This is a genomic window from Paenibacillus sp. 01T424 (assembly GCF_056398745.1).
In genome coordinates, this window is record NZ_JBFTPZ010000008.1 from 57,672 (window position 1) to 171,789 (window position 114,118).

The 114,118-nt window shown below is 44.0% G+C and carries 109 protein-coding genes, 4 tRNA genes, 1 pseudogene and 1 other annotated feature; of the genes and pseudogenes, 80 read left to right on the forward strand and 34 right to left on the reverse strand.

Going from position 1 to position 114,118, the window contains the following annotated elements; genetic code table 11:
* Positions 1-88: 88 nt before the first annotated feature.
* From murB to ftsZ, 5 genes are all read left to right on the forward strand, one after another.
* Positions 89-994 carry a UDP-N-acetylmuramate dehydrogenase gene (gene murB, locus AC1DPK_RS09095; protein WP_477510082.1) on the forward strand — a complete coding sequence of 302 codons (906 nt, stop codon included), beginning with the start codon at positions 89-91 and terminating at the stop codon, positions 992-994.
* A gap of 15 nt (positions 995-1,009) precedes the next feature.
* Positions 1,010-2,278 (forward strand): UDP-N-acetylglucosamine 1-carboxyvinyltransferase, encoded by a 1,269-nt coding sequence (murA, locus tag AC1DPK_RS09100; protein WP_076268162.1) that lies wholly within the window; start codon positions 1,010-1,012, stop codon positions 2,276-2,278.
* A 111-nt stretch (positions 2,279-2,389) separates the two neighbouring features.
* A complete protein-coding gene (locus tag AC1DPK_RS09105) occupies positions 2,390-3,142 on the forward strand; it encodes a cell division protein FtsQ/DivIB (RefSeq protein WP_339208722.1) in 753 nt (250 codons plus the stop codon).
* A gap of 236 nt (positions 3,143-3,378) precedes the next feature.
* The gene (gene ftsA, locus AC1DPK_RS09110) at positions 3,379-4,620 is read left to right on the forward strand and encodes a cell division protein FtsA (protein WP_076268164.1); all 1,242 of its coding nucleotides are present in this window, start codon (positions 3,379-3,381) and stop codon (positions 4,618-4,620) included.
* Between the two features lie 119 nt (positions 4,621-4,739).
* Positions 4,740-5,855 carry a cell division protein FtsZ gene (gene ftsZ, locus AC1DPK_RS09115; RefSeq protein WP_441882996.1) on the forward strand — a complete coding sequence of 372 codons (1,116 nt, stop codon included), beginning with the start codon at positions 4,740-4,742 and terminating at the stop codon, positions 5,853-5,855.
* A 905-nt stretch (positions 5,856-6,760) separates the two neighbouring features.
* Here the strand turns inward: ftsZ and AC1DPK_RS09120 are convergent.
* A complete protein-coding gene (locus AC1DPK_RS09120; RefSeq protein ID WP_477510083.1) occupies positions 6,761-7,444 on the reverse strand; it encodes a DNA-binding response regulator in 684 nt (227 codons plus the stop codon).
* Between the two features lie 440 nt (positions 7,445-7,884).
* Between AC1DPK_RS09120 and spoIIGA the strand changes: the two genes are divergently transcribed.
* The 3 genes from spoIIGA (at position 7,885) to sigG (ending at position 10,516) form a co-directional block, all read left to right on the forward strand.
* A complete protein-coding gene (gene spoIIGA, locus AC1DPK_RS09125; protein ID WP_339208726.1) occupies positions 7,885-8,868 on the forward strand; it encodes a sigma-E processing peptidase SpoIIGA in 984 nt (327 codons plus the stop codon).
* A 38-nt stretch (positions 8,869-8,906) separates the two neighbouring features.
* Positions 8,907-9,629 carry an RNA polymerase sporulation sigma factor SigE gene (gene sigE, locus AC1DPK_RS09130; protein ID WP_054027973.1) on the forward strand — a complete coding sequence of 241 codons (723 nt, stop codon included), beginning with the start codon at positions 8,907-8,909 and terminating at the stop codon, positions 9,627-9,629.
* Between the two features lie 104 nt (positions 9,630-9,733).
* Entirely contained in the window at positions 9,734-10,516 is a 783-nt protein-coding gene (gene sigG, locus AC1DPK_RS09135; protein ID WP_054027974.1) for an RNA polymerase sporulation sigma factor SigG, read from the forward strand.
* A gap of 54 nt (positions 10,517-10,570) precedes the next feature.
* On the opposite strand, the gene AC1DPK_RS09140 is transcribed toward sigG, so the two are convergent.
* Together AC1DPK_RS09140 and AC1DPK_RS09145 are read right to left on the reverse strand one after the other, a co-directional pair.
* Positions 10,571-10,999: a DUF3995 domain-containing protein gene (locus AC1DPK_RS09140; RefSeq protein WP_441883001.1), complete on the reverse strand. Its 429-nt coding sequence runs from the start codon at positions 10,997-10,999 to the stop codon at positions 10,571-10,573.
* Between the two features lie 15 nt (positions 11,000-11,014).
* Positions 11,015-11,581, reverse strand: a complete 567-nt coding sequence (locus AC1DPK_RS09145; protein ID WP_441883003.1) for a TetR/AcrR family transcriptional regulator — start codon at positions 11,579-11,581, stop codon at positions 11,015-11,017.
* A 178-nt stretch (positions 11,582-11,759) separates the two neighbouring features.
* Here AC1DPK_RS09145 and AC1DPK_RS09150 point away from each other — a divergent pair, with 178 nt between their 5' ends.
* The 9 genes from AC1DPK_RS09150 (at position 11,760) to AC1DPK_RS09190 (ending at position 19,892) form a co-directional block, all read left to right on the forward strand.
* Complete coding sequence (locus tag AC1DPK_RS09150) at positions 11,760-12,041, forward strand: YlmC/YmxH family sporulation protein (protein ID WP_076268170.1); 282 nt, start codon at positions 11,760-11,762, stop codon at positions 12,039-12,041.
* Between the two features lie 143 nt (positions 12,042-12,184).
* Positions 12,185-13,036, forward strand: a complete 852-nt coding sequence (gene pgeF, locus AC1DPK_RS09155; RefSeq protein WP_477510084.1) for a peptidoglycan editing factor PgeF — start codon at positions 12,185-12,187, stop codon at positions 13,034-13,036.
* A 3-nt stretch (positions 13,037-13,039) separates the two neighbouring features.
* Positions 13,040-13,759, forward strand: a complete 720-nt coding sequence (locus tag AC1DPK_RS09160) for a YggS family pyridoxal phosphate-dependent enzyme (RefSeq protein ID WP_430060840.1) — start codon at positions 13,040-13,042, stop codon at positions 13,757-13,759.
* 2 nt (positions 13,760-13,761) lie between these two features.
* A complete protein-coding gene (locus AC1DPK_RS09165; RefSeq protein WP_076268173.1) occupies positions 13,762-14,211 on the forward strand; it encodes a cell division protein SepF in 450 nt (149 codons plus the stop codon).
* 10 nt (positions 14,212-14,221) lie between these two features.
* Positions 14,222-14,488 carry a YggT family protein gene (locus AC1DPK_RS09170; RefSeq protein ID WP_054027981.1) on the forward strand — a complete coding sequence of 89 codons (267 nt, stop codon included), beginning with the start codon at positions 14,222-14,224 and terminating at the stop codon, positions 14,486-14,488.
* 18 nt (positions 14,489-14,506) lie between these two features.
* Positions 14,507-15,289, forward strand: coding sequence for a YlmH family RNA-binding protein (locus AC1DPK_RS09175; RefSeq protein WP_076268174.1), 783 nt, complete (start codon positions 14,507-14,509; stop codon positions 15,287-15,289).
* A 96-nt stretch (positions 15,290-15,385) separates the two neighbouring features.
* Positions 15,386-15,883, forward strand: coding sequence for a DivIVA domain-containing protein (locus AC1DPK_RS09180; protein ID WP_477510086.1), 498 nt, complete (start codon positions 15,386-15,388; stop codon positions 15,881-15,883).
* A gap of 79 nt (positions 15,884-15,962) precedes the next feature.
* Positions 15,963-16,264: a binding site (T-box leader), on the forward strand.
* Positions 16,265-16,310: 46 nt separating this feature from the next.
* Entirely contained in the window at positions 16,311-19,409 is a 3,099-nt protein-coding gene (gene ileS / locus AC1DPK_RS09185; RefSeq protein ID WP_477510087.1) for an isoleucine--tRNA ligase, read from the forward strand.
* Between the two features lie 144 nt (positions 19,410-19,553).
* Positions 19,554-19,892, forward strand: a complete 339-nt coding sequence (locus AC1DPK_RS09190; protein WP_256710892.1) for a DUF5665 domain-containing protein — start codon at positions 19,554-19,556, stop codon at positions 19,890-19,892.
* Here the strand turns inward: AC1DPK_RS09190 and AC1DPK_RS09195 are convergent, their stop codons facing one another.
* Positions 19,893-20,624 (reverse strand): TraR/DksA C4-type zinc finger protein, encoded by a 732-nt coding sequence (locus AC1DPK_RS09195; RefSeq protein WP_477510088.1) that lies wholly within the window; start codon positions 20,622-20,624, stop codon positions 19,893-19,895.
* Positions 20,625-20,852: 228 nt separating this feature from the next.
* Between AC1DPK_RS09195 and lspA the strand changes: the two genes are divergently transcribed.
* The 16 genes from lspA to AC1DPK_RS09275 all read left to right on the forward strand — a co-directional run bounded on the left by lspA (position 20,853) and on the right by AC1DPK_RS09275 (position 41,903).
* Positions 20,853-21,374 (forward strand): signal peptidase II, encoded by a 522-nt coding sequence (gene lspA / locus AC1DPK_RS09200; protein WP_441909652.1) that lies wholly within the window; start codon positions 20,853-20,855, stop codon positions 21,372-21,374.
* Positions 21,355-22,293 carry an RluA family pseudouridine synthase gene (locus AC1DPK_RS09205; RefSeq protein ID WP_477510089.1) on the forward strand — a complete coding sequence of 313 codons (939 nt, stop codon included), beginning with the start codon at positions 21,355-21,357 and terminating at the stop codon, positions 22,291-22,293. Before lspA ends, AC1DPK_RS09205 begins: the two co-directional genes overlap by 20 nt.
* Before the next feature lie 112 nt (positions 22,294-22,405).
* Positions 22,406-23,641: an LL-diaminopimelate aminotransferase gene (locus tag AC1DPK_RS09210; protein WP_339208739.1), complete on the forward strand. Its 1,236-nt coding sequence runs from the start codon at positions 22,406-22,408 to the stop codon at positions 23,639-23,641.
* A gap of 338 nt (positions 23,642-23,979) precedes the next feature.
* Complete coding sequence (pyrR, locus tag AC1DPK_RS09215) at positions 23,980-24,555, forward strand: bifunctional pyr operon transcriptional regulator/uracil phosphoribosyltransferase PyrR (protein ID WP_441909650.1); 576 nt, start codon at positions 23,980-23,982, stop codon at positions 24,553-24,555.
* Positions 24,552-25,451 (forward strand): aspartate carbamoyltransferase catalytic subunit, encoded by a 900-nt coding sequence (locus AC1DPK_RS09220; RefSeq protein ID WP_076268183.1) that lies wholly within the window; start codon positions 24,552-24,554, stop codon positions 25,449-25,451. Before pyrR ends, AC1DPK_RS09220 begins: the two co-directional genes overlap by 4 nt.
* Before the next feature lie 40 nt (positions 25,452-25,491).
* Entirely contained in the window at positions 25,492-26,778 is a 1,287-nt protein-coding gene (locus AC1DPK_RS09225) for a dihydroorotase (RefSeq protein WP_441909648.1), read from the forward strand.
* Positions 26,779-26,838: 60 nt separating this feature from the next.
* On the forward strand, positions 26,839-27,984 hold the full coding sequence (carA, locus tag AC1DPK_RS09230; protein ID WP_339208742.1) for a glutamine-hydrolyzing carbamoyl-phosphate synthase small subunit: 1,146 nt from the start codon (positions 26,839-26,841) through the stop codon (positions 27,982-27,984).
* Positions 27,971-31,195, forward strand: coding sequence for a carbamoyl-phosphate synthase large subunit (carB, locus tag AC1DPK_RS09235; RefSeq protein ID WP_441883026.1), 3,225 nt, complete (start codon positions 27,971-27,973; stop codon positions 31,193-31,195). Before carA ends, carB begins: the two co-directional genes overlap by 14 nt.
* Before the next feature lie 137 nt (positions 31,196-31,332).
* Positions 31,333-32,070, forward strand: coding sequence for an orotidine-5'-phosphate decarboxylase (gene pyrF, locus AC1DPK_RS09240; protein ID WP_441883028.1), 738 nt, complete (start codon positions 31,333-31,335; stop codon positions 32,068-32,070).
* Complete coding sequence (gene pyrE / locus AC1DPK_RS09245) at positions 32,063-32,710, forward strand: orotate phosphoribosyltransferase (RefSeq protein ID WP_076268188.1); 648 nt, start codon at positions 32,063-32,065, stop codon at positions 32,708-32,710. The genes pyrF and pyrE overlap by 8 nt, the downstream gene beginning before the upstream one ends.
* 175 nt (positions 32,711-32,885) lie before the next feature.
* On the forward strand, positions 32,886-34,613 hold the full coding sequence (locus tag AC1DPK_RS09250; RefSeq protein ID WP_477510090.1) for a methyl-accepting chemotaxis protein: 1,728 nt from the start codon (positions 32,886-32,888) through the stop codon (positions 34,611-34,613).
* Positions 34,614-34,790: 177 nt separating this feature from the next.
* Positions 34,791-35,522, forward strand: coding sequence for an ABC transporter ATP-binding protein (locus AC1DPK_RS09255; protein ID WP_441883032.1), 732 nt, complete (start codon positions 34,791-34,793; stop codon positions 35,520-35,522).
* Positions 35,494-36,558, forward strand: a complete 1,065-nt coding sequence (locus tag AC1DPK_RS09260; protein WP_477510141.1) for an efflux RND transporter periplasmic adaptor subunit — start codon at positions 35,494-35,496, stop codon at positions 36,556-36,558. The genes AC1DPK_RS09255 and AC1DPK_RS09260 overlap by 29 nt, the downstream gene beginning before the upstream one ends.
* Before the next feature lie 3 nt (positions 36,559-36,561).
* A complete protein-coding gene (locus tag AC1DPK_RS09265; protein WP_339208750.1) occupies positions 36,562-39,492 on the forward strand; it encodes an ABC transporter permease in 2,931 nt (976 codons plus the stop codon).
* 8 nt (positions 39,493-39,500) lie between these two features.
* The gene (locus AC1DPK_RS09270) at positions 39,501-40,391 is read left to right on the forward strand and encodes an ABC transporter ATP-binding protein (protein WP_076268354.1); all 891 of its coding nucleotides are present in this window, start codon (positions 39,501-39,503) and stop codon (positions 40,389-40,391) included.
* A 6-nt stretch (positions 40,392-40,397) separates the two neighbouring features.
* Positions 40,398-41,903: an ABC transporter substrate-binding protein gene (locus tag AC1DPK_RS09275; protein ID WP_477510091.1), complete on the forward strand. Its 1,506-nt coding sequence runs from the start codon at positions 40,398-40,400 to the stop codon at positions 41,901-41,903.
* Positions 41,904-41,970: 67 nt separating this feature from the next.
* On the opposite strand, the gene AC1DPK_RS09280 is transcribed toward AC1DPK_RS09275, so the two are convergent.
* Entirely contained in the window at positions 41,971-42,483 is a 513-nt protein-coding gene (locus tag AC1DPK_RS09280) for a 2'-5' RNA ligase family protein (protein WP_076268194.1), read from the reverse strand.
* A gap of 415 nt (positions 42,484-42,898) precedes the next feature.
* On the opposite strand from AC1DPK_RS09280, the gene AC1DPK_RS09285 reads away from it, so the two are divergent.
* The 3 genes from AC1DPK_RS09285 (at position 42,899) to AC1DPK_RS09295 (ending at position 43,196) form a co-directional block, all read left to right on the forward strand.
* Positions 42,899-42,975, forward strand: a tRNA-Met gene (locus tag AC1DPK_RS09285).
* Between the two features lie 37 nt (positions 42,976-43,012).
* Positions 43,013-43,089, forward strand: a tRNA-Ile gene (locus AC1DPK_RS09290).
* Between the two features lie 21 nt (positions 43,090-43,110).
* Positions 43,111-43,196, forward strand: a tRNA-Leu gene (locus AC1DPK_RS09295).
* A gap of 199 nt (positions 43,197-43,395) precedes the next feature.
* Here the strand turns inward: AC1DPK_RS09295 and AC1DPK_RS09300 are convergent.
* Positions 43,396-43,911: an RNase H family protein gene (locus tag AC1DPK_RS09300; RefSeq protein ID WP_477510092.1), complete on the reverse strand. Its 516-nt coding sequence runs from the start codon at positions 43,909-43,911 to the stop codon at positions 43,396-43,398.
* Positions 43,912-44,131: 220 nt separating this feature from the next.
* On the opposite strand from AC1DPK_RS09300, the gene AC1DPK_RS09305 reads away from it, so the two are divergent.
* From AC1DPK_RS09305 to AC1DPK_RS09315, 3 genes are all read left to right on the forward strand, one after another.
* Positions 44,132-44,527, forward strand: a complete 396-nt coding sequence (locus AC1DPK_RS09305; protein ID WP_477510093.1) for an RDD family protein — start codon at positions 44,132-44,134, stop codon at positions 44,525-44,527.
* Between the two features lie 170 nt (positions 44,528-44,697).
* Positions 44,698-45,183 carry a hypothetical protein gene (locus AC1DPK_RS09310; protein ID WP_477510094.1) on the forward strand — a complete coding sequence of 162 codons (486 nt, stop codon included), beginning with the start codon at positions 44,698-44,700 and terminating at the stop codon, positions 45,181-45,183.
* Positions 45,184-45,234: 51 nt separating this feature from the next.
* Positions 45,235-45,927, forward strand: a complete 693-nt coding sequence (locus AC1DPK_RS09315) for a uracil-DNA glycosylase (protein ID WP_477510095.1) — start codon at positions 45,235-45,237, stop codon at positions 45,925-45,927.
* A 58-nt stretch (positions 45,928-45,985) separates the two neighbouring features.
* On the opposite strand, the gene AC1DPK_RS09320 is transcribed toward AC1DPK_RS09315, so the two are convergent.
* Positions 45,986-46,948: an S-layer homology domain-containing protein gene (locus AC1DPK_RS09320; protein WP_477510096.1), complete on the reverse strand. Its 963-nt coding sequence runs from the start codon at positions 46,946-46,948 to the stop codon at positions 45,986-45,988.
* 200 nt (positions 46,949-47,148) lie between these two features.
* On the opposite strand from AC1DPK_RS09320, the gene AC1DPK_RS09325 reads away from it, so the two are divergent.
* Positions 47,149-47,224 (forward strand) — tRNA-Val (locus tag AC1DPK_RS09325).
* A 134-nt stretch (positions 47,225-47,358) separates the two neighbouring features.
* Here AC1DPK_RS09325 and AC1DPK_RS09330 read toward each other — a convergent pair.
* The 3 genes from AC1DPK_RS09330 to AC1DPK_RS09340 all read right to left on the reverse strand — a co-directional run bounded on the left by AC1DPK_RS09330 (position 47,359) and on the right by AC1DPK_RS09340 (position 49,623).
* A complete protein-coding gene (locus AC1DPK_RS09330; RefSeq protein ID WP_477510097.1) occupies positions 47,359-48,495 on the reverse strand; it encodes a site-specific integrase in 1,137 nt (378 codons plus the stop codon).
* Between the two features lie 103 nt (positions 48,496-48,598).
* Positions 48,599-48,784: a helix-turn-helix domain-containing protein gene (locus AC1DPK_RS09335; protein WP_477510098.1), complete on the reverse strand. Its 186-nt coding sequence runs from the start codon at positions 48,782-48,784 to the stop codon at positions 48,599-48,601.
* Positions 48,785-49,065: 281 nt separating this feature from the next.
* A complete protein-coding gene (locus AC1DPK_RS09340; RefSeq protein WP_477510099.1) occupies positions 49,066-49,623 on the reverse strand; it encodes a helix-turn-helix domain-containing protein in 558 nt (185 codons plus the stop codon).
* A gap of 249 nt (positions 49,624-49,872) precedes the next feature.
* Here AC1DPK_RS09340 and AC1DPK_RS09345 point away from each other — a divergent pair, with 249 nt between their 5' ends.
* Positions 49,873-50,997 carry a hypothetical protein gene (locus AC1DPK_RS09345; protein ID WP_477510100.1) on the forward strand — a complete coding sequence of 375 codons (1,125 nt, stop codon included), beginning with the start codon at positions 49,873-49,875 and terminating at the stop codon, positions 50,995-50,997.
* A gap of 33 nt (positions 50,998-51,030) precedes the next feature.
* On the opposite strand, the gene AC1DPK_RS09350 is transcribed toward AC1DPK_RS09345, so the two are convergent.
* Positions 51,031-51,978 carry a hypothetical protein gene (locus AC1DPK_RS09350; RefSeq protein ID WP_477510101.1) on the reverse strand — a complete coding sequence of 316 codons (948 nt, stop codon included), beginning with the start codon at positions 51,976-51,978 and terminating at the stop codon, positions 51,031-51,033.
* 549 nt (positions 51,979-52,527) lie between these two features.
* On the opposite strand from AC1DPK_RS09350, the gene AC1DPK_RS09355 reads away from it, so the two are divergent.
* Positions 52,528-52,965 (forward strand): helix-turn-helix domain-containing protein, encoded by a 438-nt coding sequence (locus tag AC1DPK_RS09355; protein ID WP_477510102.1) that lies wholly within the window; start codon positions 52,528-52,530, stop codon positions 52,963-52,965.
* 734 nt (positions 52,966-53,699) lie between these two features.
* On the opposite strand, the gene AC1DPK_RS09360 is transcribed toward AC1DPK_RS09355, so the two are convergent.
* From AC1DPK_RS09360 to AC1DPK_RS09370, 3 genes are all read right to left on the reverse strand, one after another.
* Positions 53,700-54,293, reverse strand: coding sequence for a JAB domain-containing protein (locus AC1DPK_RS09360; protein WP_477510142.1), 594 nt, complete (start codon positions 54,291-54,293; stop codon positions 53,700-53,702).
* Between the two features lie 124 nt (positions 54,294-54,417).
* A complete protein-coding gene (locus AC1DPK_RS09365) occupies positions 54,418-54,609 on the reverse strand; it encodes a hypothetical protein (RefSeq protein WP_477510103.1) in 192 nt (63 codons plus the stop codon).
* A 17-nt stretch (positions 54,610-54,626) separates the two neighbouring features.
* Positions 54,627-54,845, reverse strand: a complete 219-nt coding sequence (locus AC1DPK_RS09370; RefSeq protein ID WP_477510104.1) for a hypothetical protein — start codon at positions 54,843-54,845, stop codon at positions 54,627-54,629.
* A gap of 357 nt (positions 54,846-55,202) precedes the next feature.
* Here AC1DPK_RS09370 and AC1DPK_RS09375 point away from each other — a divergent pair, with 357 nt between their 5' ends.
* The 7 genes from AC1DPK_RS09375 to AC1DPK_RS09405 all read left to right on the forward strand — a co-directional run bounded on the left by AC1DPK_RS09375 (position 55,203) and on the right by AC1DPK_RS09405 (position 63,866).
* Entirely contained in the window at positions 55,203-55,835 is a 633-nt protein-coding gene (locus AC1DPK_RS09375; protein WP_477510105.1) for a GIY-YIG domain-containing protein, read from the forward strand.
* The gene (locus tag AC1DPK_RS09380; RefSeq protein WP_477510106.1) at positions 55,832-56,599 is read left to right on the forward strand and encodes a DUF7662 domain-containing protein; all 768 of its coding nucleotides are present in this window, start codon (positions 55,832-55,834) and stop codon (positions 56,597-56,599) included. The genes AC1DPK_RS09375 and AC1DPK_RS09380 overlap by 4 nt, the downstream gene beginning before the upstream one ends.
* Positions 56,600-56,643: 44 nt before the next feature.
* Positions 56,644-57,669 carry an HNH endonuclease family protein gene (locus AC1DPK_RS09385; RefSeq protein WP_477510107.1) on the forward strand — a complete coding sequence of 342 codons (1,026 nt, stop codon included), beginning with the start codon at positions 56,644-56,646 and terminating at the stop codon, positions 57,667-57,669.
* A 15-nt stretch (positions 57,670-57,684) separates the two neighbouring features.
* On the forward strand, positions 57,685-58,002 hold the full coding sequence (locus AC1DPK_RS09390; RefSeq protein WP_477510108.1) for a pyrophosphohydrolase domain-containing protein: 318 nt from the start codon (positions 57,685-57,687) through the stop codon (positions 58,000-58,002).
* Positions 58,003-58,139: 137 nt separating this feature from the next.
* Positions 58,140-59,621: a type I restriction-modification system subunit M gene (locus AC1DPK_RS09395; RefSeq protein ID WP_477510109.1), complete on the forward strand. Its 1,482-nt coding sequence runs from the start codon at positions 58,140-58,142 to the stop codon at positions 59,619-59,621.
* On the forward strand, positions 59,611-60,930 hold the full coding sequence (locus AC1DPK_RS09400) for a restriction endonuclease subunit S (protein ID WP_477510110.1): 1,320 nt from the start codon (positions 59,611-59,613) through the stop codon (positions 60,928-60,930). Before AC1DPK_RS09395 ends, AC1DPK_RS09400 begins: the two co-directional genes overlap by 11 nt.
* Positions 60,927-63,866, forward strand: coding sequence for a type I restriction endonuclease subunit R (locus AC1DPK_RS09405; RefSeq protein ID WP_477510111.1), 2,940 nt, complete (start codon positions 60,927-60,929; stop codon positions 63,864-63,866). Before AC1DPK_RS09400 ends, AC1DPK_RS09405 begins: the two co-directional genes overlap by 4 nt.
* A 13-nt stretch (positions 63,867-63,879) precedes the next feature.
* Here the strand turns inward: AC1DPK_RS09405 and AC1DPK_RS09410 are convergent, their stop codons facing one another.
* Positions 63,880-64,605 (reverse strand): M48 family metallopeptidase, encoded by a 726-nt coding sequence (locus tag AC1DPK_RS09410; protein ID WP_477510112.1) that lies wholly within the window; start codon positions 64,603-64,605, stop codon positions 63,880-63,882.
* A 118-nt stretch (positions 64,606-64,723) separates the two neighbouring features.
* On the opposite strand from AC1DPK_RS09410, the gene AC1DPK_RS09415 reads away from it, so the two are divergent.
* From AC1DPK_RS09415 to AC1DPK_RS09435, 5 genes are all read left to right on the forward strand, one after another.
* The gene (locus AC1DPK_RS09415) at positions 64,724-65,752 is read left to right on the forward strand and encodes a Kiwa anti-phage protein KwaB-like domain-containing protein (RefSeq protein ID WP_477510113.1); all 1,029 of its coding nucleotides are present in this window, start codon (positions 64,724-64,726) and stop codon (positions 65,750-65,752) included.
* Positions 65,753-67,131: 1,379 nt separating this feature from the next.
* A complete protein-coding gene (locus AC1DPK_RS09420; RefSeq protein WP_441883048.1) occupies positions 67,132-67,674 on the forward strand; it encodes an NAD(P)H-dependent oxidoreductase in 543 nt (180 codons plus the stop codon).
* A gap of 287 nt (positions 67,675-67,961) precedes the next feature.
* Positions 67,962-68,732, forward strand: coding sequence for a sugar phosphate isomerase/epimerase family protein (locus AC1DPK_RS09425; RefSeq protein WP_477510114.1), 771 nt, complete (start codon positions 67,962-67,964; stop codon positions 68,730-68,732).
* A gap of 132 nt (positions 68,733-68,864) precedes the next feature.
* A complete protein-coding gene (locus AC1DPK_RS09430) occupies positions 68,865-69,935 on the forward strand; it encodes an ROK family protein (protein WP_477510115.1) in 1,071 nt (356 codons plus the stop codon).
* 90 nt (positions 69,936-70,025) lie between these two features.
* A complete protein-coding gene (locus tag AC1DPK_RS09435) occupies positions 70,026-70,403 on the forward strand; it encodes a response regulator (protein ID WP_441883054.1) in 378 nt (125 codons plus the stop codon).
* A 236-nt stretch (positions 70,404-70,639) separates the two neighbouring features.
* Here AC1DPK_RS09435 and AC1DPK_RS09440 read toward each other — a convergent pair whose 3' ends face one another.
* The 3 genes from AC1DPK_RS09440 to AC1DPK_RS09450 all read right to left on the reverse strand — a co-directional run bounded on the left by AC1DPK_RS09440 (position 70,640) and on the right by AC1DPK_RS09450 (position 73,193).
* On the reverse strand, positions 70,640-71,410 hold the full coding sequence (locus AC1DPK_RS09440) for a sugar phosphate isomerase/epimerase family protein (protein WP_477510116.1): 771 nt from the start codon (positions 71,408-71,410) through the stop codon (positions 70,640-70,642).
* 137 nt (positions 71,411-71,547) lie between these two features.
* Positions 71,548-71,928 (reverse strand): VOC family protein, encoded by a 381-nt coding sequence (locus AC1DPK_RS09445; protein WP_477510143.1) that lies wholly within the window; start codon positions 71,926-71,928, stop codon positions 71,548-71,550.
* Positions 71,929-71,990: 62 nt separating this feature from the next.
* On the reverse strand, positions 71,991-73,193 hold the full coding sequence (locus AC1DPK_RS09450; protein ID WP_477510117.1) for an MFS transporter: 1,203 nt from the start codon (positions 73,191-73,193) through the stop codon (positions 71,991-71,993).
* Positions 73,194-73,428: 235 nt separating this feature from the next.
* On the opposite strand from AC1DPK_RS09450, the pseudogene AC1DPK_RS09455 reads away from it, so the two are divergent.
* Positions 73,429-73,612: pseudogene (locus AC1DPK_RS09455) on the forward strand (IS256 family transposase); the annotation flags it as partial.
* A 95-nt stretch (positions 73,613-73,707) separates the two neighbouring features.
* Here the strand turns inward: AC1DPK_RS09455 and AC1DPK_RS09460 are convergent.
* Positions 73,708-74,082 carry a winged helix-turn-helix transcriptional regulator gene (locus tag AC1DPK_RS09460; protein WP_477510118.1) on the reverse strand — a complete coding sequence of 125 codons (375 nt, stop codon included), beginning with the start codon at positions 74,080-74,082 and terminating at the stop codon, positions 73,708-73,710.
* 375 nt (positions 74,083-74,457) lie between these two features.
* On the opposite strand from AC1DPK_RS09460, the gene AC1DPK_RS09465 reads away from it, so the two are divergent.
* A complete protein-coding gene (locus tag AC1DPK_RS09465; protein WP_477510119.1) occupies positions 74,458-75,057 on the forward strand; it encodes a DUF4352 domain-containing protein in 600 nt (199 codons plus the stop codon).
* Between the two features lie 360 nt (positions 75,058-75,417).
* Here the strand turns inward: AC1DPK_RS09465 and AC1DPK_RS09470 are convergent, their stop codons facing one another.
* Both AC1DPK_RS09470 and AC1DPK_RS09475 read right to left on the reverse strand, forming a co-directional pair.
* Positions 75,418-75,588, reverse strand: a complete 171-nt coding sequence (locus tag AC1DPK_RS09470) for an aspartyl-phosphate phosphatase Spo0E family protein (RefSeq protein ID WP_441883062.1) — start codon at positions 75,586-75,588, stop codon at positions 75,418-75,420.
* A 207-nt stretch (positions 75,589-75,795) separates the two neighbouring features.
* The gene (locus AC1DPK_RS09475) at positions 75,796-75,969 is read right to left on the reverse strand and encodes a YjfB family protein (RefSeq protein ID WP_076268202.1); all 174 of its coding nucleotides are present in this window, start codon (positions 75,967-75,969) and stop codon (positions 75,796-75,798) included.
* 190 nt (positions 75,970-76,159) lie between these two features.
* Here AC1DPK_RS09475 and AC1DPK_RS09480 point away from each other — a divergent pair, with 190 nt between their 5' ends.
* Together AC1DPK_RS09480 and AC1DPK_RS09485 are read left to right on the forward strand one after the other, a co-directional pair.
* Positions 76,160-76,327, forward strand: a complete 168-nt coding sequence (locus tag AC1DPK_RS09480) for a hypothetical protein (RefSeq protein WP_441883064.1) — start codon at positions 76,160-76,162, stop codon at positions 76,325-76,327.
* A gap of 136 nt (positions 76,328-76,463) precedes the next feature.
* Entirely contained in the window at positions 76,464-76,715 is a 252-nt protein-coding gene (locus tag AC1DPK_RS09485) for a DUF3892 domain-containing protein (RefSeq protein WP_076268203.1), read from the forward strand.
* A 65-nt stretch (positions 76,716-76,780) separates the two neighbouring features.
* Here the strand turns inward: AC1DPK_RS09485 and AC1DPK_RS09490 are convergent, their stop codons facing one another.
* Positions 76,781-77,509 carry an MBL fold metallo-hydrolase gene (locus tag AC1DPK_RS09490; RefSeq protein ID WP_477510120.1) on the reverse strand — a complete coding sequence of 243 codons (729 nt, stop codon included), beginning with the start codon at positions 77,507-77,509 and terminating at the stop codon, positions 76,781-76,783.
* Between the two features lie 132 nt (positions 77,510-77,641).
* Between AC1DPK_RS09490 and AC1DPK_RS09495 the strand changes: the two genes are divergently transcribed.
* The 3 genes from AC1DPK_RS09495 to AC1DPK_RS09505 all read left to right on the forward strand — a co-directional run bounded on the left by AC1DPK_RS09495 (position 77,642) and on the right by AC1DPK_RS09505 (position 79,007).
* The gene (locus tag AC1DPK_RS09495; protein WP_076268205.1) at positions 77,642-77,845 is read left to right on the forward strand and encodes a hypothetical protein; all 204 of its coding nucleotides are present in this window, start codon (positions 77,642-77,644) and stop codon (positions 77,843-77,845) included.
* A 169-nt stretch (positions 77,846-78,014) separates the two neighbouring features.
* Entirely contained in the window at positions 78,015-78,578 is a 564-nt protein-coding gene (locus AC1DPK_RS09500) for a stalk domain-containing protein (RefSeq protein ID WP_076268206.1), read from the forward strand.
* Positions 78,579-78,698: 120 nt separating this feature from the next.
* Positions 78,699-79,007 carry a DUF1292 domain-containing protein gene (locus AC1DPK_RS09505; RefSeq protein ID WP_076268207.1) on the forward strand — a complete coding sequence of 103 codons (309 nt, stop codon included), beginning with the start codon at positions 78,699-78,701 and terminating at the stop codon, positions 79,005-79,007.
* Positions 79,008-79,084: 77 nt separating this feature from the next.
* On the opposite strand, the gene AC1DPK_RS09510 is transcribed toward AC1DPK_RS09505, so the two are convergent.
* Both AC1DPK_RS09510 and AC1DPK_RS09515 read right to left on the reverse strand, forming a co-directional pair.
* Entirely contained in the window at positions 79,085-79,501 is a 417-nt protein-coding gene (locus AC1DPK_RS09510) for a DUF1885 family protein (protein WP_076268208.1), read from the reverse strand.
* A 131-nt stretch (positions 79,502-79,632) separates the two neighbouring features.
* Positions 79,633-81,102 carry an aminotransferase class I/II-fold pyridoxal phosphate-dependent enzyme gene (locus AC1DPK_RS09515; RefSeq protein WP_477510121.1) on the reverse strand — a complete coding sequence of 490 codons (1,470 nt, stop codon included), beginning with the start codon at positions 81,100-81,102 and terminating at the stop codon, positions 79,633-79,635.
* A 175-nt stretch (positions 81,103-81,277) separates the two neighbouring features.
* Between AC1DPK_RS09515 and AC1DPK_RS09520 the strand changes: the two genes are divergently transcribed.
* A complete protein-coding gene (locus AC1DPK_RS09520) occupies positions 81,278-82,471 on the forward strand; it encodes an MFS transporter (protein ID WP_477510122.1) in 1,194 nt (397 codons plus the stop codon).
* Positions 82,472-82,531: 60 nt separating this feature from the next.
* On the opposite strand, the gene AC1DPK_RS09525 is transcribed toward AC1DPK_RS09520, so the two are convergent.
* The 3 genes from AC1DPK_RS09525 to AC1DPK_RS09535 form a co-directional block, all read right to left on the reverse strand.
* Positions 82,532-83,194 (reverse strand): TetR/AcrR family transcriptional regulator, encoded by a 663-nt coding sequence (locus AC1DPK_RS09525; RefSeq protein ID WP_477510124.1) that lies wholly within the window; start codon positions 83,192-83,194, stop codon positions 82,532-82,534.
* A 66-nt stretch (positions 83,195-83,260) separates the two neighbouring features.
* Positions 83,261-84,280 (reverse strand): ABC transporter permease, encoded by a 1,020-nt coding sequence (locus AC1DPK_RS09530; RefSeq protein WP_477510125.1) that lies wholly within the window; start codon positions 84,278-84,280, stop codon positions 83,261-83,263.
* Complete coding sequence (locus tag AC1DPK_RS09535) at positions 84,277-85,041, reverse strand: ABC transporter ATP-binding protein (RefSeq protein WP_477510126.1); 765 nt, start codon at positions 85,039-85,041, stop codon at positions 84,277-84,279. The genes AC1DPK_RS09530 and AC1DPK_RS09535 overlap by 4 nt, the downstream gene beginning before the upstream one ends.
* 252 nt (positions 85,042-85,293) lie before the next feature.
* On the opposite strand from AC1DPK_RS09535, the gene AC1DPK_RS09540 reads away from it, so the two are divergent.
* The gene (locus tag AC1DPK_RS09540; protein ID WP_477510127.1) at positions 85,294-88,323 is read left to right on the forward strand and encodes an efflux RND transporter permease subunit; all 3,030 of its coding nucleotides are present in this window, start codon (positions 85,294-85,296) and stop codon (positions 88,321-88,323) included.
* Between the two features lie 81 nt (positions 88,324-88,404).
* On the opposite strand, the gene AC1DPK_RS09545 is transcribed toward AC1DPK_RS09540, so the two are convergent.
* The 3 genes from AC1DPK_RS09545 to AC1DPK_RS09555 are packed head-to-tail and all read right to left on the reverse strand — an operon-like array spanning position 88,405 to position 90,892.
* On the reverse strand, positions 88,405-89,052 hold the full coding sequence (locus tag AC1DPK_RS09545) for a DUF1054 domain-containing protein (protein WP_477510128.1): 648 nt from the start codon (positions 89,050-89,052) through the stop codon (positions 88,405-88,407).
* 26 nt (positions 89,053-89,078) lie between these two features.
* Positions 89,079-89,720 (reverse strand): response regulator transcription factor, encoded by a 642-nt coding sequence (locus tag AC1DPK_RS09550; protein WP_339208782.1) that lies wholly within the window; start codon positions 89,718-89,720, stop codon positions 89,079-89,081.
* 41 nt (positions 89,721-89,761) lie between these two features.
* Entirely contained in the window at positions 89,762-90,892 is a 1,131-nt protein-coding gene (locus tag AC1DPK_RS09555) for a sensor histidine kinase (protein WP_477510129.1), read from the reverse strand.
* A gap of 220 nt (positions 90,893-91,112) precedes the next feature.
* On the opposite strand from AC1DPK_RS09555, the gene AC1DPK_RS09560 reads away from it, so the two are divergent.
* The 6 genes from AC1DPK_RS09560 (at position 91,113) to gndA (ending at position 98,988) form a co-directional block, all read left to right on the forward strand.
* Positions 91,113-92,057, forward strand: a complete 945-nt coding sequence (locus tag AC1DPK_RS09560; RefSeq protein WP_477510130.1) for an ABC transporter ATP-binding protein — start codon at positions 91,113-91,115, stop codon at positions 92,055-92,057.
* 12 nt (positions 92,058-92,069) lie between these two features.
* Positions 92,070-93,233: an ABC transporter permease gene (locus AC1DPK_RS09565; RefSeq protein ID WP_477510131.1), complete on the forward strand. Its 1,164-nt coding sequence runs from the start codon at positions 92,070-92,072 to the stop codon at positions 93,231-93,233.
* Positions 93,226-94,380 (forward strand): ABC transporter permease, encoded by a 1,155-nt coding sequence (locus tag AC1DPK_RS09570; protein ID WP_477510132.1) that lies wholly within the window; start codon positions 93,226-93,228, stop codon positions 94,378-94,380. Before AC1DPK_RS09565 ends, AC1DPK_RS09570 begins: the two co-directional genes overlap by 8 nt.
* 366 nt (positions 94,381-94,746) lie before the next feature.
* Positions 94,747-96,450: a proline--tRNA ligase gene (locus AC1DPK_RS09575; protein ID WP_477510133.1), complete on the forward strand. Its 1,704-nt coding sequence runs from the start codon at positions 94,747-94,749 to the stop codon at positions 96,448-96,450.
* Positions 96,451-96,694: 244 nt separating this feature from the next.
* Entirely contained in the window at positions 96,695-97,291 is a 597-nt protein-coding gene (locus tag AC1DPK_RS09580; RefSeq protein WP_076268222.1) for a hypothetical protein, read from the forward strand.
* A 284-nt stretch (positions 97,292-97,575) separates the two neighbouring features.
* Positions 97,576-98,988, forward strand: coding sequence for an NADP-dependent phosphogluconate dehydrogenase (gene gndA / locus AC1DPK_RS09585; RefSeq protein ID WP_430060898.1), 1,413 nt, complete (start codon positions 97,576-97,578; stop codon positions 98,986-98,988).
* Between the two features lie 12 nt (positions 98,989-99,000).
* On the opposite strand, the gene AC1DPK_RS09590 is transcribed toward gndA, so the two are convergent.
* Positions 99,001-99,324 carry a hypothetical protein gene (locus AC1DPK_RS09590; RefSeq protein WP_076268224.1) on the reverse strand — a complete coding sequence of 108 codons (324 nt, stop codon included), beginning with the start codon at positions 99,322-99,324 and terminating at the stop codon, positions 99,001-99,003.
* Between the two features lie 160 nt (positions 99,325-99,484).
* Between AC1DPK_RS09590 and AC1DPK_RS09595 the strand changes: the two genes are divergently transcribed.
* The 6 genes from AC1DPK_RS09595 (at position 99,485) to ptsP (ending at position 106,466) form a co-directional block, all read left to right on the forward strand.
* The gene (locus AC1DPK_RS09595; protein ID WP_339208792.1) at positions 99,485-99,994 is read left to right on the forward strand and encodes a shikimate kinase; all 510 of its coding nucleotides are present in this window, start codon (positions 99,485-99,487) and stop codon (positions 99,992-99,994) included.
* A 77-nt stretch (positions 99,995-100,071) separates the two neighbouring features.
* On the forward strand, positions 100,072-101,367 hold the full coding sequence (aroA, locus tag AC1DPK_RS09600) for a 3-phosphoshikimate 1-carboxyvinyltransferase (protein WP_477510134.1): 1,296 nt from the start codon (positions 100,072-100,074) through the stop codon (positions 101,365-101,367).
* A gap of 54 nt (positions 101,368-101,421) precedes the next feature.
* A complete protein-coding gene (locus tag AC1DPK_RS09605; RefSeq protein WP_076268227.1) occupies positions 101,422-101,856 on the forward strand; it encodes a CoA-binding protein in 435 nt (144 codons plus the stop codon).
* A 137-nt stretch (positions 101,857-101,993) separates the two neighbouring features.
* Positions 101,994-102,635: a hypothetical protein gene (locus AC1DPK_RS09610; RefSeq protein ID WP_339208797.1), complete on the forward strand. Its 642-nt coding sequence runs from the start codon at positions 101,994-101,996 to the stop codon at positions 102,633-102,635.
* Between the two features lie 205 nt (positions 102,636-102,840).
* Complete coding sequence (locus tag AC1DPK_RS09615) at positions 102,841-104,727, forward strand: glucose PTS transporter subunit IIA (RefSeq protein WP_339208798.1); 1,887 nt, start codon at positions 102,841-102,843, stop codon at positions 104,725-104,727.
* Positions 104,724-106,466 carry a phosphoenolpyruvate--protein phosphotransferase gene (ptsP, locus tag AC1DPK_RS09620; RefSeq protein WP_477510136.1) on the forward strand — a complete coding sequence of 581 codons (1,743 nt, stop codon included), beginning with the start codon at positions 104,724-104,726 and terminating at the stop codon, positions 106,464-106,466. The genes AC1DPK_RS09615 and ptsP overlap by 4 nt, the downstream gene beginning before the upstream one ends.
* On the opposite strand, the gene AC1DPK_RS09625 is transcribed toward ptsP, so the two are convergent.
* On the reverse strand, positions 106,463-106,993 hold the full coding sequence (locus AC1DPK_RS09625) for a type 1 glutamine amidotransferase domain-containing protein (RefSeq protein WP_076268231.1): 531 nt from the start codon (positions 106,991-106,993) through the stop codon (positions 106,463-106,465). The genes ptsP and AC1DPK_RS09625 overlap by 4 nt on opposite strands.
* Positions 106,994-107,045: 52 nt before the next feature.
* Here AC1DPK_RS09625 and AC1DPK_RS09630 point away from each other — a divergent pair, with 52 nt between their 5' ends.
* The 4 genes from AC1DPK_RS09630 to AC1DPK_RS09645 all read left to right on the forward strand — a co-directional run bounded on the left by AC1DPK_RS09630 (position 107,046) and on the right by AC1DPK_RS09645 (position 109,904).
* Positions 107,046-107,483 (forward strand): VanZ family protein, encoded by a 438-nt coding sequence (locus AC1DPK_RS09630; RefSeq protein WP_339208802.1) that lies wholly within the window; start codon positions 107,046-107,048, stop codon positions 107,481-107,483.
* Between the two features lie 188 nt (positions 107,484-107,671).
* Positions 107,672-108,055 (forward strand): hypothetical protein, encoded by a 384-nt coding sequence (locus AC1DPK_RS09635; RefSeq protein ID WP_305953885.1) that lies wholly within the window; start codon positions 107,672-107,674, stop codon positions 108,053-108,055.
* A gap of 140 nt (positions 108,056-108,195) precedes the next feature.
* Positions 108,196-109,200 carry a catabolite control protein A gene (ccpA, locus tag AC1DPK_RS09640; RefSeq protein WP_076268234.1) on the forward strand — a complete coding sequence of 335 codons (1,005 nt, stop codon included), beginning with the start codon at positions 108,196-108,198 and terminating at the stop codon, positions 109,198-109,200.
* A gap of 5 nt (positions 109,201-109,205) precedes the next feature.
* On the forward strand, positions 109,206-109,904 hold the full coding sequence (locus AC1DPK_RS09645) for a 5'-methylthioadenosine/adenosylhomocysteine nucleosidase (protein ID WP_477510137.1): 699 nt from the start codon (positions 109,206-109,208) through the stop codon (positions 109,902-109,904).
* Positions 109,905-109,981: 77 nt separating this feature from the next.
* Here AC1DPK_RS09645 and AC1DPK_RS09650 read toward each other — a convergent pair whose 3' ends face one another.
* Together AC1DPK_RS09650 and AC1DPK_RS09655 are read right to left on the reverse strand one after the other, a co-directional pair.
* Positions 109,982-111,157 carry an acetoin utilization protein AcuC gene (locus AC1DPK_RS09650; RefSeq protein WP_441909562.1) on the reverse strand — a complete coding sequence of 392 codons (1,176 nt, stop codon included), beginning with the start codon at positions 111,155-111,157 and terminating at the stop codon, positions 109,982-109,984.
* A 199-nt stretch (positions 111,158-111,356) separates the two neighbouring features.
* Positions 111,357-111,992, reverse strand: a complete 636-nt coding sequence (locus tag AC1DPK_RS09655) for a GNAT family N-acetyltransferase (RefSeq protein ID WP_339208805.1) — start codon at positions 111,990-111,992, stop codon at positions 111,357-111,359.
* 242 nt (positions 111,993-112,234) lie between these two features.
* On the opposite strand from AC1DPK_RS09655, the gene acsA reads away from it, so the two are divergent.
* Complete coding sequence (gene acsA, locus AC1DPK_RS09660; RefSeq protein ID WP_477510138.1) at positions 112,235-113,959, forward strand: acetate--CoA ligase; 1,725 nt, start codon at positions 112,235-112,237, stop codon at positions 113,957-113,959.
* Positions 113,960-114,118: the final 159 nt, after the last annotated feature.

Sequence of the window (114,118 nt, forward strand, 5' to 3'; positions counted from 1 at the left end):
GCTTACGAAGTAGGTTTTGCTACGCAAAACCTAAGCATTTGCTTACGAAGTAGGTTTTGCTACGCAAAACCTTAGGGAGGTTCAACGAATGGAAGCTTTTAAAGCGGAATTGGAACAAGCTAATCTTGGCGAAGTTTTGTACAACGAACCGCTATCGAACTATACAACTTGGAAAATCGGCGGTCTCGCTGATATCTTAATCCTCCCTAGTAGCAAAGATGAATTGGTATCGGCGGTACGTTTGGTGCAAAAACATCAAATACCCTGGACTAATTTAGGCAGAGGCTCGAACATGCTGGTAAGTGATAAAGGGATTCGCGGCGTTGTAATAAAACCGCACAGAGGGCTCGATTACTTGCGTTTTGAAGGATCGACAGCAATAGCCGGTGCTTCATATTCTTTAATTAAGCTATCAGTCATGGCTGGGAAACAAGGTCTGACCGGACTTGAATTCGCGGGGGGAATCCCAGGTACGGTAGGCGGAGCCGTTTATATGAATGCTGGCGCGCATGGATCAGATGTGTCACGTATTTTTAAGTCAGCTGATATTGTACTGGAAACAGGAGAATTGGTTCGCTACGATCGTGAGGCTATGAACTTCGCTTACCGCCATTCCATACTTCACGAGCAAAAGGGCATTGTCATTGAAGCCGCCTTTGAGCTGGTAGAAGGGGATAGGCAGGAAGTACTCGCTAGGATGGCCTCCTACAAAGAGAGAAGATTGAGAACGCAGCCTTTGCAGCTTGCCTGTGCAGGCAGCGTATTTCGCAATCCGCCTAATGATTATGCCGCTAGACTCATTCAAGAGGCTGGATTAAAGGGTGAAAGCCTCGGAGGAGCGCAAGTATCGAAGCAGCACGCCAATTTTATTGTGAATACCGGGCAAGCAACAGCTGAAGACGTTCTCGCCCTCATGACTCATATAAAAAGCACTGTTCAGGACCGCTATGGCATCCTGTTGGTGCCGGAAGTATTGGTGGTGGGTGAGCGGTAATTCGGAGGTGATACATTGGACAAATTGGTGATTGAAGGTGGGAAACCTCTCTCAGGAACCATAGTTATCCAAGGAGCGAAAAATGCCGCTTTGCCGATTCTGGCTGCCAGTCTATTGGCCGAAGGCACAACAACGATAGATCATGTGCCTGATTTGCTAGATATCGATGTCATGCTGAACATTTTGCGCGAATTAGGATGCCGCGCCGAGCATACGGGAGGAACTGTGGTGCTGGACACTGAGACTGCACATACATCCCACGTGCCGGAATCGTTAATGAGACAGATGCGATCTTCTATTTTTTTAATGGGGCCTTTGCTTGCTAGATTTGGGGAAACTCAGGTTTATCAACCAGGTGGATGTGCAATCGGTGAGCGGAAAATTGATCTTCATTTAGAAGGTCTTCAGGCTCTGGGTGCAGAAATAGAAGAATTGGGTAACCGGATCATATGCCGTGCCGAGAAACTAAGGGGAGCGGATATTCACTTAAGCTTTCCAAGTGTCGGCGCAACAGAAAATATTATGATGGCCGCTGCTTTGGCAGAAGGCCGAACCACAATAAGCAATGCTGCAAGGGAACCGGAAATTCAAGACTTGCAAGGCTTTTTAAATGCAATGGGCGCTAAAATAATGGGAGCCGGAACCGACACGATAACGATAGATGGGGTACAGTCGCTAACACCTTGTCGTTATAAAGTGATTCCGGATCGTATTGTAGCAGGGACCATCATGGTAGCCGCCGCTGCAACACGCGGTCAAGTCACGCTCCAAAATACGCAGCCAGCCCATTTATCTTCCTTGATTCATGTTCTGCGCCGGGCAGGTGTTCAAATTGTTGTCGACGATGATATAATTAAAGTTGGCAGTGCAACAAGGCCTAGAGCGGTTGAAAGAATCGTAACCTCTCCATACCCGGCTTTTCCTACCGATTTGCAGTCTCAGGTTATGGTGCTGCTTACGCTTGCAGATGGTGTGAGCGTATTGAAAGAAACGATTTTTGAAGGCAGATTAAAGCATGTGGATGAACTGTCACGTATGGGTGCAGACATTCGCGTAGACATGAATGCGGCATTCATTCGCGGCGTGCCAAGGCTTTATGGAGCGACGGTGGAAGCAACGGATTTGAGAGCGGGTGCCGCCCTTGTCATAGCTGGTTTAGCAGCGCAAGGAAGGACGGTCGTTGAGCAAATTCATCACATCGATCGAGGCTACGAAAAAATCGAAACGATGCTGTCTAGGCTGGGTGCGCGGATTTCGCGTTATTCGCCAGTGCCTAATAACTAATACTATGCGCATGAGCTGCAAGATAGAAACAGCCGGTACCCTTTTGATGCTAAGCGAAGGCTGACGCGGAGAGGTTAACCGGATGTTTTTTGGGGAAAGAAGGGACAAGTTATGAGTGCACAGATGCCAGTACTTAAGGAACCACCGAAAAAAAGAATGGGCAGTCGGAAGCTGTTAACCATACTTATATTATTGTTTGTGGCGCTTTTGGCTGTATTATTTTTTAATTCCTCTATTAGCAAAATATCAGAAATCCAAATTGAAGGAACTAGATTCGTAACCAGAGAAGAAATAGGCAAGGCAGCTGCTATTTTGGTTGGCGATGCTTTTTTTCGAACTTCGTCTTCTACTATAGAAGATAGAATTGTCACATTGCCACAAATTAAAGGGGCTAAGGTTACGAAGGTATTTCCAGGTGTGGTGAAGATTCATGTAGAGGAGTTTCCTGTTGTTGCATTCGAGCTTTCCAAGCAAGGGGAAATGACAGCGTTATTGACAAATGGAACGACAGTTGAGGCTGACAGCGATGAAATGCAGCTTGTGGACAAGCCTGTATTGTCAGGCTGGGCAGATGGAGATCCCGTAAAAGCACAGCTCACGAAGCAGCTTGCAAAAATATCGACGAAGCAGCTCTCCGACCTGTCTGAGATTTTACCATTTCCGTCAACCGCTTATCCCGATCGGATTCTGATGTACACTCGCACAAAATTTGAAGTGGTAACAGCGGTGTCGGTTCTTCCAGAGAAGATTGAAGCGTTGAATGCAGTAATCGAGACCCAAGAGCCAGGTAAGATCACGATGCTTCTGGCGGATACATATGTGCCTTTCGTAAGTGAGAGTCCAGAAAATATAGATTCTGAGTAAAATTATACTACTCAATAGTCTGAAAGAATGGTAGAATTTTATTTATGCATTAATACTCGATTAAGCTGGATAAACATAGGAAATATAGAGAATCGCAAGGGGCGGTGCTCGACACAAAGCGAGAAACATCGAAAAATTTGTTGAAAAAAGAGGGAAAATAATAAAAGCGTTGAATATGTAGGAAGACCTTAACATGTGGTAAAATAATTAATTATTTGAAACGGAGGTGCCGCAAGATGAGCAGCAACGACATCATCGTCAGTTTGGACATCGGTACATCCAAAGTTCGTGCTATTATTGGTGAAGTGAATAATGGAGCCATTAATATTATTGGAGTTGGATCTGCCGACTCAGAGGGTATTCGCAAAGGAGCAATAGTAGATATTGACCAGACTGTGCAATCGATCCGTAATGCCGTAGAGCATGCGGAGCGCATGGTAGGCATTCAAATATCAGACGTATATGTTGGTATTCAAGGCAATCATATTGCTTTGCAAACCAATAGAGGCGTCGTTGCAGTATCCAATGAGGACCGTGAAATTGGTGAAGAAGATATTGAACGAGTATTACAAGCTGCTAAAGTAGTGGCGCTCCCTCCAGAGCGTGAAATCATTAACTTGGTTCCAAAGCAGTATCTAGTAGACGGCTTGGAAGGTATTTCCGATCCGCGCGGTATGATTGGCGTTCGCCTTGAGGTTGAGGCGACGATCGTCACGGGGACGAAGACTGCTATACATAACCTTATGCGTTGTGTAGAGAAAGCAGGCCTTCGTATTTCTGGTGTCATTTTGTTATCACTCGCTTCAGGCGTGGTTTCGCTCACCAAAGATGAGAAATCGATAGGGACTGTTCTTACTGACATAGGAGCAGGATCATGTACGATTGCCATTTATGATCAAGGCGGCCTAGCTGCTACGTCAACGCTTCCAATTGGTGGCGAATATGTAACAAATGATATAGCTTATGGCTTGCGCACACAAAGTGAGCAAGCTGAGAAAATCAAACTTAAATATGGCTGTTCAAATGTAATGGATGCAGCTGAAGATGTGAAGTTTAAAGTAGCACGAATGGGCAGCAATGTGGAAAAAGAGTTTTCACAGGTTGATCTTGCTAGTATTATCGAGCCTCGCATGCAAGAGATTTTCCATTTAGTTCGTCAAGAGGTACGTCGACTTGGTTATGGCGACAAGGTTAACGGTTATGTGTTGACCGGTGGCACTGTATCGATGCCAGGAACACTCGCTTTGGCCCAGGCAGAGCTTGAGTCTTCCGTCCGAATTGCACTCCCTGATTATATTGGTGTAAGAGACCCGGCGTATAGCAGCGGCGTTGGCATGATTCAATATGTGTCAAAATATATGGGAGCTCGCGGAACTGGAGCAGTGAAGAAAACGGCAAGCCGCAAAGCAAGTCCAACACCTTCTACTAAACCCGGTATGTTCGAGCGGATTAAAAGTATGTTTAATGAATTTATTTGAGGATTTAAGATAATATAAGTTTCACCTTATATACGATACTTATATTTTACTGCGAAACGTTGCTGTGCCGTCTCATAGATGTTATCAGCAGTTTACGCTTGACTGGGGGAAAATGAAAGATGTTGGAATTCGACTTTGAGCTTGAGCAGCTTGCTCAAATAAAAGTAATAGGTGTTGGCGGTGGCGGTAGCAATGCCGTTAACCGAATGATAGAGAATGGTGTTAAAGGCGTTGAGTTTATTACGGTAAACACCGACGCTCAGGCGCTGCATTTGGCTAAATCCGAGCATAAGCTGCAAATCGGCGATAAGCTGACGCGTGGACTTGGTGCGGGTGCCAATCCTGATGTAGGCAGCAAGGCTGCAGAGGAATCTCGCGAAATTATTATGAACCAGCTTAAAGGCTCGGACATGGTATTCGTGACAGCAGGAATGGGCGGCGGTACGGGAACGGGAGCAGCTCCGGTTATTGCCGAAATCGCTCGCGAATGCGGCGCACTCACTGTAGGGGTTGTTACTCGGCCTTTTACCTTTGAAGGACGCAAGCGTGCTGGACAAGCTGAGCTTGGGATTGAAGCGCTCAAAGAAAAAGTAGATACGCTTATCGTCATTCCTAATGACCGTTTGCTTGAGATTGTAGACAAAAAGACACCAATGCTGGAAGCTTTCCGTGAAGCGGATAACGTGCTCCGTCAAGCCGTTCAAGGCATCTCAGACCTTATTCAAGTACCAGGCCTAATCAACCTTGACTTTGCAGACGTAAAAACGATTATGACAGAACGCGGCTCCGCTTTGATGGGTATCGGTATTGCTACTGGCGAGAACCGTGCTGCTGAAGCAGCGAGAAAAGCGATTATGAGCCCGCTGCTTGAAACGTCAATTGACGGCGCTCGCGGCGTTATTATGAACATTACTGGCGGCAGCAACCTTTCACTCTATGAAGTGAATGAAGCAGCTGAAATTGTCATTTCAGCATCTGATCCAGATGTGAACATGATCTTTGGTGCGATCATCGATGAAGATCTGAAGGACGAAATTAAAGTAACCGTTATAGCAACGGGCTTCGAGCACAAGTCACCAGCTGCTCGTCGTGTTCCACAACAGCAGCCAGAAGCGGTTGATACAAGGCAACAGGGCAGCTCCAATGCAGTTAAGCCTTTTGGAGCTAACAACACTTCAAGCGACCAGCTTGAAATTCCAGCATTTTTGCGCAATCGCCCTCGCAACGATCGCTAAAACTTTTTGTACTAAGCCTCGCCATTATGGTGAGGCTTTTTTTATTTGTTTGATTGTAAGTTGATCGAGAAAAGGGGAAAAGCAGCTGTAAGCACGCATATACATTTACAGCATGAAAGTAACCATGATTAGCTGCCAATAAGCACCTATATGTTCTTACAACCAATGCTTGGCGAATGAGCAAGCTAGAGAAGTCGCTGTAATAACATATAGGTTCTTACAGCATGAAAGAAACCATGGTTAGCTGCCAATAAGCACCTATATGTTCTTACAGCCTACTATTTGCGAATGAGCAAGGTAAATAAGGCGCTGTAAGAACCTATATGTTCTTACAGCATGAAAGAAACCATGGTTAGCTGCCAATAAGCGCCTATACGTTCTTACAGCCTACTACTTGCGAATGAGCAAGGTAGATAAGCCTCTGTAAGCACGTATAGTTTCTTACAGCATGAAAGAAACCATGGTTAGCTGCCAATAAGCACCTATACGTTCTTACAGCCTACAATTTGCGAGTGAGCAAGGTAGATAAGCCTCTGTAAGCACATATAAGTTCTTACAGCATGAAAGAAACCATGGTTAGCTGCCAATAAGCGCCTATACGTTCTTACAGCCTACTATTTGCGAATGAGCAAGGTAGATAAGCCTCTGTAAGCACGTATAGGTTCTTACAGCATGAAAGAAACCATGGTTAGCTGCCAATAAGCACATAAATGTTCTTACAAACAATGCTTGGTGAATGAGCAAGGTAGATAAGCCGCTGTAAGAACACATAGGTTCTTACAGCATGAAAGAAGCCTTAGTTTGCTGCCAATAAGCGCCTATACGTTCTTACAGCCTACTATTTGCGAATGAGCAAGGGTGAGAAGCTGCATATCGTAAATGCAAACAACCCTCTAATGTACCAGTTAAAGTGAGGTGAATAAAAGAGTATGCAGCTGCTCTTGGTTTACTTTGTAGCATCGAATTCTCTGGGTGCCATTTCCTGCGGGCAACAAGGCTTGATTGAGAACCATACGGTGAAGCAGTTTTTGAGCTTCGCGTTTTTTGATTTTTAGAAGATCGATTACATCAGTGGGCCGGATAGGATGCTGTAGTTGAGAAGCATAACGTAATACTTCCAACTCCAAGAATGCATCAGCGCTTGTATCTTTTTTATTGCCAATTAAGCTCCTACCCATAAATTGTTGGAGAAGTTGTTGGCACATTCGCGGTTTTTCTTTTAGGTCATCATAGGAGAAACGCAATATTTTCCAACCGTCGAGCACAAGGTGGTTTTGACGCATTAATGAATCTGAAAACTGCCAGCGAGTGATTTCTGAGGAATGAGTGCGAAATCCATCAATTTCGATCGCTAGCCGCAAGCCTGATTTTATATAAGCAAAGTCTAAAAAACGAGTGCCGTCTCGAAAATCAGCAATCTCAAACTCTGGAATAAGTCCCTCAAGTTGATGGAAGGCAGGATACCATACCTTTTCTAAAAAAAATTTTTCAGCATGTCCATGTCCTTGCTCCAGCCTCCGTCTATTTTCTCCACTACTCTTTTTTAGATGAAGTTCCAGCCAACATTCATATACCGATTGAAACGACAAATTTATCATCCTCCTCCGGAAAATAAAAAAAACCGCATACTGCGGGAGAGATCTCCCGAGTAAGCGGTGTGCTTCACTGCTTCTATCTATTTAGAATGATAATCTAATTGTCAATGTGGAACAAGTATCCATTCCAAATTTTTTGTGTTTTTAAAAAAAACGGCCAGATTAATTAGTCGAAAATTATTTTAGCAATGACAAGTGATGGCGGGAACCTCAAAAAGAAACAAAAAGGTAGATTCAGCCTGACATAGGAGTGATCCCTCACAGGAGCAGCCCTAGGTTAATGAACGGTTAGCAAAATAGGACGAGCTAAAGATATAAGCCTCTGCAAAAATAAACATAAAAGACTTGCCGTTTTTTATACTCCTACTCGACAAAAAAAGATACGTCATGCCGTCATGAATAGACAGACTTTGAAATAGGATTTTAATATACTAGTGTCAATCGTTCTCCCGGGTGCCGGCTGCAGGCCGTTTACCGCCAGTTGCAGGAAGGTGACCGAAGTGGCTGTTTATGTTGATGTTATGTTTTTGCGAGAGCTGCTCGTTGACGGTGCTATTCTATTAACTACTGCTTGGGCACGTCATCTTAAACCGAAGCCTTGGCGAGTATTATTGGCTTCTGCTGTCGGAGCTTGTTATGTCGTTTTAATGCTTTTTCCACAATTATCTTTTTTATTCACATTTGCAGTTAAGGTTGCTACGTCGTTATTGATTTTATGGATTGCTTTTGGCTTTGCCTCGATTCAGCACTATATGAGGAATGTTGCAGCGTTTTATGCGGTTAACTTTGTGGCTGCTGGAGCTGTGCTTGGACTTTATTATTTGTTCATGCAAGGGTCCCGTGAGGTTTGGAAAACGATGATGTTCGTAAACGGAAACATGCGTGTGGAGCTTAAGATGGGATTGTTTTATTTGATTGCTGCGTTATGCATCGGATTGTATATATACCGTGCCGTATTGACGCAAAAAAGAGAAAGGGAGCTGGTGCAAACTCATTTGGCAGAAGTGAAAATTATGATTGGAGAACGTATACAAACCTGCATAGGCCTGATCGACACCGGCAATCAGCTTTATGATCCACTTACACGGACACCGGTCATGGTAATGGAGGCATCCTTGTGGCAAGATGATTTACCTGAATCGTGGTTGAATAGCATACGAGATGCACAAGTGGATCGTCTTGTAGCGGGAATGGATGAGCACACCTTTGTTTGGCAAGATCGACTTCGTCTTGTACCATTCAGAGGTGTCAATCGAGGGTCACAGTTCATGCTAGCGATAAAGCCGGATGCGGTTGAAATTACTAGGGAAGGACAAGTTTTTGAAACGCGGAAGGTGCTTATCGGGCTTGACGGCGGTAAGTTAACGTCTGATGGGGCATATCGAGCCATTATCCATCCGTCTATGGTACAACAGTAACGAACGTATGCTCATACAAACGAGGAGGGATGGGCCAGATGCTCGTCAAGTACAAACTGATCCTTCAGTTATATTATTATCGTGTCATGTTTTTATTCGGATTAAAAAGTGAAGAAATTTATTATATTGGTGGCAGTGAGGCATTACCGCCTCCCCTAACACGTGAAGAGGAAGAATATTTGCTGGAAAAACTGCCTACCGGCGATACGGCTATTCGCGCAATGCTAATCGAACGTAATTTAAGGCTAGTCGTATACATCGCTCGTAAGTTTGAGAATACCGGCATTCATATTGAAGATCTCGTATCAATTGGCGCGATCGGTCTAATTAAGGCGGTTAACACGTTTGATCCTGAGAAAAAGATTAAGCTGGCCACCTACGCCTCGCGTTGTATTGAAAATGAAATATTGATGTACCTGCGCCGCAATAGTAAGACGCGCACCGAAGTGTCCTTTGATGAACCGCTTAACATCGACTGGGATGGAAATGAACTGCTTCTATCGGATGTTCTCGGAACGGAGAATGATACGATTTACCGTAACATTGAAGAGCAGGTAGATCGCAAGCTGCTTCACAAAGCGCTTGATAAATTGTCAGAGCGTGAACGGATTATTATGGAGCTTCGCTTCGGTCTTGCCGACGGCGAGGAAAAAACACAAAAGGATGTTGCTGATCTTCTTGGCATTTCACAGTCCTATATTTCACGCCTTGAGAAGCGAATTATTAAAAGGCTTCGTAAAGAATTTAACAAAATGGTTTAGATCCCGCATCCTGCTTGCAGTTGTCGAACGATGTCGCAATAGGAATAAAAAGGACTCCTGAGGAGATAATGTACATTAATGTTTCTCCTTGGGAGGTAATCACGTTGACCCGAAATAAAGTCGAGATCTGTGGAGTGGATACCGCGAAACTGCCTGTCCTTAATAATGTCGAAATGAGAGAATTGTTTACGGCATTACAAACCCGTAATGAGTGGGCAGCAAGAGAGAAATTAGTTAACGGTAATCTGCGGCTAGTGCTTAGCGTTATACAACGGTTTAACAATAGGGGAGAGTTTGTAGACGACTTATTCCAGGTCGGATGCATTGGACTTATGAAGGCGATAGATAATTTCGACCTTAGCCAAAATGTCAAATTTTCCACCTATGCCGTACCGATGATTATCGGGGAAATACGCCGTTACTTGCGTGACAACAACCCTATACGCGTATCACGCAGCTTGAGAGACATTGCCTACAAGGCGCTTCAAGTTAGGGATAGCTTGACGAACAAAAATTCACGCGAACCGACGATTTTTGAAATATCGGAAGCTTTAAACGTTCCGAAGGAAGATGTCGTATTCGCACTGGACGCCATTCAAGATCCAGTTTCATTGTTTGAACCGATCTACCATGACGGCGGCGATCCTATTTATGTTATGGACCAAATTAGTGACGAACGAAACAAAGACGTATCGTGGATCGAGGAAATCGCGCTTCGGGAAGCTATGCATAAGCTGAACGACCGTGAAAAAATGATTTTGTCGATGCGCTTTTTCGAAGGCAAGACGCAAATGGAGGTAGCCGATGAAATCGGCATCTCACAGGCACAGGTATCTCGTTTGGAAAAGTCGGCTATTCAGCAAATGCAAAAGCATGTAAAAACATAAAAAAACGGTGCCGAGAGGCACCGTTTTTTTGTTTATGTGATTTATTGAAGGGGACTAACCAATGATCATCAACCAAAAAGATAAGAAACTGATGATCAGACAAAGCGGAGAGTAAACATACGTATCCATTCGTGCAAAATGCGTGTTTCGAATCGTTTTGAATAACCCGACTGCACGAAACTCACCAACTGCTCTAGCCAAAAAAACAATAGCAAGTGCCCAGGCTGCAATGGAGGGCAGCGATGCTGGTCCGATGACAGGGATAATATCAACAAACATCAGAATGAATGCGGCGCCCGCAAAGAAAAGTACTGCAACAGCTGCAGTTCCAATCGGACGAGGTTTAAAAAGAGGCTGAGATGTGTAATTTTTTGTCGGGACAGCAATGGAGATTCCATGCCGACCGCCAAACACCCAATATATATGTATTACGCCGATGACGAACAACACCGCACTAATGAGCGCTGCTAATAACGATTGCATCACATATCCTCCGTGTCATGTATGGTTTTTTTCAATAAACAGCATGAGCAGGTCAATCTGCTTCTGGGTTTCTTCCGGATTGAGAGTACGATGTTTATTTCGTTCGTACCATCCCAAGTAATAACTGTATAAGAGTTCAGATGTATTCTTTGCCTCATCTTCTAATAATTCGCACGCTATGAGCAAGTCGCTCATATAATCCAAGCGCTGCTGCTCAATTTGCTGAAGCAGCTCGGCATACACAGGCGATGTCGTTCCTAATTTTCGGAAGTGATAAATAAAATCTTTTCCTTCTATCGTGCTGAACATGACGCTGAGCAGCTGGTGTGCCTTTTGCTTCGGTTCTAATGAATCATGCTGCTGAATATGAGCGATGATTGATGTGGTTGTTTGTTCATGCCAGTAATGAATAATACGATCCACATACAAAATACGATTTTTAAAATACCAATAAAAGCTGGTTTTACTGCTGTTTAACTGCTTAGCGAGCTGTTCGATAACGAGAGCTTCGACACCCCCTTCAGCAAATTTTTGCAGTCCAAGCTTGATCCAATCGAGTTCCGTTGCGACGATTTTTGGCATGATATGCTCCTTATTTGATCCTTTGATATTCTTTTATTGTACGCTATCGTACATAAAAATCAAATTTTGAAATAAGAGGCTCCTTTTCTTGATAAGAAGGACATTTTGGGCGATTTCCACATATAGTTATAGGAGAGACAAACGGGTGATCACTCTACTTGAAAAGTGGTGAGCGGAAATGAAAATATCTGATTTTCAAACAAAGGACGTTATTAATATTGTGGACGGAAAAAAGCTAGGTCAAATAACGGATTTGGAGCTTGATCTACGGCAAGGTCGGATCGATTCTATTGTGGTGCCGCAGTATACTAAGTTTTTGGGGATGTTTGGCGGTGGCGGCACGGAAGTCGTTATTCCGTGGCGCAATATTGTGAAAATTGGGGCAGATGTTGTGCTCGTTCGAATGGATGACACGAAACAGCTTCGTTCCGAGGAAGAAGATTTGCACGCTCGCTCATAAAACGCTAAACTGTGACTATACCAGCAAAGCAGATTTGCTTTGCAAACCTTACCAAATGCTTACGAAGTAGGTTTGCTTCGCAAACCTAAGGTGATGCTTACGAAGTAGGTTTGCTCTGCAAACCTTTAAATAGAGGTGAACAAATGGAAGYTTTTAAACATAATCAATCAGCGAAGGGACCTTCGCTTTTTTTATTGTCTGAATGGGAATCACGTTATGATCGTTTGAACGCAGGGTTTACAGGACGTCAAGGCGGGGTTAGCGAAGGCCACTTTTCATCGTTAAACATGGGCTTGCACGTCAAGGATCAAGATGCCGCAGTTATATCGAACAGGCGATTGCTGACCGATGCTATCGGCTGGCCTTTTGAAGCATGGACTTGTGCTGAACAGGTGCATGGGAACCGGGTATGGCAAGTGACTGAAGCAGATAAAGGCAAGGGTAGAAATAGTCTGGACGATGTGCTGAGGGATTGTGATGCTATCATGACTAACGTCCCTGGGGTGCTGCTGACTTCTTTTTACGCAGATTGTGTCCCATTGTATTTCTATGATCCAGAGCATGATGCGGTGGCGCTTGCCCATGCCGGTTGGAAGGGAACCGTCCAGCAGATCGCTATTGAAACGGTACGAGCAATGGAGCAAGCATATGGAACCGACCCTAAAGCGCTTGTGGCAGCGATAGGGCCTTCTATAGGAGGCTGCTGCTATGAGGTGGATGGTCCAGTCATTGAGCAAGTACAGGCGCTTTTGACTGATCTGAGCTTGACGCAAGAAGAAGCGGAATCAATGCTTAAGCAAAGCGAGGATGGCAAAGCGAACTTAGACTTGAAAGAAATAAACCGACAGATTATGATAAAAGCAGGAATTTTGCCGATACGTATCGAATTAACAGAGTGGTGCACTGGATGCAGACGGGATTTATTTTTTTCTCATCGCAAAGAAGGTGGCTTAACCGGCCGAATGGCCAGTTGGATCGGCATTCGGGAGAGGTGAAACATGTCATTCACATTAGAGAATAGAATTGAGCTTGTGGAAGAGCGAATTAAGAAAGCTTGCGAGCGTGCCGGGCGCAGCAGAGATGAAGTTCAAATTATTGCTGTTACGAAATATGTTTCTTTAGATACTACGAAGGCTGCCCTAGGGCAAGGCTTGCTTCATTTGGGTGAAAATCGTTGGCAGGACGCGCAGGCGAAGTGGGAAGCGATAAGCGGCAGTGACGATCTAGCAGCAGAGGATCAGCCTATCTGGCATTTTATCGGTTCATTGCAAACGAATAAGGTGAAGGACGTCATTGGGAAGTTTACATACATGCATTCGTTGGACAGGCTATCGCTTGCTGAAGCCATAAATAAGCGTGCTTCCCAGCTAGGAATTATCGTTCCTTGCTTTATTCAAGTAAATGTATCTGGGGAAGATTCCAAGCAAGGCATTAATCCAGACGAGCTCTTTCCCTTTGTGGAGCAGCTTGCTAAGTTTAATTCGATCAAGCCAATTGGTTTGATGACGATGGCTCCTTATGAAGCCGAACCAGAGCAAACGAGACCCGTCTTTAGAGCTTTGCGAGAGCTGAGGGATGAATTAGAGCGGCGCTCGGAACATCCAAACACCATCACCCAGTTATCAATGGGCATGTCGAATGATTTTGAGGTTGCCATCGAAGAAGGAGCGACATGGATTCGCCTTGGTACGATATTAGTAGGGAAAGAGGAGGAATAGGGATGAGCGTCATGAACCGCTTTATGAGTTTTCTTGGCTTGCAAGATGAAGAAGAAGTTGTAGAGAGAGAACGTGTTGTACAGCAGGAAGAACAAGAAGCTGAAACTTCTCCCTTCGAGGCACGTAAAAACACGAAGAGCAATAATGTCGTCAGCATTCATTCACAGAAGAATGTCCGGGTAGTACTTAGCGAGCCAAGGTCTTATGATGAAGCGCAAGAAATTGCTGATCATTTGCGTTCACGCCGTGCAGTAATCGTGAATCTTCAACGTGTTCGCAGCGATCTTGCTGTTCGAATTGTTGATTTTCTAAGCGGTACCGTGTACGCTTTAGGCGGAAGCATCTCTAAGCTAGGACCCAATATTTTTCTTTGTACGCCGGATTCAGTCGAAATTCAAGGTGCTATAACGGAAATGCTGGCGGAGGAGAACGACTACAACAAAATGAGGTGACCTTGAGTTAATGGATGAAGTTTATAGTATTGTGATGCTGGTACAAAAAATTTACACGTTTATGATCATTGGTTATGTGCTGCTATCTTGGTTGCCTAACGCTCGTGAAAGCTTTATCGGCGTATTTCTAGGTAAGCTGGTTGAGCCATACTTAGGTATTTTCAGAAAGTTTATTCCGCCAATCGGAGGCATGCTGGATCTTTCGCCAATCCTTGCCGTGTTCGCTTTGCAATTTGTAGCGTATGGCCTGATTGCAGTAATCGGATTTTTTATTTGATTAAAGGAATGAGTTTATATGAAACAAGGAATATACGATCATTTCCATCCCGATGAGAAACCTTTCGTAGATCGGGCGGAGGAATGGATAGAGCGGTCCGCACAGCAGCATGAGCTGAAGCGGACCGATTTTTTAGACCCAAGACAAGCACAAATATTAACTATTTTGGCAAATCGCAACCCTGATGTTAATGTCCGGTTTGACGGCGGTTATGATCAAGCTGAGCGTAGACGAGCCATTATAGGTCCAGATTATCGAAATTTGGATGACGAAAATGCTGGCATATCTGTTCTTGTAGTTAATGGACCGGGACAAGCCCAAATGGAATTAGATCATGGTGATTTTTTAGGAGCATTGCTTGGACTTGGTATAAAACGTGACCGAATTGGTGACATACATGTGCATGAGCATTTTTGTCATATCATTGTTATGGATGAAATTGCGGATTACTTGAATATCCATCTGAGACAGGTTCATCGGATTAATGTGCTGACAGACGTACTTCCACTATCTGAGCTTCAGACGGCATTGGTTAAGCTGGAGGAAATGAGTTTGTCAGTTGCTTCTATGCGATTGGATGGGATTGCGAGCGATGTTTATCGCATAAGCAGATCCAAAATCGTTGATCCGATTCGGGCAGGAAGATGCAGGGTGAATTGGAAATCGGAAGAAGACCCATCCGAGCAGCTTCGAGCGGGTGACGTTGTGTCATTCAAAGGACTTGGCCGATTTAAAGTACTAGAGGTGGATGGCGTGACAAAAAAAGGCAGAATTCGAGTAAAGATCGGCAAATTTATTTGAATGATTGCAGGAATTTTCCTGTAGTTGTCGAATTATTCTCATCAAATCGTGTATTTTCGGTTACGAATGTTCCAAATACCATAAGGAGGTGCCCCAATGCCGTTATCGCCATTGGACATACATAACAAAGAGTTTGGTCGGAGATTACGTGGCTACGATGAGGATGAAGTTAATGAATTTCTAGATCAGGTCATCAAAGACTATGAATCGCTCATTCGTGAAAATAAAGAAATGCAAAACCAAGTATTAGGCTTGCAGGAAAGATTGAATCATTTTACGAATATCGAAGAAACGCTTAGCAAAACGATTATAGTTGCACAAGAAGCAGCCGATGAAGTAAGAAACAACGCGAAGAAAGAAGCACAGTTGATCATTAAGGAATCAGAGAAAAACGCTGATCGAATTATCAATGAATCACTTGCCAAGTCTCGCAAGGTTTCTCTTGAGGTGGAAGAGCTTAAAAAACAAGCTTCCGTATACCGTGCTCGTTTCCGTACACTTGTAGAAGCTCAGCTTGAACTGCTTTCGGTAGATGGTTGGGATACGCTGGAGCCGCATGTAAGACAAACCGAGCATGAATTGACTCGCGGCTAGTTTTTTTATAAACAGGCGAAATGCCATTTGACATTTGGCCTGTTGTTACGCTATAACTAATAGTAATTAATTGATGATCTAAACTTCGTTGATGAGAACAAGTACGTTTTGAGTTCACTCCTCAGAGAGCCGGCGGCAGCTGAAAGCCCGGTGTGTGAGCTATTGCGGAATATCCTCTCTGAGAAGCGGTGCTGAACCTGCGTATGCAGCAGTAAGTGCTGACGGCTGTCCCCCGTTACAGGGAACGCGAATATTATGTTCGCGACTAAGGTGCCGCATGAAGCACAGCTGAACGTAGCTGTCTGCTCTCATTGACTTGTTGCTGGATTTCAACAGCAGTGCGGAACAAGGGTGGTAACGCGACTAAGCCTCGTCCCTTCTCATAGGGATGAGGCTTTATTTTTGTTTAAATTAGGAGGCTGAAGCGATGCAACGCGTAGACGTTAAGGAACGTGCCCGCACCCGTGAGCTGCGAGTGCTGGAGCAATGGAAAACAGATGAAACGTTTAAAAAATCAATAGCAAACCGGGAAGGCAAGCCGAATTTTGTATTTTATGAAGGGCCGCCTACCGCTAATGGAGCACCACATATCGGTCATGTACTTGGCCGCGTAATTAAAGATTTTATTTGCCGCTACAAAACAATGGCAGGATACCGTGTTATCCGTAAAGCAGGATGGGATACGCATGGTCTACCGGTAGAGCTTGGAGTTGAGAAGCAGCTAGGCATCTCCGGCAAGCAGGAAATCGAAGAATACGGTGTAGAGAAGTTTGTGAAAAAATGCAAAGACAGCGTATTTGAATATGAAAAGCAGTGGCGTGAGCTGACAGAAGGCATCGCGTATTGGACGGATTTAGACAATCCATATATCACGCTTAAAAACGAGTACATCGAGAGTGTATGGCATATTTTATCGTCAATCCACGGAAAAGGTCTGCTGTACCGCGGTCATCGCGTAAGTCCTTATTGTCCGGATTGTCAAACGACGCTTAGCTCACACGAGGTTGCTCAAGGTTATGAGGATGTTAAGGATCTAAGCGCAACAGCGAAGTTTAAGCTAGTGGAGTCGGGAGAATTCGTTCTCGCTTGGACAACTACGCCGTGGACGCTTCCTGCAAATGTGGCGTTAGCCGTAAATCCGGAGCTTTATTATATCCGTGCTTCCAAAAACGGTGAAGTGTATATCGTTGCTCAAAATCTAGCGGAGAGCGTTCTTAAAGAAGATTATGAAGTTCTATCCGTATTGAAAGGCGCTGAACTTGTTGGTCTTAGCTACGAGCCGCCATTCCAATACGTTGCCCTAGAAAAAGGCCACGTCGTTATTGCAGGCGATTTCGTTAGCGACACTAGCGGTACGGGTATCGTTCATATCGCGCCAGCACATGGTGAGGATGACTACCGAGTTTCACGCGACAACGGAATCAGCATGCTCAGTGTTGTTGATTTGGCTGGTCGCTATACGTCAGAGGTTACTGACTTTGCAGGACGTTTCGTGAAAGACGCTGAGCTTGATATTGACATCGTCAAAAACCTTAGTGAACGCGGCCTTCTTTACTCGAAGGAGCGCTACGAGCATAGCTATCCATTCTGCTGGCGCTGCAAAACGCCGCTCATCTACTATGCGATGGAAAGCTGGTTTATTAAAACAACAGCGGTTAAGGATCAGTTGATCGCCAACAACAACAGCGTTGATTGGTATCCTGGCCACATCCGTGAAGGACGCTTTGGTAAGTTTCTGGAGGATTTGGTGGATTGGAACATCAGCCGCAATCGTTACTGGGGTACGCCGCTTAACGTTTGGGTCTGTGATGTAACAGGCAAGGAGTATTCACCAAGCAGCATTGCTGATCTGCGTGCGATGGCGATTGGCGATGTGCCAGAGGACATTGAGCTTCATAAACCGTATGTGGATGATATTAAGCTGAAATCACCTTTCGCTGAGGGTGCTGAAATGACGCGTACACCTGAAGTTATTGATGTATGGTTCGACAGCGGTTCGATGCCGTTCGCTCAGCATCATCATCCGTTTGAGAACGAGCAGCAATTCGCTGAGCAATATCCAGCAGACATTATCTGTGAGGGTATTGACCAAACGCGCGGCTGGTTCTACAGCTTGCTAGCAGTTTCTACGCTGTATAATGGCAAAGCGCCATATAAAGCGGTTATCTCAACTGGCCATATTTTGGATGAGAACGGGCAAAAGATGTCCAAATCTAAGGGCAATGTAATCGACCCTTGGGAAATCATCAACGAATATGGAACGGACGCATTCCGCTGGGCATTGCTTGCAGATAGCGCGCCATGGAACAGCAAACGCTTCTCACGCGGCATTGTTGGCGAAGCGAAATCGAAAGTCATTGATACCATCGTAAATACACATGCGTTTTTCGCGTTATATGCTTCAATCGATGGCTTTGACTACACAGCGCATGAAGAGATCAAATCAGACAACAAGCTGGATCGCTGGATCATTTCACGTCTGAACAGCTTGATTAATACAGTGAACAAGGGTCTTGAAGTAAATGATTTCCTAAATCCAGCTAAATCGATTGAGGTTTTCGTTGACGAGCTGAGCAACTGGTATATCCGCCGTTCACGTGATCGTTTCTGGGGAAGCGGGCTTACAGCTGATAAATTAGCTGCTTATCAAACTTTGCGCAGCGTATTGCTTACCCTCTCGCGTCTGATCGCTCCTTATGCACCTTTGCTTGCAGAGGATGTTTTCGGAAACCTTGGCGGAGCAGGCAGCGTTCATTTGGCTGATTATCCGAAAGCGGATGAAACGCTTATTGATGAGACGTTGGAGCGCGATATGGAAAGTGCAAAACAAATCGTTGAGCTTGCTCGCAACGTTCGGAACGAAACGGGAATCAAAACGCGCCAGCCTTTGTCGGAGCTAATCGTATCGCTTGATCGTGATTTCAACGTAGCAGACTACGAGGATATCGTGAAGGATGAAATAAATGTAAAAGCTATTACCGTACAAAATTCAGACAGTGGATTTGTTGATTTCACCCTTAAGCTGAATCTTAAAATTGCCGGTAAAAAATACGGTAAAAACGTTGGACCTATTCAAGGTCAGCTAAAAGGACTATCAGCAGAACAGACTCGAAAAATCGTAAATGGCGGAAGCTTCGACTTCACAAGTGCAGAAGGCGAACAGCTGTCGATCACTGTTGATGAGCTGTTGGTTGAGAAGCAAGCGAAGTCAGGTTTCGCATCTGCATCTGGCAACGGTGTTACTGTAGCGCTGAATACGGATATTACAGCTGAGCTTGAGCAAGAGGGCTGGGTTCGTGAAGTGATTCGCGCCGTTCAGGATACACGCAAAAAGCTCGATCTGCCAATTGAGAAACGCATCGATTTAGTACTTGATGTTGATGCTGAGCTCAAAGCGGCGCTGGATGCGTTCGCACAAGTGCTTCAAGACAACGTGCTTGTTCAAACCGTCACTTATGGTGATGAGCCGGGGATGGAGAAAGTTGTGCTTGGCGAAAAAGAAATAGGGATTTTCATCCGCGGATAAGGTTATAGTATAAAGGAAATTAACAAGCGAAAAAACGAGGCCGTCGCCTTCCGACAGCTGCAGCAAACGACTGAATGGTCGCGATGCTTGCAATGTCCGGCAGGTCAGGCCTCGTTTTATTGTTTGACAAAGGGGATGCCTCGTATGAATACAAATAACCCGGAACAGCCGAAAAATTTGAACGAGTTACAAACTTCGTTAAGCAAGCTTGATAAACGACTGCAAACTATTGCTACCGAAATGGAACATACCCAAATAGCGGACTACATTGATCTGTTAAACAGACCATGGACAATGATTTGGAAAAACCTGCTGGCTGGTACAGCCAGAGGTGTAGGAATCGCGATTGGCTTTACCTTTTTTGCTGCGACCATTCTTTATGTTCTGCGTATATTAGGAGCGTTAAACTTACCGATAATCGGCGACTATATTGCAGACATTGTCCGAATTGTCCAAATCCAGCTCGAAGGAAAAGTTTATTGATTATAAGCGTTGATCCTCAAGATCAGCTTCTAATCCATGATCGCCTTCATCCGACTCCAAGTAGTTTTTATATTCTCGGTTGCGGATGACGGACACATGACGCCCTGTAATGTCGGTCGCAAGAAAGCTTTCAATGGATTCAACAAAACCGTCATTCTCGAAAGCTTCAATACCTACATGCTCATAATCGGCCACATCTCGATTCTCAGATGTGGCAGGTGAATCCGCATTGCCCCATTGCTCAACAATTTGCCAAGCATCCTCGCCATCAAAGCCGTTGTAGGAATCATGCTCATCCATGCTGGTTCGACCAAATGGAGTATCGAGAAATAATTCTTCAACTGGCCTGCGCAGGGATAAATGCTGTCTTGGCGCATGTTCAATGCAGTAAAGCGTATCAGGTACGGCATCCAAACGCTCAAGCGGGATAGGTTCATTACATGTTTTACAAATGCCGTATGTTCCATCAGCAATCGCGGTTAGCGCTGCCTCAATGCGATTCAGATGCAATTCCTCTTGTTCATGAAGGGCTACATCTTTCTCGCGTTCATAAAGCTCAGTAGCGACATCACCCGGATGATTATCGATTGTAGATAGTTCTCCGGTAGTGTCACGCAACGAATTCGCTAAGCCATAATGATCGTTTTCTGAGAAACGTTTTTCAATTTCGCGCTGCTCGTCCAATAATCTGGCTTGCAGCAGCTGAATATGAGCAGTGTTTGGCTTTGTCATTTTGAGCACCCTCCTTAGCAGGGAACATAATTGCAGTATTAGCTTTTGCTGAAATACGGTTTTTCAGTATGGTCTTCAATGGAAGAACAGCAGGCGGGTGCTGGCTCTTATTTAGCTCCGTATGCTACAATTGATTAGCAAACTTTCAGAAATGCGCTGGCTTTTCACATCTAGCCTGAAGTGCTTTTGAATGGAAACGCTGCTTTACAAAAAATTAGGAGTGATTCGATGCGTTTTTATTATTACTGGGTAGCGGTATTAGTGTTAGTCCTTGATTTTGTAACAAAGAAATTAATTGAGACAAAATTGGAGATCGGGGATCAAATTAGCATTATCGGTAATTTTTTTCTCATCACTTCGCATCGAAATCGCGGTGCTGCATTTGGCATCTTGCAAGAGCAAAGACTGTTTTTTATCATTATTACCGTTATCATTGTTTTGGGTATCATTTGGTACATACAGGCATCGAGAAAATCAGCTAAGCCTTGGCTGCTAGTAGGACTCGGACTAGTTCTTGGCGGCGCAATTGGCAACTTTCTCGATCGCGCGCGTTATGGTGAGGTTGTCGACTTTCTGCAGTTTAACTTCGGCAGCTATGGCTTCCCAATATTCAACGTAGCGGATTCAGCGATTGTCTGTGGTGTAGCATTAATTCTAATTGACACCTTGTTATCGGCTAGAGATGACAAGAAACGTTTGCAAAATGGAGAGGACAAGGATCAAAACAATCATGAGCAGCAACCTGTATAATGAAGAACCGTTGGAATGGATCGTAGAGGCGGAGCAATCCGGCGAACGAGTAGATAAGTTTGTAACAGACAGTATTGACGATCAAGGCGTATCCCGAACGCAGGTTCAGGAATGGATCAAAGCAGGGGCCGTACAGGTCGATGACAAAGTGGCAAAAGCGAATCTGAAGGTAGCAGAGGGCAATCGTGTCGTTCTGATTATCCCAGAGCCTGAAGAGGCGGCCATTGTCCCTGAGAACATCCCGCTTGAAGTTATCTATGAGGATTCAGACTTGATTGTTATTAATAAAAAGCGCGGAATGGTCGTTCATCCTGCACCTGGTCATTCTTCAGGCACGCTTGTTAATGCGCTGATGTATCACTGCAAAGACTTGTCCGGCATTAACGGCATGATCCGTCCGGGCATTGTTCACCGCATAGATAAGGACACAACAGGTTTGTTGATGGCTGCCAAAAACGATCTGGCGCATATCTCGCTTGCTGAGCAGCTTAAGGAGCATACGGTAACGCGGAAATATATCGCACTTGTGCACGGCAATTTGCCGCATGACCAAGGTACAATTGATGCGCCTATCGGACGTGACCTGAATGACAGGAAGCTGTTTACGGTAACCGAGCACAATAGCAGACATGCAGTAACACATTTTCACGTATTGGAGCGCTTAGGCGATTACACGATTGTAGAGCTTCAGCTAGAGACGGGACGTACCCATCAAATTCGTGTGCATATGAAATATATCGGTCATCCGCTTGCAGGAGATCCGGTTTACGGCCGCAACAAGACTGTAGCCTTAAAAGGACAAGCTTTGCATGCTACGCTGCTTGGCTTTACACATCCGCGCAGCGGCGAGCGGCTGGAGTTCGAAATGCCTTTGCCGGCAGACTTCGAATATGTATTAAGCAGCTTGCGTTCAAGGTAATAGTGCAATAGTGCAAACTTTTCACCACATTATTCATTATTTCAAGCACATAAGTACGTTATTCTAATCAATAACAACTGAAGTAAATGAATATAAGGATAGGTGACGTGAAATGACTTCCATTAACCAAAATTACTTGGAGCTGCAAGGCAGCTACTTGTTTTCTGAAATTGCAAAACGCCGTACTAAATTCATTCAAGAAAATCCAAATGCTGAAATTATCAGCTTAGGAATTGGTGATGTTACGCGCGGTTTGCCGGATTCGGTTCTGAATGCTATGCACAGTGCAGTGGACGAGCTTGCAGCTCCAGGTTCATTCCGTGGATACGGACCTGAGCAAGGCTACGATTTTCTAATAAATGCAATTATCGAAAATGACTATAAAGCACGCGGCATTGACATTGCAACAAATGAAGTGTTTGTAAGTGATGGTTCCAAATGCGATGTCGGCAATATACAAGAAATTTTCAGCGAGAACAGTATCGTTGCGGTACAAGATCCGGTTTATCCAGTCTACGTCGATACGAACGTCATGGCTGGCCGCTCAGGCAAATACAATCAAGATACAAAGCGCTATGAGAACATTGCGTATTTGGAGTGTACAGCTGAAAATGATTTCAAGCCTAGCCTTCCTGATCGTAAAGTAGACATTATTTACTTGTGCTATCCGAACAATCCAACTGGCATGACGCTTACGAAAGAAGAGCTTAAAGTATGGGTTGACTATGCGAAAGCAAACAACTGCATCATTCTTTATGACTCCGCATACGAAGCATTTATTCAGGAAGAAGATGTTCCGCACAGCATTTACGAAATCGAAGGCGCGCGTGAAGTAGCCATCGAATTCCGCAGCTTCTCCAAAACAGCAGGTTTTACTGGTGTTCGCTGTGCATACACAGTTGTGCCGCGTGAGCTGAAAGGTCTTGATGCTTCAGGCAATGAAGTGTTGATCAATGATTTGTGGAATCGCCGCCATACGACAAAGTTTAACGGCGTATCATACGTTACACAACGTGGAGCAGCTGCTATCTATTCAGAAGAGGGTAAAGCGCAAATCAAATCTTTGGTTGACTATTACATGAAAAATGCAGCAATTATCCGTGACGGCCTTGCGTCCATCGGTCTTGAGGTATTTGGCGGAGTAAACGCTCCTTATATTTGGCTGAAAACACCGAACGGCATGGATTCATGGTCATTCTTCGATAAGCTTCTTACAGAAGCAAACATCGTTGGAACGCCAGGTGTAGGCTTCGGTCAAAGCGGTCAAGGCTATTTCCGCCTTACAGCATTCGGAAGCCTTGAGAATACTCAAAAAGCAGTTGAAAGAATTCGTAAATTAAGCCTGTAACAAATAATCGCTATCCTTGCATAGTTTATCAGGATTGGTCCACACTAAGTTGAAGCGGAAATAATCGTTTTTACTTGACATCTTTTGTCGAACGTGGGATAATTCCTATGATATACATCAGTACCTTTAACTCAGTCCAGAGAGGCTGGCAAGGTAGCGTGAATAACAGGTTATAGAAGAGAAGAATAGGACAGCTTTATGCACTGCTTTCTGTGACGAGAGCTCTGCTTGCTTGCACCTATCTCTTTAAGCCTTATCACAAGCTCCTTGCGAAATTCGCAAGGAGCTTTTTGTCGCAACCTGGCAGTTTTGGACGGTTATGGAAGGAGTCAGCGGAAATGACGGAAGAAGAGCATTTAGTCATCATGGATGAAACGGCGATTCGCCGCGCATTAACGCGAATTGCTCATGAAATTGTGGAGAAGAACAAGGGAATCGATAACTGTGTGATTGTAGGCATTCGCACAAGAGGGATCTACCTTGCTCGGCGAATTGCAGAGCGCATCGGTGAAATTGAAGGAAAGCCTGTTCCTGTGAGCGAGCTTGATATTACTCAATACCGTGATGATCGCAAAGCAATCATATCTGCAGACATGGAAATAGCAGCAGCAATTGGCGATACCGACGGCATACCCTTTACGGTTCAAGACAAACGCATTATTTTGTTCGATGACGTATTGTACACGGGCCGCACGATTCGCGCTGCAATGGACGCGCTTATGGATTGCGGAAGGCCGCAAAGCATTCAGCTCGCCGTCCTTGTAGACAGAGGACATCGCGAACTGCCGATTCGACCAGATTTTGTAGGCAAGAACGTCCCAAGCTCTAAGCAAGAGCAAATCGATGTGGCTCTTACCGAAATCGATCAAATCGACCAAGTGACCATTATTAATCAGAGGGGGCAAGCCGGATGACCATCACACAGCTTAAACAACGGAGTTTGCTCGGATTAAAAGATTTAAGCCAAGAAGAGATTGAATCGATACTAGATCGTGCTGCTTATTGGGAGAATCATTCAAACAAAGTGCACACGACGATGCAAGGCAGATTTGCAGCCAATATGTTTTTCGAGAACAGCACGCGTACTCGCTTTTCATTCGAAGTAGCAGAGAAACGACTAGGTACAGAAGTGCTGAATTTCTCCGCTGCGGTTTCAAGTGTACAGAAGGGCGAGTCAATCTACGATACTGTACGCACACTTGAATCAATGGGAATTGACGTTGGCATCATTCGCTTAAAGCCAATCGGCGTTCTTGCAGAACTGGCAACGAAGATCAAGGTGCCGCTTATCAATGCCGGTGATGGCAATAACGAGCATCCGACACAAGCGCTGCTGGATATGTACACGATGCGCAAGCATTTTGGACAACTCAAAGGCTTAACGGTCTCGATCGTTGGAGATGTGCTGCATAGCCGCGTTGCAAGATCGAATCTATGGGCTTTGCAAAAATTCGGAGTTAATGTGAACTTTTGCTCACCGCCAAATATGCAAGCCTCTGAACTTGACGTCTCTTATGTCTCTATAGATGAAGCATTAAAATCAGATGTTGTCATGATGCTACGCGTCCAGCTGGAACGCCATGAAAGCGGAATGTTGAACTCTGCTGAAAGTTACCGCGAGCATTACGGCTTGACGGTAGAGAGAGCCAGCAAGCTGGCTAATCACGCGATCATTATGCATCCTGCTCCAATCAACCGCAACGTAGAAATAGACGATGAACTGGTTGAACATCCACAATCTCGTATTTTCCCGCAAATGGAAAACGGGGTTCCTATCCGCATGGCGGTAGTAGAGCGTGCGCTCAGCTAATTTTAGCAACATAGATCTAAATCCGGAGGTTGAAACGACAATGTCATTATGGATTATAAACGGTAACGTATGGAATGAAACTTCGGGCAGCTTAGAAAGTAAGCATATTCGGATTGAAAATAACAAGATCGAAGCTATTATAGACGGTTCCGAATCAGTAGATACAGGAAGCGCAGAAGTCGTTGATGCAAAGGGCAAGCTGGTATCGCCAGGCTTTATCGATATGCACGTTCATTTGCGCGATCCGGGCTTTGAATATAAAGAAGATATCGCAACAGGCACACGCTCTGCGGCAAAAGGCGGATTCACAACGATTGCATGTATGCCCAACACTCGTCCTGTAACGGATACTGCTGAAACGGTACGCTACATTACGAACAAGGCGGCTCAAGTCGGCGTTGTCAAAGTATTGCCATACGCATCCATCACTAAAAACGAGCTTGGCCGTGAGTTGACGGACTTTGCTTCATTAAAAGAAGCGGGTGCAATTGGCTTTACGGATGATGGTGTAGGTGTCCAGAACGCGCAAATGATGAAAAACGCGATGGCGCTTGCTCATTCCATGGATATGCCGATCATCGCTCACTGCGAAGATGATTCATTGGTTGAAGGCGCTTGGGCATCGGAAGGCGAGTTTTCCCGCAAGCACGGCTTGAAAGCTATCCCAAATGAATCCGAAGCGATTCATGTAGGCAGAGACGTACTATTGGCGGAAGCGACGGGCGTTCATTATCATGTATGCCACGTTAGTACTGAACAATCGGTACGGTTAATTCGCCTAGCTAAGCAAATCGGAGTTCGCGTTACTGCTGAGGTTTGCCCGCATCACTTGCTGCTGTCTGATGAGGATATTCCGGGCCTTGATGATGCGAATTGGAAAATGAATCCTCCGCTTCGTACGCCGCGTGACGTTCAAGCGGTTATCGAAGCGATTGAAGACGGAACGATCGATATGGTCGTTACGGATCATGCACCGCATAGCGCGGAAGAGAAAGCGCGCGGCGTTCAACTTGCACCTTTTGGCATCGTTGGCTTCGAGACAGCTTTCCCGCTCTTGTACACAAAATTTGTTCAAACCGGCAAGTGGACGCTTGGCTTCCTACTTCAGCGCATGACTGCGGATCCGGCACGTGTTTTCCGGCTTCCAACGGGGCGTTTAGAGCAAGGCGCTCCTGCTGATATTACAATCGTTGATTTGGATAACGAGCGTTCGGTTGATCCGAGCACATTCGCATCCAAAAGCAACAACACGCCATTCGGCGGCTGGAAGCTTAGCGGCTGGCCTGTGACAACGATCGTTGACGGCGCAGTTGTTTGGTCAGAATAAATAACTTTTACTAACTAAAGCCAATATATGGGGACAATCAACACCTGAGGAGTGATACGGATGCAAGCAAGATTATTATTGGAAGACGGTACATTGTTCACAGGACTTTCGTTCGGTGCAGAAGCACAAATGATGGGCGAGGTTGTATTTAATACTGGAATTACTGGTTATCAAGAAGTTTTATCCGATCCGTCCTACTGCGGACAAATCGTAACGATGACCTATCCGCTAATCGGCAACTACGGCATTACACGTGATGATTTTGAGTCGATGCGTCCATTTATTCATGGCTTTGTCGTTCGTCGTCATGAAGAAGTGCCAAGCAACTGGCGCGCTCAATATTCACTAGGACAACTTCTTAAAGAATACGGCATCCCGGGCATCAGCGATATCGATACACGTATGCTTACTCGCAAGCTTCGTAACTACGGTACAATGAAAGGCCTAATTACAACAGGCAACGAGCGTGTAGAAGAACTTGCTGAACGTCTTAACATCTCGAAGCTAATGACGGATCAAGTTGCACGCACTTCTACATCTCATGTATTCTCAAGCCCGGGTCAAGGCGAGCGTATCGTACTTGTTGACTTCGGTGCAAAAAGCGGTATTTTGCGCGAGCTTACTAAGCGCGGCTGCGATGTAGTCGTTGTTCCTCACGATACAACAGCAGACCAAATTCGTCGCCTAGCTCCAGACGGCATTCAATTGTCCAATGGCCCTGGGGACCCGCAAGATGCACCTTATGCTGTAAAAATGATTTCTGAACTGCTCGGCGAATACCCGATCTTCGGAATTTGCTTAGGCCACCAGCTGTTCGCATTAGCTTGCGGAGCAGAAACAACGAAGCTTAAATTCGGACATCGCGGCGGAAACCACCCGGTTAAAGAATTGGCAACTAACCGTTGCTACATTACTTCACAAAACCATGGTTATACGGTGCTTGAAGAATCAGTAGCTAACACGCCGCTTGTAGTAACACATATCAATAACAATGACCGCACGATCGAAGGACTTAAACACAATACATTCCCAGCTTTCTCGGTTCAATATCACCCAGAAGCTGCGCCTGGACCGTATGATTCCAGCTATTTGTTTGATGAGTTCCTAGAAATGATCCGTACGCACAAGAAAAATAACCCACAAAAACCTCGTCAAGCTGTGTTGTCGGAGACGTTGAAAGGAGAGCTTCAGTATGCCCAAAAATAATGAACTCAAAAAAATTCTCGTGATCGGTTCCGGTCCAATTGTCATCGGACAAGCGGCGGAATTCGACTATGCCGGTACTCAAGCCTGCCAAGCGCTCAAAGAAGAGGGCTATGAGGTTGTTCTTATAAACAGTAACCCAGCAACAATCATGACAGACACGAACATGGCTGACAAAGTATACATCGAGCCAATTACTTTAGATTTTGTATCACAAATCATTCGTCAAGAACGTCCAGATGGACTTCTTCCGACGCTTGGCGGCCAGACAGGCCTTAATATGGCGGTTGAGCTTGCACGCGCAGGCGTTCTTGAACGCGAGAATGTAAAATTGCTTGGAACACAGCTGACAGCTATTGAGAAAGCAGAGGATCGCGACTTGTTCCGTGACCTTATGCGTGAGCTGGAACAGCCAGTACCAGACAGCGACATCGTAACTACAGTAGAAGATGCAGTTAACTTCGCTAACACAATTGGTTACCCAATCATCGTTCGTCCTGCTTATACATTGGGCGGAACAGGTGGCGGTATTTGTGCGAATGAAGAAGAACTGCGCGAAACGGTTGCTTCTGGAATCCGTTATAGCCCGATTAGCCAGTGCTTGATCGAGAAATCGATCGCAGGCATGAAGGAAGTCGAATATGAAGTTATGCGTGATGCGAACGATAACTGTATCGTTGTCTGCAACATGGAAAACTTTGACCCGGTTGGCGTACATACAGGCGATAGCATCGTCGTAGCGCCAAGCCAAACCTTGTCTGATCGCGAGTATCAAATGCTTCGTTCAGCTTCCCTAAAAATCATTCGTGCGCTGAACATCGAGGGCGGCTGTAACGTACAGTTCGCACTTGATCCACAAAGCTATCAATATTATGTCATTGAAGTAAATCCGCGCGTAAGCCGTTCATCGGCACTAGCGTCGAAAGCAACAGGATACCCAATTGCCAAAATGGCAGCAAAAATCGCTGTCGGCTACACACTCGATGAGCTTGTAAACCCTGTTACAGGACAAACGTATGCTTGCTTCGAGCCAACACTTGATTATATCGTATCGAAAATTCCACGCTGGCCGTTTGATAAATTCGTTAACGCGAACCGTAAACTTGGTACGCAAATGAAAGCAACTGGCGAAGTTATGGCTATCGGCCGTACGTTTGAGGAATCCATTCATAAAGCGGTTCGTTCATTGGAAATTGGCGCTCACCGCATTCACTTGAAAGAAGCTTCATCTTTAGAAGATGCAGTGCTTCGCGCACGTCTAGAGAAGCCGGATGATGAGCGTATGTTCCTCGTAGCAGAAGCGTTCCGCCGGGGCTATCAGCTTCAAGAAATCCAAGACATTACAAACATCGACTGGTGGTTCCTTGATAAAATTCAGTCTATCGTAGCATTCGAGGATCGTATGCGCAGCGAATCAACGTTGAATCAACAAACGTTGTATGAAGCTAAACGCAAAGGTTTCTCAGATCGTTCTATTGCTGAAATTCGTCAAGAAGGTTTCCCGAATGGCAGTCACACAACGGAAGCTGACGTGCGTGCACTTCGCGAACAGCTTAACTTAAAGCCGGTATACAAAATGGTTGATACATGCGCAGCTGAATTCGAAGCTTCGACACCATATTACTACTCCACTTATGAAGTAGAAAATGAAGTAACTGTAACAGACAAACAGAAGGTTCTAGTCCTTGGCTCTGGACCAATTCGTATCGGTCAAGGCATCGAGTTCGATTACTCGACGGTTCATGCGGTATGGGCAATTCAAAATGCAGGTTATGAAGCGGTTATTATCAATAATAACCCAGAGACGGTTTCAACAGACTTCAGCACATCGGACAGACTCTACTTTGAGCCATTGTTCTTTGAAGATGTAATGAATGTTATTGAGCAAGAAAATCCGATTGGCGTAATCGTACAATTCGGCGGTCAAACGGCAATCAACCTTGCAGCTCCGCTTTCCAAAGCTGGCGTACGCATTCTAGGATCCAGCCTTGAGAGCATCGATGCAGCAGAGGATCGCAAGAAATTCGAAGCATTGCTTCGCAGCCTGAACATCGCACAGCCAGACGGAAAAACGGTTATCTCTGTTGATGAAGCGGTAGTTACGGCACAAGGTCTTGGTTATCCGGTACTTGTTCGCCCTTCCTATGTACTTGGCGGACGCGCAATGGAAATTGTGTACTCAGACGAAGAACTGCTTAACTATATGGAAGTTGCAGTGAAAATTAACCCTGAGCACCCGGTTCTAATCGACCGTTATATGCTAGGTAAAGAAGCTGAAGTAGACGCAATTTGTGATGGCGATACTGTTGTTATTCCAGGGATTATGGAGCATGTTGAGCGCGCAGGCGTTCACTCAGGCGATTCCATTGCGGTATATCCACCACAATCACTTTCGGAAGAAATTAAACAGCAAATCGTTGACATCACGATTAGCATTACTAAAGCTCTTAACGTAATTGGACTTGTTAACATCCAGTTCGTCATTCACCAAGAAAAAGTATACGTGATTGAAGTTAATCCGCGTTCATCGCGTACCGTACCTTTCCTAAGCAAAGTTACGAATATTCCGATGGCAAACTTAGCTACTAAAGCAATTCTCGGTACGAAGCTTGCTGATCTTGGTTATGTTGAAGGCTTGTGGCCTGAGGATGAATATGTTTCGGTTAAAGTTCCTGTCTTCTCCTTCGCGAAGCTGCGCCGGGTTGACCCAACGCTAACGCCGGAAATGAAATCAACAGGTGAAGTAATGGGCCGCGACGTTCAATATGCGAAAGCTCTTTATAAAGGTCTCATTGGCGCAGGCATGAAAATTCCAACATCAGGCGCTATCATTGCTACAGTTGCGGATAAAGATAAAGAGGAAGCAACAGAGTTGCTTCGCGGATTCTTTAACCTAGGCTACAAAATTATTGCTACAGGCGGAACGGCGAAAGCACTCGAAGAAGCCGGCCTTATCGTTACGACTGTTAATAAGCTTAGCGAAGGCTCACCGAATATTCTTGATCTAGTACGTGAAGGGCAAGCGCAATTTGTAGTCAATACGTTGACTAAAGGCAAAGCTCCTGAACGTGATGGATTCAGAATTCGTCGTGAAGCGGTTGAGAATGGCGTCGTTTGTATGACATCGCTTGATACAGTTCGTGCATTGCTTGTTATGCTCGAAACGTTGAACTTCTCCTCCCGTTCAATGCCAGTAGCGCTACAAAACAAATAAGCTCAATGAGCTTAAAAGTACGGCCAGCGTTTATTGCTTCGTTATCTACCTTAAGAAGTTAGTCTTAAGGTGGATAGCTTGAAGCAAACGTATGGCCGTTTATTTTGCAAATGAACAGAGAAATGGAGCGATTTCGGATGAAATTGACTAAAGAGCAAGCAGCAGGACGGATTATGGTAGCCCTTGATTATCCAGATGCAGCAGCGGCTGAACGTTTAATTGCCGAACTGCAAGGCATTCCCTGTTTTATGAAGGTGGGCATGCAGTTGTTTTATGCTGCCGGTCCTTCCTTCGTGCAAAGCTTGAAAGAGCGTGGTTACTACGTATTTCTTGATGTGAARATGCATGATATTCCGAACACTGTCAAAGGCGGCTCTAATAGCGTAACGAAATTGGGAGTTGACATGTTTAACGTCCATGCAGCAGGGGGCAGTGATATGATGGAGGCTGCGCTTGAGGGCGTAGATATTGCATTAACAGGCAGCAGCCTTCGTAAGCCAACGGTAATCGCGGTAACTCATTTGACAAGTACGAGTCAGTCGATGCTCAATGAGCAGATTGGTATTAGCGGAACCGTAGAAGCGGCAGTGCTTCGTTATGCAGAGCTTACCAAAAAAGCGGGTTTGGACGGTGTTGTCGCATCACCTTCCGAGGTTGAGGCTATTAAGTCGCTATGCGGCAGCTCTTTCAAAACCGTAACGCCAGGCATTCGTCCCATTGGAGCGGATGTTAATGATCAATCACGCATCATGACGCCAAGTGAGGCGCTGCGCAAAGGAACTGATTATATGGTTATCGGTCGCCCGATTACAGCGGCACCAAATCCGCGTGCAGCATTAGAATCTATTATTGAGGAGCTGATTTCCTATGAGTAAAATTACTTTATCTGAATTGCCAAATCAAATTGCTAAAAGCCTGCTAGAAATCGAAGCCGTGGCACTTCGCCCTAATGAGCCATTCACATGGACATCAGGCATTAAATCACCAATCTATTGTGATAACCGCCTTACGATGACATACCCAGCGATTCGCGATCTTGTTGCAGAAGGTTTCGCAACGATCATTCGTGAGCGTTATCCTGATGCTGAGGTTATTGCGGGCACTTCAACTGCCGGTATTCCACATGCAGCTTGGGTAGCACAGAAGCTTAATCTACCGATGGCTTATATTCGCGATAAAGCGAAAGGTCATGGCAAGCAGAATCAAATCGAGGGCCGTGTTCTACCTGGACAAAAGGTCGTTGTGATCGAGGATTTGATCTCGACTGGCGGCAGCTCGCTTAAAGCTGGTCTTGCAGTCAGAGAAGCAGGCGCAGAAGTGTTGGCGGTGCTTGCTATATTCACTTACGAATTTGATTCAGCGATTCAAGCCTTTGCATCAGAGCAAATGCCTCTTGTTACATTGTCTAGCTATAGCGCACTTATTCAAACAGCTGTAGAGCTTGGAAAAGTTGCTCCTGAAGATGTAGCTGCTTTGCAAGCTTGGAGACAAGATCCTCAATCGTTTGGAAAATAATTGCTTAAATTAAAAAAAGCGTGCTCTTTCCATGAGAGCTCGCTTTTTTTGTGACAAAATTGTTCATAATTCGACACTAAAATTTAATTTTTTTTGAAAGGGACTCTTCTTAATAGCTATTTGTCTCCGATAAATAATTATAGAGTATAGTCATGAATTGAGGGGCGGGGTTTTAATGAAATTGTCTTTACGTGTTAGGCTAGTCTTGTTGTCTTTGGTTCCACTTATGTTTTATGCATTTACTGGGCTTTATTTGCTCAATGAGCAATGGCGTGTGTTGAATGACATGACAGATCGTATTTATGAAACTTCTAATCAAGTAGACACATTAGTATTAAACGCGGATAGGGATATGTATCAGGCCTATCAAGCTTACTTGAGAGTGGAATCCGGTACTTTGGATCAAGTAAATGCAGACGCTGCTCGAGCGGAGTTAGCCGAAAATATAAAACAAGTTGAAGACAGGGTAGGAGAAGCGCAAGCCATTTTATATGAGAAAGGACTTCAGAACTTAGCAGAAGGGGAAACTGAGCGCAGCATAAACCAAATTTTAATTGAGTTTAAGGCTAATTTTAATTTCTGGTCAGTTGCAGCGGTAAAAGCAGCAGCGGATGGAAAGAACAATTTTCAAAATAAACAGATCGATAATAGCTTCTTAACAAGCCGTACAGGGATTGATGAAATCGGTCAAAATATTAAAATTTATGCACAAACCACGATTACTGATATTACAAATGAGCTTAGAAAAACGCAGCTTACTCTCTTAATCTGCATCATTGCAGTTACATTAGTTATATTAATTGCTATGTACTTTACAGTGCGTCATATAATGAAGACAATCAGGAGTGTTGTATTTAAGACACAGCGAGTAGCAGAAGGGGATTTAACGGTTCTTCCGGATCAGAAATACAGCAAGGATGAGCTTGGCCGTATTTCGCAATCGGTGGATCATATGATTGAAGCTACAAAGCAGCTGATTAGCGGTATTGCTAGCAACGCAGCTGAAGTGACCAATTCAACTGATCAGTTAACGACTGCATCTAAGGAATCTGCAGACGCAGCAGAGCATGTCGCTCAAAATATTCAGGAAGTAGCGAGTGGCTCAGAAGTACAAGCTAGAGGTGCGGAGGAAACATCTAGAGCGATCGAAGAGATGACGATAGGCATTCAACGAATCGCAGAAAACACAGCCTCAATTGCCGATAAATCATCTTCAACCTCTAAGCAGGCTGAACTTGGTCATGAAGCGCTGCTCCGGTTAATTGATCAAATGAGCGAGGTAACCTCAGTAACTGGCAAACTATCGAATACAATTGAAACGCTTGAGCATCGTTCCAAGGAGATAGGTGCAATTGCCGAGAATATAACAAGTTTTTCAAACCAAACGAATATTTTGTCGCTGAACGCATCAATAGAAGCAGCTCGTGCAGGCGAACACGGCAGAGGTTTTGCGGTCGTTGCAGGAGAGATTCGGAAGCTGGCAGCGGGATCCCTTGCATCTGCTGACGGGATACATCAACTCGTGGATATTACCCGAAGTGAAATTGCAGGAGCTTCGGCATATATGTCGCAAACGGTTCTGGAAATGGAGCGAGGCAGCGCGCGGGTAGGCGAGGTTCGTCAGAACTTGGATGTCATTGTTGCTTCTATTACACAGATGAGTGAGCAGATTCATGAAAATTCTGCAATTACTCAGCAAATGTCAGCCAGCTCGGAGCAAGTAAGCGCCTCAATGCAGCAAACGGCTGCTACAGCTGCCGTTAATCTGGAGAAGACAGAAAATGTTGCTGCCGCAACGGAAGAGCAGCTTGCTTTGATGGATAACATTTCTTCAGCAGCTGTTCATTTAGAGGAAATTGTACGCGATTTGGATCTTGCTATTTCTCATTTCAAGGTGAAGTAAGATAATGTAAAAGCTGTTTTTTATGCGGAGTTTAAGCCTTCGCTAAAAGCAGCTTTTTTTGTTCGAAAAAGGTTTTAAAAAGTTGTTTAAATTTGACGTAACTTTTTGAGCATGTCCTACGTCTATCATGTAAGATGAGAATTATGAAAGTTGGTTGAGGAGGGATCGGAAGCGCTAATGGCCATTCCGCAGGAAGAAGAACAGAAGGTAGAAGAGCAGTTAGAAACGACTGAGGAAAGACGCGATCTGCTTAAAGTTATTGATGTAGAGCGAACGTTCCAGGTTGGAGGAACTCCGCTGCCTGTACTGAAGGGCATCAATATGGAGCTTAAGGAGCGTCAATTAGTTATGCTCAGAGGCAGATCAGGCTCTGGCAAGACGACGCTGCTGAATTGCTTGGGCGGGCTTGATACGCCAAGCAAAGGAGAGATTTTGTTTAACGGTTTGAAGTTTCACAGCATGAGCGATGACCAACGCACTTTAGTTAGGCGAAAGCACATGGGCTTTATATTTCAAGCCTTCGCACTTATGCCGCTATTGTCCGCACGTGAGAATGTGGAGCTGTCTCTTCGGATGGCTGGTGTACCACGAGCGGAATGGAAGGATAGAGTTACGCAATGTCTTGAACTAGTTGGTTTGGAGCGCCGAATGAATCATCGACCCTTCGAGCTTTCCGGCGGTGAGCAGCAGCGGGTCGCAATTGCTAAGGCGATCGCCCATAAACCAATGCTGCTGCTTGCTGACGAACCGACGGCAGAGCTTGATACTGGCATGTCAGCTCAAATTATGGCGGTTTTCCAAAATATTATTCGCACTGAACAAGTTTCTATTTGTATGACTACACATGATCCTACGATTTTGGAGGTTGCTGACATTGTCTATGAAATGGTGGACGGAAAATTTATTTAAGCGTTCAATGGTTGTTGTATTAAGTGCTTCATTGGTGCTTTCAAGCGGGTGCTCATTGCTTCCCGCAGAAGATGAAGAAGAGGTTATACCTGAGATTGCCCCTGCACAAATATCCAAGAAACCTGAGTATGAGGTAACGACGACGACATTAGAAACTTCGATACCGCTGATCGGCAAGCTTATCTCTTTGGAAGAAGAGACGATGTTTTTCACATTGGACGGCAAGAATTTGAAGGAGTTGAATGTGAAAGTAGGAACAACTGTAAAAGCCGGTCAAGTGATAGGTCAGCTGGACGTTGATGTACTGGTCAAAAGCTTGCGGCAAGAGCGGCTTTCATTTAGGAAAGTCGAAAATGAGATGAAAGACACGCTTCGCCAGCGTGATGAAATGGATCCGATTGAATTCGAAGGTAAGCTGATTGCTTTTGAAGAACAGAAGCAGAAGCTAGTCGATATGGAAGAGGAAATCGGGAAAGCGACATTAAAAGCTCCATTTGCCGGAACGATTGTATCGCTTAACGTGCAGAAGGGCGATTTGATTAAAGCCTATGCTCCAATTGCAATTGTAGCCGATACGAGCAAGATTACAGCTGCAGCCAAAATTTCTAAGTCAGAGCTAGAAAAATTAGGCGTTGGCATGGAAGTAACGGCTGATATTACGAGCGTTGGTAAATTTAAAGGCAAGATCAAGCAGCTCCCTTACAAAACGGAGGAACAGAACAACGGCGGCGGCGGTGGTGGTTCTGGAGTAGAGAAACCAGAAAAACCCGAAGACTTCTTAATCGTTGATCTTAAGGATTTGCCTAAAAACTTGAACCGCGGTATGCCGCTTTCGATTAAAGTCATTACGAAGCGCACTGAAAATGCTATTGTTATTCCTCCTTCTACGCTTCGTTCTATTGGATCTCGTACGTACGTGCAGGTCATTGAAGGCGAAGTTAAGCGCGAAGTTGACGTAGAGGTCGGCCAACAAACCTCGACGAATATCGAGATCCTCAAAGGGTTGAAACCGGGGCAGAAAGTTGTAGGTCGATAGCCAATGGGAATTCCGCTGTTTCGTTTTTTGTTCCGCAAAATGTGGAACACGCGCTGGCTAACCTTAAGCACGCTGGCTGGGCTAACTCTGGCGGTTGCATTTGCAACGAGTATCCCTATGTATGCAGATGGCGCACTCAAGAGAGTAGTAGCCGAATCACTGCAGCAGAAGAGTACCGGATTACCTGCGGGCTCGCTTCTCATGAGATATCAATCACCTGCTGGCGGGAAAACGGATTTAGCAGCGCTGTCGGAGCTTGAAAAGTATATTAAAGATGGAATACCGAAGGAAATTGGATTTCCATTTGGTACGTATGTAAACAGCTATTCCATTCGCGGTGCAGAGGTCGTTCCTGAGGATTCAAGCAAAGTAGACGCAGGACGAAACCGTCAACTGACGATTATGAATCTGTCAGAACTTGAAAAAAATACAGAGCTGACTCAAGGTAAATGGTTTTCAAATACCGAAGGGGATGGAGATATACTCGAAGCAGTCATGTTCGAGGAAGCAATGTATAGAAATGATGTACATATCGGCGATGTTTTTGAATATCCGATATACGGTGGACTGGATCTGACATTGCGAGTGAAAATTGTCGGAGCAGTCAAACCGCTTACTGATACGAGTTCATACTGGTATCAAGGGATGGAAAGCTTGCTGAACACGTTCCAAATAAGCAAAGCAGCATTCGAAAAGACGCTGTTAGCGAATAAAAAAATACCGCTGCATAATGCAAGCTGGTACTACGCATTTGATTTATCAGAAGTAAAAACGAGTCAATTAACACCGTTAAGCAAGACGCTAGAACGCTTGAATATTGAGCTTTATCAGCGTCTTAAGGACACAAGAGTAGAAATTTCTTTTGCATCCACGCTTACCGAATTTAAGAAACAAAGCCTGCAGCTGCAAACATTGCTGTTTACGCTAGCTGCTCCAATGCTTGCGATGGTGTTTTTCTTTATTGCCATGAATGCAAGGCAGTCACTGGATAAGCAGCGAAGCGACATTGCAGTGCTTCGAAGCAGGGGGGCCGGCACACGGCAAATCATATGGATTTATTTGCTCGAAGGACTACTGCTTGGAGGGATCGCGCTTGGAAGCGGTCCGTTTATCGGTTGGTTCATGGCGAAGAGTATCGGATCAGCCAATGGCTTCCTTTCTTTCGTTAATCGGAAGTCCATACCGGTTGGCTTCTCTACAGAGGCCATTATTGCTGGTGGAGCTGCAGTCTTTCTAGCGCTTATGGCGACCATTATTCCAGCTGTTATTTATGCAAGATCTTCAATCGTAAGTTATAAGCAGGATCTGGCGCGTTCTGATCGCAAGCCAGTTTGGCAGCGTTGGTATCTTGATGTCTTGTTAATTGCCGCTGCTGGTTATGGCTGGTATATGTTCAATGAGCGCCAAATGTTGACATTCAAAACAGGCATGACAACGGATCAATTAAACGTACAGCCATTTTTATTTTTTGTTCCTGCCTTATCAATCTTTGCATTTGGGTTGTTTTTCTTAAGATTATTCCCATGGCTTTTGAAGGTGTTTACATGGTTAGGACGCAAATTTTTACCGGTTCCGCTATATTTGACGCTGACTCAGCTTTCACGTTCATCCAAGGGATATTACCCATTGATGATTCTATTGGTGCTGACGCTGGGGCTTGGTGTTTATAACGCATCGGCAGCTAGAACGATTGATTTGAACTCCACGGAACGTACGCTGTATAAATACGGAGCAGACGTAACCATTCAAACGGTATGGGAAGGCTCTCCGGAAATTACCACGACGCCTGGCAACAACGGCGGAAATGGTGGCAACGGCGGCAGTGGAGGCAATGGCGGCGGTTCTGGCGGCGGTGGAAACGGCGGAAATGGTGGAGGAGGCAACGGCGGTGGTTCAGGCGGCGGAGGCGGTGGCGGTCAAACCATACCTTCAAAGATGTTGTTCAGTGAACCTCCATTTGAGCTATTCCGTTCCCTTGAAGGCGTAGAAGCGGCTGCTCGTGTACTACAGACGAAGGGCAGCGTGGTCATTTCAGGCAAATCGATTGGTCAAGGAACCGTAATGGGAATTGATAATGTCGACTTTGCCAAGGTCGGCTGGTTCCGCAATGATTTGTACCCAGTTCATCCGAATTATTATTTAAATAATTTGGGTAAATATGAGCATGCGGCACTTATTCCTTCGAAAGTAGCAGAGAAATATCAATTAAAAATCGGAGATCCTGTGTCAGTTGGATTCGCCGAAGGTAAAGTGGATTTTATGGTCGTTGGCATTTTGCCTTATTGGCCTAGCCAATATCCAGATAAATCTCCGTTTATTATCACGAATTTAGATTATATTTATGACCAGCTTCCGCTTATTCCTTATGAGGTTTGGCTGAAGATGAAGCCTGATGCTAAAGTAGCTCCGATCGTTGAAGCGCTGCAAAAGGCTGGGGTGGAGATAGCAGCTATTAAAGATGTAAGAAGCGAGCTAATCATTCAATCGAAGCTTCCAACTAGGGGCGGCGTATTCGGAATATTGAGCTTAGGTTTCCTTGTTTCGGTCATCATCACATTAGCTGGCTACGTTCTATTCTGGTTCTTTAATCTCTCAGGGCGCGTTGTCCAATTCGGGGTATTGCGGGCAATGGGATTATCGCGAAGACAGCTTACGGGGATGCTGCTTCTGGAGCAGCTATTTACAGCAGGACTTGCGATTGGACTTGGGGTGTTAATTGGTAAAGGTGTGAGCTTGCTCTTCCTTCCATTCTTGCAAACGACAGAAAACGTTGCAGAAACAGTACCGCCTTTCCGAGTCATATTCGAGTCTAGCGATACGAACCAATTGTTCATAGTTGTCGGATTTATGATGCTGACCGGCGCATTGCTGCTCTTCCTGCACATACGCAGGCTTAGAGTGCATCAAGCGGTCAAGATGGGAGAAGAACGATGACAACAGCGATGATCGATTGCGAAGGTCTAGTGAAAATTTACAAGACAGACGATCTAGAGGTCGTTGCCCTGCAAGGCTTGAACCTAAAAGTAAACGAAGGCGAGCTAATGGCTATTATCGGCAACAGCGGCAGCGGGAAATCGACGCTTCTGAATACGCTGGGCGGTCTTGACCGCCCTTCAGCCGGCCAGGTGCATGTAGGTCCATGGGATCTTCTGAAGATTTCCGAAGAGGATCTAGTGAAATACAAGAGGGAGACGGTAGGATTTATTTGGCAAAATAATGCCAGAAACCTGCTGCCTTATCTTACTGCCCTCGAAAATGTAGAAATGCCGATGATGCTTTCAGGGAAGGTTGATCGCGCATATGCAAAGCAGCTGCTTGAATGGGTTGGCTTGAAGGAGCGAATGCATAACAAGCTCCATCAATTATCAGGCGGTGAGCAGCAAAGGGTTGCCATTGCGATTTCATTGTCGAATCGCCCGAAGCTACTGCTTGCGGATGAACCGACAGGTTCGGTTGATACGGCTACCTCCGATTTGATTATGGGTATTTTCCGCAGGTTGAATCGCGAGATCGGTATTACCATCGTCATTGTAACGCATGACTTGACGCTTGCTGGCAAGGTAGACCGAGTGGTTGCCATTCGCGATGGCTTGACGAGCACTGAGTTCATTAAACGCAATCCGAATATTAATCTTGATGGAGGTGAGGCAGAGCTTCCAGCTGTAAGCAGCGGACTGCAGTCTGTGCATGAAGCCTATGTCGTGGTAGATCGCGTTGGACGTTTACAAGTGCCTAAGGAATATTTATCTGCTCTTAATATTAAAGACAAAGCAACGATGGAATTTGACGGCGAGCGGATTATTATTACTCCGCCTAAATCACTAGGGGGTTAAAATCAAATGAATAATAAAAGATTGTCAGGCAAGCGAATTCGCAAATTTACTTTAGTATCGTTAACACTTACCTTGCTTATTGGCCTGCTAGCAGCGTGCAGCAGCGGCTCAGACAGCTCTACAGAAAAACGGGTTTTACGTATTGGCGTGCTTTATGGCGGTGCGGATAATGAGCCGTATTTCCGTCAGCAATACACGGATATGTATGAAATGTCTCATCCTAACATTGAGTTCCAAATCGTAGGCGCAATCAACTATGATGATCAACGCTTTGAACAGCAAGATCCTGCAAAGCCAACAAAGCAGCCAGATCCGTATGRAAAAATGAAAGAAATGCTAACTGGATCAAATCCAGTCGATGTTGTTGTTCTGGATTACAATATGCTTCGTCGGATGACACAAGACAACTTGCTGCAACCGCTGGATCCGCTAATAGCACAAGATAAATTCGACTTGTCGGATTATGTTCCAACTGTTGTTGAAGGCATTAAAGCTGCTGGTGACGGCGGATTGTATGCATTGACGCCAACTTTTAACTCTTCTGCACTATACTACAACAAAAAAATGTTTACTGAAGCTGGTGTAACTCCTCCGACAAACAAAATGGAGTGGACTGAAGTTCTTAACCTAGCACGTCAAGTGGCTAAAGGTGAAGGCGTGGACCGTAAATTTGGATTCTCCTTCAATCGTTGGTCCAACGACGGCTTTAGCAATGCGCAGTCTTATAGCCAAGCATTGCAGCTAAAAATGTGGGATGACAAAGGCGAGAAAATGCTCGTCAATAGCGATCAGTGGGAAAATGTATGGAGCACTGTTGCATCGCTGTATCAAGAAGAAGTTATTCCAACACAAGAATTTATGAATAAAATGTATGAGAAGCAAAACGCGGAAGGTGGCAATGACCCATTCTATGGTGATTTGTTCATCAAAGGCAAAATTGCGATGACGATCGGTGATTATGGTTATATCAATGAGCTTAAGAGAGCTTCGGACAACGCATCGAAAATTAAAGATTTTGAAGCTGTTGATTGGGACGTTGTGACAGTTCCCGTTTCTCCAAGCGATCCTGAAGTAGGCAGCAGTATTTCATTGAGCCAGTTGATGGGTATTAACAACAAAGCTCAAAACGATAAAGACGCTTGGGATTTCATCAAGTTCTCCAACAGCAAGGAATGGGCTAAGCTGAAATCGAGAAGTCTTTATGAAATGGTTGCACGTAAGGAATTTTTGACGCCAATCGGCGGTTTGCAGTACAACATTGACGCATTTACTTCACTTAAACCAATGCCAGCTGTAGATACGGACAAAATCTTCCGTGAGAAACCAGGTGCATGGGAAGCTCAACAACCTGGCTATGAATTGTTCCAGGCCGTAATCGAGAAGAAAAAATCGGCTCGTGAAGCACTAGCTGAGTGGGAAACACGTGGAAACGCGGTTTTGGAAAAAATTAAAAACAATCCAACTGGAGAAGGCAACGGCGGCGGAGTCGAAATTATGCCAATGCCAAGATAATTTGAAATAAGGAAAAAGCCCGTAATCGACCTCTGCGTCGTTTGCGGGCTTTTTCCTTAATATTTGTCTAACCTCGTAATAGAAAGGACTGGTAAGCGGTCCAAGAGCCGTTCTCGGTCTGATACATCAGATGTATGCGATCAATTCTCGAAGTAAGATCAATGGACTGCATGCGCAGATTTCCGAATAAATCATGCAGCTCATCAGCTGAGATTTCTTGCCCTATCGTGACATGTGGCGTGTAAACATATTTAGGCTCGACAATGGCCAGCGGACCGCTGCATACGCTCTCCTGGAGCTTCTGCATGGAAACGGTGTCTTCAAGCGCTAAATAGAGCACATGACTTACAGGGAAAAAAGTAGATACACGGTTCAAATGGATAGAGAAAGCAGGCAGCTTAGATGTGGTTTGCTCTAAATGAGCGACTGCTAGCTGCAATTCATCGTCTGACCAATCTTCTGCGTATCGTACTGTCAAATGAGCAGGCACAGCTGTGTAATGCGGATCATGGCGTCTTCGCCAGCTATTAGCGAAGTCCTGTACATGCTTTTCGGGGAAAACAACAATTCCATATAACATGGTCTTCAGCTCCTTCGAAATGACCTATTTTGAGTATACCCCATTTGCATGTATGATCCCAATTTTGGGGTATTCTAATGTATACAGCCTTTATTGGAGTGATAAGCATCAGCTTCTCCAATAAGATAGTGGAGGGATGACATGAGATGGGTATATTGGGTTCGCCTATATGAAACCAAATTTCAAGCGGGTTGTTTGGTTAGGAGAATGGAGAATGACGGTTGGATGTATGGCTATGAAACTCCGCATGAGGTAGAGGTATTTCGATCCCGAAAAGGGCGATACGGCGTGAGGTTTATACCATAAAAAATAAAAAGAAAATAAATTAGAATATTTTGCTTGACTTAAAACACACCTATATAGTATATTATTTTATGTCGCCAATTCAACTGGCTTTGCTCAAATGGATATACGTCGCGGGGTGGAGCAGCCCGGTAGCTCGTCGGGCTCATAACCCGAAGGCCGCAGGTTCAAATCCTGCCCCCGCAACCAACCTTTCGATGAATACGTTGAAATATACGTTTTTCGAGGGCCCTTAGCTCAGTTGGTTAGAGCGGTCGGCTCATAACCGATTGGTCGGGGGTTCGAGTCCCTCAGGGCCCACCATAAGCAAAACCTTTACAACATGCCGGGGTGGCGGAACTGGCAGACGCACAGGACTTAAAATCCTGCGATGGGTGACCATCGTACGGGTTCGATTCCCGTCCTCGGCATACCTCGAAGACATTGACGAGTCAATGGTTTTCACGAAGTACATAAGATGTACGAACGATAAAAGAACCTCCTTTATAGAATCTGACTTGTCAGTTCTAAACAAAGGAGGTTTTTTTATCGTTAGGTACTTAATATCTAGCAATTTAATTTAATATGTTAATTTCTAAAGCTGTTAAGTAAATTAGAGGCTGGCAGTAATTAATTTATAGCAGCTTGTCTCGCAGCATTATGGGCTAACCTATGGAGGGTATTGTTTTTCTTGTGCTTGCTTATGTATTTTATTTGTATGTGAACGCTGGGATACATATTATTTAAATGATGTAGAACTGCCAATATTTCATCTCTAGCATCTTTATGATGTGAATGAGAAAAATAATCTTTTGATAAAATGTTTGCGATTTGACTGCAATCAGTATAGATAATAGCGAATTTCGGCTCATACTCCGTCAGCGCACTTGCAAGTATTTCAAGACTGTAACGAACAGCAAGCAATTCACCGTAATTGGAACCTTCAATATGTTCCATCATAATTTTTTTGGCGGTAACGCGTATTGTTCTATTGAAGACAAAGCAACAAGCTGCTCCATGATTATTTTGCGCAACGAAACCGGAGTAATCACAATACAAACAAATCATACTCTTGTTCATAATGTTTTGTCTTAAACGGGGATTGGCATATGCTCTTTTTATTAGCAATTCTGTTGTAGTATCCACAAAATCTATCCTCCAGATTATATTCCTTCTTTCATTATTTTAATCATCGTCAAAAAAGAGATGGGCTAGTCTTCAAATGGAAAATCCTCGAAATATTTTTTACTTTAAGGATAGGCGAATGGATTAAGGTATACATCGGAGCTGATAAGCGTAAGTTTTAATAGGAATGTGTCTGAATAAGGAAGTAACATTAATGATGTAATACTGGAGGGGACTCGGCATGAAAGCAGGTTTTTGGATTCGATTAGGAGCTTCATTGCTGGATGGCATTATTATTGGCATTCCGTTAGCCATTATTTCATTATTATTTACAGGAGGATATGAAGGGAGAGATTATTTTACAGATGTGGTCTCATTCCTTTACTCGTTACTGGTTCCGGTATTTTGGAGCGGCTATACCATTGGGAAAAGGATATGCGGCGTACAGATTAGAAAGCTGGATGGCTCACCTCCAGGTATAGGTACCATGTTATTGCGTAATGTTGTCGGTGGACTCGTTTATGGATTAACATTAGGTATTGCTGTGATCGTCAGCGCCTTTATGGTCGGTTTGCGCGATGACAAAAGAGCGATTCATGATTTTATAGCAGGAACAGAAGTGGTGCATTCTGATTAAGCTGTCTTATGAGCTCGTTGCGATATCATGCAGCGGGCTTTTTTTATTATACTTTTGACATTTGCCACGATATTTAATGAGGGAACTTTTTTGCTTTCTCTATTTTGAATGAAGTAAACTAAGAGTTGTATTGAAATACCTGAGCGATAAGGGAAGTAGGTGGATGATTGATGCAGCACAAGAACGAGGAGACTTCACTTAAGCTAAGCGCGCGTCGACTCTATGCGGAGATATTCTCTTTAAAGGACACGCTTTACAATGATCTTCTAAATCGGTTTAAGGATGATGTATCACTCACGGAAAAAGCGGAGCAGTGGAAAACCGGCATAATGGCAGCTGCGATCTCTACAGCGCTTTACAGCTCTTCTCTGGGTGGAAACAAGGAGTTTCCTTATGTCTATTCCTATTTGAAAATAAAGCTTAAAACGTATCATTCTGAAGGGGAAGCGGCGATAGAGGACTGTATGACTGTCATTTCAGGCCTATTAAATGAAGCTGATTACGAGTCTGATTCGTTTTCCGAAGGAATTGCTTTATGGCTTTATTTTAGTATTCAAGGAAAAGAGTCGTTTGTAGAAGAAGAGACGGTTCCATATTTKCTTACTGGACAATATATTAATCAAGTTTTTTATAATTGGTTTGATAAGCAGAGCTAATAAAGGCTGCTTATTCAAAAACGATTGCTTTTGAAGGGGATATTAATGATTATGAATACGTTAGCAAATGATTGGGCGCAGAAATTGCAGAGTGAGCTTGAAGCGCCTTACATGCAAGAGCTTTTTGCCATACTGGCAGAGAAATATAAAACGACCACAGTTTATCCGGAAGCGGAAAATATATACAATGCACTTCATCATACATCCTATGAGCAGACGAAAGTGGTCATTTTAGGACAAGACCCCTATCATGGACCAAAACAGGCGCATGGGCTTAGCTTCTCCGTGCAGCCAGGATTAAAGGTACCTCCTTCACTAAAAAACATTTACAAAGAGCTGGAGTCGGATGTAAGGGCCACTGTGCCTGACCATGGAAGCTTGCTTTCATGGGCTAAGCAAGGAGTGCTGCTTCTAAATACAGTGCTTACGGTGGAGGATGGCAATCCTAATTCCCATCAAGGAATAGGGTGGGAGCAATTTACCGATCAGATTATTGCCGCTCTAAACGATAGGGAGAAGCCCGTGGTATTTATACTATGGGGCAAAAATGCAGAAGCGAAAGCGAAGCATATTAATGGGGACAAGCATCATTTAATTATTTCACCGCATCCGAGCCCATTTGCAGCGCGCAAAGGTTTTTTTGGAAGCAAACCATTTTCCAGGACAAATCGTTTCTTAGAATCGATTGGAAGCGAGCCGATTGACTGGTCGATTCCGATGCTGAATGAGCTTGAAAGCAAATAAAAAAAAGACTTCTCAACTGTCTGATGGTTATAAGACAGGTAGAGAAGTCTTTTTTGGTTTAATTGATGATGATCGCTTTGCCTGTTGATGATTCACTTGATCCCGTAGATTGCGAGGATTGGGTGAGTACTGGCTTTAGCTTAGCATCAATATAAGTGGAGGCGGATACATCTGTAATAACTTGAGGATACATTTTATCAGGATCAGGCATGACCAATTCTACATTGATGAAAGCTTGATCTCCTTCGAAAGCAATAGAGGTAATACGGAAACCATAACCGGGATGTCCTACTTGAGTGCTTACGGTTACTTTATTGATTTGCGGGTTTACCGCCTCAATTGAAAGCTTCAGGTCGAGGCTCGGTTGCTCAGGCTTAGTTGGAATCGGAGCCGTCTCCTTTACAAATGTAATGGCGTCATATAGCCAGCCTGCTGCTTCACCGCGCAAAATAGCTTTTTTAGGATAAAACTTGTTCGCACTATCCAATGTGACGATTTTGCTTATGAGAAGCTTTTGAATGCTGTCCATGTAGGTTTTGTTCACATCAGCCGCATCTTCCAACTGCATGAAAATTTCAATAAAGGCGTAATCGCCTTTCGTCATCATAGCTTTAAACAAATGATGAGCAAATTGCTCGCGGGTCATGATGTCGTTAGCTTTGACCGTTTTTGGAATTTCTAGACCATTAATACTCGCGATGATAAAAGCTTGCGAATACCAAGCGTTATCTTTTATGTTTGTAAAATAGTCGCTTGCTTTAGGTTCTTTAATGAAGCGGATATGGTTGATATTAATATCTAGCCCTTTAACGATCAAAGAAACGCCTTCGGCATAAGTGAGCTTGCCTTTAGGATTAAACTTGTCATGTTTATCTCCGCTTATTATGCCCATCTTCTTAAGCTCGTTAATTTTATGCTCGTTTACGTCATTTTTAACGTCCTTGAATGCCCATACGGATTGTCCAAGAGTGAAGAGCATCATTGCAACCAGTGTCATTGTCAGTATCAATCGTCTTTTCATACGGTCACCTCTTCTTTTATTTGCTGCAGCACTTACTTGACGTCGTTAAAAGACAAATTGTTGCAATTATTATACAATCATTATGACCGATTCCACTTTTGTGGAGACATCGTGATGAGAGTGGAGAGTCAGAAAAATCTGTAAAGAAATATGTTGACTTGGCGTCTTTCACCTGATATATTATTAATTGTCGCTAACATGATCTGGTAGCTCAGCTGGGAGAGCACTATCTTGACAGGGTAGGGGTCACAGGTTCGAACCCTGTTCAGATCACCATAACTTAAACTCCGAAAGCCTTGTCCAGCAAGGCTTTTTTTGTTGTGATCAACCATTGCCATGTCAACATAATCCCTTCATTGGTATCCGTGGTAGCAGCGTGGTAGCAAGCAATTCTAACTGATTAGTTCAAATTAGAAAAGCAATTTTGCTAGCTCAGCAGCTGCTTCTTCTTGCATGTTAGGGAACAGATGCGAGTACAGATCAATTGTAATCTTTATTGAGCTATGCCCCAATCTTTCCGACACTATTTTAGGATGCGTATTAATCTTGAGTAGCAGTGAGGCATTGGTGTGCCTAAGGTCATGAAAGGTGATTTTTTTCAATTCCGTTTTCTCCAGTAGTTTGTACCATATCCTATTGATGTTTCTTGGGTTAGCTTTTGTACCCAGCCCGTTACAGACAACAAGATCTTCCTGACTTAATGACTTTCCGAGTGAAAGCATTTCACGTCTAACCATTCTCATGTGCTTTTGAAGGTCGGTGGCTGTATCTGTATCGAAAGATATGGAGCGTATACTTGTAGCAGTTTTTGCTCCATGAATGATTTCTTTCCCATTATGGCTTAACGTTTGTCTAACGGATATCATTTTCCTATCGAAATCCACATCCATCCAACGAAGACCAAGTATTTCGCCTTGTCTCATCCCAGTGGTTAGAGCTAAATGAAAGGCAATGTAGTATCTGGTATAGGATCGTGCATAATTCAAGAATGCTTTCACTTCATTTACATCCCATACTTCGATTTCTTTCCTTTTAACTCTTGGCTTATCGATAAGGGAAGCGGCGTTCCGATTGATGATTTGTTTCTTGACTGCTGCATTTAAGGAAGTATTAACGATATTATATATTCGTTTAATTGTAGAATCAGCTAAGCCTTTGTCCTGGAGAGTGCTCAAGAATCTCTGAATGATCAATGGATTCAACTGTGTGAGGTTGATCCCTCCAAGTTCAGGGACTATATGCGTTCTCATATACACTTCAGTTACATGAGCGGTTTGAGAGGAGATCTGTTGTTTCTTCGCACGAATCCATTCAGTCAAATACTCACCATAAGTCATTTTTGATGGTTGGATGTATGCACCTTTATCTGCCTCGACTTGCGCTTCCCTTAGGGCTTTCTCAGCCTCTTTCTTCGTTTTGAATCCTCGTTTTTTTATTTGAATTCTTTTTCCGTTAGCGTCTTTACCTAAAGTAATAACATAGTAGTAGAAATCTTTGTTCTCTTTCTTTACGTTGTATTTACCAATATAACCTGCAACTCTAGTCATGTTTATTCTCCTTTCAATACGATTATTTATGGACCATATTTCACATCGGAATATCTAACGGATCACCTCGAATACGCACAATGCTCATTTTCATCACCACCTTTCAAGATAGATAATTACCGCTCATCCAGTTGTTGAAAACTTCCTTTAGAACTCGGATGGACTTACCAACTCTTATGACATGAAACTCGCCTGAATTAACGAGTTCATATGCTTGTCGACGGCCAATCCCTAATATTTGCTGAATATCGCTAACTCGAAGAACCTCTACATTTTCCAAGGTAAACACGACCTTTCGATTAGTGGTGGTCAGAACTAAACAAAAAAAGACAGGTACAATGACCTGTCCTCAAAGCAATCATATCCATACAAGAATAGAAGGATTTGCGGTTGGGCCGTTAAATCCAGCTTTCATGTTTTGACACAACTACTTATCTACTATTTAGCCCACTTCTCTAATGAAGGGCGCAATCCTACATCGCTACAACTACTAAGTGTCATTGGGATATGATCCTCTAACAGGTTTTCCTTACATCTATGTGTACAGCCCGATTAAGGCTGGAACTTTATTCATGTTTCTGTAGACCAGCCATTCATTTGATCTACGGCGTTCTTCTTTCTCGTCCATGTTTCCCGTCGAGCTTCAACCTTTCTAACTAGCGCTTTCACTTCCTCGATGAATTCCTCGAATTCCAGTACACTCATTTCCGCTATTTCATCCACTTCTTCATGCATCACTCCTGCTGGAGAGTATGCCTTCAAGTTCAGGTGCATTCGGTGCGATGGCTCCAGTAAGTCAAAGTTCTTAATAGAAGGTGTAATCCCGCAGATGGTAAAGGTCTTGGGGTTCCTGTAATAATCAAGTTGGAAAGCTTCAACTGGTACGGACATCACTTGAGCAATTTTGGCAAGCAATGCTGCTTTTAGTTCTTGTTGTTTACCTGATTCAAATCTTGATAAAGTCGAAGGGGAGGTTCCGATTTTATCAGCCAAGCCGTTGATAGTAAACAAACCTGGGTTACATTCCTCTGCTCTCTCACGAATGTACTTATGAATTTCGCCGAGACTACCGTAGCCTTGAAGTGTCTTAAGGTCTTCGGTTGTAATTAAGTAAGGCATTAATCCCATGAGCTCCACATCCTTTTCTGGTTCTGTATGTATCATATCAAATGTAATTCATAAACGCAACACTTGTTATTGCTAAAGTGCAATATTGGTGTTATGCTCATATTGAGAGAAATAAGAATGGAGAGGATTCAATATGTGCCATTCACTTGCGCTTCACTTAGTTCGGTTACATACGAATCAGGTAGAAGCGTTCATGCTCCAATATAATAACCTGAATGTTATACAAATTCTCGTAGGAGGCACACCATTATGTTCGATACACTCACCGTAATTGCGGAATGTAGGATACCAGAAGAAGGACTAAAGCAAATGATGGATCAGAGGGCAAGGGTAAAGTATCTTAACCCAGGGGAAGAAGAAGAAGATGAACTTACCACCTTCTCCTATGTATTATTAGGAGATCGTCTTATGCCCAGACTCAAATACAATAAGGATAGAGGAAGAGTAACTATAACCATTCCATGTTGCTCCTACTTCATGTTCGGATACCGTATGAAGAGGATGGATGCTACTCATGTACCTGCTTTTATTGATAAGCTACAGCAGTCATTCGTTAATGACTTAGCAATTGAGTTTTTGCTGCCCGCCGACCAATGGAAGGTTAGGAACGGGGATACATACTTTGATTTCAAGGTTAGTGACGTTGGTGCATATGTACAGTCGATTGCACAGATTGATCTAGCAGGATACAAGACAAAGAACTATCGATTTGAGACGACGAGCTTCGAGAGCGGTTCGAAGGACTGCAAGTTCTACGATAAGAGGGCTAAACTCATTGAAGATGGGTGTCAGGATGAGCGTGATCTTGAACTTAGCCAGAATGTATTACGATTTGAGGTTGGCGTGGCTCGCTACGATATGAAGTACTATGTTAAGTCGCATTCGCTTGGTCAAGTAATGTCAGAAACCTTCCTTAACGATCACTTGGAAAGGTTTCTGCGGCGACTCAACATATCTGAGCTAATAATGACCAATGAGCGAGATATTTATCAGCGACTTAAGAATGTTTATGATGAGAAGTGGGCCGAAACCTTACTTGGGTTCATTTCTAGGCGCACGAACGGAATACATACAGATAATGAAAAATATGAAAGACAAGAGAACATGTATCTTAAAAAGATAGCTCATGCGGGACTTGCACCAATTATTAGTGAAGTGTTTTTGCCGCCGTTACTTTTGCCGTGGATGGATAATAGTAATGTACCGTTAGTAGAGAAAACTCGACCATTGCATGTCGTTCCTTATCAAAAGGAAGAAACGGCAAGCACTATACAATATGTCGCCCCGACAGCGACAGATCTCGACAGAGTTCTGAAAACTATGGTATCGCGTCCTAACAGCCGCATTTCCTATACCTTTAGCAAAGTTAATTGACTCATATTGTAAGGGGCGGCAGCAACCGTCCCTTTAGTTGTATATTTTTCTTATTGGATTCTCGGCGGTGTTCCAAACATCATTAACTGCTTGAACGTGCAATGTCCGTTGGGTGGGGGAGAGGTGAGCACTGCCTCCAAAGTTATCATCGGTGATGATGGCTATGAAAGAGTCTACGAATTCTATCATGTTGATTGCGCGGCATATTACCTCTACTTCAATGGACACGAGACGGCAATAACGCGGGTTCCACAATGCTAAACGCTYGATCTCAGGTTTAAAGCCTGGAGAGAGACAGGATAATATCCAATAGGCAATTAATTGACGACTCTGCCCTATCTTCCAGCGAAATTCTGACTCTGTTTTGATGTCGATAAGTGTATTATCGATGATTAGATCGCCATCAGCGCCGTCCACAAGAGCAGATACAGCCTCTCCAAACCGTGGGTTACACATAATGTTATGTGATGCTTGAAACCTCTCTGAATGCCTCTCTGTGACTTGCATTAGGGTCTGTAGGTCATGAATATCGTCATCAATGGCATGAAGAATTGCGGGAATATCACCAGCGCCTGAACGATAAAACTGCTCCAACTGACCCAGTACAATTGCATCTTTAATTATGACTTGGGTAAGCGCTGAGTCCCCCCCAATATACCTGTTTCGCCGCTCTACAACTCCATTGTAAGCATCATGGATATACTTCCTATCTAAGATGCTAACTGCTATTGATGCCGCTAAATGATCACCCTCGCGCTCCTGGTGAGCACCATTGATGCGCTGTACATACGCACGTAATAGATAGTCATATGCGTGTCCAATGACTGGATTGGCTCGGTTTTCATGCTGAACAATGATTGGAGGTATGGAGGGAAATGGATCGCCGCCGTCCATGCAAATAAATGATTCCTTTAGTTTTGGTATATTGGCGAATAAATCCTTAATTTGATCGTTAAATAACAGTAGATGAGTGATAGACATGAGAGTACTCCATTCTTTATCGGTATTCTTTTAGCGTAAGCAGTTGATACATGACTGTCAATCCACAACTACTCTCTTTGAGCTCGGTAATATGTTCTTTATCAGACTAATTGCCACTTCATTTGAAATTGCTTTTGCATTTTTTTATCTTCAATTACCTCATAGATTTTCTAGCACTTTTAACTGTCGATATACAACTTTGATACGTCAGTATTGATGTCAATAAAGTTAAAAATCAACATCATCTAATTGCTTTCCCCCCCCTGAGGATACCCAATTTAGCATATTTTAGAATACATCCCCAACCTCCCAAACCCTAGGACTGGCGCGGCTTTGAGGGAAATATAGTCCACACACTGTGTGAAGTGCACTGAAGATTAAAGATACTTATAAATTCGTTTAATAAATAGCTTGTAAAATTTCTTTTAAATGGTTACGTTACACTAGAACGATAAGGTTTCCCCACTGTTTCCCAAATCGTTTGCACCTTCTCAATATAGCCTCCCTTCATACCAGGAGGGGGGCGTAATAACCGAAAGGAATGATGTTATGGATATGTCTGATTTAGATAAGTACGGTGAGTTCGGCTTTAGACGGGACTATGTTGATGATCCCGATGATTGCATGAGTATCTATAATGCTAGACGCGAAGTAATAATTAATATGGATTGCTTGCCGCTTCATCACCAGGTAAAGACCAAGAGGATACATGATGGGCTCGGCCAGAAAGAACTCGGGATGATACTCCGTCTTCCTGCTTCCACTATAAGTATGATTGAAACTGGGCAGCGATTAATACCTAAGAACCGCTTGAAAGAGTTTGAGCATTATCTTTACGAATGCTGGTATTCAGATGGGGAACTAATTAATAGCTTTACTGAGGATGATCTAAACCCACCAATGAAAGAAATGGATATAGAAGAACAAAGGGCTTTCTGGAAGTCAATAACGGATAATGATCCTGATCTGTATGGTACGATATTGTAACTGATCTGCGGTGGAAACTAATACACCTATTGAAACAGGAGGTAACATGCATGAATAGCACTATTGAAATGAATGAGCAAGATGAGCCAAGTTACTGGCCTGAATTTATATTTGGCTTTAACCAAGATGATGAAGGAGACGATGATAACGATGAATGAACAAGATGAATTCCTAAGGGCGCTTGATTTGGAAAGTAGTTTGCCTTCGTGTAGTCCAGCACAACGCGAGGCCAATATCCACAGGAAACGTATGTATCTATTATTTATGAATAGGAAACCTAATGACACCGCGACTACCCATACTGATTTGCAATTGGATTTGTATGTAAGGAAGATGACTAACCCCTCTTTTCGTTTTTCGGCTAGTACATTAATGAAGGAATAACGAAGAGAACCACCTGTATCAGATGGCCCCTCGCGCCAATACTCTATTAATTTCTTCTGTAAACTTCTTCGGCTTCCTGGGCAGTATAATCATCAAGTACTGAGCTTATTATAGCCTCCAATTATTCAAACTTTTGTTTTGATAAGCCAAGCTCCCGTGCTGCCAGAAGGGCATACCCTGTGATTGCTGTGTTTGTAATCATTGAATTACCTCCATAAGAATTAGTATGGATTAGAACACCTCATGATGCGAATAGACAGGTAATGCGCGAAACGAAGTGGAGCGCGCCCTCTATAGCCGAAGGCATAGCGAAAAGAGCCAGCCATAAAAGCCGACCCCTAATGAATGTTTTACATTAAACCTCTTTCCTTTAGTGAGCAGTAACTGTCTGTTGAAACGATAACGTGGTCAAGCAGTTCAATGCCTAGAATTTCTCCAGCATCAGATAAACGTTTGGTAATCTGAACATCCTCTGGGGAGGCTTCTGTCATCTGAGTAGGGTGATTGTGTACTGCAATGTAACTTGCCGCAGCTCTCTGGATGAGTGAACGATAGACTTCCCTAGGATGAACAATTGCACTATTAAGCGTCCCAACACTGATTCGCTTTTTGCAAATAACGTGATTCTTCGTATTAAGTGGAATTATCCAGAATTCTTCGTGCATTAGGTGCCCGATCTCGAAACGGATCATGTCGAAAACGTCCTTCGGAGAACGGATAACATACGGATTTTCACGCGGCGTGTTTAATGCCCTCGCCAACTTGAGAGTACTAACGATCTGACGCGCCTTCGCGGAGCCAATACCTTTGATGCGTGTAAGTTCCATTTCATTAGCATCAAGCAGTTCATAAGGCGTAACAAAGCGAGTAAATAGCTCTTGAATGACGGTGCTATCTTCTTTCACGCAAAGTGCATCAGCTAAAGCTGTTCTAATAGAGTACATGTTCACTGTGGATTACCTCCAAGAAATAGAAATAGAAATAGAAATAGAAATAGAAATAGAAGAGGCACTCGGCCTCCCCTTGAATGGGTATAGATATTGAGTTATCATTGAATCGATAATGGTTTTACTGAGGGCGCTGGCAGGCGTCCTTTTTCATGCCTTGAAATTCTTCGATCTTCATTTCCATGCTTATGAGCATTGCCAAGCAACAAATATACTGCCTTCCGTCGTCGGTTCTAAGCGATGCCTTGTTGTTCAGACGCTTCTTTCTGACGCTCTGGAGAGCCTCTTTACGCTCCCGCAACTGTTTAATCATCTGCGTATCATCCTTTCTTAACTGGCGCGATCTTGACGCTTAAGATACCATTCCAATTGTTTTGGATAGTACTTTGCGAAGTAAGCTCGCACATACCGATTAGCCAACTCCTCATCGATCTTCCATACACGCTGGAAGTACACTCTCAAGACGCGAGCCGCCATTACCAATTGATCTTGCATTACAAGCTGACGGAGTAGCACAATCATCTCTTCAGCTATTTGTCGTTTCTCCACGTTTCATCACCTCCTTTTTGCCTACTCTCACACGGCTTGTTTTGGATCTCTGTCCAACAAAAGAAGCTCTCGTCGATAACCTTGTTAGGTATCAGACGGGAGCTCTTGGTATGGCAACTATGTTACTTACGCAGGGAACGGGTGGGCGATTTCAAAGCACTGATGCTAGCCACAGTTGCATTACTTGAGATTGGAAATTTTTCAAATTTCAGATTGCTTATATAAAATTATTTTAGCAAGGATATTGCCAAATAGCGTCGAAATGTATAACGATACAGAACTGATGTTTGCTGTCAACCAGTTGACAGAGTAGTTTGATACTATCCTTATACCGCATTATGGATTGGAGTCGAATGCATGAGCCATTTATGTACTGAACTACATCGGATAGTGAATGAGTTGCCGAGATTTCACTTCCCGATCAATGACAAGCTCATTCCGAAGAATGGAATATATATTGTCTTTGAGAAGAACGAGACTGGACATGATGCTGACCGTATCGTACGAATCGGAACACATAGGGGCGTGAATCAGCTTCGATCACGTTTGAAGCAGCATTTTGTTCATGTGAATAAAGACCGCAGCATCTTTCGGAAGAATATTGGTAGATGCATACTGCATCGAGCAGCCGACCCATATCTCAAGGTATGGGAGCTAGATTGTACTTCATCTGAAGGCAAGGCGAAGCATGGACCGTTAATAGACGCAACCTATCAGCAGGAGATCGAACTCAGGGTAAGTGAATACATCCAGCAGAATTTCTCGTYCTGCGTACTGGAAGTGCCAAGTAAAGAAGAACGATTATATCTTGAATCGCGTATTGTCTCTACCGTAGCAGCATGTCAGGAGTGCGGGCCGTCCGTGCGCTGGCTTGGAATGTCTTCTCCTGTACTAAAGATTCGAAATAGCGGTCTATGGCAGGTCAATGAGTTGTACAAGGAACCATTAAGTTCTGAAGACATGTTAAGATTGGTGGAATTGTGCCGATGAGTAATAAGAAGAGGCTTTGTATTATTCCTTGCGGTTCGGCGAAAGTATGGGATTCGAATCTGAATGCAGGGCCGCAAAGAGCCGAAGATGTCTATACGGGGGTATTTGCTTCTAGTTGCCAACGCTATGCCCGTGCTTTCTTTGACCATTGGGTGGTTTTATCTGCAAAGCACGGATTTTTATTTCCTGGCGATACGGTGCCTGAAGCTTATAACGTTTCCTTCATCAAGCCTTCATCGGAAACCATTACGATAGAAGCTCTGGAACATCAAGCCATGCAATCTGGTTTGTTTGAGTTCGATGAGATAACCGTTCTAGGTGGAAAACACTATGTTGACCGCGTGAAGGCAATATTCAAGTCAGGGCAGCAGATCGAGCTTCCTCTGCATGACTGCAAAGGAATCGGCTATATGCTTCAAAGGCTATCACAAGCGTTAGAAGGCAGAGCGCCGATTGCGCACACGTCACTAGTTACAGCGATAAGGGAGCGTGTTCAGGTAGAGAGTAAGGCTGCTCCATCGATTGGGAAGTATACTCCGTTATATAATTACCTTTTTGCGGCTAGTGAGTCGGTTATTACGTTGACGAGCGAGCAAATAGAAGAGATCGTTGGATTTGCGCTGCCTGCTTCATCAGTCAAACACCGTGCATGGTGGGCGAATGATATCTCGCATTCTCATGCCAAAGCATGGCTGCTTGCTGATTGGGAGGTTCAATCGATATCGCTTTCCCTGATCACATTCAGTCGAATTCAAGTTGAGTAACCACAATCCGTAAATTACACTTGCTCATCAGTCAGGAGGCACTAATGTCACAATTTACAGAAGAATATCCATCACTTGAATCCTACTGGCGTTCAGTTATACTTTTCGGTCAGAACGTTGCTTCTTACAAATTCGCATTAGCCAAGTCCCTCTTGGAGGTATCGCCAAGTGCAAATACTTTTATTCCTCTTGAGGATCTTTCGGAGCCATTCTCTAGGCATATTCTTGAGCATCTCAAGCTTAACGATAAACAGATTACATCAAAATCCAGCACGTTCATTGATGCTTGTAGGAACTATAATGCTGGGACATTAGACAAAGCTGAGCTTATCCGTACGACTTTAAAATTTGGCTATGCGAACGTCCTGGATGCTTTCCATGTAGTCAACCGCGAGGAGATTCCTGTTAAGTTTTTTGAGAAAGCTATGAATGGAAAACAGAAGGGGATTGTCCTTACCGACGACATCTTCCGTCTTATGGAGTCTGTTCAGAATCCGAATCTGCCTTATGAAGTTGAAGCTAGATGGAACTTAGTAGAGACGGCATGGAAGCTCGGAATGAAGTCATCATTAATAGCTGTACATTATGATGAATCAGACAACCTATTCTACGCTCAGGAAGATAAGCTAAGAAGAACAGCTGTTACATCGGCTCGGCATGCGTTAAATGGATATCAAAAAGGGAAATGCTTCTACTGCTTTCGAGATATAACGGTTGATCCTACTTCAGATGATCTGGCTGATGTGGATCATTTCTTCCCACATACACTTAAGCGACAAACATCAGTGAATCTAGATGGCGTCTGGAATCTCGTGCTGGCCTGCAAGTCCTGTAATAGAGGGGATAACGGCAAATTTGCTAGAATTCCTTCGATCCGCTTACTGGAGAGGCTGCATAAGCGTAATAATTTCTTTATTGAGAGTCATCATCCTCTCCGTGAGACACTGATTTTGCAAACTGGCAAGGTGGAGAAGGACAGGCATTCTTTCCTCCTCCAATTTGATAAGTTGGCTATTAATGCACTTATTCATCGCTGGCAGCCAATATTTGAACTTTCTCCAGCGTTCTAATCTAAGGAGGCAATTATGAAAGTATACAACAAACTTATCCGTGACAAAATCCCAGAGATCATGGAGATGAACGGCAAGACATTTGAGTTGCGTACATTGAGTGATCGTGAGTACTGTGAAATGCTTAATAAGAAGCTTCACGAAGAGCTGCAGGAGTTCGAAGAAGCCAGCGACACCGAGCAAATAGCCGAACTGGCAGATATCGTTGAGGTTATTTACGCAATTGTGGGGAGCAAAAATGTAAGTCTTGATGAATTCGATCAAGTCCGTTTAGCAAAAAAAGAAGATCGTGGTGGATTCGCCCAAAAGCTATTCCTGATTAGTGTCGACTAACGATTGTTTCAGGGGCACCTATAGGGTGCTCTTTTGCTTTGTTGTGATATTGTCCATACTTGGATTAGAAGGAACTTGTCGTTCACATGTCGAAATAAGACATAGTACTTAAGTCTTAAATACAATCTGGAGGCATTATGAGCAAACTTACACTACAACAATTGGAATCGCACTTATGGGAATCCGCTAACATCCTGCGTGGTAGTATCGATTCCTCTGACTATAAAAACTACATCTTTGGCATGTTGTTCCTGAAACGGCTGAATGACGTGTTTGTCGAAACCGCAAAACGCATCGAGACGGAAGAGGGGGACAACTACGGCTGGTACGATCGCGACGAGCATCAATTTTTCGTTCCTGAACGTGCACGCTGGCAGAACATCCAAACGTTGACGCAAGACATTGGAGACGGGATTAATAAAGCGTTTGAGGCTCTTGAGGAAGAGAATGCATCGTTGCAAGGTGTGCTGGCAACCATTGACTTTAACGACAAAGAGAAGCTGCCTGACAAGCTCCTGCAGCGTCTCATTCAACACTTTTCGGCAATTGAACTTTCCAACGGTGACTTGTCTGAGCCCGATATGCTTGGCCGCGCTTATGAATATCTCATTAAACAGTTTGCTGACGATGCAGGGAAGAAGGGCGGAGAGTTTTACACGCCAAATAAGGTCGTTGAACTGATTGTCAATCTAATTAAACCAGAAGAAGGCATGCGTGTCTGCGATCCAACCGTTGGATCTGGCGGTATGCTTATTCAATCTGTCGACTACATCAAATCCAAAGGCGGCAACCCACGTAACCTGACTCTGCATGGTCAAGAGCGCAACCTCAACACCTGGGCTATCTGTAAAATGAACCTACTTCTGCACGGGCTTAGCGACCATTGGATTGCAAAAGGAGATACCATTCGTGAACCCAAATTGCTTGAGGATGGAGAGCTCATTCTTTATGACCGAGTAATCGCGAATCCTCCGTTTAGCTTAAGTAACTGGGGACGTGAAGAAGCAGAAGCGGATACACTGGGCCGTTTCCGATTTGGTCTGCCTCCTAAGGATAAAGGGGATCTCGCATTCGTTCAACACATGGTATCAACCCTTAATCATGAAGGTAAAGCAGGCGTAGTTATGCCGCATGGCATACTCTTCCGCGGCGGTGCAGAAGGGGCAATTCGTAAAGGATTGCTTGAAGAGGATCTTGTTGAAGCAATTATCGGCCTGCCATCGAACCTCTTCTATGGTACGGGTATTCCAGCAAGTGTTGTGATCTTTAATCGAAACAAAGCGGCACAAAAGAAAGGGCAAGTGCTGTTTATTCATGGCGCGGAGGACTACCAAGAAGGAAAAAATCAGAACGTCCTTCGTGATCTAGATATCGAGAAGATCGTATCGGCATACGACAAATGGGAAGAAAAAGAGAAGTATTGCAGAGTGGTTGAGATCAAGGAGATCCGAGAGAACGACTATAACCTTAACATCGCACGGTATATTGATACTGCTGAGGAAGAAGAGCAGATCGATGTAGAGGAAGCATTAGCCCAGTTGCGTCAGTTAGAGGAAGAACGGGAAGAAATAGAGATTATTATGTACGGCTTCCTGAAGGAGTTGGGTTATGCTGATTAAAAATAAGGAAACCGAAATAGGAGCTATTCCTTTTGACTGGGAGTATATGCAACTTGATACATTAACAAGTAAAATAACAGACGGTGCTCATAATTCACCAAAGACTTATGAGGGTGGAAAGCCTATCGCCACAGTTGAAAATATGAAGAAACACAAAATCGACGTGTCTTCTTGTAGGCGGATTTCAGAGCAAGACYTTAATGATTTAAAAAGGAATTCCTGTGCTCCAGAAAAAGGAGATGTTTTACTTTCTAAAGATGGCACAATAGGGAAGACACTTGTTTATAATCAAACAGATAATATCGTACTGCTTTCATCAATTGCTATTATTCGTACGATAAACGACTTGCTTAACCCGTTTTATTTAAAACACTTCTTTGAATCAAGCTTTTTTTACTTTAATCTAGAGAAGTTCAGAAGTGGATCGGCGATCAAGAGAATAGTATTAAAAGACATTAAACGAGTGTCCATACCTATTCCACCTATTCAAGAACAACAGAAGATTGCTGCTATCCTTACTACTGTTGATAATAATATTTCCACAACTGAGGCCATCATTGAACAAACAGAGAAGGTCAAGAAGGGGCTCATGCAGCAACTTCTTACCAAGGGGATGGGACATACGAAGTTCAAACAGACGGAGGTTGGAGAGATTCCTGAGGCGTGGGAAGTGATGTCACTTAATTCAATGATTGAAGAAGGTTATATTACTAGCCACCTCGACGGGAATCATGGCTCATACTATCCTAAGTCAGAAGAATTTGTTGAAGAAGGTGTACCTTACTTATCAGCAAACTGCTTAGCAAATGGCAGAGTTGACTGGTCAAAGGTCAAATATCTGACTCTTGAAAGAGCTGCTCAGTTGAAAAAAGGGTTATCACAAAACAATGATGTTCTTTTCGCACATAATGCTACAGTTGGCCCAATTGCTATATTAGAAACACAACTCCAACTTGTCGTCTTAAGCACTACACTTACTTATTACAGATGTAACCCAGAGAAGGTGAACAATCTATATTTGGGATGTTATATGCAATCGCCATGTTTTGTTAACCAGTACAGCAGAGTGATGAAACAATCAACCAGGAATCAGGTGCCAATTACTGTACAACGCTCTTTTTTGCACATAATTCCTCCTATAGAAGAACAGAAGAAGATTGCTGATATTATTTCATCTATCAATGGTAAGATCATCACTGAACAACGGAATCTAAATCAACTACAACGCTTAAAGAACGGTTTGATGCAAGTCCTCCTAACAGGCAAAGTCCGCGTCAAAGTAGACGATCAAGAGGCGGTGACCACGTGAGCTCAACAAGCGAATGGAACGAGAAGCATCTTGTTGAGAATAGACTTATCGAGCAACTCAAAGAGATGGGCTATGAGCATATTCATGGCTCTACTTTGGATGCGGAGCGTGAGTCTACTCGTGCGGTCATCTTGCATAATCGTTTAATCAACGCACTCAAACGGCTAAATCCTTGGATCAACGACACTAACCTCAATAAGATCGTACGCAGCATCACCTACATAGAAGCAACAAGCCCAATGGAAGCCAACGAAGCGTTCCATGGTATTCTCGTGAACTATACTTCCATCCTGCAAGACATGGGTAAGGGCAAGAAGAACCAAACGGTCAAGATCATCGACTTTGACTATCCATCAAGTAACGAGTTCCTCATCGTCGATCAATATAGCATCACTGATGCCAGCGGCACCATTCGTCCCGATCTGCTCGTCTATGTAAACGGAATTCCGCTCGTTGTGATTGAATGCAAAAGCCCGATGGTAGCTGTGGACGAACAGATTGGTAAAGCTGTTAAGCAGTTGAGAAGATATCAAGGTCAATGTGAATACCTATTCCACTATAATCAGTTCATGATCGCAACGAGCAATGACCGAGCTAAAGCAGGTACAATAGGCGCGCAGCTTAAGCATTTTGGAGAGTGGAAAGATCCATATCCATTAACGTCTCCCGAAGTAGGCGATCATCCGACGCCTCAAGATATACTTGTCACGGGTATGCTCTCGAAATCTAATTTGCTCGATCTCATCCAGAACTTCATCGTCTTTGAACCTGAGAATGGACGAATGATCAAGAAGCTAGCTAGATACCAGCAGTTCCGTGCGGTCAATAAAGCCATTAACCGATTGATGACCGCAAAGTCACCTCGTGAACGCGGAGGGGTCGTGTGGCATACGCAGGGCAGCGGCAAATCCCTTACAATGCTTTATTTAGCTGTTAAGCTACGTCGCATTGAATCTTTGAAGAACCCTAGCATTGTCATCGTAACAGACCGTTCAGATTTGGATGATCAGATTACGAAGACATTCCGCCGCTGCGGATTCGCCAATCCACAACAGGCTTCTAGTGTGGCTCGGCTTAAAGAGCTACTAAGGAAGGGCCCAGGCTCGACGGTCATGACACTTGTACAGAAGTTTCAAACGAGTAATGACGAAGACAAATTCCCTGAGCTCTCCGATGCAGAGAACATCATTGTTATGGTCGACGAAAGCCATCGGTCGCAGTATAAAGGCCTAGCCATGAACATGCGCACAGGGCTACCGAATGCCTGTTATTTGGGCTTTACGGGAACACCGATTGATAAGGAAGATAAGAGCACGACGCGCACGTTTGGTCCTTATATCGATAAATACACAATCGAACAAGCGGTTGATGACGGCGCAACCGTACCGATCTTCTATGAGGCAAGACTAACGCAATTGCATGTAGAGGGCGAAACGTTAGATCAGTTGTTTGACCGTAAATTCCGTGAGTATGACGAGAAGACGCGGGAGCGAATCATGAAAAAGTACGCTACGGAAGAGGCTATTATTGCATCACCTAAGCGTATCGAGCAGATTGTACTCGACATTATCAAACATTATGAAACTCATATCATGCCTAATGGGTTCAAGGCGCAGATCGTAGCGGTCACACGCGAAGCGGCAGTTATGTACAAGGAGAAGCTGGACGAGCTCAGTGATCTTGACTCGGCTATCGTATTCTCGGCGGGTACAGACGATAAGGAGCACCTTAAGAAGCATCATATTAGCAAAGATGATGAGAAAGCCATAATTGCTCGCTTTAAGAAGCCGCTGTTTGAAGATAAGCTAGCTTTCATTATCGTTTGTGATAAACTGCTTACTGGATTCGACGCACCCATTGAACAGGTCATGTATTTGGATAAGCCACTCAAGGAACATAACCTGCTTCAAGCGATAGCAAGAACCAATCGTACCTACGAGAAGAAGGATTACGGCCTGATTGTCGATTACTTTGGTGTGTCACGTTTCTTGGAGAAGGCGCTGGCTATTTTCTCTAAGCAAGACATCCAAGGTGCTCTCATGCCTATAGATAGCGAGATTCCACGTCTTCAGACCCGCCACAGAGCAGCGATGAAGTTCTTTGACTACATCCGAAAAGATGATGTGGAGTCGTGTATCCAGGTTCTTGAGCCAGAGGATGTTCGGCAACAGTTTGAGCTAGCCTTTAAGCGGTTCGCTTCAAGCATGGATATGATCATGCCAGATCCGAGGGCGCAACCATATGTTAGTGATCTTCAATTTGTAGGCAAGGTTCGCCAGCTAGCGAAGTCCCGTTACCGTGATGAAAGCATGGATATCTCGGATTGCGGCGAGAAGGTTAAGCAGCTAATTGCGGAGCATATGCGAGCTTCTTCCGTTGAAATCTTGCATGAACCCATTGATATCTTATCCAGTAAGTTCGAGAAGAAGGTAGATGAGCTTAATAGCAACGAAGCCAAAGCTTCCGAGATGGAGCATGCGATACGCCATGAAATCAGGGTCAAGATTCAAGAAAACCCTGTGTATTATACTTCATTGAAAGAGAAGCTGGAGAAGCTGATCGAGGCGCGTAAGCAGCTTCAGATGGATATTTTGGAGTATGCAGAAAAGCTTCGCGGAATCATCGATGGCATGCGGGATACCGCCACCAAAAGCCAGATACAAGGTTTGGCACGGGAGCAGTATCCATTTTATCAGATGCTGGAGCAATATTTCGTTTCAGAGGACGATAAGGAAGTACTGAGGGATTTGACGCTCATCCTTACAGAGAAGATTATCGAGCATGCTGTCATTGAGTGGACAAATAAAGATGACGTCAAGCGGGAGATGAGGCAAAAGATAAAGCAGCAACTCCGCGTGGCAAAATGCCCGAAAGATCAACTCGAAGAGCTAACTTTGAAGCTGGCAGCACTGGCTGAGGTACATTACAAGAGATAACGGACTGGTTTTGTTATAGCGTTAATAATGGGCCATTGACCCTAAGCCAATCTTTACGTGCATCGTAATCAGGCAAGATGGTACGCACGAACTGCCAAAAGTCTGCCGAATGGTTTGGATACTTCAAATGGCCCATTTCATGGACAAGTACATAATCAATTACTTTCATCGGTGCCATCATGATGCGCCAATTGATGTATATGGCATTATCCATCGTACAAGATCCCCAACGCATTTTTTGATCCTTAAGTTGCAGCTTAAAAGGGGATACACCCATCTTGGGAGCATATATATGCAACCTCTCGTTAAGCTTAGCTTGTCCATGTTGCATGTACCAGTTAACAAAAAGGGGGCGCAGAAGCTCAGAAACTTCAGTGTTCGTCAATTTGGAGGATACAGAAGCATTGAAGCGGCCTTTTTGAAACATTAGAGATGGGGTATCCATGTTCACCTTCTGCACTTTGAGTCGATATGATCTTCCAATATAGAGGAACTTTTCACCACTTACGTATACTTTGGGATTCGGTGGCGTCGTTATCTCTTCGAACTCAAACCATTTGCTCATGATCCATGGAGACTTCTTATGTAGTACTTCCTGTAGCTTTAATTCGTCAACCGATGGCGGTGATATAACTTTAACGCCATCAATCCAATCGACTGAAATAATGATATCCTTGGCTTCAGGTTTTTGTTCCAATGTATATTCAATCGTTGTGTTTCCATATTGATATTCAGGCATGTTGGTTGCTCCTAAGTAACGTACTATTCAGAAGTCTAATTGATATTTACAGTTCGGTCAAATGAAAGCAGGTAACTGACGATCTATGTCGAACTTACTGATGCAAGGGGGGATTGAGTTGGAGAAGTTGATTGAAGAAATACTGAGCGATGTTGATCTTGTAACACAGGGAATCACATTAGATACCTTTTGGGATCATGTAGTGTATGATACTTCTTTCTTTGTTAAGGTTTCGAGCTCATATAAGAATTGGTACATAAAAAATATCGATATGACTATAAGCGATAGAAAAATAATAATTGATGAAATGAAATTACTTAGTAGTAAGTATGTAGAGGAGTACAGGCTAGAGGACAAAGATCCTGATTTTATATATAAGTATAATAACGATGGATTACTCCTCAGCTCAAACAGGATTCAAGAAGCATTTGCAGAAAATTCAGAGTACGCCATTAGCCATAGGGAGAATAGTGAAGATCAACCTGAAATTAAAATTCACAATTACGAAGGAAACGGTTATCCGCCCAATGATGAAGTCAAATTGATAGTACATAGGTTGTTGATTGGCAATTCTAAAATACTAGCCTTCTGCAATCAATCCCATACTAGCCTTGCAACGACCAGTATTAGAACACTACTCAAAAACCAATTGAAGAATATCGAGGAGAAAAAATACTACAAGTTAAAGAACAACATATCATTCTTAATGACAGCTAAGAGCTACTACATAGCTTCAGTGGAATATTTTGAGAAAGCATTTTCTTTCGATAGCCAAATATTACGCAAGAAACTAGAAGCTATGAAGACACTAACTGATAGTCAACTGATAGAAGGGTTTGATTTAGCGGTTCCAGAGTTAAACAAAGGTTACATGGCTCGTTCGGTTTCAATGATTAGGATGAATAAGACTGAGATGAAAGCTTATGTTAAAAAAAATGAGAAAGCAATATCTACCTTCTGTATGGAGTATCAGGTAGGTGTGAATTTTGATATTAGTACGAACAAGCTAACTGTTACGGATGGAAAGATTGCATCACTGTTTCTTACGTATTTGTTCTCAAATAGAATGGCCCAGAACATTGAAGGGGAACTTGTATATTACAAGACCTTCGGTAAGCTAAACAAATCTGCAACTGTTACGGCATAAGCTGGATTATATACTTCCAATAAGCAAGTGCGAAGGTGGTGAGGAGAGTTTATTTCTTATTTTACTTCCTTTATTTGATTGGAGCTCAGTTTCCTTTATTTCTTTTGTTAATGATTAGGAATATAGATAAAAATGTGAATATGTTTTTGTTAATGTTCTTGGCTTCGTTACTCATACTTATTATATTGTTGGCATTTGTAAGAATCCGAATGGCCACTAATAGTAAGTTGAAGTCAAACGTTGTAATAACATCTGAAAATCTGGCAAACACCACTATGAGTGATTTCTTGTCTTTTTTTCTTCTTCCATTCTTCACCTTCAATTTAATTAACGACAATACAACATCGCAGCAATTATTCGAGATGCTGTTTATTTTAATCTTGCTTACTATCTTTCTGCATCGTAGTGAAAATTTGCTTATCAATCCACTAATATTCATATTTTTCAATTTGTACAAAGGAACTTCTCCAGGATCTAACTATAGTGTCATTATGCCTAAACATCGGACTAGTGTTAGTGTAGATACATTCAATAAAGAGAACTTTGTTCGAATAACGAACAGGATCATAGTGTACCATAGCAATGAAAGTGATCATAGGTCAATAACCAAGTTTCTAAATAGGGCATTGATTGCCTTAACCGTAATAACAATTTGTTGTGTACTCTTTGTCTTGGATATTATCCCCCCACTGAACGAATTATTCTAAATATAAGTACGTATCCAGTAAATTCAAAAATCTGAACAGAGAAAACACATGTTGCTATGTCTGAGTAAATCATGGGTGTATGAAAACGGGGAGTAGGCATTGGCGACCAAAAATGTGACTGTGACTACATGATTAAATTAAAGGATTATGCGTTCAACATACTAGCAGCAAAGAGCCAGTGATCAATACCGTGGTAGCGCTGTGGTAGCAAACCTCTAATAACGCTTGGAAATCAAGGGAAACATTCGGAAATAATTGATGACCGAAATCCTTATGAGAGTAGGCTTCCGAGCATTGCAAATTACATAAGGATACCTGAAGGGCTACATTGACAGGGTAGGGGTCACAGGTTCGAACCCTGTTCAGATCACCATAACTTAAACTTCGGAAGCCTTGATAATCAAGGCTTTTTTTGTTTTTATACTCAAAACTGCGAGATCTTAACCCTCAGATTCTCCTCAACATTCTCTCCTTGACTACATTAAGCATTCCATTTCCCATTCAAATCAGTATAGATTTTTTAAAAGATTTGATTAACATTTTGGGACTAACTGTTCGGTACAGTACTTACCTTATGGTAAGTAGGTGAACTAAAAGTGCATACTTCCGCAATACGGCGATGCGATCTATACTCTAGTTCAGAAACAAATACCGCTCAAGGAGGGCAATACATTGAAAACACTTATTATCATTACACATCCAAACATGGAAGCATCCATCGTCAATAAAAGCTGGGCGGATGAGCTTCGTAAATATCCCGACAAATATACGGTTCACGATTTGCACGGAGCCTATCCCGACGGAAAAATCGACGTGGAAAAGGAACAACAGTTGATTGAAGCGCATAGCAATTTAGTTTTGCAGTTCCCTGTTTACTGGTTCAGTTCTCCACCGCTGCTTAAACAATGGCTTGACGAGGTGCTAACTTACGGGTGGGCATACGGGTCAAAGGGCGATAAATTAAGAAATCGAAAAACCGCCCTAGCTGTAACCGCTGGTGGACGGGAAAAAGACTTTACCGAAGAAGGGAAACTACGTTACGGACTTGACCAACTCCTATCTCCCTTTGACACGACATTTTTATATTGCGGCGCCGATTATCGTTCCTTCTATGCCTTCTATGGCGCAGAATACGAGACGGAAGGAAATCCAGATTACTTAAGGAAATTAGATATTAGCGCGCAGGGTTATGTTGATTTTATTGATAGTCTTTAATTAGTGAAGAAACAAAAAGAGGTAGTCCCATAAGTGGAAATTTAGGATCCGCGGGATACATCGGATATTCATTGAAGATGAATGTCTAAATGAGAAAAGGAGTTAAGCAGCTTGTCTGTGCTTAACTCCTTTTCTTTTTGCGTCTATTGCTGCTTTCTTTCAACAAGTTATGGGATAGTGAGGAGTTAATACATAAGACATTGACTCCTTATGCAGACAGGGGTATAGTTAAATTATATTTATTAAATTCATTTTAATAACCAATCAATAAACTTGGAGGGTGAATTATGACATCATTTGGCTTTCAAGCTTCAAGTCTTAGACCTTATCTCACGACAGAAGATGAAGTAAAATATACATTCCGTAGACTGCACAATATGGGGTATCACGATGTACAGCTGCAATGGATCGATCCTGCCGTACCTCTGGCATTCACGGCAAAAGCTTTGCGAGAAACAGGGCTGAAATGTATCGCAACGCAAGAAGATTTTACCGTGGTGCAAAATAATCTGGATTACTATATCACGATGAATAGACTGTGGGAAAGTAAGTCTTTATGTGTCAGTACCATCCCGCGCGAGTTAATGACACCGGAAGGCATCGTGGAATTTTGCGACGCGCTGGACCAAATGGCTAGGACGCTGGGTGAACATGGTATCGCACTCACCTTCCATCCGCTCTGGTTCAACTATGAGTACATAAATGGCATTCGTGCCATAGATATCGTTATGGAACAGCTGCCTGAAGTGGGCTTAACCTTATGTGTGTATCACGCTGTTCGGGCAGGTGAGGACGCTGTGGCTTTAATGGAACGGTATCAAGGGCGAGTAGACATATGCCATTTTAAAGATTATGCACTCTCAACCGAAGGGAAAGAATATTTGGTTCCACTTGGCCAAGGTCGGATTGATTGGTTGCCCATATTTGAGGCTTGTCATCGAACCGGTGTGAAATGGGGTCTGGTCGAGCAAGAAAACTGGCAGAAGGACGCCTTTGATTGTGTAAAAGAGAGCTTGAATTATCTAACGAAATCGGGTATTACATCAGCTAATGTTTAGAAAAACAACAGGTGCAGGAAATGTTATACTAAAAGATAATCCACCTGACTCGCTTGCCGCAGGAGATTCATGCATAGTGATTCGGAAAATAGAAACGGATATCATGATTCAAAGTCAGGAATTTATGGCGGATTGCAACATTATAAAATGAAAATCAGAGTTAATAAGCCGGGGGTTTTTATGGGAATAAATATGCTGGACATGAAAGAGAGCAATTCACAAACAGTTCTTTGGAGCCTTTGTTCATCCAAAACTTCCACCATTAAACAATTGGCTCAAACGACAGGCTTAAGCTTTGTTACCGTTGGGAACATACTGAATGGATTTGTAGAAAGCGGAGAAGTCAAACTCGGTAAAATGTATTCAGCGACGGGAGGAAGGCCGTCTCAAGCGTATAGCTTTAATGCAGAATTTGCGCATGTGCTGGGGCTATCGGCGCGGGTACGCAACGGGAAAAATATTATCAGTGCTTGTATCGGGAATCTTTACGGGGAACGCGTATGGGACGCAGAGGAGCCGTTTGATACCATCCAACTCTCTAGTTTTGATCAGATGATCGATGAGGCCCTGCGAAACTATTCGACTATAAGTCTTGTTGCTTTTTCACTGCCGGGTGTGGAGCGTAATGGTATTATTTTGGAAAACGACTTTACATCTTTAAAAGGGACTTCCTTTACAGAATATTTTCAGAATAAGTATAAGATACCGGTCATTGTTGAGAATGATGTCAATGCAGCAGCTTTTGGCTTTAGCCAACATACAGAAAAAGTATCCTCTATTGTCGGCATTTATTTCCCTCGTACGTTTGGTCCAGGTGCAGGCGTTGTAATTGATGGCAGCATTCATAAAGGGGTCGTTGGTTATGCTGGTGAAGTCAATCTGCTTCCGATCGATGTTGACTGGATAACGATTAACTATGATGACCCCAAAGTGCTAGGTGCTGCCATTTCTAAATTAATCAGTATTTTTTGTGGGACAATCAATCCCGCATACGTTGTTCTTTACGGTGATTTTTTTTCCGAAGCTTTAAAAGAAGCGATTGAGCAAGCGATACCATCAGAGGGTTTGAGAAAAATATTCCCTGTTGTTAATTATGAAAGTGATTTAGATTCCGACATCCTTCATGGTTTGATTGCTCAGGCGATAGCAGCATATCAGTCTGGTCTGCTCGGAAATTATCGACAAGACAACGAATATATCTAAGATAAATTTATTAAAGTAGACTTCTATGGTGAAAAGGTTCTGATGAACCCGCGTTTACTTGAATCTTTTCAACGATAGGGGAGTAAGGTCATGAATATTCTGATTATTGATGATGATTTCATAATAAAAGGTGATGTTAAACGCACCCTAATGAAGAGTTTTCCAGATTTCAACGTATATGAAGCTTCTTCTACCAAAGAGGCTCTTGTAATTATGGAAGAGGATCATATGGATATCATACTCACAGATATTATCATGCCGGGGATGGATGGAATGACGTTTATTGAGAGCTATCGTAATAGATTTTTAGATACTCAATGGATTGTAATGACGGGGCTCAGCGGACACATTTACTTTCGCAAAGCAATGCAACTAGGAGTTAGAGATTATTTATTAAAACCATTCTCGAAATCAGAGCTATCTGAAACGATAAACAAACTTATTAATTCAAGTGAGTCGTCCAGTTAGAATTAATAATTGATAATTTGGGTGAAGTAGATAGTGCGTAGCGATTCCTGGCCCAACCAAGTAACAGGAAACGTCTTCGCTGTGTAGTGTTTTTCCATCTAATCAAAAAAAGACAACGACGAGAGTCGTTGTCTTTCAATTGAAATAAGGTAGATTAAAATCGCAAAGCTTTTTAAGACAAAGGAGCTGCTCTTGGCTTAGCTGTTTGTCCCATACTCATTGAAATAAAACCTCATTTAGGTAAGATAGTTTCTTTTTAACCATGCATAGCTTTTTTCAATGCTTTGCAGCGGAGGGCTCTGACAAAAATCCTGTTCCACAATCAGCCACTCGACTCCGGCTTGCTCAGCTGCTTGTATTACGGCTGGCAGATCTACTACGCCCTCGCCAAGCTCTAATGTAACCATCTGTCTTTGGTCGTCTAAGCTATAATCTTTTAGATGAAGCAAGGGGAGACGGCCGGCATATTTGTCGATGTACTGAAGAGGATCTTTGCCTGCAAATTGCACCCAGCATACGTCCATCTCCACCTGAACAGCTTGCGGAGTTGTCTCTGCAAACATGGCTTCAAAAGGATTGTTATCGCCTACTACGCCCTCGAACTCAAATTCATGGTTGTGATAACCCAAAATGAGTCCCTGTTTTTGAACTTCCTTCCCGATTTGTTCAAGCTCTACAAATAAGGTACGCCATTCGTCTGCATTTTTCGGTCGGTCTTCAGGGAAAAGATAAGGACAGACCATGTATTGAGCGCCGATGGCTTTCAAGTAATCAATCTCTTTTTGCAGATCAGCACGAAGCGCGTGCAGAGAAAGATGGCTGCTAAATCCTTTCAAGCCGAGTTCATCCAATAGCGCCTTCAGATCATCGGCAGGAAGACCGCCATATCCTGCAAATTCAACCCCCTCATAACCCAGCTCGGCCACTTTCTTCAGCATTCCTTTGAAATCGATCGCCATCTCTTCACGAAGTGTATACAATTGAAGGCCAATATTCATCTTTTTCATCTTTAATTCCCTCTTTCGGTTTATATTTTTCAAACGAGAAGGCATGAATCATGTTTCATAGGTTCCTTTCTCCAACATCTGAGTCCGGACTAGCCCATTGTCACCGATTGGGGTGTGACGGAGATAGAAGAATACGTTTAAATCGTGATTTCTAACCGATTCATTTCTGGATCAAGCACAACACTTTCGTAATACCCATCACCGGTTGTTCGAGGCCCATCAAAAACCTGAAAGCCCTCCTTCTTTAAGCGATCCGTCAATTCATTCACCTTTTCCTCAGAACCGACTGAAAAAGCAAAATGGGTTATGCCGTAATAATCGGCAGTTTCCAACTCCACAAGCTCGGGTTTTTGCATCAATTCCAAACGCGCACCTGATTCAAAGGTCAAAAAATACGAGTGGAATTGTTTTTTTTCATTCACATATTTTTTATTTATGATGCCGTTGAAAAATTTCTCATAGAACGATTTCATCATTTCAAGGTCCTTGGTCCAGATTGCGACATGTTCAATTCGCATCATTCATCCGCCTTTCTATATTTAAAGCTGGAGCATTCGGCCTGCTACTTCAAACACTTAGCTTAGCTCTCCAAAGAAGTGCTTTTGTGAACGCCAGCTTTGCTTTTATACGCCCGCGTTAGCATTTCCCTACAAGTCAGCAATCCGACGCCGCAGGTGAGAAGAACATAAGGCATTAAGGAGAAGGAGACGTGCGCAAAAAGTTGTCCAAGCAATGGTGCAACCAACGTAGTACCGGTATAGGCAAATGCCATTTGCATGCCCATAGCCGCCTGTGCGTTATGCTGCCCAAAATAAATGGGCGTTTGATGCAGCATGGATGGATAGATCGGCGCAAGCCCTGTCCCAACAATAATGAATGAGATTAATGTGAAAATCGTCGGAAGCGGCAACAGCATGATAAAAAATCCGAAAATCATAAGAAAGGTTCCAAGGCGAATCAGCGCCTCATTGCTCAACTTAATAGAGATAAAGCCGCTTAACATCCGTCCGGCCGTGATTCCCAAGAAAAATAAGGATACCCAACCTGCAGCGCTTTCAGGCGAAATGCTTTCGTTTTTCACCAAATAACTTGATCCCCATAGCATCATGGAAGCTTCCGTTGAAGAAACCAGAAAGAACGAAAACATCCCAAAGATAGCACCTTTTGTTTTCAGCGAAGCGAGCAGTCCTGGCTTCTCTTTGGATTGCAGATCTTCGTTAGCCGGCTTCGTTGACGGGCCTTCAAATTTCCTCCACATTGGAAGAGAAAACAGCAGTAACATAACTAATGAAAACTGTACCATCGATATAGTAAAATATCCGCTTCTCCACGTATTTCCCCACAATACGAGCGTAGACAACAAAATAGGGCCTAGCATAGCTCCAACACCCCAAAAACCGTGCAGCCAGTTCATATGTTTGGCTTCATAATGCTCGGCCACAAACCTATTCAGTCCGGCATCAACGGCTCCGCCCCCAAGACCAAGCGGAATCGCAAAAGCCAATAACCAAATGAAGGAAGGCGAAAGCGAAAAACCAAGTAGTGCAGCGGCAGTCATGGCGACACTGATAATCGTTACCTTGCCTGTACCAATGACCCGAATCAACTTGTATGAGAGCAAGCTTGAAATAATGGTGCCTATGGAAATAATACTGGATGCAATTCCCGCATTTCCGATGGGAACACCCAAATCCGTATTCATGATGGGCCAGGATGAACCAAGCAGGGAGTCGGGCAATCCAAGGCTGATAAAGGCCAAATAAATTAAAATAAGAAAAACCATGTCCATTCTCCGTTGTGTTAAATTATTTTGTGGTCCTGCGAATATGTTTTTATAATTCTCCTTTATTATTTTTAAATAGTTATTTTAATTATTTTAATAAGCTACGAAATAAATATATCTCATGTTTGTATGAGAGTCAATACTTGAATATTGGACACGGGATGAATACTTTACCGATTCAAATGGTTTTTTGGCAAGCTCCTAATGGGGCCAAGACATCCTTCTTGTCTGCGTGGCGGAACTGGATCGATTTGTGGAAGAATGGGGAACGTAAAGCCTGTTACTAGTGAAGTCGTGGGGACAGAAATCGAGAGGAGCTCTCGACCATCTTTGCCTATCTGCTGGAGCTGCGCAAGCTCATCTACACGAACAAATTGATCGAGGGATACCAGCGGGAGCTGTTAAAAGTCGCTAAAGGTTATATTTATTAGTTGACAGTCTCTTGAAAATTGAAAAGAGGTGTCACAGAGCCATTTTCATAGCTTTTGGGACAACCTCTTTTCTTCGTGCGCATTTACATCGAAAGCGGAATTGTCGCCGCCTGCGCGGCTGGTATGCCGTTTTTTTCTCCCCATTGGCACATGATATCCAGTACCGGAATAATCGTTTGCCCCAACTCGGTCAAGGAATACTCAACTTTGGGAGGGATTTGTGGGAATTCCTCGCGGCTGACAATGCCGTCTGTCTCCAACTCTTTTAACATCACGCTTAATGTTTTAAAGGATATAGTGCCGATTTTCCGTTGCAGCTCATTAAACCGCATGACCTTGTTTTCGGAGAGCCAGTACAGTATGGTCATTTTATATTTGCCGCCAATAACAGACAATGTGTAGCCGAAGCCAGTGTCTTTGGGTTGAATGCCAGACGGTACACAGTTTTCAACCTGCATGGGCTGTTATCCTCCTTTTGAGATATTCGACGAAAAAGGCAGGTGCTGCCGCGTCTCTATGCTAAGAATTCGCTTTCTCTGTAATTGACAATTCGCTGAAAAGTCAACCTGGGAGCAATAAACTTACTATACCATTTCGAAACGATTAGTTCAAAACACTCAGGCAGTAAATAGGTGCTTGATATAGCAAATGAGAAACTTCAACAATTACCATTTTATGGATATTAAATAGAGCAATTATTAAAAGTATTTTTTAGAAATCTATTATAGGTATCAATTACTTGAAAAAGAATTGACGTAGTATTACAAATATTTCTAAGACAACCCTTAGAATTTGTGGTAATATGTAGAAAATTGTTGAAGGGGGAAAGTTTGATGAAAAAAGTTCAAGTCTTTACATTACTCGCACTCATATTGCTTGTTTTATCAGCATGCGGGGGATCACAAACAAATAATGCAGCCAAATCTTCGAATAACAATCAAGCAAGCACGGTGGATAGCAAGGAAACTGAGGCTACTGAAACACCCAAAGAAACAGAAACTCCGCCTACGGAGGAACCGAAAGAAGCATCCTTCAAGCCAGGTGATAAATTCAAATTAGGCACTTGGGAAATTACCCTTGAATCATTTGAGTTTAATCAAAAAGTGAGTAGTGATATGTTTTCCTCAAGCGCTGATGAAGGCAATAAATTTATCGTATTAAATTATAATGTTACCAATAATGGTAAAGAGGCAAATGATTTTACTGCAATGATAAATGGTATTCGAATGAAAGCTATTTTTAAAGGCGAGTATGAATATGATTACACTGTAACTATGATCGATGGAGATTTGAGTCAAAATAGTATTAAACCATTAGCGAGCAAAAAAGGTTTTGTTGTAATCGAAGTTCCAGACTCGGTAGCTAGTTCCAATGAAAGTCTTGTAATTAAGCTTGAAGATGATGGGGAAAAAGCTCAAATCGTTTTAAAATAGTAGAAACAAGCACCCAGTATTGTGGGTGTTTTTTTATCCCGAAAAAGCTAACTTTAATCGCGGCAGTTGATTGTTCCATTCTTTTAAGAAAGAGCTGCGCCGAGCATGGTAAGGTAAAGTAGTTAATTAGAGGAAGCAGGAGGGAAATCAAAACAGGGAAATCGAATAGTGTTGTGGCAGTTAGGATCGTGAGCCTTATGAGGTGAAGAGGAGTGTGCTGCAAAATTTTGATTAGGTAGGAACACGTTCAGAACCCTTGCATAGCAAGGGTCCTTTTTATTTTATCTCCACAATCAGACCTCCGAAACGTAATTTCATATTCTTCCATGCAATATAAGAAAACCTCTTCATGCGAAAGGGCTAATTTGAATGATTGGCTAAACATCCGGAATATTGATTTAAGAGAAAATCCAGTTCTTGGCTAATTTTGAGAACAGCTTGATCTGTAAAATTATTGCACGCGCCAAATATCTCGACCATTTCAGCTCGTACTTCTTCAATTCTTTGTTGATAAAAGCAAATGTTCATCATAATCCCTCCAACTTTTCATTTGTTAAATTAAGGATAAACGAAGGTTGTTAGAATTTTTTAACAATGAGATTAGGATAATGTTAGTTTTCTGAACAATCTCAAAGAAGCAGGCCTTCGTATTAGATTAACTAAACCAATCAGTTTCATTTGAAACAGTTTCAAGATGGAAAACCCCCAAGTAGCGATTTATGCCTTTGGGGGTTCAGTTTAAACTTGTATATCGATGCTTTGGCCTAAATGAGGTTGTGCTTGTTTCATCATTTGAACCATATCCTGCGCTTGCTGCGTAGCTTGTTCCTTTGCTAAAGACATGACACGGATGCTCGCTGCAAGTGCTAAGCTGTTCTGATTCATCGCAATTGATGCTGCTGCTATATCCATAATACACCTCCTTACTCCATTATCGGCAAAAACGATCAACTTCTTTACAATAAATCGTTGCCCGCTAGAACTGCTCTGATATGCTGCTTAAAGCTATTTCATGCGACCTAATTGTGGATTTAATTTAAACAATACTAAAGGCACGATTAACAGCATACGATGATAGAAAGCGCGCAGGAGGCGGTTGCTGTTGGCAGCAGAGTATGCCTATTTAGCCATTTGGCTATTGGGGATGTTTGGAATTATCGGCATTGTTATTGGTTCTGTAGCAAATTTCGCAATACATGATTCCTTGTCGCATGACGAGCAGTTTGTTTGGCGAAGGAAAATTCCAGCTGACGCAATCAAAAGAAAATAAAAACAAAAATCCAGCGTTCGCTCCTCATGCGATAGCGCTGGATTTTTTTTGTAAGCGATGGTGCATAATTATTGCACACGCAAGGCATGATAGTAATTGGCTGTACATTCTTATCAGTTGAGAGGGGCTAACAAAGATGAGTCACGAGGTTGGCGGACAAGATACTAGGGAGCAAATTGTTGCTGTACAAAAGGATGGAGACGGTGATCTTACCGCATTCAAAACGAATAGCGGCCGAGTGCTTGACTATGCAACGGCACTTCAAGAGGTACAAGCAGGTCATATTGCAGGGGTAAATGCCTTTAAAGGAAAAGATGGCGACATCTATATCCGAGGCGACGCAGATGGAGATCCAACAAACAATTTGGATCAGCTTCCAATGTTCTAAATGAAATGTTAACTACATTAATAAAAAGGCGCCGCACTTCTTAGATGTCGGCGCCTTTTTTGTATTTAGTTGATCTCATAGCTTTCATGCTGCCTAACAATTCGCATATGGCCGGTTAAACCTTCATATTGCTCTATGGTGTCTCCGTAATGCATAAGCCATATTTTACTTTGAATAGATTCAGGAAGGCTTAGAAGCTCCTCCAGGCTTGCGTGAACAACAGCTGGCGCTTCAAGCTGGCAATCATGGTAAATAGTCGTTACGCCATCATCAACTAATTGCTGAAGCAGCTCTGGATCAAATCGCATGTCGGCAGAGTAGAAGAAGCTGTTGTTAAAAATAAAGGAATAGCTTGGCTTATTAGGAATATGCTTCGTTTGCAACAGCATAACAGTCAAACCAGGATGAATTTCAAATTCGTTATTTGGCTGAATCGGATGGACCTCGAAAAAATCCTCAAGCTTGGTTAAAGGATCCTGCGTTAAACCTCCGCGAAGCGTTTGCTCCCAAAGCGGTTCAACTAACGACTCTGCTATGTATAGGACAGGCTTTCGATTATATTTAAACATCATTTGAAAGGCGTATTCTTCTAATCCACCTACATGGTCCCCATGAATGTGACTGATGAGAACAGCATCCAGGTCAGAGAAGGCCAGTCCTTGTTGATGTAAAGCCTTCGGTAAAGTGATTCCGCAGTCTACGAGCAATCGGAAGCCATTCACTTCAATAATAGCGTTATTATTATCGTATTTTTTGGCAAAGGCACTGCCTGTCCCAATCATTTTTATTTTCATGAATCACACCTCCTYAGCTTTCTATATTGTTTAATGTACCAAATTTAAAATATATCTGACAAATAAAGATGCACATTCGCCCGTGTCTACATACAATGCTAAAGCGATACGTACAGTGGAGGCGAACAAGTGATGAGCAAAGGAAAAGGCAAAGTTGTAAAGAAGAAACAGCCGGCAAGCGATCGGAAACAGTATAATTATAAACTTGTACTTTCGGATACCTGTGCAGTATGTAAAACACCGTGTACAAGAGGGATGGCATACCTTGCAAGAATGAAAAATCCTGGTACAGTCGGCAAAGGTGTTCCTTGCATTTTAACAAGAACGTATGGGTAATTATTATTTCCACTTTAATATTTCCCAGGCAAGCGCAGGTTTCAACAGCATTTGACAATAATGGTTAAGTTGTAGTATGGGATTAAAAATGTTTCATAAAACGCGCAACTTTGCTCGGGTTGACGAGTATAACCTTTCATCCAGGCTATCGGATGGAGGGCTTACAACTATGAAAATCAGAAAAATCGTTATTCTGCTTCTGCTGCTATCTCTATGGGGTGGATCGATGATGTTCGCAGACTCAGCTATACAGAAGGTTCGCGTTCTCATTAACGGAGATGATCAGGATGACGGTGGAATAATGACCGATGGCAAAACTTATTTGCCGCTTCGTCAATTAGCCACATCTATGCAGGCCATTGTGGAATGGGACAATCAAACGAAAAAAGCGACCGTTTATAAGCCTAACGTGCATATGTTTCTGTTCCAAAATAATGCCGTATTCGGAAACGTAGCAAAAGGCTATCAAGCGAAGTTTAAAGTGTTTGCCCAGATCGATAACTTGATGACGGATATTGTAGCCGTCAAGGTTTCCATTTTCGATCCGAATGGTAAAGAGAAAGTGATTCAAACGGAAAGTGTCAAAACATCAAAAGATAATTTCTGGTTCGCTACAGAAGATATCTCATATAAATTCGAATCTAGCGGGAAATATCCGATTCGTTTTTACCTTAAGCTTAAGGGCTCAGATGAGTGGACTGTTGTTTCAGAAAAACTAATTTCTTCTTTGTAGTCATCAAATGGTCTACCTAAGGCGCTCCTTTTCTTCATAGGGGCGTTTTCGTTTGACCGTTGATAGAGTGTCATGTTAATATACGATAGTCTGTAAACATTATTGAAATGGGGTAATAACATGAGCGAACATCAGCATGGCGATGATTGCGGCTGTGGTGAAGACCACGAGCATGAAGAGCATGTCTTTATCGTGACTGACGACGAGGGCCAGGAACGTGAAATGGTCATGGTTTATACGTTTGAATCCGAAAGCCAAGTTTACGCTGTATTGCTGGATCGCAACGATCCAGAAGCAGACGGCGTTATCTTCCGTATTGAAGAAGAAAACGATGAGTCCTTCCTAGTTGGCATCGAAGATGATGCGGAATGGGATCGCGTAACAGCGATTTATGAAGAAATTGCTCGTACGGAAAGCGAAGAGAACTAGTTCTCTTAAGCTTTAAACGATCAAGTACTAAAAAAACGATCTGCGAGTTTCGCTTGCGGATCGTTTTTTTTATTAACTTATTTGCGTGGATTAAAATAAATCGTTCTTCCATTAAACATTGTCAGCTCTGCCTTCAACTGCTTAGCTATATATTTGCATAGTTCATTTGCTTTCGATTTGTCTCCGTGCGTAGCTTCCTCTGGTAACACGACTTGAACGCAAGGGACGTTTTGGCCTGCTGCGCTTGCCGTTTCGCCGGGTCCAAAGATGATATGTTTATAAAGGTGGTTAATACCCTTTAAATAAAACCAACGATCATCATCCTTCGATTCGATCGTATAAGGAAATGCGGCTTCGGCATAGTCCCAATCCAATTGCGAGCCGGTAAGGCTTGTTTGCTCCCGGTAACCTATAAGCTCGTTCTTAATTTCTTGCAGCGTCAGTTTCTCCACGGATGATCCTTGCACAAATTTGATATAAGCGCTTTGACTCATCGCATCTCACCTCTGCCAACATCATAGCATGCTCGAAATAGGTTGACAATAAGTGGTATTCCGTAAAAATAATTAGAAAAAACCGACCTCAGGATTTCTATAAGATTCCTGAAGATCGGTTTTATTATTTATTATGAAATGGCTGTTTCTTCAACGATTACTTTAACGAACTCGATGCTGCGATCTTCCGGCCCCTTGACAGGCAATCCGACTTGGACATGATCCACGATATAATCGATATTTTTTTGGGTAATGACTTCGCCTGGCAGCAGAATCGGGATGCCTGGCGGGTATACATAAATGAATTCAGCAATGATTCGGCCAGCTGATTCTTTGAACGGAAGAACTTCTGTCTCACCGTAAAACGCATCACGAGGCGTTAAGGACAGCTGTGGAATATCTGGAATTTTGACCACTAATTCACGTGCTTCAGCGCCTTCATGGAAATGTTCAGACAATCCACGCAGGGCAGTTAACAATTTAGACACGGAATCAGAGGTATCTCCAGGCGTAACTAAGCAAAGAATGTTATACATATCGCTCATTTCAATTTCCACATTATAGTTGTCGCGCAGCCAGTTCTCCGTTTCATATCCTGTGATGCCAAGGTGGCGAACATGAACGGAAACTTTAGTTGGATCGAAATCATAAGTAGCCTCATCGCCGAGAATTTCTTCTCCGAAGCAATATAGACCTGGGATTTCATTGATTTGTTTGCGTGCGGATTGAGCAAGCTCAATCGCGCGCTCAGCGATTGCATGTCCGTTCAAAGCAAGGTTTCGTCTAGACGTATCAAGCGAGCCTAACAAAATATACGAGGTCGACGTTGTGGTAAGCATGCTGATAACGGTTTGAATACGATGCGGGTTAACTCTTCCTTTGCGCACATTAAGAACCGAGCTTTGCGTCATAGAACCGCCGAGCTTATGAACACTTGTCGCAGCCATATCCGCGCCTGCTTGCATCGCTGACATTGGCAGCTTCTCATGGAAATGAATGAGTACGCCATGTGCTTCATCCACGAGTACAGGGATATCAAAGCTATGAACGAGATCAACGATCTCCTTAAGATTGGCGCAAATACCGAAATAGGTAGGGTTGATGACAAGCACGGCCTTTGCATCCGGATGGCGCTCAAGCGCTTTACGGACGGAGCGGGTCGTTATGCCATGATCAATACCTAGGTTATTGTCACGGGCTGGCGAGATGAAAACTGGTCTGGCACCTGCAAAAATAATGGCGGCCATAATGGATTTGTGAACATTACGAGGCACGATAATTTTGTCCCCCGGGGCACATACGGTCAAAATCATCGTCATAATTGCGCCGCTTGTTCCTTGTACAGAGAAATAAGTATAGTCTGCTCCGAAAGCGTCAGCAGCTAGCTTCTGCGCTTCCTCAATAACGCCGGTTGGCTGATGCAGGTCATCAAGCGGTGCTATATTGATTAAATCGATCGACAACGCGTTATCGCCGATAAATTCGCGAAATTCGGAATCGCTGCCTAATCCCTTTTTATGTCCGGGAATATGAAACTGAACGGGATCCTGCTCCGCATGCTTACGAAGCGCGGTGAAGAGCGGGGTTTTATTGTGATCCATCGCTTTCATCCCTGCCTTTCTTTAAAGTTTACAAACAAAGTTGAGTATAGCAAATACAGGGGGGAATGCAAGCTTCATTTTTGAGATAGGAGCATCATTTTCAATTTGTTCTTCAATTGTTCATACATGTGTGATAAATGGATATGGTAACATAGGTTGGTGGAGGGGTTGTATTATGAAAGATAAACGAATGCTAATTGTAATGGCTACTTTAATGACAACATTTATAGGGTTCGGCATTATCATCCCGGTTATGCCAGAAATTATTCAAGCCGCAGATCCGAGCAAAGCGGAACTCCATACAGGTTGGATGCTTGCTGTTTATTCTGCAGTTTCCTTTTTCTTATCACCATTTTGGGGAAGCTTGTCCGACCGTATCGGCAGACGGCCGATTATTTTAATAGGGATTATTGGTTTTGCCGCAAGTTTCTTGTTATTTGGTTTATCGTCAGGAAACCTAACGCTCATGTACCTCTCAAGGGTGCTAGGGGGCTTGTTCTCGGGGGCGGTTGCTTCCGTTATTGTAGCGTATGTCGCTGATATTACATCGCCTGAGGAAAGAACGAAGGGGATGGGGCTCGTTGGGATGTCCATCGGTCTAGGCTTTACGATCGGACCTGGCGTTGGCGGTTTGTTAAGCGTGATCTCACTGGAAACGCCATTTTATGCAGCATCAGCGTTAGCACTGTTAACGTTCATCTTGGCTGCATCAAAGCTCAAGGAATCACTAACACCTGAGCAGCGGAGCAGCCAATCAGAGAAGCGTGTATCACGCTGGGCTGCATTTACAGGACCGCTTAAATATTTGTATGTGTTAGCCTTTTTTGTAACATTCACTCTCGCTGGAATGGAAGCGACCCTGCAGTTTTTTGGCATGCGGCGTTTTGATGTGACTCCGTTTCAGGTCGGAATCTTATTTTTTGTTTGCGGATTTGTGGGAGCACTCGTTCAAGGCGGAGTTGTGCGGCGGAGAATTAAGACAGGCGAGGAGCCGAAATATATTGCGATCGGACTTGTCATCTCGGCACTTGGGTTTTTTATGCTACTAGGCGCACATTCCCTTTGGTGGGCTACGTTGTCACTTGCTGTATTCGGAATCGGCAATGCCTTAATTAGGCCATGTGTCACCTCGCTCATCACTCAGAAGACGACTGTTGGCAAAGGGGTAGCATCCGGTCTAAGCTCTTCGATGGACAGTTTGGGGCGTATTGCCGGCCCGCTGCTCGGTTCATTTTTCTTCACGATAGAAATGGGACTGCCATACTTGCTCGGCGGCATACTATGTCTAGCTGCACTGCTGCTATTGTTTCGTTTCCGTCAAATGGATAAAACTAGCGCCTCGGAAACAGAAGTTAACGCTGCAAAATAAAATGAAAACAAGCCGGTTCCTCATCTTGCGATGGGCGACCGGCTTGTTTTCTTTTGGAGCTTAAGGGGCAAGCCCTTTTATAATAAAAGTAATAGTCGCCTCTTTCTCTAACTCATCATCCCAGTGAATGCCATCTGTTTTTCCGATGAACGTACGGCTAAGGACATAACCGATTAAGGATGAGGCGATTAATCGAATGACAGTTAATGGGGCCCAATTAACGATTACGCCTTGCTGCTGAAATTGCGTAATACTAATACTGAATTTTTGTACCACTTTTGAGAGGATGAGCTTCTGGAATTGGTCCAGCAGTTCGGGATGAAAAGGAATCTCTTGAACAAAAATTTTCAACACCTGAACATGACGCTCAACAAATGCAATGCGATTTTCTATAATTGCGCGCAGCATAAGATCTAATGTGTCAAAGCGGCTCTCGAGAACCTTATAGAAATCGCGAAGTACAAAAGGAGCGATTAACTTTGCCATAACAGGCGCAACAATCGAGAAAAGCAAATCCTTTTTGGTTTTATAATGACGAAAAATAGTTCCTTCTGCCACACCGGCTCGCTGGGCGATTTCACTTGTAGAAGAGGCGGCAAAGCCCTTCTCAGCAAAGATTTCGGAGGCAGCCTGCACGATTTTCAATTGTTTTTCCGTCATTTTTTCTTCTTCGTTATCTAGTTGCAATAGCTTCTGCAGCCATTGATCCACCGGTTCTGACATGCAAGACACTCCTTCGCGTTAACCCATTCCTTTGATTATACCAGTTGTTCTATTGTCTACATATGTCTATATACGGCGGTGCTTCTTTAGAGCCAGCACATTCAATATTGCAAACAATAAGGAAAATCCCGCCAACACATATACATTTACCTGAAAATCATTCCAGCGCTCGCCGCGTATCATTATTCCCTGCATAGCATCTGCGCCATAGTAAAGAGGCATTAGGTAACTTAGCTTTTGCAGCCAGGGGTTCATGGCATCAAGGTTAAACAACCCTGAGAAGAAGGCTTGCGGCACGATGACAATAGGAATGAACTGTATGATCTGAAATTCACTGCTTGCAAAAGAAGACAACAGTGTTCCGAGTGTTAACGCTGTTAATGATAGTAATAAATTAATGACCAGCATATATAAAATGCTGCCCTCCATGTACATCCCAAGAACTTGAACGGAATACCAGGCGATCAAGCAGGCTTGAATTAGGGTGAAAATACCGAAACCGGCTAAATAACCGACTACGATTTCGCTTCGCCTAATTGGCGTTGCTAATAAGCGCTCCAAAGTACCGCTCGTTCGCTCGCGCAGGAAGGAGACACCTGCAAGTAAGAAAACAAAGAAAAACGAGAAGAAGCCTATTAAAACAGGCCCAAAGGAGTCGAATGGAGCCATGTCAGGACCGCCGTGCAAGTATGATATAGCTGGGGCGGCTTTATCTAAGCCTTGTTGCATCACGCTTTGAATAAGCAATATTACCGCTCGATTGATGGAGGGATCGCTGCCCTCAAGCGTTAGTTTAGGCATGCCGCCGGTTGCTTCCAATATCGCGTCGAGCTTGCCGTCTTGTAAAGCAGCTTGAGCAGCAGCACTTTCATCATAAAGTGTGATTTCAGCATCAAGCTGCTCAAACTTTTCTGTTAAAGCTACAGGCACATTAACCATTCCGATTGCTGGAGAGACAGCTTGCCCATCAAATACTAATTTCATTAAAGTTAAGATGAATAGGGGAGCAAGAAATAACAAGGCAAGCGTTCGTTTATCACGCAAAAATTGATTAATAATTCGAATGGCGAGCGCACGTATTCTCATTGTTCAGCTCCTTTGCTTTGACCAAGCGCAATGAACGCCTCTTCGAGTGTGGCGCAGCCTGCTTGCTGCTTAAGTGCTTCAGGCGTATCGATGGCTGTAAGTTTACCGCTTCGTATGAGCCCTAACCGATCACATTTCTCGGCCTCGTCCATGACATGAGTTGTTATAATAATGGTCACGCCTTGTTTGCTCAGTGCGGATAGCTCTTTCCAAATCGACTGGCGTAAAACAGGATCAATGCCAACGGTTGGTTCATCGAGTACGAGAAGCTCAGGCTCATGCAATAGCGCAATTGCGAGCGAAAGACGGCGTTTCATACCGCCAGAATAATCAACCGTTTGCTTATGAAGATGATCGGTTAGCGCAACAAGCTTGGAGACCGTTTGAATCCGATCTTGCAGTATGGCTCCCTTTAATCCAAACATAGCCCCAAAAAACGCTAAGTTTTGCTTGCCAGTCAATTCACTATACAAAGCGTCTGATTGAGCCATATATCCAAAGGCTTGCAGCATTTTCAATTGCGGCATGGGCTCGCCAAGCATTCGGACCGTTCCGGCATTTGCCCTGTCTATTCCAGTCATGACCTTGATCAACGTTGTTTTCCCCGAGCCCGATGGGCCTAATAAACCAAATAGTTCACCTCGCGGAATAGAAAGTGTAATGCCATCAAGAACGGTACGATCCCCAAATGAACGGTTAATGTCTTGCAGTTCTACGGCGAAGGTTGTTTCAGCTAATATTGCTGGACTGTTAGTCATCATCGATCACACTCCACTTTCTCAAATGAGTAATCACTCCACCCAATTATATACAGAGAATGCCTAAAATAAAAGTGAGTACTTACTCATTTTTATTCCAGGCTGTCCACATCCTCAGTCTCTGGTCGTAGATGAATCAAGACTAAAGCCGAGAACCAATAACCTTCTCTGGACGTTTTTGGTAATCATACTTTCCCTCTATGATTAGAAAAGACAAAAAAAGAAATCCGTAATCGGAGAAGGAGTCGGAAACAAATGAGTAAATTGACGGAATGGTCGTTCCGAAATAAGGCGGCTATTATACTGATCGTCATTATGGCTTTAGTGATGGGGGTAATCAGCTATTTGAGGCTGCCGATGGAGTTTCTGCCTGCTGCAGATAATCCACAGGTCATGGTCACGGCAATAGGGCCGGGGAATGACGCGAAGRCGATGGAGCAGATGGTCACAAATCCTTTGGAAGAAGCTGTAACGCTCGTTAAAGGAAAAACGGATATGTTCTCTACATCAGGTGATGGTTATGCTCAAATCAGCTTGAATTTCAATTCGAAGACGAATATGAAGGAAGCGAAGACGGAAGTCGAGCAATTGGTCGCTCAGGTACAGCTTCCGGCAAATGTAATGAAGCCTTTCGTCTTGCAATTGAATACTTCAATGATTCCAATCTCATGGGTGACGTTGACCTTTGATGAAGGATTATCTGAGCAGCAAAAAGACGCAAAGCTGAAAGAAGTAACTGCGGAGCTTAAAAAGACCGAGGGTGCGGGCGAGGTTAGCATTAGCGGCAAATCGTCGCCATCGGTTCATATCGTACCAGATACGGAGAAGCTTGCACAGGCAGGAATTCCGGTACAAGCGTTAATGGGCGTGCTTCAAGGCAGGGGAGCGTCGGTTTCACTCGGGGAACGCACGTTGGATGGCGCAGATGGCAATATTAACGTGTACGATCAAGTATCTGATGTGGAAACACTGCGCAAGCTTCCTGTTGCAGCAGGTGTGAAGCTTGGGGATGTTGCAGCGGTTGAGCTCGCCAAAGACCAAGAAAGCATAAGCCGTATGAACGGCAAAGATGCGATTATGTTCACGGTCTCTAAATCTGCTGATGCGAATGCTGTGAATGTAGGCAAAGCAATCAAAGAAACGATTGATCGTTTAAATGCAGATGTGGAAGGTATCGATGCTTCCATCATTTTGAGCACATCTGATTCGGTCGTATCTTCTGTTAATAGTATGCTGCGAGAGGTTTTGCTTGGTGCATTGTTCGCAACCATCGTCATTTTATTGTTCATGCGCAACTTTAAAGCAACGCTCGTGACGATTGTTTCGATTCCGTTGTCGCTTGGCATAACGCTGTATCTTCTCCAGCTCTCTGGTGTATCACTTAACATTATTACACTTGGAGGCGTAGCCGTCGCGGTTGGAAGGCTGGTCGATGATAGTATCGTCGTTATTGAAAATATTTATAGAAGGCTGCAAAAGGAGTCCTTCTCTATTAAGCTAATTACGGATGCAACGAAGGAAGTGGCTTCGGCCATTACCTCGTCAACGCTCGTTACAGTCGCAGTATTTTTGCCAATGGGCCTTCTGCGTGGTTCATTGCAAGCATTTCTTCTGCCATTCGCGCTGACAGTCGCTTACTCATTGCTCGCTTCTCTACTTGTAGCGCTGACAGTTGTACCTCTTTTAAGTGCAATATTGCTTCGCGGCACAAAGGAGAAGGAGCATGCTGGTTCTCCAAAATTCGCTTCCTTCATTCGTTGGAATCTTGCTCATAAATTAGTGCCGTTAATCATTGCGGTATTGCTGTTTGCAGGATCGATCGGCGCTTATATGTTCATGCCAAAAGGAGCGCTTGATTCCTCAAGTGCGGGGAATTTAAATGTAGCACTGCAATATCCGAGCGATACGCCGGCGGATCAAGTACTCGAAGCAGGGAAGAAATTCGAATCCTATCTAACTGCAAATCCAGATATTGAATGGGTCATGATGATGCTTGGCAATAGTGCAGATGCGGCTAAGTATGGCTCGGTGACTTCGCCAACGCTCATTACTTATATGGTAGATTTGAAGGAAGGCGTTGACGCAGAGCTCTTGATGGATAATATCAAGACTCAGAAGGATAATTATAAGGACGCAACCTTGACGGTTGATGCGGCCGATCTAATTATGGGCGGCGGATCATCGCAAATTTACATCGATGTCTCTGGTGAAAACTTGGAGCAGCTCTCTACAACCGCAGACCAGTTGATTGCAGCGATTAAACCTATCGATGGTGTGCTCAAGGTTGAGAGCAATCAAGAGGAGAAAAAGTCGGTTTATTCCTTCCATGTTGATCCTACCCTTGCCAAAGGCCAAGAGGTAGCCATGCAGCTGCAAAGCATGCTTAATCCTTTGCCGATAGGTTCGATCCAGCAAGAAGGCAGTGAAATTCCGGTTATTATGCTGCCTGTTGTAAACCCAGATTCAAAGGCAGAACTAGAGAAATTAACCGTAATGACAGAGTCTGGTCCAACACCGATGTCGAAGGTAGCGGAGTTGGTTCGTACCGAGGAGCCTTCCTTGTACTATCATAAAGAAGGCAAAACGTATATCCGTGTCACAGCGAGCGCCGAACCAAAAGAACTATCGGTCGTCGGCGATGAAATATCAAAAGCAACAAAGGATCTCAAGCTTCCTGATGGCGTCAGCCTTGCAGTAGGCGGAGCGTCGGCTGACCAATCGAGCGACTTTGCAGATTTGGGCTTAACAGCGCTTATTTCCATCGGTATTGTTTATCTGATCATGGTGTTGACGTTCAAGACGCTTCGTGCTCCGCTGGCGATTATGATCTCCTTGCCGCTTGCAGCAATCGGTGCAGTAACAGGCTTGCTCGTATCAGGCGTAACGCCAGATTTCACAGCCATGTTCGGAGCGCTGATGCTAATCGGAATTGTCGTCACGAATGCTATCGTATTAATTGATCGTGTGAAGCAAAACGAGCTGACGATGCCGATTCGTGAAGCGTTGATTGAAGCGGCTACGACACGGATGCGTCCAATCGTAATGACTGCGGTGGCGACAGTGTCCGCGATGCTGCCACTCGTATTCGGTTCGCATGAATCGGGCAGCATCGTCTCCCAAAGCTTAGCGATCGTCGTTATTGGTGGGCTAGTTGCGGCTACGCTGCTCACGCTAATTATCGTTCCTTGTGTCTATGAGCTGTTATTTTTCCGTACTTCACGCAAGCAACGTCGCAATATGGCTTCCTCCGCACATGCGGAAGCGGCTGCATCACAGCAAGTGTAACTAAACGATAAAAGGCAGTACTTTTAGGTCAGAATGGACCTAAAGGTACTGCCTTTTTTTGAATAGATATTAAATCCATTCTTATACATTAGCCATATGATATAACGGCATTAGCGTTTTATAAGTGGAGGAAGTAAGCTCAAGCAGTGCATCGCCGTCTTTGAGAATCGGATCGCTCGCTTGCACATGACGGCCGATAAGCAGTTCAGCTTTCTGAACATCACGGAAACGAACGAGCGCATCGTTCCAATCTTGTTTTGACATCGTACTGACAGCGGTGGACTCTTTTTTCATATGATCAAGTGAAAGTACAAAATCCTTAGGTACATTTGCAATGACCTCATCAATTTGGTTCAGGAAGGCCGTTGCGATATTGGATTTATGCGGAACCTCGTAAATGAGAGCAAACCACATAAATAGATGATCATCAAACAATCCAAGCTGAAAATGCGGATGTGCCTTGTAGCCGCGTTTGCTAGCGCAAATGGCAAGCCAAGTATCCTTTGGCGGATTCACTTTACGACGAGCATGCCTTGCAACATGCAAGTACATTTCATTGCCGGCGTGAACAGCTGCATCGACGCTGAGCTGCTCGCCGATCGCTCGGAATTTCGGCTGAATCTGATTTTGAATAGCAGCCATACGCTCCTCAAGCCCTTGAAGCGCAAAAACATCGAAGTCGGCTTGTGTAAAGCCAACAAGCGGGGTAGAAGTAATCTGTGTTGTCATTAAATTAATCTCCTTCAATCAAACAATTATTGGTGCAATAATTTCAAATAAAAAATGGCGATTTGCGTTCGGTCTCGAAGCTCGAGTTTATTAAGTATTTCAGTAATATAATTTTTAATTGTTCCTTCGCTTAAGAAAAGGGTAGCGGCAATTTCCTTATTGGATTGACCGTCCGCAATCAGCCGAACAATTTGTACCTCAGCTTGTGTAAGTCCTGAAATCATTACTGATTTGGTTGAATCGGCTCGTGGCGTCTCCAGCATCCCAGCCAATTTACGGGCGATGTCGGGATGGATCAGCACGGAACCTTCATGAACAGTTTTTATGCCGCTTATAATACGGCTTGGCGGTACATTTTTGAGCAAATAGCCGTTGGCTCCGTTTCGGATGGCTTGCGCGATGTACTCGTCATCATCAAATGTCGTCAAAATAAGCACGGCAGGTGGGGGATCAAGTGCGCGAAGCAGCTTCGTTCCTTCCACACCATCGCAGAGCGGCATTCGAATATCCATTAGCACGACATCGACGGGATGTTGGCGGGCAAATTGTTCGGCCTCCAGACCGTTTGCACAAACGCCAGCGACATGCAATTCGTTATCCAATCCTAAAATAACGTTCATGCTCTCTCGAATAAAAGGATCATCATCCACTATCAGCACTTCAATCATTTGCTCAAATCTCTCCATTTCTAAAAAGAGCAGAATCGTCGTTAACCGCCAAGCAGCGGAAGTGTTGTCGTTATTGAGAACTRATCGGCCTTCTGCCAGTCCATTTGGCCCCCAATTAAGGCAATCCGCTCTCGCATCCCCTTCATGCCAAGACCAGCTTCGATAGGCTCGTCGGGCAAGCTGCCGTTATTGGATACGGTCAGCGCTACGTACGCAGTTAAAAAATTTAAAGTAACCGCAACCGACGTCGCTTTTCCATGCCGAACAGCATTCGTAATCGCTTCTTGGGCATTTTTGAATAAAATGAGCTCGATGCTGGGGTAAAGCGGTCTGGGATGGCCCGTTACATGGAAGCTTACGGATATGCCTAGAGCAGAAGCGGATTCTTCAACCAGACGGTCGAGGGCATACTGCCTAACGTCCTTTTCCGCATCTGATGCAAGTCTTCGTACCGTTCTGCGCATTAGCTCCATGCTGTCCTGCAGCTGATCACGCATTTGCTCAACCGTGCTGCGAGCTCTTGCGTTATCTGCATCGAATAAATGCAAAGCCGCTTCGGACATCATTTTGACGCGAATAAGGCGGTGCCCCAAATCATCATGAATATCTTTGGCGATGCGGTTTCGCTCTTCAATCTGGGCTTGATACTCAACCTGCAAAGCGTAAACCTGCATTCTGCGTTTGGCTGAGTCAAGCTCTGCATGGCTTGCAGCCAGTGCTCCGTATAAATCTTCTATTTGATGATGTTTGTCCTCAAACTCGTTGGAAGCATAGAGGACGGCTGCTGTAGTTATCCATAGTACCGCTACAGCAAATATGATTTCGGGTTCTCTGCCATACATACCTGTCAATAAAGCAGCTAAGCCAGCGATGGTCCAAGCTGTGCTGACCATGCGAGTCGGCCTTTGTTGAAATGAGGCAATAAGGGTGGAGAAAAGCAATAGAAACAGAACTCCACCGTACGAATAGGAAAACCATGAAAAAGCGATTAACTCCAGCACCAGCAATAAAATTCGATATTTAGGATATAGGGAGCCAGCTTTCGTTAGGAGCAGAGCAAGGAGTACAGAGGCGGTGTAATGAGCATATAAACCTGCTTCGACATGCACGATACTAATAATAGAAGGAATCGCTACTAACAAGGAACGAATTTGATTCAGTTGTTTCTTCATATCCGAGCAGCTCCTGCAGCTGAATTTGATTTATTATAGCACATTGTTTAATGAGCGAACGAGACTGAAACCGCTTTTCATCCAACCTTCATGCGGATAGAAGCCATTTTACAAAGAGATGACTTTAGTCACCTTCATAAGATGACTTTTTAGACCTGTTTCGTTGCCTTTCATGACGTACAATTGGTTTATCAGAAACGAACTGAAAGGATGAATAAATATGAATCTAGYTACATTTCGCGAGGTTGTCAAAAAATACGACACAACGATAACGGTTAATCATCTTAGCTTCAATATTGATCAGGGTGAAATTTTTGGTTTACTTGGTCCAAATGGAGCGGGAAAAAGTACAACGATTCATATGTTGGCTGGTTTGCTGAAGCCAAGCGGCGGAGATATTTTGGTCGAAGGTTTTTCAATTCGCAAGCATCCGCTTGAAGTAAAGAAACGGATTGGTTTAGTGCCGCAGGAGCTGGCTATTTATGAGACGTTGACCGCTCGCGAAAATGTTACTTTTTTTGCAAAGCTTTACGGTCTCAGAGGTTCGCTGCTTAGCGATCGTGTTGATGAGGCGCTGCAATTCGTAGGGTTGCTGGACAAAGCGAAGGATAAACCTAGCACATTCTCAGGTGGAATGAAGCGGAGACTGAACATTGCTTGCGCCATCATGCACCGTCCAAAGCTGATCATTATGGATGAGCCAACGGTTGGAATCGACCCTCAGTCACGCAACCATATCTTGGAGTCCGTAAGGGAATTAAATAAGTTAGGCTCTACCGTCATTTACACCAGCCATTACATGGAAGAAGTAGAAGCGATTTGTACAAGAATCGGCATTCTTGATAAAGGCAAGCTTATTGCATGCGGGACGAAGGATGAATTAAAACGTCAGGTTGGCCAAGAAGAGAAGCTGATTTTTGAAATTGATAAAAAATCGGCGACGGCAATGACAGAGATGGCTGAGCATCCAGGCGTGCTTCAGCTTGCAGAACGAGATAATAGCTTGACGCTTGAAGTGACGGTGAAGGAATCTCTGTCTATATTACAGGATTTGTTGTTTATCCTTCAGAAGCATGGCATTAATATTCGCAAGCTGACGCGGGAAGAGCCGAATCTTGAATCGCTATTCCTGCAAATGACCGGACGCACATTACGTGACGAATAGGAGATGATGGTGATGCCAGCATGGTGGACAGCTGCTTATTATGAGCTTATAAAATATACACGGATGCGTTCCGTTCTTATTATTTTGATCGGTTTGCCCTTATTGTTGATTTTGCTGCTTGGCAGCGCATTTGACACAGAAATAAAGCCGGCTAAAATTGCCCTATATAATGCGGATCAGGGGGAAATGCGAGCTAGCATTGATGCTTTCTGGAGCAATGAAGCAATAAAACCATATGTGAAGGTTCTAGATGCAAACTCAGAGAAGGAGGTAAAGGACTGGATACGCGAGGGTATTGCTGATTATGGCGTATCGATTCCGAAAAACTTCTCCAGTGAGCTAAGCGCAGGGGAAACGGCGAATTGGTCAACGTTTGAAGGGCGCTATGAAGAAAAAAATATTGCTGCTTCTGCTTTTATCAATAAATATATGGCTGCTGTAAATTTGCAAGCCGCAGCTTTGCAAATCCTTGGACCAGAGCTAAGTGCGGGTGCTGCTCAAAGTCAAGCGCCAGCAGGACAATCACGCATTGAGACGAAAAATTTGAGCTCAGGAGATAATCAAGCCTTTGGCAAAGAATCAGCGATGCAATACTATTCTGTGGCCTACTTAATTATGTTTTTGCTCTATGGCGGCATGACGGCGACGATCGCGCTGCTCAATCAGAGGGAAGCGGGAACTTTGCAGCGTATGTACGCAATTCCAGGCTCATTTAGAGCCATTGTGTTTGGCATTATTTTAGGAGGAGTCATGCTTGCAGCGCTGCAAGCGGCAGTGATTATCGCATTTACAGCTTTTGTGTATGGTGTCGATTGGGGAAATAACTTTGGAGCTATTGCGCTGACTTGTCTGCTTACGACTGTTGCTGGGGCTGCACTTGCTATTTCGATCTCATCCTTCGTACGATCCAAAAAAACGACACAAACGCTGTTCAGCATCATTGTATTCAGCATGACCTTTATTAGCGGCGGAATGATTACAGGCATTGAGAAGATGGTAGGAGGTCTCGATAAGTGGACGCTCAATCATTGGGCTAATGAAACGCTTCGTGCCATCATGAACGGTGAAGCTTCAGCAACGATTTGGAATGCAATCGGTATTCTTGGAGCAATCGCTTTAGGCATAACAATAATCGCAGTCATTAGACTGCCAAAGGTGGTGAGAAAGCATGCCTAGTTTGCAAATTGCTGCACATCTCGTACGACGCACCATGGGTTCCCGTCGCGGATTGATTATGAATGTTCTTGTCCCAGCGATCATTTTATCTATAATGGCAGGGTTGTTCGCTAGTACGAATAGAGATAAGGCTATTATTATCGTGAATAATGCTGACTCAGGAATATTAGGCGAATATTTGGCATCCTCATTACAGAAAGAGCCATTGTATGAGATTCATTCGGAGCCGGCGATGAATGAACAGCAATTAAAGGATCGAGTCCTAGAGGGCAAAGCGGATGCTGCGATCTATATTCCTTCGGATTTCTCAGCAAAAATGATGGAGGGAGGCCCTTCATCAGCTCAGCTTTACCGAATGAATACGCAGCTTTGGAACGCTTCGCTTGAAGCTACACTTCAGACAGAAGCTCAGAAGCTGTCTTCCTCTGCCGCTCTTGTAAGAGGGACTGACCCTGAATCTCCTGTGGATTTATCTAAGCTGACCGCTTTGCTGGAAGCGCAAGCCACACCTAAAGCTGTCCTTGTAAATACGGAAATGGAGCTTGGCAAAATTGTATCCGATCCAACGATGATCGGTCTCATCCTTATGTTTGTTATGCTGCTTGTCAGCCAGTCTATCGGTTTCATTATGGAAGATCGAGAGCAGCGCACCATGGCAAGGATGTACACAGCGCCGCTTCGCTCGCTTGATATTGCTTTTGGAAATTTTATGGGCAGCATGCTGGTGGGCACGATTCAGCTTGTCATTGTTCTAGGCTTAACTTATTTTGTATTTGACTATTCACCTGGTATCTCGTTTGGATGGATGCTGCTCGTATTAGAATTCTTTTTGCTTGCAATTGTCGGCCTTGCTTCAGCGGTAGCGGGTCTGGTGCGCAATAGCACGCAGCTGTCTCAAATCAACAACATTATCATCGCTCCGTCCTGCATGATCAGCGGTTGTTTCTTTCCTCTTTCCATGCTACCTGATTTTATGCAAAAGCTTGCTAATTTCTTTCCGCAAAAATGGGCGCTTACAGCAATTGATCGTTTAGGCGGCGGGGGCAGCTTTAGTGACGTCTTGCTTCCGCTTCTTATCCTGCTTTTATTTGCTGCTGTGCTGATTGCCTTTGGTTCGGCCGTGCTCAGGCCAAATCGAACAAGCTAAAATGCTAAGCAGCAAGCGCCCTGAAAATTGGCTTGACTTCATCATCGTTGTATTGTAAATTTGTCAAAAGTTAATGACATCGCAACAGCGTCGACCAAGACTATGTTAATCAGCAAACGTTTCTATCAGAGAGGAAGCCCGAAGGCTGGAAGGCTTCTATGAACGATTGATTAATCCCTATCTTGCGAGCTGCAGTAGGAAGCGTATTCTTCTTCCGCTGCCGGAATATTCATTCCGTTATCTATTGAGAGTCGTCCAGATCATTTGGCGGCTATTTGAGGGTGGTACCACGAACGCATTCGTCCCTTACGAATGCGTTTTTTTTGTTTTTATGGCTTAAATCTAATCATCGGAGGGTTATCTATTATGAGACAAAGTAAGCTTTTAATGCCTACCTTGCGCGAGGCGCCGTCAGAAGCGGAAGCAGCCAGCCATCAATTAATGCTGCGTGCAGGTCTTATTAGACAGCTTGCCGCAGGTATTTATACGTATTTGCCGCTAGGCAGGCGAGTACTCAGAAAACTCGAGCAAATCGTAAGAGAAGAAATGGATCAAGCCGGAGCTCAAGAGGTATTAATGCCCGCTATGCAGCCGGCAGAGCTGTGGCAGCAATCGGGTCGATATGATGTGTATGGACCTGAGCTTATGCGGCTGCGTGACCGACATGATCGCGAGTTTACGCTTGGACCAACGCATGAAGAAGTGATTACAGCTCTGGTGCGCAGCGAGGTAAGCTCTTATCGACAGCTGCCAATGACATTGTATCAGATTCAAACTAAATTCCGCGACGAGAAGCGTCCACGCTATGGCTTGCTCCGAGGCAGAGAGTTTTTAATGAAAGATGCTTATTCCTTTGATGAGGATTGGGATGGGCTTCATCGCAGCTATACGAGCATGTACGAGGCTTATAATCGCATCTTCACACGCTGTGGTCTAAATTACCGTCCGGTTGAAGCTGATGCAGGTTCAATTGGCGGAGAAGGCGGAACACATGAATTTATGGCGTTGGCTGATATTGGTGAAGACACGATTGCTGTGTGCAATTCATGCGACTATGCGGCGAATTTGGAAAAAGCTGAATACAAGCTGTCGGAACAAACAACGAATACACAGCAGAACAATGATACTGCGTTGGTGCGATATCATACACCGGATATCAAGAAGATTGACCAGCTTGTTGAGGCTTTTGGCCTTGGAGCAGATGCTTTTATGAAAACACTGATTTATGTTGCAGACGGTGCTCCGGTTGCTGTTGTTGTTCGGGGAGACCATGAGGTAAATGAAATAAAAGTGAAAAATGCGCTTGCTGTAGCACATCTGGAGCTTGCGGATCAAGCTACGACAGAGCGGGTAACTGGCGCACCTACCGGCTTTGCTGGGCCGATCGCCTTGCAAATTCCCGTTTATGCTGACCATGCTGTTCTTGCGATGAAATCAGGAGTAGCAGGAGCGAATGAGCAGGATTATCATATCGGAAATGTTATCCCAAGCATTCATTTGACGGATGTGCAGGCAGGTGATTATCGAAATGCAGCAATAGGAGACGGGTGCCCGCGTTGCGAGACAGGCAGTTTGGTATTTTACCGCGGCATTGAGGTTGGCCATGTGTTCAAGCTGGGAACGAAATACAGTGAAGCGCTAAATGCTAAGTTTTTAAATGCGTCGGGCTCGGAGCAGCCGTTAATAATGGGCTGTTACGGTATCGGAGTTTCACGTTTGCTCTCTGCAGTACTTGAACAGCACTCCGATAGCAATGGCATCATTTGGCCTAAATCGATAGCACCTTACCAAGTCCATGTGGTACCTGTATCAGTGAAGGATCAGGTCCAAATGGATCTGGCCGCGCATATTACAGCAAGATTGCATGAGGCTGGGGTAGAGACGCTGCTCGATGATCGTGACGAGCGCCCAGGCGTCAAATTCAAGGACTCCGATCTTATCGGCATACCACTGCGCATTGTAGTAGGGAAACAAGCTGCTGATGGAATCGTAGAGCTTAAGCAAAGGAACGAATTAGAAGCGCAAAAGCTAGAACTAGAAGAAGCTATAGCTTTTGCTTTGCGCAACTAAAGTTGAAAACATATGCATGAAATGGGTTTGATAAATCCATGGAGGCCTATGGAATATAAGATCAAAAGGGTGCGAGACCGCTTCATATGAAGACGCTCGCGCCCTTTTTTTAGATAAGTCGGCTGTAAGCGTAAAATTAGTCAATAATCCAAGTTGCCATAACATAAGATGGAGTATAAGATAAAAGTAAGAACAAATTATCAGAACATTTCGTCAACTATTCTGAGGTAAGGGAGGGATTGCCGTGAACAAAAGCCATGAAGTCGAATATTGCAATTTGGAGCTGCGATTTGACCGGCGGCAAATCCAAAATCTCATCCGCGATCTTATTCAGGAAGGGTACTCCTTGTACTGGAGTGAGACGGAGGGGCAGTTTCTTGTATCCATTCGAACTGGCCGCAAGCTCGTTAAGCTTCAGTTTCAGCGAATGAAGAACCGTTACAAAATTGTCGGGGACTACATTATTAAAGATGAGAAGCTGTCAGAATTAATTGAAAAGCTGATTAATGACACACGTGGACATGCGATTGTGAAGCGCATTAAAGATCGTCAAATCGTCATTGAGAGTATTATGTTCGGTGAGATTATACGACTCGTGGAGGTGTCCGGTATGGAACATCGGATTATTTATCAGAAGAAGCCTTTCGTTACAATAGAAGAAATGATTAGAGCATTTCAATCAAAGCGTGCTGAGGAAAGAGCGGTTGTACTGCGTTATGAGCTGGATTATGAGCTATCGATGCTGTTTGACGCGCTAGAGAGCAAGGATGAGGAAGCGGTTACTGAGTCTAAAGAGCGGCTGAATACTCTTCGCTCGGAAATGTTGCAATTGGAACTCTGATGATAGATGCTAGCCCCCATTTGAAAACATAAAAACGATCAAAAGCTGCCTTCTAACAGCATTTGATCGTTTTTATGTTGTTCATTTACCATGAAAAAAGACTCCTTTTATTATAAAAATGTCTAAGCTTTTCGGTATATATAAGATAAACTTTTTAGTTCTCTCAATATAATTGATGCGACTATTGCGACATTTTTCCTTGCAGACAGTTTTCTTCTTGCCGCAAAAAGAGTAAAATGAAACTATTGTGACCCAAAATAGATGATGAAGGATGGAAGAACCAGATGTCAAAACAGCAAATTGGTGTAATTGGATTAGCCGTAATGGGTAAAAACCTTGCCCTTAACATTGAAAGCAGAGGCTTCACGGTATCGGTGTTCAACCGTTCCCGCGAGAAGACTGATGATCTTGTTCAAGAAGCAGTTGGGAAAAATCTTGTTCCTACTTATACAATCGAGGAATTTGTTCAATCATTGGAAGTTCCCCGCAAAATTTTGATTATGGTACAAGCAGGTGCAGGAACAGACGCAACAATTGATTCGCTCGTTCCACATTTGGCTGAAGGCGATATCATCATCGATGGCGGCAACGCTTATTTCCCTGATACTGTTCGTCGCAGCAAAGATCTTGAAGCTAAAGGCTTCCGTTTTATCGGAACTGGCGTTTCTGGCGGCGAAGAGGGAGCTCTAAAAGGACCTTCTATTATGCCGGGTGGACAAAAATCCGCTTACGAGCTGGTTGAGCCCATTCTTACTGCTATTTCAGCTAAAGTTGGAGACGATGCTTGCTGCACATATATCGGACCAGATGGCGCCGGTCATTATGTGAAAATGGTACATAACGGAATCGAATACGGCGATATGCAGCTGATTTGCGAAGCTTATGATCTGCTTAAAAACGTACTTGATGTTAGTGCTGAAGAGCTGCACGAAATTTTCTCCGAATGGAATAAAGGCGAGCTTGACAGCTACCTAATCGAAATTACTAGAGATATCTTCTCCAAATACGATCCTGAGACAGGCAAGCCAATGGTAGATGTTATCTTGGATTCCGCTGGTCAAAAAGGTACTGGAAAATGGACAAGCCAAAGCTCGCTAGATCTTGGCGTACCGCTTTCCATCATTACAGAATCCGTATTTACTCGTTTCTTGTCAGCTATGAAGGAAGAGCGCGTTGCGGCTAGCAAAGTACTTAACGGACCTGCAAAAACACCTTTCCAAGGTGACAGAGCAGCATTTATCGAATCTGTTCGCAAAGCATTGTTCGCAAGTAAAATTTGCTCGTACGCTCAAGGATTTGCTCAAATGCGTGCAGCTTCTGAAGAATTTAACTGGGATCTTAACTACGGCGAAATCGCTATGATCTTCCGCGGCGGCTGCATTATCCGTGCTCGCTTCCTGCAAAACATCAAAGACGCTTACGACCGTGATCCTAACCTGCGCAACCTTTTGCTTGATTCTTATTTCCAAAACATCGTTGAGTCGTACCAAGGGGCTTGGCGTGAAGTGATCTCCGCTGCAGTTTCGAACGGAGTGCCGGTTCCTGCATTCTCAAGTGCAATTGCTTACTTCGACAGCTACCGTACGGAGCGTTTGCCTGCAAACCTGCTTCAAGCGCAGCGTGACTACTTCGGTGCTCACACGTTCAAACGTGTGGACAAAGAAGGAAGCTTCCACTTTAACTGGATGCAATCTTAATTAGATCAGCCATTAGTTCCTCGTCTCGCGAGGATTGTCCTTATTTAAGCCATAAGCTGCTTGACGCAAACAGTCGCGCAGCCGATCGGCCTCTTGATTGGAATAATGTCTGCGATGGATGAGCGACATGGCCGCTTCGGCAAAGAAATGAAAATTTTGCAATAAGCGTGGCTGCGTAAGATCCTTTAAGGCTGGATCTTCGTCAGCCACCTTTTTTTTAATAAATTCAAGCATCCAGACCACATCCTCCCGGCAAAGGGGATGGTCAGGATCGAGAATACGATTGAAGCGTTTTTGAGTTGGACTTTGATCAGGCAACTGAAGATCACTGTTCATCGCTAATGTCACTCCTATTCTCGAATAAACATCTTTATCATCCATACGGCATATATAACTTTTTTATACCCTAGTATTACAAAAAAATGATATGATATTGTAGAAAAATTGGTTTAACAAGAACGAAAAGGGTGAAACGGTTACGATGGGAAGGCAACAATTGAGTAAATTAGTGCTTATCGGGTTTATGGGAACCGGCAAATCAACCGTCAGCAAGCTGCTTTCCGAGAAGGTGGGCTGCACGCGCATCGACGGCGATGAAGAAATCGAAAAGCTGGAAAACAAGCGGGTTTCTGATATTTTCGCATCGGATGGCGAAGCAGGTTTCCGGATCATTGAAACCAAAGTGCTGGGAACGATTTTGGAGCGCGAGGATACCTGTGTGGTTGCAACAGGCGGCGGCGCAGTGCTAAGTCCCATTAATCGTGAGCTAATGCTTAAAAACGGTTTTGTCGTCGCTTTAAAGGCGAGCCCAGATCAAATCATCGCTCGGGTAAAGACGGACACAGAGCGGCCTTTGCTTCAAGGCGATGCAGAGGAGCGAGTTAATCTGCTGCTTAAACAGCGTGAGCATGCTTACGATTTTGCTCATTTTACGATCGATACGACAAATATGAGTGTGGAAGAAGTTGTTGCTGCAATACTCGAGCAATGGTCGCTTCATAAATAACGGAGATCATCATCACCTCAATCAGCCGATCAGCTGTAGATGTGTATATATTATTGAAAAGGGAGATCATACGAACTATGGACGTTTTAGTGACACCAACCCCAAGACTTGAAGGTGAACTTCAAGCGCTTTCTTCAAAAAATTATACCACTCGCTACCTTCTGGTAGCCGCTCTAGCTGAAGGAACAAGTACGATTTATTTCCCAGCCCACAGTGAAGACAGCGATGCAATGCGCCGCTGCATTCGGGATTTGGGAGCAACGGTAGAGGAAGACGAGGAGAAAATCGTTATTACCGGTTTTGGCCGCAATCCTAAGCCAGTTGAGCAGCTGGATGTAGGTAACGCAGGTGCGGTTTTGCGGTTTTTGATGGCCATCGCGGCACTTTGCCCAGACGTAACCTTTATTAATCGTTATCCAGATTCTCTAGGTAAACGACCTCATAGCGACCTCATTGAATCTTTGACAGCGATGGGCGTTTCTATTGAGCATAATGAAGGCAAGCTGCCTATTCGAATTCAAGGCGGCGCTCCAAAGGGTGGCAAAATTCAAGTTTCAGGCAACATAAGCTCGCAATTTTTGAGTGCGCTGCTGTTTTTGACGCCTCTTCTCGAAGAGGACAGTGAAATTGAAGTGCTGCATGATTTGAAGTCAAAAGTAGTAGTTGGCCAGACACTAGAAGTATTGGAGCAAGCGGGTATTGTTATCCATGCAGATGAGGACTTTATGCGGTTCCGCATCCCAGGCGGTCAAAGCTATGAAGCAAAAACTTATTCTGTGCAAGGCGACTACCCGGGGTCTGCAGCCATTCTAGCAGCTGCGGCTGTAACGGAATCGGATGTCATCGTACACCGTTTGGAAGAGAAGAGCAAGCAAGGCGAACGCGCTGTCGTTGATGTGTTGAAAATGATGGAAGTTCCGCTTACGCATGAGAATGGCATTGTCCACGTGAAGGGCAATGGCAAGCTCAAAGCAGTCGAGTTCGATGGCGATCATGCAACGGATGCTGTACTTGCAATGGTTGCAGCGGCTGTTTTTGCTGAAGGCACATCTAGATTTTATAATGTAGAAAATTTGCGCTACAAAGAGTGTGACCGCATTACCGATTATTTGAATGAATTAAGAAAAGCTGGAGCCAATGTCGAAGAACGCCAAGCAGAGATTATCGTGCATGGACGTCCTGAAGGTGTAGAGGGCGGTGTCGAAATCAATGCGCATTACGACCACCGTGTCATCATGGCATTATCGGTCGTTGGATTGCGTGCGAAACAGCCTATTCGAATTCGTGATGCACATCATGTAGCGAAGTCCTATCCAATATTCTTCGATCATTTGCAAGCTTTAGGCGCTAAGGTTGAATGGATTGAAGGCTAATTATTAGTTGACGTTTAGAAGCTTGTTCACAAAATAATGAATCGAGGTATGATCATGGCATTTGAGAATCCAACTCGCGAGCATATTAAGGGTATTTTGGAGAATAGCACGACGGTAGCTGTTGTAGGCTTGTCAGACAATCCAGAGCGCGTATCCTATATGGTATCTGAAGCGATGCAAGCGAAGGGTTATACGATTATTCCTGTTAATCCTAACGCCGATTCAATCTTGGGACAAAAAAGTTATGCGTCTCTAAAAGATATTCCCGTGCCAGTAGATATCGTAAATGTTTTTCGCAGAAGCGAGCATACGCCGCCTGTAGCTGAAGAGGCGGTTGCCATCGGCGCAAAAACCTTCTGGCTGCAGCTTGGCATTGCAAACGAGGAAGCGGCTGCGATTGCTGCAGCAGGCGGTCTTGAGGTTATAATGGATCGTTGTATCAAGGTGGAGGATTCCATCCTGCTTCCGAACGGGAAACCCAAAAGATAACAGTTATAAAAAACAGGTCACTCCTACACAATAAGAAAGCTTCAAGAGCGATTGCGTACTTGTTTTTCGCATGTAGAAAGCGAAACAARCGGCATTCACTTGAAGACAATACGATTGTAATTCAAGGAGGACACGACGTGAATCAGTTTTCGCAACAACCGGGTAATTACCAAGGCCAACAGAGCTACCTTAACCAAAATGCACATTTTGAGCCATCTGGCCATGTGCAATCGCACTACCAAGGGCAGCTAAGCCAACCGACTTTTGGCAGAGAAACGCACTCGATTGTTGCTAACTCGCCAGGCGGTTACCAATCGTCTAATGCTTATAGCCAAGGAGCGCAAACACAACATTATGCTCCTAACAACTATTCGAATATGACGCATCCGGTGGGAACGAACAATTCATTCATGTCGCATCAACCGGTTCACAGCTACGCGCAATCGCCAGCAACGGCGTTTGGCAACGTAGGTCCGGTTATCGCACATGTAGGTTATCAAGCTGGTTCTGAGCATAACCAACAACATTCCTACTACCAGCCATCCTCGAATAATGGGGCGCAGTATGCTCAGCATGCAGCTTCCAATTATGGAGGTTACGGCCAATCGCAATTCCAAAATGGATATGGCGGTATGACACAAACTCACTCAAACACGTCGCTTCACCCTGTATATGAAGCAACGAATGCTTATCAAAACGCAGGGCCTGTCATTTCTCATGTAGGCTGGCAGTCGACGAGTGCAGTCAATTCTTCTCCTTATTCAGGCGGTAATCGATAACACTTTTTTAATACAATTAGAAAAGAATCATCAACATCGGCGGGCCCTTACAGGCTCGCCGTTTTACTTTGACAAAAACGCAGCAAACGCTTAACATCGATATAGATGTGTTGAATAATGCTTACGGAGTTAGTTTTGTTTTGCAAAACTTGAAGCTTATGCTTACGAAGTAGTTTTGCTTCGCAAAACTTGAAGGAGGTGCAAGATGGTTTTCATTGGGAGCCTGCAGCAGCTTGGTAGAGCATTCATGCTGCCGATGATTGTCCTGCCAGGTGCGGCTATATTTTTGAGTTTAAGCAAGCTGCCATGGGATTACTTTGGCCTGCCAGGGATGGAAGGCTATTTATTAGCTGCAAGCGAAACGATTTTTACATATTTACCATATATTTTTGCGCTGGGCATCTCACTTGGCTTAACGGGTAATGCTCTCGCAGCAGGGATGGCTGCTCTTGTAGGTATGGCTATTTATAGCGGTATTACAGGGTCGGCAGAGGTGCCGATTGAGCCAACCGTGCTCATTGGTACACTAATAGGAATTATTTCAGGCGTGAGCCATGAGAGGTTTAAAAGCTTAAAATTACCGGAATACATACAATTTTTTGGCGGACCGCGGTTTGTACCGTTATTTGTAAGTGTTGTTAGTTTGTTGTTCTCAATAGCTATGATCAATATTGCGCCTTATTTACAGAGCATGATGATAAATCTGGGTGAAATTGTTGAATCGGGTGGCGGTTTCGGCGTATTTTTATACGGATTTGTACACCGGATTTTGGTTGTATTCGGTTTGCATCATTTGGTCAGCCATGTATTCTGGTTTCAAATTGGCAGCTTTGAAACAGCTTCAGGACAGATGGTGTATGGCGATCTTCCGCGTTTCTTCGCTGGCGATCCTACTGCCGGCTCGTTTATGGCTGGACTTTATCCGACGATGATGTTCGCTTTGCCAGCCATCGCATTCGCCATTATTCACGAAGCGCGCGAGGATTTAAAGCCGAAAATTCGGAAAACGTTTATGTACGCAGCGCTTGCGTCATTTCTAACTGGCGTTACTGAGCCGGTAGAGTTCGCATTTTTGTTTGTTGCTCCTTATTTATACGTCGTCCATGCGATATTGTCAGGCATTATCATGTGGGTTACTTATGAGCTTGGCATTAAGCACGGATTCTCCTTCTCAGCAGGAGCCATAGATTATGTTATCAACGAGCATTTGGCAACGCGAGGTTGGCTAATCATACCGATCGGCATCGTTGTTGGCTTCGTTTATTACTTTTTGTTTCGCTGGGCGATACGAAGATTTCGGATTCCGACACCAGGTCGTGAGGAAGGCTCACAGCTTGATGAATGGGCAGGCGATATCCCTTATCGTGCACCGCTTATTTTGCAAGCCATTGGCGGTAAACAAAATATAGAAAAGATGGAGTCCTGTATTACAAGACTGCGGCTTAAAGTTTCCAACGATAAGCTGCTCGACATAAATGCACTTCGGAATCTGGGTGCTGCAGGCGTAATCAAATTAGGCGGCGGACATGTTCAGGTCGTATTTGGCACGTATTCCGAACTCATCCGTGAAGAGATGATCAAGACTATTCATCGTGATCAAGCACAAGTTTTGTTCCATTCGCCGATGCAAGGCCGCATGATTCCTCTTGATGAGGTGCCTGATCCGATATTTGCGGGCAAACTCGTCGGACAAGGCGTCGCATTTATACCGGAGAAAGGAGAGCTTGTATCGCCGGTCAAGGGCAAGGTGATGCATATTTATCCGACGATGCATGCGATCGGCATTCTTACTCCTGAGGGGTTGGAAGTTCTGCTTCATATAGGCATAGATACTTCGCGTCTGGCTGGCAAAGCGTATTTTAATGCGCTCGTTAAAGAAGGAGACGAAGTAACGCCAGGCATGATGCTTATAAAATTTGATTTGCAGCGAGTTCGAAAGGAGAGCAAATCTCTTGCTACTCCTATGGTCATAACAAATTCTGATCTTGTTCACTCATGGCGATTTGCACCTTTCAAAGCGGTGAAAAAGGGGCAGTCCTCGGTATTGTCTGTTGTACTTAAAGAGAGAAACGGTGGAGGGGAAACACAATGATTCAAGGAATAGGGGCGTCAGCAGGCATAGCGATTGGGAGATCGTTTGTGCTTCCGAATTGGGAATGGGAGTTACCGGAGCAAAAAATCGATGTAGCTGATTTTGCCCGCGAGTTCGAACGTGTATACGAAGGCATTCGTACCTCTAAGTCTGAAATTGAACAGATTAAAGATGATCTGCGAGATGTAGTCGGTTCAGAGGAAACACATATATTCGATGCTCATATAGCCATTTTGGACGATCCTGTCTTTATGAATGAAATCCAAGGTATTATCCAACGCCAGTACAAAGCGGCTGAGGTTGCTGTTAAAGAAGCTATAGATCATTTTGTTACAATGTTTGATCTGCTTGACGATGAGTACATGAAAGAACGGGCGCTAGATATTAAGGATGTGGGCAATCGATTGCTGAAGCATCTGCTGGGAGCGCCAGAAATTACACTGCCTTCAGATACGCAGCCATTTATATTGATTGCTAAAGAGTTGTCTCCTTCTCAGCTAGCACATATTAATCCGCAGCATGTGCTCGGCATTGTGACTCTTGCTGGCAGCAAAACTTCACATTCAGCTATTATGGCAAGAGCGCTCGGCGTACCTCTTGTTGTTGGTGTAGAGACGAGGTTAGTTGAGCCTATTCAAACAGGGCAAACGCTAGTAATTGACGGCAATGACGGCACTGTGTTTATCGATCCTGTTCAGCAAGTTATTGACTATTACACAGAGCTGCACTCTCATCAATCGGAAGCGAAAAAAAGGCTGCATGGCATTGCAGGTCATCGCCCGGTAACGCCTGATGGCAAAAGGCTGGAGCTTGCAGCCAATATTAGCTCCTACAAAGAGCTGGAAATTGCGATGTCGAGCGGGGCGCATGGGGTTGGGCTGTTCCGTACGGAATTTTTGTACATGGATCGAAATCGGTTTCCAAAGGAAGAAGAACAGTTTGAGGTATATCGCAGCGTAGCCGAACGACTTGAGGGTGAGCCGCTCGTCATCCGAACGCTGGACGTCGGCGGTGACAAGCAGCTCGATTATTTTGACCTGCCAGAGGAAGACAATCCTTTTCTAGGTTACAGAGCCATTCGGATATCGCTGGATCGTAAAGATTTGTTCAAAACGCAGCTTCGTGCTATTTTGCGGGCAAGTCATTACGGTCAAGTAAAGCTTATGTATCCGCTTATTTCATCTGTCGATGAAGTTCGTGCTGCAAATGCAGTATTAAACGAAGCGAAGCTTGAGCTTGAAGCAGCGGGGTATCCCTATGATAAAGGGATGAAGATCGGAATTATGATTGAAGTTCCTGCCGCAGTTATGATTGCTGATTTACTCGCGGAAGAGGTTGATTTCTTTAGTATCGGCACGAATGATTTGGTACAGTTTACGTTAGCTGTGGATCGTATGAATGAGGAAATCGCGCACTTGTATGAGCCATACCATCCAGCGCTCATTCGAATGCTGCGCATGACGGTGGAAGCGGCAAAGCGGAGCGGGATAACGGTTGGCGTGTGCGGCGAGCTTGCAGGAGATCTAAGAGCACTGCCGATTTGGCTAAGCCTTGATGTAGATGAACTGAGTATGTCTTCACATTCGATTTTGCCCATCAAGGAAAGGCTGCTCTTCACTTCACAAGAAGAAAGCCATGAGGTATTTCAGCAGCTGCATTATTGCCGTACAAGTACAGAAATATTGGAGCAGCTAACTGGTTTTATGGAGCGCTTGGACAAAAAAACAGCGAATGGTTAACCCATTCGCTGTACTAGTGCATCTACAAACGCTTTTGCATAAGGAGGAAGATCGGGCGGACGGCGTGCGGAAATGAGGTTTCCATCAACAACGACAGCCTCATCGAACCATGTCGCTCCTGCATTTTCCATGTCATCTCGAATGCCAGGTGTTGAAGTGACTTTACGCCCCTCCAATATTTTCGCCGAGATGAGCACCCAGCCTGCATGACAAATTTGGCCGATCGGTTTGTCAGCGGCGTTCAGTTCTTGTACGAGCTGGAGAACTTTAGGATAACGGCGAAGCTTATCAGGTGCCCAGCCGCCTGGGACCAATAAACCGATAATGTCTTCGCTATTTACTTCATCAAATGACAAATCAGCTACTGCAGGCACGCCGTATTTTCCGATATGTGTTTTACCTTTCTCAGGTCCAGCATATAAAACGGTCGCACCAGCTTCGCGCGCACGATATACGGGATACCATAGCTCCAAATCCTCAAATTCGTCGTCTAGCAAGCAGATGACGGTTTTATTTTGTAACGGCATATTTTTCCCTCCATCTAGTAAAGATCTCTATTATTGTAACGAAGGAGAAACAATGAAGCAAACGGAGAGTTATTCTAAACCATTTTCATACGTTAGGCTGCTGCGCTTTTTGCCGGCTATTGCATGGATGGCTGTTATATTTGCGCTATCTTCGAGAACAGGTGATGAGATAAATACCTTTCTCCCTTTCTTTCAAAAGTTTTTCCCTTTTATGGAAGGTTTTAATTGGGGCCATTTTGTTTCCTACTTCATACTTGCACTTACGATAGACTACGGCATTGGCAAGAGGGGCGACCGATTTTGGATGAAGGTCGTTATTGTACTTATTTGTGGTTTATATGGAATTACAGATGAATATCATCAGTCTTTTGTTGGCGGCAGAATGCCGGACGTTATGGATGTGCGGAATGATCTTATCGGAGCAGCGATTTGGACGATTGTTGCAGCTGTGCCGCCAGTAAGGAAAATGTGGAGAAAAGTTGCGCCATAACTAGCATTTTGTGGTCAATTTTGAGTGTGATTTTAGTAGTAAAAATTACAAGGTTGTGCATGCAGGAATTTGTGCGAAAATAGTCGAATCATTTATACATTATTACTCTGAAAGCTATGGTTGTTACGATAGCTGCTACTATGAAGGAGTGGACCACTTTGCATAAGAGTTGTCATTGTGGCGACATCATGAAGATGAAACTGCGCACAGTTATTTACTCAGGGAAGGTTGAGATCGATAACGTTCCTATATATTCTTGCACAACCTGCAATCGCAGTGAAGTATTTCCGGAAGTTAAACCTGATTTATCAGGTTTAATAGCACAATTGGGGGCTCAACCAGACAAGCAGACATTCCTTTTTAATGAATGCAACGAGTGGGCTAGCATTCTGGTAGAGGCAAAGGCAGACAAACAGCAGACGGATCGCATCGGATTCGAGAGATTGGTTGAGCAGAGAATCAATAAGCTACTTGATTTGTATTTGCTTGCTCAAACGCTTAACGATGAAGCATGGATTTTGGATTTGAAAAAGAGACTTGAGCAAATAAGCCGTCGAACGTTGCTTACATAGAAGCTCAGATTATTGATTTTACAAGACGTGCAGATGAGTGAAACATGCGTCAACATTGCGAAAAGAAATATTTTGTCGTATGATAACGTTAATATGCGTCGTGCGTAATTATAAAATCTGAGCTAATGGAGAGAAACACTGTGACGGTAACCATTTATGATGTAGCAAGAGAAGCAGGAGTATCAATGGCTACGGTTTCTCGGGTTGTGAACAATAATCCCAATGTGAAACCAGCAACACGCAAAAAAGTATATGAAGCAATAGAGCGCCTAGGATATCGTCCAAATGCCGTAGCAAGGGGCTTGGCAAGTAAGAAAACAACGACGGTGGGCGTAGTTATTCCTGATATTTCAAATGCTATTTTTGCTGAAGTAGCACGTGGAATTGAAGATATCGCGAATATGTATCATTACAATATTATTTTGTGTAACGCGGATAAGAAAAAAGATAAAGAAATCCGTGTTATCAATACACTTCTTGAGAAGCAAGTAGACGGCTTGCTATTTATGGGCGGGGCAGTGACGGAAGAGCATTTGCAAGCATTTAAGACGGCTAATGTTCCGATTGTACTTTGTGCAACTTCCGATGAGAGCGGACAAATTCCGTCTGTTGACATCAACCACGAGGATGCTGCGTTCGATGCTGTACAAAACTTGTATGAGCAAGGACATAGAAGAATTGCAATGATCAGCGGAACACTGCAAGATCCATCCATTGGTTATGCAAGATTCCAAGGCTATAAGCGTGCTCTTGAAGCAGCAGGTATTGCTTATGATGATGCTTTAGTTCGTACGGGCAACTACCGTTATGAATCAGGCGCAGAAGCGATGAAATATTTCATTGAGCTGGACGAGCGTCCGACAGCTGTGTTCTCCGCAACGGATGAAATGGCGATTGGCGCAATTCACAGCATTCAGGATTCCGGCTTAAGAGTACCGGATGATATATCTGTCATTAGTGTTGATAACAGCCGTATGGCATCCATGGTTCGTCCACAGCTTACAGCTGTAGCACAGCCAATGTATGATATTGGAGCGGTATCGATGCGTTTGCTGACAAAGCTGATGAAGAAAGAAAATGTAGATCAATCCAAAGTTGTGCTGCCGCATGAGATTATCGTGCGTCAATCGGTTGGAGGAATATAAAAGAAATGTCGTTTAATAAAATTGGAATTATTGGCGCTATGGCTGAAGAAATTGAATTGCTGCATGAGCATGTAAACGTAGTGTCTGAGGTTACTAAAGCAGGTATTACATATTATGAAGGCACACTTCATGGCAAAACGATCATTTATTGCAAATCAGGTGTAGGGAAAGTAAATGCTGCGGTTTGCACGCAAATTTTACTTGATCTTGGTGCTGATTGCGTTCTGTTCACCGGCGTTGCCGGTGCAGTTGATCCGCAGCTTAACATTGGAGATATCGTCGTTTCGACGAGTTGTGTCCAGCATGATATGGACTGTACACCACTAGGTTTTGCTCTTGGAACGATTCCTTTTCATCCAAGATCAGAATTTCTTGCAGACGAGAGATTAATTGAGCTGGCTTCTGCAGCTAGCAATCGTTTATTCTCAGGACGCAGCATACAGGGCAAAGTGCTTTCGGGCGATCAATTCATTGCCAGCCGCGAGTCGGTCAAGCTGCTTCACGAGAAGCTGCAAGGCGCATGCGCGGAGATGGAAGGCGCCTCAGTCGCTCAAGTATGCGATATGAATAATACACCATTTGTCATTATTCGTTCGATGTCTGACAAAGCGGATGGATCGGCTCATGTGAACTTTCCAGAGTTTACGGTAATCGCCTCCAACAATTCTTATCAAATTATTGATGATATCATGCAAAATATTTAAACGAAATACAAAGAACCAGCTCTGATGCCAACATCGGAACTGGTTCTTTTTTATGCGAGCATGACGCTGTAATCGGATTACAGATCTTGAATAACGATCTGCTGCATCATTCTGTTTTTATTCGTAATTTCGATTCGTCTAGGCATAGGCTCAATATCTTCGGGATCGTCCATCCAATGCGTAGGAAGCTTGTGAGGGCTAATGGATTCCCAATGACTCAACCAGCGGTCTGGAAGCCTAGCTTCTTCACCAGCTGCAATCGCATGTGCAATAGGGTGATCAATCATTGTAAGCCATACTAAAGACCAAGCTCGTGGAACGACGCGGAAAATATCATAACCGCCGCCGCCTAACGCAATCCAGCGGCCATCGGTATAGGTATGGGCTAATTCATGGATGATAGCAGGGATTTGGGCATATATACGCATGCTGCAATGAATGTGAGAGAGCGGGTCAAAGGCATGAGCATCGCAGCCGTGCTGACTAATAATGACATCGGGTTTGAAGGCCGAAATGATTTTGCGTAGCGTAATATTAAAGCTCTCCAGCCAGGATTCATCCTCTGTGTACGGTTCTAACGGCACGTTAAAGCAAGCGCCAAAACCATGATCTGTCCCTTTTTCGTGCACGTAGCCCGTACCTGGAAACAAAAATTTTCCCGTTTCATGGATCGAATAGGTGCATACGTCTGGATCGTCATAGAAAACCCACTGAACACCGTCCCCGTGATGGACATCCGTATCAATATAAAGCACTTTTGCCCCATACGTTTGACGGATATGCTTAATAGCGACTGCTGCATCATTATAAACACAGAAGCCTGAGGCGCGGTCAGGGAAGGCATGATGCAATCCTCCGGCAAGATGGTAGGCATGCTTGGCTTGACCCGTCATAACAAGCTCAGCGGCCGTCACAGAGCCTCTGACGATGGACATAGCTGCCTTGTGCATGCCAGGGAAATAAGGAGTGTCTTCTGTGTGTAGTCCAAACTGCTGTGCAAGTACGCTGTTATCATCGATTTCGGCTTCACTCAATTGTTTAACAGCGTCCAAATAGTCGGTTCTATGGACGAGTGACAACAGCTCATCCTCGGAATACACTGCAGGAGGCTGAATATCCTCATCATACAAAGCATCAACTTCTTTGAGCAGATCGATCGTTAGAGCAAGCCGCAGCGGATCGAAAGGATGCTCCTCACCGAATTTATATCCGCTAGTATCCGAATGATAGATGAAAATAGAGTCAGAAGCCATTCCTATCCTCCTTAAGGTTTGCGAAGCAAACCAGCATCGTAAGCGTAACTTAGGTTTGCGCAGCAAACCAGCATCGTAAGCGTAACTTAGGTTTGCGCAGCAAACCAGCATCGTAAGCGTAACTTAGGTTTGCGAAGCAAACCGGCATCGTAAGCATAAACTAAGGTTTGCGAAGCAAACCAGCATCGTAAGCAAAAGCTTAATACATAAAGCGCTGCCGAAAACGTACCGTGTCAAAATGTTCTACCGAGCTTAGCGGGACCTCTGTGCCGATACGCACCATAAGACAATTCGCGGGATGGGAGCAAATTTCGGGGTCATCTGTGGCGTACCAAATCATTCCGACGGATTGCATTAATTTTTCCATCATTTTACGATAATCCCACACATTCAGCTTCGTGCCCTCAAGATCCCAATGCCAATAATACTCTGTCGTAAATACAATCATATTTTCTAATTGCTCCTCGGCGAAGGCGAGCTGAATCATTCGTTTACCTAAGCCAAGGCCGCGATAATCATCTGCAACTTCGATCGCGCCGAGCTCGATTAAATCCGTCATTCCGCCTTCTGACCAGCGCTCAAGCTCGTCCGCATAGTGGAAGGTTACGTATCCAACGATAACCGAGCCTTCACGCGCTAAAATAATTCTTCCTTCTTCTAGGCCGGCAATTTCAACTAGCGCAACATGCTGCTCGTTTGGTCTGCGGAATGCATCCAGCGATTTGTGCATCGTCATGTTAGCTAACTGATCGGGCGGTACTGGTCCTTCCAAAATAAGTTCACGACTTGCGTCCAAAACGAGCTGCTCTCGCTGCAAACGCTTTCGATGTTCCAAGGCTGCCCCCCCTTTGCTGTTAAATTGCTGCTTAAACACAATCCTCTATTACTCTTTATAACAAAGATTTTACTAAATGAAAAGCGTAGTCGAATAGAAAAAGGTTATGTTATAATAAGTTTGGCGGTTTAAGATCATGGGATGCGCGAGTTGTTGTCGGCTTGTTTGCCTCAAGTTACGACTTCGTTTTGAAAGCGTATTCTTACAAAGTAGAAACACAGATTTGATGGGAGAGTGATAGTATGATCAACTTACATCAAGAACGAATTCCAGCGACTGCGCAAAATTCGAACTTACCGAATTATGAAGAAGCGATTAATTCCTTTGAATGGAGTCAAATCGAAAGTCAATTTAGCTGGTACACAACTGGAAAAGTAAATATGGCGTATGAGGCCATTGACCGTCATGTCGAGCAAGGAAAAGGCGATAAAATCGCCCTTTACTATAGCGATAGTGAACGGGATGAATCCTACACCTTCGAACAACTGAGCAAACAATCCAATCGTTTTGCAAACGTCTTGCGCAAGCTTGGCATTTCCAAAGGAGAGCGTGTCTTCATCTTTATGCCGAGAACGCCGGAGCTTTATTTTAGCGCGCTTGGTGCTTTGAAGGTCGGCGCGGTTGTTGGTCCGCTATTCGAAGCCTTTATGGAGACAGCGGTAAAGGACAGACTTTTGGATAGCGAAGCTACAGCTATTATTACAACACCTGCTCTTCTCAAAAGAATTAAGAGAGATGAGCTGCCGAATTTAAAGCATGTAATCGTATTCGGCAAGGATTTAGCGAAGGAAGAGAACATTGTTGATTTTGCAGAAGAGATGGCTGCAGCGTCCGACGAGGCTGAGATTGAATGGCTGGAGCGCGAGGATGGTCTCATTTTGCATTATACTTCCGGCTCAACCGGCAAACCAAAAGGTGTCTACCATGTACAAAATGCGATGATTCAGCATATGTATACGGGTCAAATAGTACTTGATTTGAAAGAAAATGATATATATTGGTGTACTGCAGATCCAGGCTGGGTTACTGGCACTTCTTATGGAATCTTTGCACCGTGGCTTAACGGCGCTACAAACGTCATACGAGGCGGACGCTTTAGTCCAAGCGATTGGTATAGCGTCATTCAGAAATACGGCGTTACGGTATGGTATAGCGCGCCTACGGCATTCCGTATGTTAATGGGTGCAGGTGACGAAATATCACAGCAGTTTGATCTTACAAGCTTGCGGCATGTTCTAAGCGTAGGCGAACCGCTTAACCCAGAGGTCGTAAGATGGGGAATGAAGGTTTACGGCCAACGCATTCATGATACATGGTGGATGACGGAGACAGGCGGCCAATTGATTTGCAACTATCCTAGTATGGATATTAAGCCAGGATCGATGGRCAAGCCGTTGCCAGGCGTGAAAGCTGCTATTATCGATGATAGCGGCAATGAGGTGCCTCCATATCGTATGGGCAATTTAGCCATACATGTGCCTTGGCCATCCATGATGCGCAAGGTATGGAATAATCCTTCTAAGTATGAGGAATATTTTTATCTTAAAGGCTGGTATATCTCTGGAGATTCCGCCTATATGGACGAAGATGGCTACTTCTGGTTCCAAGGCCGTATCGATGATGTAATCAATACAGCAGGCGAGAGAGTAGGCCCGTTTGAGGTTGAGAGCAAGCTGGTTGAGCATCCGGCTGTAGCAGAAGCGGGGGTTATCGGCAAACCAGATCCGATGCGTGGAGAAATCATTAAAGCTTTTATTGCGCTCCGCGAAGGCTATGTGGCCTCGGATGAACTGAAGCTTGAGATTTCACAATTCGTAAAAGTAGGCTTATCCGCCCATGCGGCACCAAGAGAAATTGAGTTTAAGGATAAGCTTCCCAAAACACGAAGCGGCAAAATTATGCGTCGAGTGCTGAAAGCGTGGGAGCTGAACCTGCCGACGGGCGATTTGTCCACAATTGAAGACTAATCAAAACATAAAAAAGAGGAGGGCTCCTTAAACTGGTACCCATACACTGGACACTTTGAAAAAAGGGTTTAGTGTATGGGTACCTTTTTTTGTATACTAGAGTGAACAGCGGGGGCGATCGTATGAGTAAAAAACACTTTAATCAACAGGAACAAGAAC

Bases quoted from the DNA above. Each gene is read 5' to 3' on its own strand.
- murB (WP_477510082.1), top strand. From the start codon at position 89: ATGGAAGCTTTTAAAGCGGAATTGGAACAAGCTAATCTTGGCGAAGTT.
- AC1DPK_RS09105 (WP_339208722.1), top strand. From the start codon at position 2,390: ATGAGTGCACAGATGCCAGTACTTAAGGAACCACCGAAAAAAAGAATG.
- ftsA (WP_076268164.1), top strand. From the start codon at position 3,379: ATGAGCAGCAACGACATCATCGTCAGTTTGGACATCGGTACATCCAAA.
- ftsZ (WP_441882996.1), top strand. From the start codon at position 4,740: ATGTTGGAATTCGACTTTGAGCTTGAGCAGCTTGCTCAAATAAAAGTA.
- sigE (WP_054027973.1), top strand. From the start codon at position 8,907: ATGCTCGTCAAGTACAAACTGATCCTTCAGTTATATTATTATCGTGTC.
- AC1DPK_RS09140 (WP_441883001.1), bottom strand. From the start codon at position 10,999: ATGCAATCGTTATTAGCAGCGCTCATTAGTGCGGTGTTGTTCGTCATC.
- AC1DPK_RS09145 (WP_441883003.1), bottom strand. From the start codon at position 11,581: ATGCCAAAAATCGTCGCAACGGAACTCGATTGGATCAAGCTTGGACTG.
- AC1DPK_RS09150 (WP_076268170.1), top strand. From the start codon at position 11,760: ATGAAAATATCTGATTTTCAAACAAAGGACGTTATTAATATTGTGGAC.
- AC1DPK_RS09160 (WP_430060840.1), top strand. From the start codon at position 13,040: ATGTCATTCACATTAGAGAATAGAATTGAGCTTGTGGAAGAGCGAATT.
- AC1DPK_RS09165 (WP_076268173.1), top strand. From the start codon at position 13,762: ATGAGCGTCATGAACCGCTTTATGAGTTTTCTTGGCTTGCAAGATGAA.
- AC1DPK_RS09170 (WP_054027981.1), top strand. From the start codon at position 14,222: ATGGATGAAGTTTATAGTATTGTGATGCTGGTACAAAAAATTTACACG.
- AC1DPK_RS09175 (WP_076268174.1), top strand. From the start codon at position 14,507: ATGAAACAAGGAATATACGATCATTTCCATCCCGATGAGAAACCTTTC.
- AC1DPK_RS09180 (WP_477510086.1), top strand. From the start codon at position 15,386: ATGCCGTTATCGCCATTGGACATACATAACAAAGAGTTTGGTCGGAGA.
- ileS (WP_477510087.1), top strand. From the start codon at position 16,311: ATGCAACGCGTAGACGTTAAGGAACGTGCCCGCACCCGTGAGCTGCGA.
- AC1DPK_RS09190 (WP_256710892.1), top strand. From the start codon at position 19,554: ATGAATACAAATAACCCGGAACAGCCGAAAAATTTGAACGAGTTACAA.
- AC1DPK_RS09195 (WP_477510088.1), bottom strand. From the start codon at position 20,624: ATGACAAAGCCAAACACTGCTCATATTCAGCTGCTGCAAGCCAGATTA.
- lspA (WP_441909652.1), top strand. From the start codon at position 20,853: ATGCGTTTTTATTATTACTGGGTAGCGGTATTAGTGTTAGTCCTTGAT.
- AC1DPK_RS09205 (WP_477510089.1), top strand. From the start codon at position 21,355: ATGAGCAGCAACCTGTATAATGAAGAACCGTTGGAATGGATCGTAGAG.
- AC1DPK_RS09210 (WP_339208739.1), top strand. From the start codon at position 22,406: ATGACTTCCATTAACCAAAATTACTTGGAGCTGCAAGGCAGCTACTTG.
- pyrR (WP_441909650.1), top strand. From the start codon at position 23,980: ATGACGGAAGAAGAGCATTTAGTCATCATGGATGAAACGGCGATTCGC.
- AC1DPK_RS09220 (WP_076268183.1), top strand. From the start codon at position 24,552: ATGACCATCACACAGCTTAAACAACGGAGTTTGCTCGGATTAAAAGAT.
- AC1DPK_RS09225 (WP_441909648.1), top strand. From the start codon at position 25,492: ATGTCATTATGGATTATAAACGGTAACGTATGGAATGAAACTTCGGGC.
- carA (WP_339208742.1), top strand. From the start codon at position 26,839: ATGCAAGCAAGATTATTATTGGAAGACGGTACATTGTTCACAGGACTT.
- carB (WP_441883026.1), top strand. From the start codon at position 27,971: ATGCCCAAAAATAATGAACTCAAAAAAATTCTCGTGATCGGTTCCGGT.
- pyrE (WP_076268188.1), top strand. From the start codon at position 32,063: ATGAGTAAAATTACTTTATCTGAATTGCCAAATCAAATTGCTAAAAGC.
- AC1DPK_RS09250 (WP_477510090.1), top strand. From the start codon at position 32,886: ATGAAATTGTCTTTACGTGTTAGGCTAGTCTTGTTGTCTTTGGTTCCA.
- AC1DPK_RS09255 (WP_441883032.1), top strand. From the start codon at position 34,791: ATGGCCATTCCGCAGGAAGAAGAACAGAAGGTAGAAGAGCAGTTAGAA.
- AC1DPK_RS09260 (WP_477510141.1), top strand. From the start codon at position 35,494: ATGAAATGGTGGACGGAAAATTTATTTAAGCGTTCAATGGTTGTTGTA.
- AC1DPK_RS09265 (WP_339208750.1), top strand. From the start codon at position 36,562: ATGGGAATTCCGCTGTTTCGTTTTTTGTTCCGCAAAATGTGGAACACG.
- AC1DPK_RS09270 (WP_076268354.1), top strand. From the start codon at position 39,501: ATGATCGATTGCGAAGGTCTAGTGAAAATTTACAAGACAGACGATCTA.
- AC1DPK_RS09280 (WP_076268194.1), bottom strand. From the start codon at position 42,483: ATGTTATATGGAATTGTTGTTTTCCCCGAAAAGCATGTACAGGACTTC.
- AC1DPK_RS09305 (WP_477510093.1), top strand. From the start codon at position 44,132: ATGAAAGCAGGTTTTTGGATTCGATTAGGAGCTTCATTGCTGGATGGC.
- AC1DPK_RS09315 (WP_477510095.1), top strand. From the start codon at position 45,235: ATGAATACGTTAGCAAATGATTGGGCGCAGAAATTGCAGAGTGAGCTT.
- AC1DPK_RS09320 (WP_477510096.1), bottom strand. From the start codon at position 46,948: ATGAAAAGACGATTGATACTGACAATGACACTGGTTGCAATGATGCTC.
- AC1DPK_RS09330 (WP_477510097.1), bottom strand. From the start codon at position 48,495: ATGACTAGAGTTGCAGGTTATATTGGTAAATACAACGTAAAGAAAGAG.
- AC1DPK_RS09340 (WP_477510099.1), bottom strand. From the start codon at position 49,623: ATGGGATTAATGCCTTACTTAATTACAACCGAAGACCTTAAGACACTT.
- AC1DPK_RS09345 (WP_477510100.1), top strand. From the start codon at position 49,873: ATGTTCGATACACTCACCGTAATTGCGGAATGTAGGATACCAGAAGAA.
- AC1DPK_RS09355 (WP_477510102.1), top strand. From the start codon at position 52,528: ATGGATATGTCTGATTTAGATAAGTACGGTGAGTTCGGCTTTAGACGG.
- AC1DPK_RS09360 (WP_477510142.1), bottom strand. From the start codon at position 54,293: ATGTACTCTATTAGAACAGCTTTAGCTGATGCACTTTGCGTGAAAGAA.
- AC1DPK_RS09365 (WP_477510103.1), bottom strand. From the start codon at position 54,609: ATGATTAAACAGTTGCGGGAGCGTAAAGAGGCTCTCCAGAGCGTCAGA.
- AC1DPK_RS09380 (WP_477510106.1), top strand. From the start codon at position 55,832: ATGAGTAATAAGAAGAGGCTTTGTATTATTCCTTGCGGTTCGGCGAAA.
- AC1DPK_RS09385 (WP_477510107.1), top strand. From the start codon at position 56,644: ATGTCACAATTTACAGAAGAATATCCATCACTTGAATCCTACTGGCGT.
- AC1DPK_RS09390 (WP_477510108.1), top strand. From the start codon at position 57,685: ATGAAAGTATACAACAAACTTATCCGTGACAAAATCCCAGAGATCATG.
- AC1DPK_RS09395 (WP_477510109.1), top strand. From the start codon at position 58,140: ATGAGCAAACTTACACTACAACAATTGGAATCGCACTTATGGGAATCC.
- AC1DPK_RS09410 (WP_477510112.1), bottom strand. From the start codon at position 64,605: ATGCCTGAATATCAATATGGAAACACAACGATTGAATATACATTGGAA.
- AC1DPK_RS09425 (WP_477510114.1), top strand. From the start codon at position 67,962: ATGACATCATTTGGCTTTCAAGCTTCAAGTCTTAGACCTTATCTCACG.
- AC1DPK_RS09435 (WP_441883054.1), top strand. From the start codon at position 70,026: ATGAATATTCTGATTATTGATGATGATTTCATAATAAAAGGTGATGTT.
- AC1DPK_RS09440 (WP_477510116.1), bottom strand. From the start codon at position 71,410: ATGAAAAAGATGAATATTGGCCTTCAATTGTATACACTTCGTGAAGAG.
- AC1DPK_RS09445 (WP_477510143.1), bottom strand. From the start codon at position 71,928: ATGCGAATTGAACATGTCGCAATCTGGACCAAGGACCTTGAAATGATG.
- AC1DPK_RS09450 (WP_477510117.1), bottom strand. From the start codon at position 73,193: ATGGTTTTTCTTATTTTAATTTATTTGGCCTTTATCAGCCTTGGATTG.
- AC1DPK_RS09460 (WP_477510118.1), bottom strand. From the start codon at position 74,082: ATGCAGGTTGAAAACTGTGTACCGTCTGGCATTCAACCCAAAGACACT.
- AC1DPK_RS09465 (WP_477510119.1), top strand. From the start codon at position 74,458: ATGAAAAAAGTTCAAGTCTTTACATTACTCGCACTCATATTGCTTGTT.
- AC1DPK_RS09470 (WP_441883062.1), bottom strand. From the start codon at position 75,588: ATGATGAACATTTGCTTTTATCAACAAAGAATTGAAGAAGTACGAGCT.
- AC1DPK_RS09475 (WP_076268202.1), bottom strand. From the start codon at position 75,969: ATGGATATAGCAGCAGCATCAATTGCGATGAATCAGAACAGCTTAGCA.
- AC1DPK_RS09485 (WP_076268203.1), top strand. From the start codon at position 76,464: ATGAGTCACGAGGTTGGCGGACAAGATACTAGGGAGCAAATTGTTGCT.
- AC1DPK_RS09490 (WP_477510120.1), bottom strand. From the start codon at position 77,509: ATGAAAATAAAAATGATTGGGACAGGCAGTGCCTTTGCCAAAAAATAC.
- AC1DPK_RS09495 (WP_076268205.1), top strand. From the start codon at position 77,642: ATGAGCAAAGGAAAAGGCAAAGTTGTAAAGAAGAAACAGCCGGCAAGC.
- AC1DPK_RS09500 (WP_076268206.1), top strand. From the start codon at position 78,015: ATGAAAATCAGAAAAATCGTTATTCTGCTTCTGCTGCTATCTCTATGG.
- AC1DPK_RS09505 (WP_076268207.1), top strand. From the start codon at position 78,699: ATGAGCGAACATCAGCATGGCGATGATTGCGGCTGTGGTGAAGACCAC.
- AC1DPK_RS09510 (WP_076268208.1), bottom strand. From the start codon at position 79,501: ATGAGTCAAAGCGCTTATATCAAATTTGTGCAAGGATCATCCGTGGAG.
- AC1DPK_RS09515 (WP_477510121.1), bottom strand. From the start codon at position 81,102: ATGGATCACAATAAAACCCCGCTCTTCACCGCGCTTCGTAAGCATGCG.
- AC1DPK_RS09520 (WP_477510122.1), top strand. From the start codon at position 81,278: ATGAAAGATAAACGAATGCTAATTGTAATGGCTACTTTAATGACAACA.
- AC1DPK_RS09525 (WP_477510124.1), bottom strand. From the start codon at position 83,194: ATGTCAGAACCGGTGGATCAATGGCTGCAGAAGCTATTGCAACTAGAT.
- AC1DPK_RS09530 (WP_477510125.1), bottom strand. From the start codon at position 84,280: ATGAGAATACGTGCGCTCGCCATTCGAATTATTAATCAATTTTTGCGT.
- AC1DPK_RS09535 (WP_477510126.1), bottom strand. From the start codon at position 85,041: ATGATGACTAACAGTCCAGCAATATTAGCTGAAACAACCTTCGCCGTA.
- AC1DPK_RS09545 (WP_477510128.1), bottom strand. From the start codon at position 89,052: ATGACAACACAGATTACTTCTACCCCGCTTGTTGGCTTTACACAAGCC.
- AC1DPK_RS09550 (WP_339208782.1), bottom strand. From the start codon at position 89,720: ATGATTGAAGTGCTGATAGTGGATGATGATCCTTTTATTCGAGAGAGC.
- AC1DPK_RS09565 (WP_477510131.1), top strand. From the start codon at position 92,070: ATGCCAGCATGGTGGACAGCTGCTTATTATGAGCTTATAAAATATACA.
- AC1DPK_RS09570 (WP_477510132.1), top strand. From the start codon at position 93,226: ATGCCTAGTTTGCAAATTGCTGCACATCTCGTACGACGCACCATGGGT.
- AC1DPK_RS09575 (WP_477510133.1), top strand. From the start codon at position 94,747: ATGAGACAAAGTAAGCTTTTAATGCCTACCTTGCGCGAGGCGCCGTCA.
- gndA (WP_430060898.1), top strand. From the start codon at position 97,576: ATGTCAAAACAGCAAATTGGTGTAATTGGATTAGCCGTAATGGGTAAA.
- AC1DPK_RS09590 (WP_076268224.1), bottom strand. From the start codon at position 99,324: ATGAACAGTGATCTTCAGTTGCCTGATCAAAGTCCAACTCAAAAACGC.
- aroA (WP_477510134.1), top strand. From the start codon at position 100,072: ATGGACGTTTTAGTGACACCAACCCCAAGACTTGAAGGTGAACTTCAA.
- AC1DPK_RS09605 (WP_076268227.1), top strand. From the start codon at position 101,422: ATGGCATTTGAGAATCCAACTCGCGAGCATATTAAGGGTATTTTGGAG.
- AC1DPK_RS09615 (WP_339208798.1), top strand. From the start codon at position 102,841: ATGGTTTTCATTGGGAGCCTGCAGCAGCTTGGTAGAGCATTCATGCTG.
- ptsP (WP_477510136.1), top strand. From the start codon at position 104,724: ATGATTCAAGGAATAGGGGCGTCAGCAGGCATAGCGATTGGGAGATCG.
- AC1DPK_RS09625 (WP_076268231.1), bottom strand. From the start codon at position 106,993: ATGCCGTTACAAAATAAAACCGTCATCTGCTTGCTAGACGACGAATTT.
- AC1DPK_RS09630 (WP_339208802.1), top strand. From the start codon at position 107,046: ATGAAGCAAACGGAGAGTTATTCTAAACCATTTTCATACGTTAGGCTG.
- AC1DPK_RS09635 (WP_305953885.1), top strand. From the start codon at position 107,672: ATGAAGATGAAACTGCGCACAGTTATTTACTCAGGGAAGGTTGAGATC.
- AC1DPK_RS09645 (WP_477510137.1), top strand. From the start codon at position 109,206: ATGTCGTTTAATAAAATTGGAATTATTGGCGCTATGGCTGAAGAAATT.
- AC1DPK_RS09650 (WP_441909562.1), bottom strand. From the start codon at position 111,157: ATGGCTTCTGACTCTATTTTCATCTATCATTCGGATACTAGCGGATAT.